At 66.2% G+C, this 115,343-nt stretch carries 92 protein-coding genes (2 of these 92 cut by a window edge); 40 read left to right on the top strand and 52 right to left on the bottom strand.

The features are described from left to right. The 3 genes from queA to IPM18_15000 form a co-directional block, all read left to right on the top strand. Positions 1-186: the 3' end of a tRNA preQ1(34) S-adenosylmethionine ribosyltransferase-isomerase QueA gene (gene queA, locus IPM18_15010; protein MBK9120888.1), read on the top strand. The gene continues 888 nt to the left of window position 1, outside the view; 186 of the gene's 1,074 nt are visible here — the last part of the coding sequence; its start codon lies beyond the left edge, outside the window; the stop codon is at positions 184-186. An 83-nt stretch (positions 187-269) separates the two neighbouring features. Continuing rightward, positions 270-1,280, top strand: coding sequence for an NAD(P)-dependent glycerol-3-phosphate dehydrogenase (locus IPM18_15005; protein ID MBK9120887.1), 1,011 nt, complete (start codon positions 270-272; stop codon positions 1,278-1,280). Between the two features lie 92 nt (positions 1,281-1,372). Beyond that, positions 1,373-2,197 (top strand): HAMP domain-containing histidine kinase, encoded by an 825-nt coding sequence (locus tag IPM18_15000; protein ID MBK9120886.1) that lies wholly within the window; start codon positions 1,373-1,375, stop codon positions 2,195-2,197. On the opposite strand, the gene IPM18_14995 is transcribed toward IPM18_15000, so the two are convergent. Beyond that, on the bottom strand, positions 2,160-4,499 hold the full coding sequence (locus IPM18_14995; protein MBK9120885.1) for a hypothetical protein: 2,340 nt from the start codon (positions 4,497-4,499) through the stop codon (positions 2,160-2,162). The genes IPM18_15000 and IPM18_14995 overlap by 38 nt on opposite strands. A gap of 139 nt (positions 4,500-4,638) precedes the next feature. Between IPM18_14995 and IPM18_14990 the strand changes: the two genes are divergently transcribed. The 3 genes from IPM18_14990 to IPM18_14980 all read left to right on the top strand — a co-directional run bounded on the left by IPM18_14990 (position 4,639) and on the right by IPM18_14980 (position 7,072). After that, positions 4,639-5,001, top strand: coding sequence for a hypothetical protein (locus tag IPM18_14990; protein MBK9120884.1), 363 nt, complete (start codon positions 4,639-4,641; stop codon positions 4,999-5,001). A 234-nt stretch (positions 5,002-5,235) separates the two neighbouring features. Next, positions 5,236-5,652 carry an NUDIX domain-containing protein gene (locus tag IPM18_14985; GenBank protein ID MBK9120883.1) on the top strand — a complete coding sequence of 139 codons (417 nt, stop codon included), beginning with the start codon at positions 5,236-5,238 and terminating at the stop codon, positions 5,650-5,652. Between the two features lie 46 nt (positions 5,653-5,698). Then, entirely contained in the window at positions 5,699-7,072 is a 1,374-nt protein-coding gene (locus IPM18_14980) for a DUF3754 domain-containing protein (protein MBK9120882.1), read from the top strand. On the opposite strand, the gene IPM18_14975 is transcribed toward IPM18_14980, so the two are convergent. From IPM18_14975 to IPM18_14960, 4 genes are all read right to left on the bottom strand, one after another. Continuing rightward, a complete protein-coding gene (locus IPM18_14975) occupies positions 7,029-8,321 on the bottom strand; it encodes an aminotransferase class I/II-fold pyridoxal phosphate-dependent enzyme (protein MBK9120881.1) in 1,293 nt (430 codons plus the stop codon). The genes IPM18_14980 and IPM18_14975 overlap by 44 nt on opposite strands. A gap of 132 nt (positions 8,322-8,453) precedes the next feature. After that, positions 8,454-9,917: a DUF1080 domain-containing protein gene (locus tag IPM18_14970; protein MBK9120880.1), complete on the bottom strand. Its 1,464-nt coding sequence runs from the start codon at positions 9,915-9,917 to the stop codon at positions 8,454-8,456. A 289-nt stretch (positions 9,918-10,206) separates the two neighbouring features. Beyond that, entirely contained in the window at positions 10,207-12,069 is a 1,863-nt protein-coding gene (gene sppA, locus IPM18_14965; GenBank protein ID MBK9120879.1) for a signal peptide peptidase SppA, read from the bottom strand. A 171-nt stretch (positions 12,070-12,240) separates the two neighbouring features. Further along, positions 12,241-14,961 (bottom strand): bifunctional acetate--CoA ligase family protein/GNAT family N-acetyltransferase, encoded by a 2,721-nt coding sequence (locus IPM18_14960; GenBank protein MBK9120878.1) that lies wholly within the window; start codon positions 14,959-14,961, stop codon positions 12,241-12,243. A 145-nt stretch (positions 14,962-15,106) separates the two neighbouring features. On the opposite strand from IPM18_14960, the gene IPM18_14955 reads away from it, so the two are divergent. Then, complete coding sequence (locus IPM18_14955) at positions 15,107-17,815, top strand: extracellular solute-binding protein (GenBank protein MBK9120877.1); 2,709 nt, start codon at positions 15,107-15,109, stop codon at positions 17,813-17,815. After that, positions 17,812-19,593 carry an ABC transporter permease subunit gene (locus IPM18_14950; GenBank protein MBK9120876.1) on the top strand — a complete coding sequence of 594 codons (1,782 nt, stop codon included), beginning with the start codon at positions 17,812-17,814 and terminating at the stop codon, positions 19,591-19,593. The genes IPM18_14955 and IPM18_14950 overlap by 4 nt, the downstream gene beginning before the upstream one ends. Positions 19,594-19,602: 9 nt before the next feature. Here the strand turns inward: IPM18_14950 and IPM18_14945 are convergent, their stop codons facing one another. The 4 genes from IPM18_14945 to IPM18_14930 form a co-directional block, all read right to left on the bottom strand. Next, positions 19,603-21,414, bottom strand: a complete 1,812-nt coding sequence (locus IPM18_14945; protein ID MBK9120875.1) for a TIGR03960 family B12-binding radical SAM protein — start codon at positions 21,412-21,414, stop codon at positions 19,603-19,605. Between the two features lie 16 nt (positions 21,415-21,430). Then, positions 21,431-22,654, bottom strand: a complete 1,224-nt coding sequence (locus IPM18_14940; GenBank protein ID MBK9120874.1) for an aspartate kinase — start codon at positions 22,652-22,654, stop codon at positions 21,431-21,433. Positions 22,655-22,772: 118 nt separating this feature from the next. Then, on the bottom strand, positions 22,773-26,420 hold the full coding sequence (locus IPM18_14935) for a UvrD-helicase domain-containing protein (GenBank protein ID MBK9120873.1): 3,648 nt from the start codon (positions 26,418-26,420) through the stop codon (positions 22,773-22,775). Further along, entirely contained in the window at positions 26,417-29,836 is a 3,420-nt protein-coding gene (locus tag IPM18_14930) for an exodeoxyribonuclease V subunit gamma (protein ID MBK9120872.1), read from the bottom strand. Before IPM18_14930 ends, IPM18_14935 begins: the two co-directional genes overlap by 4 nt. Before the next feature lie 181 nt (positions 29,837-30,017). Between IPM18_14930 and rocD the strand changes: the two genes are divergently transcribed. Continuing rightward, the gene (gene rocD, locus IPM18_14925) at positions 30,018-31,232 is read left to right on the top strand and encodes an ornithine--oxo-acid transaminase (GenBank protein ID MBK9120871.1); all 1,215 of its coding nucleotides are present in this window, start codon (positions 30,018-30,020) and stop codon (positions 31,230-31,232) included. Between the two features lie 113 nt (positions 31,233-31,345). Here the strand turns inward: rocD and IPM18_14920 are convergent, their stop codons facing one another. Beyond that, positions 31,346-31,924, bottom strand: coding sequence for a hypothetical protein (locus IPM18_14920; GenBank protein MBK9120870.1), 579 nt, complete (start codon positions 31,922-31,924; stop codon positions 31,346-31,348). Positions 31,925-32,473: 549 nt separating this feature from the next. On the opposite strand from IPM18_14920, the gene IPM18_14915 reads away from it, so the two are divergent. The 4 genes from IPM18_14915 to IPM18_14900 all read left to right on the top strand — a co-directional run bounded on the left by IPM18_14915 (position 32,474) and on the right by IPM18_14900 (position 36,038). Beyond that, positions 32,474-33,376: a hypothetical protein gene (locus tag IPM18_14915; protein ID MBK9120869.1), complete on the top strand. Its 903-nt coding sequence runs from the start codon at positions 32,474-32,476 to the stop codon at positions 33,374-33,376. 490 nt (positions 33,377-33,866) lie between these two features. Further along, positions 33,867-34,955, top strand: coding sequence for a hypothetical protein (locus IPM18_14910; protein ID MBK9120868.1), 1,089 nt, complete (start codon positions 33,867-33,869; stop codon positions 34,953-34,955). A 12-nt stretch (positions 34,956-34,967) separates the two neighbouring features. Further along, positions 34,968-35,513, top strand: a complete 546-nt coding sequence (locus tag IPM18_14905; GenBank protein ID MBK9120867.1) for a hypothetical protein — start codon at positions 34,968-34,970, stop codon at positions 35,511-35,513. Positions 35,514-35,519: 6 nt separating this feature from the next. Then, positions 35,520-36,038 carry a hypothetical protein gene (locus IPM18_14900; GenBank protein MBK9120866.1) on the top strand — a complete coding sequence of 173 codons (519 nt, stop codon included), beginning with the start codon at positions 35,520-35,522 and terminating at the stop codon, positions 36,036-36,038. On the opposite strand, the gene thiC is transcribed toward IPM18_14900, so the two are convergent. The 4 genes from thiC to melA all read right to left on the bottom strand — a co-directional run bounded on the left by thiC (position 36,028) and on the right by melA (position 41,093). After that, on the bottom strand, positions 36,028-37,803 hold the full coding sequence (gene thiC, locus IPM18_14895; protein ID MBK9120865.1) for a phosphomethylpyrimidine synthase ThiC: 1,776 nt from the start codon (positions 37,801-37,803) through the stop codon (positions 36,028-36,030). The two genes, IPM18_14900 and thiC, sit on opposite strands and share 11 nt — an antisense overlap. A gap of 316 nt (positions 37,804-38,119) precedes the next feature. After that, positions 38,120-39,040, bottom strand: coding sequence for a DMT family transporter (locus tag IPM18_14890; protein MBK9120864.1), 921 nt, complete (start codon positions 39,038-39,040; stop codon positions 38,120-38,122). 24 nt (positions 39,041-39,064) lie between these two features. Then, positions 39,065-39,475 carry an Rrf2 family transcriptional regulator gene (locus IPM18_14885; protein MBK9120863.1) on the bottom strand — a complete coding sequence of 137 codons (411 nt, stop codon included), beginning with the start codon at positions 39,473-39,475 and terminating at the stop codon, positions 39,065-39,067. Positions 39,476-39,785: 310 nt separating this feature from the next. Continuing rightward, positions 39,786-41,093: an alpha-galactosidase gene (gene melA / locus IPM18_14880; GenBank protein MBK9120862.1), complete on the bottom strand. Its 1,308-nt coding sequence runs from the start codon at positions 41,091-41,093 to the stop codon at positions 39,786-39,788. A gap of 150 nt (positions 41,094-41,243) precedes the next feature. Between melA and IPM18_14875 the strand changes: the two genes are divergently transcribed. After that, positions 41,244-42,107 (top strand): MBL fold metallo-hydrolase, encoded by an 864-nt coding sequence (locus tag IPM18_14875; protein MBK9120861.1) that lies wholly within the window; start codon positions 41,244-41,246, stop codon positions 42,105-42,107. Here the strand turns inward: IPM18_14875 and IPM18_14870 are convergent. Continuing rightward, positions 42,104-42,649 (bottom strand): DUF2459 domain-containing protein, encoded by a 546-nt coding sequence (locus tag IPM18_14870; GenBank protein MBK9120860.1) that lies wholly within the window; start codon positions 42,647-42,649, stop codon positions 42,104-42,106. The genes IPM18_14875 and IPM18_14870 overlap by 4 nt on opposite strands. Positions 42,650-42,752: 103 nt before the next feature. Then, positions 42,753-43,157: a 6-carboxytetrahydropterin synthase gene (locus IPM18_14865; GenBank protein ID MBK9120859.1), complete on the bottom strand. Its 405-nt coding sequence runs from the start codon at positions 43,155-43,157 to the stop codon at positions 42,753-42,755. 468 nt (positions 43,158-43,625) lie between these two features. On the opposite strand from IPM18_14865, the gene IPM18_14860 reads away from it, so the two are divergent. After that, positions 43,626-44,432, top strand: coding sequence for a queuosine precursor transporter (locus IPM18_14860; protein ID MBK9120858.1), 807 nt, complete (start codon positions 43,626-43,628; stop codon positions 44,430-44,432). A 68-nt stretch (positions 44,433-44,500) separates the two neighbouring features. Further along, positions 44,501-45,199 (top strand): SDR family oxidoreductase, encoded by a 699-nt coding sequence (locus tag IPM18_14855; protein ID MBK9120857.1) that lies wholly within the window; start codon positions 44,501-44,503, stop codon positions 45,197-45,199. A gap of 185 nt (positions 45,200-45,384) precedes the next feature. Here IPM18_14855 and IPM18_14850 read toward each other — a convergent pair whose 3' ends face one another. Beyond that, positions 45,385-46,617, bottom strand: coding sequence for a thrombospondin type 3 repeat-containing protein (locus IPM18_14850; protein MBK9120856.1), 1,233 nt, complete (start codon positions 46,615-46,617; stop codon positions 45,385-45,387). A gap of 2,328 nt (positions 46,618-48,945) precedes the next feature. On the opposite strand from IPM18_14850, the gene IPM18_14845 reads away from it, so the two are divergent. Continuing rightward, positions 48,946-50,724, top strand: coding sequence for a PQQ-binding-like beta-propeller repeat protein (locus IPM18_14845; protein ID MBK9120855.1), 1,779 nt, complete (start codon positions 48,946-48,948; stop codon positions 50,722-50,724). A 46-nt stretch (positions 50,725-50,770) separates the two neighbouring features. On the opposite strand, the gene IPM18_14840 is transcribed toward IPM18_14845, so the two are convergent. Beyond that, on the bottom strand, positions 50,771-51,814 hold the full coding sequence (locus tag IPM18_14840; GenBank protein MBK9120854.1) for a glycosyltransferase family 2 protein: 1,044 nt from the start codon (positions 51,812-51,814) through the stop codon (positions 50,771-50,773). Between the two features lie 160 nt (positions 51,815-51,974). On the opposite strand from IPM18_14840, the gene purE reads away from it, so the two are divergent. Next, on the top strand, positions 51,975-52,469 hold the full coding sequence (gene purE / locus IPM18_14835) for a 5-(carboxyamino)imidazole ribonucleotide mutase (protein ID MBK9120853.1): 495 nt from the start codon (positions 51,975-51,977) through the stop codon (positions 52,467-52,469). A 94-nt stretch (positions 52,470-52,563) separates the two neighbouring features. Further along, complete coding sequence (locus tag IPM18_14830) at positions 52,564-55,098, top strand: ComEC/Rec2 family competence protein (GenBank protein MBK9120852.1); 2,535 nt, start codon at positions 52,564-52,566, stop codon at positions 55,096-55,098. Between the two features lie 88 nt (positions 55,099-55,186). Here IPM18_14830 and selD read toward each other — a convergent pair whose 3' ends face one another. Further along, a complete protein-coding gene (gene selD / locus IPM18_14825) occupies positions 55,187-56,248 on the bottom strand; it encodes a selenide, water dikinase SelD (GenBank protein ID MBK9120851.1) in 1,062 nt (353 codons plus the stop codon). Between the two features lie 140 nt (positions 56,249-56,388). Between selD and IPM18_14820 the strand changes: the two genes are divergently transcribed. Continuing rightward, positions 56,389-57,789: an MBL fold metallo-hydrolase gene (locus tag IPM18_14820; protein MBK9120850.1), complete on the top strand. Its 1,401-nt coding sequence runs from the start codon at positions 56,389-56,391 to the stop codon at positions 57,787-57,789. Between the two features lie 31 nt (positions 57,790-57,820). Here IPM18_14820 and IPM18_14815 read toward each other — a convergent pair whose 3' ends face one another. The 12 genes from IPM18_14815 to IPM18_14760 all read right to left on the bottom strand — a co-directional run bounded on the left by IPM18_14815 (position 57,821) and on the right by IPM18_14760 (position 67,741). Next, positions 57,821-58,192: a DUF4190 domain-containing protein gene (locus tag IPM18_14815; GenBank protein MBK9120849.1), complete on the bottom strand. Its 372-nt coding sequence runs from the start codon at positions 58,190-58,192 to the stop codon at positions 57,821-57,823. Continuing rightward, complete coding sequence (locus IPM18_14810) at positions 58,189-58,893, bottom strand: deoxyribose-phosphate aldolase (GenBank protein ID MBK9120848.1); 705 nt, start codon at positions 58,891-58,893, stop codon at positions 58,189-58,191. Before IPM18_14810 ends, IPM18_14815 begins: the two co-directional genes overlap by 4 nt. Beyond that, the gene (locus IPM18_14805) at positions 58,890-59,417 is read right to left on the bottom strand and encodes a hypothetical protein (protein ID MBK9120847.1); all 528 of its coding nucleotides are present in this window, start codon (positions 59,415-59,417) and stop codon (positions 58,890-58,892) included. The genes IPM18_14810 and IPM18_14805 overlap by 4 nt, the downstream gene beginning before the upstream one ends. Then, positions 59,405-60,661, bottom strand: coding sequence for a hypothetical protein (locus IPM18_14800; protein ID MBK9120846.1), 1,257 nt, complete (start codon positions 60,659-60,661; stop codon positions 59,405-59,407). The genes IPM18_14805 and IPM18_14800 overlap by 13 nt, the downstream gene beginning before the upstream one ends. An 81-nt stretch (positions 60,662-60,742) precedes the next feature. Beyond that, positions 60,743-61,873, bottom strand: a complete 1,131-nt coding sequence (locus IPM18_14795) for an ATP-binding protein (GenBank protein ID MBK9120845.1) — start codon at positions 61,871-61,873, stop codon at positions 60,743-60,745. A gap of 1 nt (position 61,874) precedes the next feature. Then, complete coding sequence (locus tag IPM18_14790; GenBank protein ID MBK9120844.1) at positions 61,875-62,276, bottom strand: HEPN domain-containing protein; 402 nt, start codon at positions 62,274-62,276, stop codon at positions 61,875-61,877. Continuing rightward, the gene (locus IPM18_14785) at positions 62,266-62,610 is read right to left on the bottom strand and encodes a nucleotidyltransferase domain-containing protein (GenBank protein MBK9120843.1); all 345 of its coding nucleotides are present in this window, start codon (positions 62,608-62,610) and stop codon (positions 62,266-62,268) included. Before IPM18_14785 ends, IPM18_14790 begins: the two co-directional genes overlap by 11 nt. Positions 62,611-62,652: 42 nt before the next feature. Further along, entirely contained in the window at positions 62,653-63,261 is a 609-nt protein-coding gene (locus IPM18_14780; GenBank protein ID MBK9120842.1) for a hypothetical protein, read from the bottom strand. Positions 63,262-63,410: 149 nt separating this feature from the next. Continuing rightward, complete coding sequence (locus tag IPM18_14775) at positions 63,411-64,052, bottom strand: hypothetical protein (GenBank protein MBK9120841.1); 642 nt, start codon at positions 64,050-64,052, stop codon at positions 63,411-63,413. 134 nt (positions 64,053-64,186) lie between these two features. Continuing rightward, entirely contained in the window at positions 64,187-65,644 is a 1,458-nt protein-coding gene (locus IPM18_14770; protein ID MBK9120840.1) for a hypothetical protein, read from the bottom strand. A gap of 500 nt (positions 65,645-66,144) precedes the next feature. After that, a complete protein-coding gene (locus tag IPM18_14765; GenBank protein MBK9120839.1) occupies positions 66,145-67,245 on the bottom strand; it encodes a protein kinase in 1,101 nt (366 codons plus the stop codon). An 88-nt stretch (positions 67,246-67,333) separates the two neighbouring features. Then, positions 67,334-67,741: a hypothetical protein gene (locus IPM18_14760; GenBank protein ID MBK9120838.1), complete on the bottom strand. Its 408-nt coding sequence runs from the start codon at positions 67,739-67,741 to the stop codon at positions 67,334-67,336. Between the two features lie 293 nt (positions 67,742-68,034). On the opposite strand from IPM18_14760, the gene gdhA reads away from it, so the two are divergent. The 3 genes from gdhA (at position 68,035) to IPM18_14745 (ending at position 73,475) form a co-directional block, all read left to right on the top strand. Continuing rightward, positions 68,035-69,396, top strand: coding sequence for an NADP-specific glutamate dehydrogenase (gene gdhA / locus IPM18_14755; protein MBK9120837.1), 1,362 nt, complete (start codon positions 68,035-68,037; stop codon positions 69,394-69,396). 261 nt (positions 69,397-69,657) lie between these two features. Further along, positions 69,658-71,382 (top strand): hypothetical protein, encoded by a 1,725-nt coding sequence (locus IPM18_14750; protein MBK9120836.1) that lies wholly within the window; start codon positions 69,658-69,660, stop codon positions 71,380-71,382. Positions 71,383-71,582: 200 nt separating this feature from the next. Next, on the top strand, positions 71,583-73,475 hold the full coding sequence (locus IPM18_14745) for a hypothetical protein (protein MBK9120835.1): 1,893 nt from the start codon (positions 71,583-71,585) through the stop codon (positions 73,473-73,475). Between the two features lie 19 nt (positions 73,476-73,494). Here IPM18_14745 and glpX read toward each other — a convergent pair whose 3' ends face one another. The 6 genes from glpX to IPM18_14715 form a co-directional block, all read right to left on the bottom strand. Further along, positions 73,495-74,502, bottom strand: coding sequence for a class II fructose-bisphosphatase (gene glpX, locus IPM18_14740; GenBank protein MBK9120834.1), 1,008 nt, complete (start codon positions 74,500-74,502; stop codon positions 73,495-73,497). Between the two features lie 213 nt (positions 74,503-74,715). Then, a complete protein-coding gene (locus IPM18_14735) occupies positions 74,716-76,386 on the bottom strand; it encodes a hypothetical protein (GenBank protein ID MBK9120833.1) in 1,671 nt (556 codons plus the stop codon). A gap of 174 nt (positions 76,387-76,560) precedes the next feature. Then, positions 76,561-77,169 carry a flavodoxin family protein gene (locus tag IPM18_14730; GenBank protein MBK9120832.1) on the bottom strand — a complete coding sequence of 203 codons (609 nt, stop codon included), beginning with the start codon at positions 77,167-77,169 and terminating at the stop codon, positions 76,561-76,563. A gap of 91 nt (positions 77,170-77,260) precedes the next feature. Beyond that, the gene (gene gpmA, locus IPM18_14725; GenBank protein MBK9120831.1) at positions 77,261-77,986 is read right to left on the bottom strand and encodes a 2,3-diphosphoglycerate-dependent phosphoglycerate mutase; all 726 of its coding nucleotides are present in this window, start codon (positions 77,984-77,986) and stop codon (positions 77,261-77,263) included. 56 nt (positions 77,987-78,042) lie between these two features. Continuing rightward, on the bottom strand, positions 78,043-79,545 hold the full coding sequence (locus IPM18_14720; GenBank protein MBK9120830.1) for a leucyl aminopeptidase: 1,503 nt from the start codon (positions 79,543-79,545) through the stop codon (positions 78,043-78,045). 121 nt (positions 79,546-79,666) lie between these two features. After that, positions 79,667-80,248: a dual specificity protein phosphatase family protein gene (locus IPM18_14715; GenBank protein ID MBK9120829.1), complete on the bottom strand. Its 582-nt coding sequence runs from the start codon at positions 80,246-80,248 to the stop codon at positions 79,667-79,669. 118 nt (positions 80,249-80,366) lie between these two features. Here IPM18_14715 and IPM18_14710 point away from each other — a divergent pair, with 118 nt between their 5' ends. Then, a complete protein-coding gene (locus IPM18_14710) occupies positions 80,367-82,310 on the top strand; it encodes a S9 family peptidase (protein MBK9120828.1) in 1,944 nt (647 codons plus the stop codon). 113 nt (positions 82,311-82,423) lie between these two features. Then, entirely contained in the window at positions 82,424-83,254 is an 831-nt protein-coding gene (locus tag IPM18_14705) for a peptidylprolyl isomerase (protein ID MBK9120827.1), read from the top strand. Positions 83,255-83,536: 282 nt separating this feature from the next. Here the strand turns inward: IPM18_14705 and queF are convergent, their stop codons facing one another. Beyond that, on the bottom strand, positions 83,537-83,950 hold the full coding sequence (gene queF / locus IPM18_14700; protein ID MBK9120826.1) for an NADPH-dependent 7-cyano-7-deazaguanine reductase QueF: 414 nt from the start codon (positions 83,948-83,950) through the stop codon (positions 83,537-83,539). 204 nt (positions 83,951-84,154) lie between these two features. Here queF and sugE point away from each other — a divergent pair, with 204 nt between their 5' ends. From sugE to IPM18_14670, 6 genes are all read left to right on the top strand, one after another. Continuing rightward, positions 84,155-84,469, top strand: coding sequence for a quaternary ammonium compound efflux SMR transporter SugE (gene sugE, locus IPM18_14695; protein ID MBK9120825.1), 315 nt, complete (start codon positions 84,155-84,157; stop codon positions 84,467-84,469). A 259-nt stretch (positions 84,470-84,728) separates the two neighbouring features. Further along, the gene (locus tag IPM18_14690) at positions 84,729-86,168 is read left to right on the top strand and encodes a hypothetical protein (GenBank protein MBK9120824.1); all 1,440 of its coding nucleotides are present in this window, start codon (positions 84,729-84,731) and stop codon (positions 86,166-86,168) included. A 171-nt stretch (positions 86,169-86,339) separates the two neighbouring features. After that, positions 86,340-87,158, top strand: a complete 819-nt coding sequence (locus tag IPM18_14685) for a hypothetical protein (protein ID MBK9120823.1) — start codon at positions 86,340-86,342, stop codon at positions 87,156-87,158. Between the two features lie 55 nt (positions 87,159-87,213). Continuing rightward, positions 87,214-88,053: a hypothetical protein gene (locus IPM18_14680; protein MBK9120822.1), complete on the top strand. Its 840-nt coding sequence runs from the start codon at positions 87,214-87,216 to the stop codon at positions 88,051-88,053. Positions 88,054-88,056: 3 nt separating this feature from the next. Next, entirely contained in the window at positions 88,057-88,908 is an 852-nt protein-coding gene (locus IPM18_14675; GenBank protein ID MBK9120821.1) for a hypothetical protein, read from the top strand. Then, the gene (locus IPM18_14670) at positions 88,905-89,609 is read left to right on the top strand and encodes a hypothetical protein (GenBank protein ID MBK9120820.1); all 705 of its coding nucleotides are present in this window, start codon (positions 88,905-88,907) and stop codon (positions 89,607-89,609) included. Before IPM18_14675 ends, IPM18_14670 begins: the two co-directional genes overlap by 4 nt. Before the next feature lie 28 nt (positions 89,610-89,637). Here the strand turns inward: IPM18_14670 and IPM18_14665 are convergent, their stop codons facing one another. Next, a complete protein-coding gene (locus IPM18_14665) occupies positions 89,638-91,170 on the bottom strand; it encodes an amidohydrolase family protein (GenBank protein ID MBK9120819.1) in 1,533 nt (510 codons plus the stop codon). Positions 91,171-91,346: 176 nt separating this feature from the next. Here IPM18_14665 and IPM18_14660 point away from each other — a divergent pair, with 176 nt between their 5' ends. From IPM18_14660 to IPM18_14650, 3 genes are all read left to right on the top strand, one after another. Next, the gene (locus IPM18_14660; GenBank protein ID MBK9120818.1) at positions 91,347-92,828 is read left to right on the top strand and encodes a prolyl oligopeptidase family serine peptidase; all 1,482 of its coding nucleotides are present in this window, start codon (positions 91,347-91,349) and stop codon (positions 92,826-92,828) included. Between the two features lie 9 nt (positions 92,829-92,837). Beyond that, positions 92,838-93,365 carry an HIT domain-containing protein gene (locus IPM18_14655; GenBank protein ID MBK9120817.1) on the top strand — a complete coding sequence of 176 codons (528 nt, stop codon included), beginning with the start codon at positions 92,838-92,840 and terminating at the stop codon, positions 93,363-93,365. 195 nt (positions 93,366-93,560) lie between these two features. Next, positions 93,561-94,109, top strand: a complete 549-nt coding sequence (locus IPM18_14650) for a lipocalin family protein (GenBank protein MBK9120816.1) — start codon at positions 93,561-93,563, stop codon at positions 94,107-94,109. Between the two features lie 7 nt (positions 94,110-94,116). Here the strand turns inward: IPM18_14650 and IPM18_14645 are convergent, their stop codons facing one another. Further along, positions 94,117-95,247: an aminopeptidase P family protein gene (locus IPM18_14645; GenBank protein MBK9120815.1), complete on the bottom strand. Its 1,131-nt coding sequence runs from the start codon at positions 95,245-95,247 to the stop codon at positions 94,117-94,119. A gap of 127 nt (positions 95,248-95,374) precedes the next feature. On the opposite strand from IPM18_14645, the gene pyrR reads away from it, so the two are divergent. The 3 genes from pyrR (at position 95,375) to IPM18_14630 (ending at position 99,290) form a co-directional block, all read left to right on the top strand. Beyond that, positions 95,375-95,944 (top strand): bifunctional pyr operon transcriptional regulator/uracil phosphoribosyltransferase PyrR, encoded by a 570-nt coding sequence (gene pyrR / locus IPM18_14640; protein MBK9120814.1) that lies wholly within the window; start codon positions 95,375-95,377, stop codon positions 95,942-95,944. Then, positions 95,919-96,890 (top strand): aspartate carbamoyltransferase catalytic subunit, encoded by a 972-nt coding sequence (locus IPM18_14635; GenBank protein ID MBK9120813.1) that lies wholly within the window; start codon positions 95,919-95,921, stop codon positions 96,888-96,890. The genes pyrR and IPM18_14635 overlap by 26 nt, the downstream gene beginning before the upstream one ends. Before the next feature lie 87 nt (positions 96,891-96,977). Next, positions 96,978-99,290, top strand: a complete 2,313-nt coding sequence (locus tag IPM18_14630; protein ID MBK9120812.1) for a hypothetical protein — start codon at positions 96,978-96,980, stop codon at positions 99,288-99,290. 15 nt (positions 99,291-99,305) lie between these two features. Here the strand turns inward: IPM18_14630 and IPM18_14625 are convergent, their stop codons facing one another. The 3 genes from IPM18_14625 to ribA all read right to left on the bottom strand — a co-directional run bounded on the left by IPM18_14625 (position 99,306) and on the right by ribA (position 103,864). Then, a complete protein-coding gene (locus IPM18_14625; GenBank protein ID MBK9120811.1) occupies positions 99,306-101,945 on the bottom strand; it encodes a fibronectin type III domain-containing protein in 2,640 nt (879 codons plus the stop codon). Between the two features lie 207 nt (positions 101,946-102,152). Further along, entirely contained in the window at positions 102,153-102,398 is a 246-nt protein-coding gene (locus tag IPM18_14620) for a hypothetical protein (GenBank protein MBK9120810.1), read from the bottom strand. A 194-nt stretch (positions 102,399-102,592) separates the two neighbouring features. Beyond that, complete coding sequence (ribA, locus tag IPM18_14615) at positions 102,593-103,864, bottom strand: GTP cyclohydrolase II (GenBank protein ID MBK9120809.1); 1,272 nt, start codon at positions 103,862-103,864, stop codon at positions 102,593-102,595. Between the two features lie 170 nt (positions 103,865-104,034). Here ribA and IPM18_14610 point away from each other — a divergent pair, with 170 nt between their 5' ends. Beyond that, positions 104,035-104,358: an ATP-dependent Clp protease adaptor ClpS gene (locus IPM18_14610; GenBank protein ID MBK9120808.1), complete on the top strand. Its 324-nt coding sequence runs from the start codon at positions 104,035-104,037 to the stop codon at positions 104,356-104,358. A 15-nt stretch (positions 104,359-104,373) separates the two neighbouring features. Here IPM18_14610 and IPM18_14605 read toward each other — a convergent pair whose 3' ends face one another. From IPM18_14605 to IPM18_14595, 3 genes are all read right to left on the bottom strand, one after another. Next, positions 104,374-105,279, bottom strand: coding sequence for a sulfite exporter TauE/SafE family protein (locus tag IPM18_14605; protein MBK9120807.1), 906 nt, complete (start codon positions 105,277-105,279; stop codon positions 104,374-104,376). 143 nt (positions 105,280-105,422) lie between these two features. After that, the gene (locus IPM18_14600) at positions 105,423-105,659 is read right to left on the bottom strand and encodes a hypothetical protein (GenBank protein ID MBK9120806.1); all 237 of its coding nucleotides are present in this window, start codon (positions 105,657-105,659) and stop codon (positions 105,423-105,425) included. Between the two features lie 74 nt (positions 105,660-105,733). Next, positions 105,734-106,378 (bottom strand): class II aldolase/adducin family protein, encoded by a 645-nt coding sequence (locus tag IPM18_14595; GenBank protein MBK9120805.1) that lies wholly within the window; start codon positions 106,376-106,378, stop codon positions 105,734-105,736. Positions 106,379-106,741: 363 nt separating this feature from the next. Between IPM18_14595 and acpP the strand changes: the two genes are divergently transcribed. Both acpP and fabF read left to right on the top strand, forming a co-directional pair. Beyond that, a complete protein-coding gene (gene acpP / locus IPM18_14590; GenBank protein ID MBK9120804.1) occupies positions 106,742-106,954 on the top strand; it encodes an acyl carrier protein in 213 nt (70 codons plus the stop codon). A gap of 51 nt (positions 106,955-107,005) precedes the next feature. After that, positions 107,006-108,217 (top strand): beta-ketoacyl-ACP synthase II, encoded by a 1,212-nt coding sequence (gene fabF / locus IPM18_14585; protein MBK9120803.1) that lies wholly within the window; start codon positions 107,006-107,008, stop codon positions 108,215-108,217. 113 nt (positions 108,218-108,330) lie between these two features. On the opposite strand, the gene IPM18_14580 is transcribed toward fabF, so the two are convergent. From IPM18_14580 to IPM18_14555, 6 genes are all read right to left on the bottom strand, one after another. Next, entirely contained in the window at positions 108,331-109,743 is a 1,413-nt protein-coding gene (locus IPM18_14580) for a hypothetical protein (protein ID MBK9120802.1), read from the bottom strand. A 78-nt stretch (positions 109,744-109,821) separates the two neighbouring features. Continuing rightward, positions 109,822-110,673: a hypothetical protein gene (locus IPM18_14575; GenBank protein ID MBK9120801.1), complete on the bottom strand. Its 852-nt coding sequence runs from the start codon at positions 110,671-110,673 to the stop codon at positions 109,822-109,824. A gap of 35 nt (positions 110,674-110,708) precedes the next feature. Further along, complete coding sequence (locus IPM18_14570; protein ID MBK9120800.1) at positions 110,709-113,519, bottom strand: FG-GAP repeat protein; 2,811 nt, start codon at positions 113,517-113,519, stop codon at positions 110,709-110,711. Positions 113,520-113,577: 58 nt separating this feature from the next. Next, complete coding sequence (locus IPM18_14565; protein MBK9120799.1) at positions 113,578-114,135, bottom strand: hypothetical protein; 558 nt, start codon at positions 114,133-114,135, stop codon at positions 113,578-113,580. A 21-nt stretch (positions 114,136-114,156) separates the two neighbouring features. Then, entirely contained in the window at positions 114,157-114,702 is a 546-nt protein-coding gene (locus IPM18_14560) for a hypothetical protein (GenBank protein MBK9120798.1), read from the bottom strand. A gap of 265 nt (positions 114,703-114,967) precedes the next feature. After that, on the bottom strand, positions 114,968-115,343 hold the 3' portion of the coding sequence (locus IPM18_14555; GenBank protein ID MBK9120797.1) for an adenine phosphoribosyltransferase. It continues 179 nt past the right edge of the window; only the last 376 of its 555 coding nucleotides appear in the window; its start codon lies beyond the right edge, outside the window — the gene reads right to left on this strand; the stop codon is at positions 114,968-114,970.

Raw genomic sequence — 115,343 nt, 5'->3', positions numbered from 1 at the left:
CTGTACCCGCCTTATCGCTTTCGCCACGTGGATCGGCTGCTCACGAATTTCCACCTGCCGGAGAGCACTTTGCTGGCACTCGTGATGGCCTTCGGCACCCGCGCCCAGGTGCGCGCCGCGTACGCGGCCGCAGTGGCGGAACGCTACCGGTTCTTCAGTTACGGAGATGCGATGCTGATCCTGTAGCCGGAGTGAATGCGTCGCCGAGTTGTACCGGAGCCGCCGTGCTCCGTAGAATCGCGGTGAGCGCTGCGGAAGGAGCTGGCACGATGATTGAGAAAGCCACCGTGGTCGGCATCGGGGCGATGGCAACCATCACCGCGCAACTGCTGGCGACGAACGGGGTGCGGGTGGCCCTGCTGGCCCGGCCAGAAGAGCCGGTGGACGAAATCATTCATGACGGCGAGAACCGCCGCTACCTGCCGGGCCTGCGACTGTCAGACCACATCACCCCGACGAATCATGCCGGGGCCGCGTTTGCACAGACGCAGTTGCTCGTGTCGGCCACCCCCTGCCAGTTCCTGCGCGGCGCGTGGCAGCACGTGGCGCCGGAGATTCCAGCGGGCGTACCCATCGCGAGCGTGACGAAAGGCATCGAAGTCACTTCGCGCTGCCGGCCGACGGAGATTCTCGCCGCGCTCTCCCCCGGGCACCCGCTGGCGGTACTCTCGGGGCCGAACATCGCGCGCGAGTTGGCGCGGTGCCTGCCCGCGACGGTCGTGATCGCGTCGGACCAGGCCGAACTCGCGACGCTGTTGCAGCAGATCTTCAACACCTCCTGGTTCCGTGTGTACACGAGCCCCGACGTGCTGGGCGTGGAACTGGCGGGGGCCACGAAGAACGTGATCGCGATCGCAGCCGGTATCCTTGACGGGCTCAAGGCCGGTGACAACGCGAAAGCCGCACTGGTGACGCGCGGCCTGGTCGAAATCACGCGATTGGGGGTCGCGATGGGGGCGCGGGCCGAGACCTTCAACGGGCTGGCCGGTCTCGGCGACTTGTTCACGACCTGCGTGTCACCCTATGGCCGCAACCGGACCGCGGGGGATCGCATCGGCCAGGGCGTGGCGCCGGAGCAGGTGGTCCGGGAGAGTCGAGCGGTGATCGAGGGCATTCCGACGACGCAAGCGGTGCTGGAACTCGCGCGGCGGCACCGGGTCGAAATGCCCATCACGCAGGCGGTCTACGAAGTGCTGTTCGAACATAAGCCGCCCGTAACCGCGATCACCGAGCTCATGAATCGCCCGCCCAAGGCCGAAGAGCCGCACCACGCGGATTGACTCGCCCGTACAAACCAGTATTGTGCCGACAGAACGTCGCTGTAGTTTGCACCGTGCGCTCGTTGGAATCCTTACGAAAGGCGCTGGTGTCCATGTCGCTCGACCCCCTCGCGTTGTCCGCCGCAATTCGCATACCCATGGTGCCGCCACGCATGCCCACACCCCATCCCAACGGAGACGCCTCGGCCGCCGTCGCAGAACTTGAGCGCGAGCTGATCGCGAGCCAGCGCCTGGCGCTGCTGGGTTCGATGCTCGCGATGGTGACGCACGAATACAACAACCTGCTGACGCCGATCCTGGCGCGTGTCGAAGCCGCGCTGAGCATGGACGAAGACGTCCCCTTCATGCGCAAAACGCTGGAGCGCACCCTGACGCAGTGCCAACGCGCCATCGCGGTAAACCGGCACCTGCTCGATCTCGCGAACCAGCCCGAGCGACCGGTCACGGTATGCAACCTCGCGGCAGTGGTGCAGGAAGCCATCGAGACGATGACCCGACCGGTCGAGAAGGACAGCATCACATTGCGCGTGGAAGTGCCGGAACACCTCCAGGTCGTCGCGCAACACGACCTGCTGTGCCAGGTATTGCTCAACCTGCTGCTCAATGCACACCGGGCAATGAGCGCGGTGAGTGGCGGGCTGCTCGTGGTGCGTGCGACGGAGCTCGCCGAAGCGGTGCAGATCGAAGTGCAGGACAACGGCTGTGGGATTGCCCGTGAACGGATCGACACGATTGTCAATCCATTTCTCGCGTCACCTCCCGGGCAACGCGCCACGGACTGGCAGGAAGTCGGACTCGGCCTGAGCGTCTGCCGCCTCATTGCGCGACACCATGGGGCGATGTTGCAGGCACGGACGAACGAGGGGCGCGGCTGCACGTTCACACTGCATTGGCCGAAGGCCGCCGGCGCGAATTAACACGGGTCAGCGCTGAACCCCATCGGCCGCTGAGGGCCGCCCACCCGAGCAGGACAGCGAAGGCGACCGACACGAGGATTCCTTCCTGCAACCCGGGCGGCGTGTACTGGAAGACGATGTCAACCGTTACACCCGGTGGAACCCGCACACCCATCAGCACGTCGTTCACCCGTTCGATATGCACTCGCCGCCCCAACCCTTGCGCGTTCCACCCCTTCAGCCACGCCCGCGCAATGACGACACGGGGCCACTGTTGCGGGGGCAGGGATTCCGCGGGGGGCAGGTCCGGCGACCACGAATCGACACGAAGACGGAAGCTGTGCGGGCCGGTTTCCCGGTACCGCACCGAACCCGGCACCGTGGCATCTTCGAACAGGGCATCGCCATAAGTCTCGGGCAGGGCGAATAGGCGCCAATCGGGCGGGACGAGCGCCACAAGTTCGCCCATGTCCGGCGCGGGCAGACTCGGATCGCAAAGCAGGATCCAGCCGACGTTGTAGAGCCGCGCCCAGCTCGTCTCGGCAAGCAACTCCGCGGCGCGCTCGGACTCCCCCCACGGCTTGAAGCCGAAGCGCGCCGCGTATCCTCGCGGCTGCAACGGACCGTAGTCGGTCAACGTCCGGATTCGGCGCAGCACATTCGTGTTCGCGACGGCCTTTTCAACCGGCTGAACATACTCACCCGGCAACCATCCGACGCGCCCATTCACGACCCACAACCGCGCACCGGACGCGCGGACAAGGTCCATCCAGCGGTCCGCCGCAGCACCTTGCGGTGCGGTGAGCTCTTGCGGTGTGCGCACCCCGCGCGGCATATCGAGGGTCCAGCCGATGATGGCGAGATCCGCCACCAGCACCACCAGCAGCACGGTGACGGGACGAACGGTGCGCCCGCCACGTACCGCCCAGGCGAGCACACCGAGCGACACCAACCCAACAGTCAACGGTACCCAGACCGCCGGACTCCACGGCAGGATCGAGCGAAACGCTACACCACGCCACGCCTCACCGAGCCAGGGTACGACGGGCAGCAGCAGGATGGGGGGCAGCCCCGCCAGCACCACCGCCGGCACCCACGGCCGGCGCGTCAGCCCTTGCAGAGCCGCCCGCACGCGGCTGCGGCGCGGCGACCGACCCCCGACCAGATCCTGCACCGTGTAGGCGGCCAGCGCAGCGAACGCCAGGTTCACCAACAACAGCGCCCGCGCCGGACAGCGGAACAGACTGCTGCCTGGCAACAGGTACAGCACCGGGCACACGGGTCCGAGGTACCCGATCGCGGTCAGCAGCCCACCGACACCCAGCACAAACCACCCCCGTCGAGCGGGCTGCCATCGCCCGCCGAATCGCAGGGCGTAGCAGCCCAGGATCAGCGTTAACCAACCCATGTAGCCGAATTGCTCGACCTGGTGCGACGGACCCCAATAAGACTCCGGGAAGAAGTTGGGCGTCCGTTGTCCGAAGATCATCGGGCTGACCCACCCCAGCAGCGCGGCCGGACTCAGACTGTTCTCGACGAAATCGAAGTAAGTCCGCTCGGTGCGGGTTGTGTCGCGAAGGAACAGGGCCGTGGGTAGCCACTGCACGGCGTACAGTCCGGCCGCACAAATACCTACAAGCACCCAGCGCGTCAGGATGCCGGACCATGCGGGGTGCCGCGCGCGCCAGCCAAGTGCCGCCAGCCAGAGCAGAGCTCCGCCGGTGGCGAGCAACGTAATCTGCACGTGGCCGGCGAAGGCCTGCAGCGCGATGACGACCGCCGCCACGGCCAGTCGCCGGCCGACCGGGTCGCAACGGCGGCCCTCGGTCGCGCCGAAAACGTAACGGCGCAGCGCCCAGAAGACCCAAGGTGTCCAGGCCGCGGCGTGCTGCATCGTGAAATGTACGCGGTGCGCCAGCATGAATCCGCAGAATCCAAAAGCCACCGCTCCGAAGACCGCGGCGGAACGACGCAGGCCTTCCGCCCGCAGCAGCAGGTACATACCCCACAGCGCCAGCGTGAAGTGCAGCCAGAGCGAGGCGGGGTACGCCACCAGCGGCGGCACCAGGGCGAAAAGCCACGTCGTGGGATACCAAAGGGCCGCTTGTGGATCAGCGGTCAACGGACGATCGAGGCCGCTCCACGGCAGCAGCCACGGCCACTCGCCGGAGGCGACCGCCTCGGCAAAGAAGACTCGCAGCGGAAAGTAGTACAGGATGTCGTCTTCGCCGGCCCCGAGCCCCGCCAAACCCCAGAGCGGAGCGAGCACCACGCCCGGTAGCACGATGAACAACCCCGCGATCAGCAGCCGGGCACCTCGCATGGCTGGGCATGGTAGCGAGGCGGGTGGCGTGGGGCGAGTTGCGGCGCGGAGTTGCGAATTGCGTGCCGGCGACCATAATGAAGTGGGTTATAGGGCGTCACATCCGAAGCCCGCTACACGAACTTCAGGAGGATTGCACATGCGTTTCGGTTTACGTTTGGCGTTTGCGGGGCTGGTACTCGCGCTGCTCACCGGTTGCGGCATGCAGGGCAGCTGGTCGGTCATGCGGATGGTGCCGGAAAACCTGACCGAGTTTGAGATCGGTCAGATGACTCTCAAGGGCGACGGCAAATTCGAGGCCTCGTACAACCGCGGCGGAGCAACGGTCAGCGCCGAGGGCACCTACACCTACAACGAGGAATCAAAGGTTCTGACCTTCAGCATGAAGGATGGCAAGCTCCGCAGCTACCGGGCGGAGTTGTGCGGTAAGTGTCAGGGCATCATGTATGTCTGGAACGAGGAAGGCCCGAAAGTCTGGGAAGTGAGCTTTAAGCGCCACTAGCACCAATGCTCCCCTCCTTGGCAGGGAGGGATTGGGGCTGGGTCGCGAAGCCACTGAGAACGCCCCGCTCTTGGTCTCTTCCCCCAAGTGGAGATGAGGGCACGATCGCTTCCCGGTGCCACCCGACCCCACGAAAGTGCAGCCGCGCGGACGGGACTCGGTTCGCCCGTACCGCGCGGCAACCTTATCCTTACCCGCTCTTGCCTGCCCATCCGTTAACCGGAAACCCTGCACATGGTCCTGCCTGTGACGTACGGCGTGGTCGCTGTGATCCTGCGTGCGGGTCGCTTTCTGCTCATCCGCCGGGCGCCGCAGGTCGTCGTTCCGGATGCGTGGTGCTTCGTCGGCGGAGCGATCGAAGCGGGAGAGAGCCAGCCCGAGGCGCTGGTGCGCGAATGTTGGGAGGAGATCGGGGCGCAGATCCGGCCCCGCGCCCCACTCTGGGAGTACGTCCGCCCCGATGGACAACTGCACCTCTATTGGTGGCGGACAGACCTGCTCTGTGACGACCTGCGGCACAACCCGCGCGAGGTGGCCGAGGTGCGCTGGTGCACACTCACCGAAGCGGAGGCGCTCCCGCGACTGCTGGAGAGCAACCGTACCTTCCTGTCACAGTACGGTCGCGGACTCGTTGATCATTCGCCGATTTGACGGGCATATACCCCTTACCCGTACACCCGCCGCTACGATGGTGCGCATGGGAGCGGCGCAAGACTTATTGGCGCACGACCCGACGGCGGGAACGACCTTCCACCGTCCGGACGACCGCTACATTCCCATCCTGCCGTGTGAGTTGACCGAAGCGCTCGCCGCCGATGCCACTCGTTTTGGAGTAACGGCCGAGGAAGTCTGCGCGGTGGCCGGTGCACTCGACGACGTCTTGGAGCAGGAGGCGGCCACGTTTCGGCGGGCACTCACCGATTTCTACGCCCCCTTCAATCCGGATCGCGACACCCAGCCACTCGCGCCGCCGGCATTGCTGCGGTCGCCGGAGTCCTACCGCGAGCTGCTGGCGCGGCTCGCCTACCTGTTGGAGAAGGCGAACTACCGTCGCCTGACGAACGTGCAGGTGGAGGCCGCCGTCCGCCAGGCCCGCGCCGCCGGTTACCACGTCCGTCTCCGGCCGGAACGCATCACCGAATTGGGCGTGTGGGTGCGAGGCACAGGCACGGTGGCGCGGCGTTTTCGGCGCTGGCGCTTGTTGCTGCAGTGGCAGCACTGGCGGACCTGGCGCGAGTTCTTGCGCGAAGGGCTGCCGGAGGAAGTCCCGGTCTATCGACGCCTCGCCGTCGTGTGCCGGCTGCGCGACGATCCCCACGTGCTCATCAAGCTATTCAAGGACATCCCTGAAGCGGATGTCGAAGCACTGCTGCCACACGCGGAAGTCCACATGAACTGGCGCGACCGGCTGCTCGTCTTGGGTGGCGGAGCCGGGGCGCTCGGCTCTACCGCGGGAAAGCTGCTGACGATCGTGACCGGCGCTGCGGCGGCGTTGTGGCAACTGCTTTGGATCCTGCTGCTGGGGGCGGGCATGCTCATCTTCCGGACCGTGCTGGGTTACCGCCGGGCCCGCATAAACCGCGATTCACAACGGACCCGGCACCTGTACTTCCAGAACCTCGGAAACAACAACGGGGCGCTGCAACTGCTCGTCTCGACGGTCGTGCATGAGGAGTTCAAGGAGGCGCTGCTGGGCTGGCTGGCCTGTCAGCGCGGGGCCGGGCCACCGGCCACTGCACAGGAGTTCGACGCCCGCCTCGAGACCTATCTGCGCGAACGCTTCGGCGTGCAGGTTGACTTCGACGCGGCGGATGCCTTGGAGACACTGACGCGCTTCGGGTTGTGGGCCGCTGGGCAGCCATTCGCGGCCCTGCCGCCGGCGGCAACCGTGGCGGCATTGCGCAGCCACTGGCTGGGGCGGTGCTCGGCTGGGTACCACGCGGAATGCCTGGCACAGCGTGGAGCGCAGCCGGGGAGCGTTACTCCGGACACGGCGCAGCCGGACCGGACGGAAGCTGCGCTGCGGCTCATTCCGCCACCCAGGCCGCCAGCCGCTCCATCCCCCGAATGACGTTGTCGCAGTACTGCTGCGTGAAATCCGCCGGCAACTCTTCGTGCAGCGGCACATTCTCGCTGGCGGCCAGCGCCCGGGCACCGTCAAAATCGACATACGCCAAGCGGGCCGTCAGCTCCGTCCGCGAACGCGCGAACGAAACACCCGGCAACATGGCCACCCCCGCTTCATCCAGCAACCGATTGCATAGCGCCGCCCCGGACTCGATCCCGCGGGCCGCCAGCCGCTCCCGCAACGGCGAAAAATCGATGAACAGGTAGAACGCTCCGTCCGGCATGTGTACCCGGATGCCGGCCGCCTGCAGGAGGCGCGTGCACTCGGCCCCCAGGGCTGCGAGAATGCGCCGCGCGTGCCATAGGTAACGCTCGATCTCGACACCGCCGCGGAAGGCCTGCACGGCCGCGTGCTGGACAGGGGCGCACACCGACGTATAGGTCTCGCTCGCGACCGATGCGAGCGCTTCGAGCAGCCAGTACAGATTGGGCGGGAAACAGAAAGTCCCCAACCGCCAGCCGCCGGCACCACACCACTTCGACAAGCCCGAACTGACGATCGTGTTTTCAGGGTAGAATCGGGCAATCGAAACGTGCTGGCCTTTGAAGTGCAACTCGCCATAGATCTCGTCGGACAGCACGATCAGGTTGAATTTGCGCGCGACCTCGGCCAGCAGGACGAGTTCCTCCTCACTGTAGCTCAGCCCCGAAGGATTCGAGGGGTAGTTGAGCACCAGCATGCGCGGGCGAAAATCGTCGTTTACGATCTCCAGGGCGTCGTGCAACTGCGCCGCCGTCACCTTCCAGCCAGTCTCGTGCGACGTGGGGATGAGACTGACCTTGCGGCCGATCACACGCGCCTGCGGCAGGTAAGACACCCAGCAGGGCGTCGTCACAATGATTTCGCCGTAATAGGCCAGTTGGACCAGGAACATCAGCTCTTTCGAGCCGGGGCCGACGATCACTCCGTCAAACTGGGTATCAATCTGGTTGCGGTCACGGTGAAAGGCCGCCACCGCCTCACGCAGCGCCGGAAGTCCCTTGACCGGGAGATAGTCTTTCTCGGGCGCGGCCAGCCGCAGGGCCTCTACTACGCTGCCCGGCACGGGAAAAGGGGACTGTCCCAGGCCGAGGTTGTAGACCGCGCGCCCCTCGCGGCGCAATTCCCGACAGCGCTCCTGGATCGCGAGCGTCGCCGACTGGCCCATTCCCCGCACATTCAGGTTGAGACTCACCGGCCGCTGTGCGTTCATATGTGCTCCTGCAACACCGGCGGACGCCTGCTGCGCCGGCGCATCGACATGTGCCGGGAGTATACCGGGCGGCTGCGCGGCGCGGCAGCTCCTCCCGCAGCGGCTACGATCGGCCCTCCCAAGTTCGGCGGGCTACTTCAGCGGTCGGAGCCGGATGTTGCGATACCACACCGGCTTGCCGTGATCCTGAAAGCCGAGATGGCCGCGGCGGGGCATTTCCTTGTAGGCCGTGCGAAACTTGTTGGGGGTGCCGTCGGGGTTCCTGCCGGCCTCGGTCCACTCGTCCAGGTCCATGCGGATGATGGGCTCACCGTTGAGATCGGCCTCGATGCGGCTGCCGCGACAGACCAGCCGGACGCGGTTCCACTCGCCGGGGGGACGTACCGCGTTGACGCGCGGTGCGAGACAGTCGTAGATGGCACCGGCATCGTGCTTGCCGACCTCCGCCTTGCCGTACGAATCGAGCACCTGGAGCTCAATCCCCGTCTGCACCGGATCCCGCAGGTCGGCGGTGCGGAAGAAGATGCCGCTGTTGGTCTGCGGTGCGAGCTTGAATTCGAGCTCGAGCTCGAAGTCGCCGTACATTTCCTGGGTCCAGATATCGCCGCCACCGCGCCGCGCGAGCGTACCATCGTCCACGCTCCAACTGCCCTGCGGCGCATGCCAGCCGTTCAGGTCCGTGCCATTGAACAGCGCAAGCCAGCCATCCTTCTGCACCTGGGCGCTGGGAAGCGCCGCGGCGGGCAGATCGCCCAGGGCATACTGGATGCCCGCGAGGTAGTGCCGCAGCACGACCGGGTTCCAGAAGATGTGCTCATTGTGCCCGAGCGAGCAGTAGAACACGCGGCCGAGTCCCTCCCGCCGAACCCAGGAGATGGGGAAGTCGCCGTCGGGGCGGTTCACACCGGGCTTCTGCATGTCCGTGCGTGCGGGGTCGAGCCCCACCAGCACGCGCACCTGCGCGCGGGAGTACGGTTCGCGAAACTGGTAAATTTCCTCGGTCAGGTCGAACGGTCCATCGGGAAACATCTTCGTCAGCGGGTGCCCGACATCCTCAACCCGCAGCACAACCTCGTCCCCGGCGTTCCACGGGTGCCCCGCGAAGTAGCCGCCCAGCATCGCGCCATACTCCGGCCAGTTGTAGAACGCGTCCGTCGCCGCGTGGATGCCGATCAGACCCCTGCCCCCGCGCACAAACTCGAGCAGACTGGTCTTCAACTCGGGATCGTCAAACAACTCGCCGGTCGTATTCAGGAAGCAGACCGCGTCAAACTCCCGTAATCGCGCAGGACGAAAGTCGGCGGGATCCTCGCTGAAGTAGGGCTCGAAAGCGCGCGTCCGGCGGCCCAGTTCGAGCAGCGCGTACTTGCCCTGCGGGATCGAGCTGTGCACGAATCCCTTGCAGGCCGTGTAGACCAGCAGCCGGCGCGCCTGCGCCGGCTGGACGAGCGCCTCGGTCGGCATGGCGGCCGTGATTTTCTCATGTCCGGACGGGAGCAGCCGCGGGTCGTCCTGTGCGGTGGCAGCCAGACGCACCATGCCACCAACCGCGCCAAGTGCTCCCAACAACACAACAATCGCGAGCAGGCCGCGCATGTTCCGCTCCCAGCTCCCCCCGCGCTCGACCCCGCGACGCGCCACACCAGCCCGTCTGCGGATCGTGATCTTTTGTATCCGCGAGACGGCGGATGTGCCAGCCGGGTGCGCAATGAGGATGCATCTCCGGGCCTTCGGCCGATCCCAGGCGCCGGCCTCCCGACCTTGGCGGGAGCACGAGTTCCAGTGCGTCCCACCCACCACCACTCCCCCACGTAAGAAAACGGCGGCCGGCGGGGAGCACGCTCCTCGCCGGCCGAAAGGTATGGCAATCGCACCGCGTCACGGATCAGCGCACGTTCGGAATCTGCGTGAACAGGCCCACGCGCTCCCGCTGAAGCACGGACAACTGCCGCAGCCCGAGCAGGAGCTGGTCGGTCTGCTGCGGGGCCACTTCGCGCAGCAATGCCAGCAGTCCACCCAACGAATCCAGCGCGCGTCCCGGGGCGAGGACTTGCAAGGCGATTTCGTAATTGTCGCGACCATCCTTGCCGGTGAGATCACCCAACGCCCTCAGCAGCGCGCCGAGTTCCGACGGTTTCGGCAGTGGGTACACCTTGTACTCCGCGGCGAGCCCAGCGCGGGCCGCCGCCGCATCGAGCGCATCGGACAGGCCACCAAGCTCGTCGATGAGACCCAGCTCGAGGGCCTGCTGACCGGTGTAGACCCGGCCACCCGCGATGTCATCCAGATCCTTCTTCAACCGCGGGCCGCGCGACGCGGTAATGCGGCCCTTGAACTGGGTGTAAACCTCGCCCATGTAACTCTGCATCCAGTCCTTCTCGGATTCCGTCCACGGCTGCGAAGGGGAGAGCAAGCCCGCATGCTTGCCGCGCCCGAACGACGTGCTGGTGATGCCGAGCTTGTCTTCGAACAAGCCGCGCAGGATGAGCTTTCCGCCGACGACACCGATCGATCCCGTGATGGTGGTGCCTTCGGCATAGACGGTGTCACCCGGCACGGAAACGTAGTAGCCGCCACTCGCGGCAACACCACCCATACTGACGATCAGCGGCTTCTCCGCGGCGAGCCGGCGGGCCGCGTTCCAGATGATGTCGCTCGCGACAGCGGAACCGCCGGGCGAGTTGACCCGCAGCACCACCGCGCGCACGGACTCGTCTTCGAGGGCCTGCGTCAGCAGGGCGCGGAGTGAACTGCTGCCGGCGGTCGTATCACCGAACAGTCCTTCTTCCGTATCGCCCATCATGATGGCACCGTCGACGTAGATCAGGCCGATGCCGCCTTCGCGCTTGGTGATCCCGGTGCTGCGTCCGAGACTGCTGAAGAAGTTCATCATGCCGAAGAAATTCGACGTATCGAGCTTCGGCAGGGCCGATTCGCCATACCGCTTCACGATCTTCACGTTGGCGCCGAACTCTTTCTGGATGCGTTGCCGATAAGCGGCAAAGGTCGAGACTTCATCCACCAGCTTGGCCGCCAGGGCCTTCTCCGCGGTCAGCGGGGCCTGGTCGACCAGGGCCTGGACCTCCGCGCTGCTCAGGCCACGGCCCTCGGCAATCATCGCAAGCCAGCGCTCAAAGAGTCCATCAAGCAGCCAGTTGATGTTCTCGGCCAGCTCGGGACTCGGCGTGGTCCGGGTAAAGGGCTCCGCCGCGCCCTTGTAGGCCCCTTCGTGCAGCATCTGGGCTTCGACACCGATCTTGTCGAGCAGCCCTTTGAAGAACGTCAGTTCCGCGTACAGACCTGTGATCGAGACATCGCTGTATTCGGCCAGCGTGATGTGATCGGCCTGCGCCGCGAGCGCGTAAGTCAGATTGTTCGCCGCATCCAGGTAGGCGAACACGGGTTTTCCGGCCGCCCGGAAGGCCCGCAGCGCCCGGTTGATTTCCTCGACTTGCGCGAGACTCGCCGCGGGTTCGCCGATGATCAGCGCCAGGCCAGCCACGTTGTCGTCGCGCGTTGCACGCCGGAGCGTGGCGACGATCTCGTGCAGTGTCCGGGTCTCCGACTGGGACATGAAGGCCGCGAACAAACTGGCCGCATCGTTCGGTGCTTCGAGAATCGGTCCATCGAGCTTCAGTCGCACGACGGTGCGCGCCGGCTCGGCTTCCTGTGCCATCGTGGGCAACGCCGCGATTCCACACACCACCAGCAGCAGCGCACTGGCGCCGCGTAGCGATTTCCAAATCATGCCTGGCACTCCTCTTCGGCGTTGCCGCCGGACCGCTGCGCTGCGCAGACCACTGCGCACCTTCAGGGCCGCGGCTGCTCACCCGCTTCTGCATGCCAGTATAAACGCGCCGTGTGCGGGCCCCCGTCGAACGTTGTCAGAAATTGTCCCATGCGCTGCGCGGCCGCCGCGTTATCCGTCCACCTGCGCGGCCACCGGAGGTGCATGCAGCTCCAGGTGCAACCGGCAGAGGTGCTTGTCGGGCACGAGAGTCGCCGTAAAACCGAGCTTGCGGGCCAGGGCCAGCGTGGCGGCATTGTCGGGTAGCAGATCGGCCACCAGCTCGTGTGTGCCGCGATTCCGGCAGTACTGGATCATCTTGCGCAACAGTTGCGTGCCCAGCCCGCTGCGCTGCCAGTCGGCCCGCACCATGATCGCGAAATGGGCCCGCGTGTTGTCGGGATTCGTCACGGTCCGTACCACCGCGAGAGTCTCCGGACCCGCCGCTCCGTGTTCGTCGATCGCGATGAAAGCCATCTCGCGGTCGTAGTCGATCTGGGTCAGTCGCGCCAGCTCCGAGGGGGGAATATCACGTACCACGCCCAGCAGGCGAAAACGCAGATCCTCGGGCGGCACCCGGGCAACAAATGCGGCGTGCGCCGGGGCGTCCTCCGGTCGGATCGGACGCACGAATACGCGCCGTCCGTCCGCGAGCTTGAAGTATTCCTCGAGGTGCCGCGGATAGGGCCGAATCGCGAGACGCTTGTGACCGCTCGTGACCTGCCCGGCGGGGGCCACCTTGATGCGCGCGTCGAGCGCGAGCACCCCGAGGTTGTCGGCGAACAGCGGGTTGATATCCAGTTCCGCCACCTCGGGCCGGTCGACGATGAGTTGTGACACCTGCGTCAGGGTCAGGCACAGCGCCGTGAGGTCTGCCGGCGGCCGGTCGCGGTAACCCCCAAGCAGCTTGAAGACCTGCGTCCGCGCGATCAGGTGTCGCGCGAGACTCATGTTCAGCGGTGGCAATGCGACCGCCCGGTCGCCAATCACTTCGACCGCCGTACCACCACGCCCGAAGAGGATCACCGGGCCGAAGATCGCGTCGGTCGTCATGCCGATGATCAGCTCGTGAGCGTGCGGGCGCTGCGCCATCTTCTGGACAGAAAAGCCGGTGAGGCGCGCCTGCGGATAAGCGGCGGCAATGCGATTCTGCATGGCCGTCGCGGCGGCGCGCACACCCTTCGCATCCGACAGGCCCAGTACGACACCTCCGACGTCGGATTTGTGCGTGATGTCGGGAGAGAGAATCTTGAGCGCGATCGGCGGCCCGAGTTCTGCGGCAATCTCGGCGGCCTCGGCCGGTGTGGCCGCCACACGCGTCGGTACGATCGGTATGCCATAGGCCGCCAGCACCTGCTTGGCCTCGGGCTCGGTCAGCAGATCACGGCCTTCCTCCAGGACCTGCTCGATGACGGCCCGGGCCGCACCGACGGTCGGAGTGAAATCCGTGGGGGCCGAAGCCGGTGTCTGCGCGAGGATCTCCTGGTTCCGGCGGTAGTGCACCATGTGCAGGAACGCACGCACGGCACTTTCGGGCGTGTCGTAGGTGGCGATGCCCGCCTCAGCGAAGATGCGCCGCGCACGACCCGCGGCGGCGCCACCCAGCCAACTCGTGAGGACCGGTTTGGTCGCCTGCCGGATCGTCTCGACGATGCCGCGGGCCGCCAGCTCCGGCGGCGCCGGCGCGCTGGGCGCGTTCATCACCAGCACGGCGTCCGTACCGGGGTCCGCGAGCAGGAGCGCAAGCGTCTGCGCGTAGCGGGCCGCATCCGCATCCCCCACCATGTCCACCGGGTTGCCGTGTGACCAGATGCGCGGCAGCAGCAGGTCGAGCTGCCGCAGGGTCTCCGGGGTGAATTCCGCCAGAGTACCGCCACCGGCAACCAGCGCATCGGTCGCGATGACACCGGGGCCACCCCCGTTGGTCAGAATCGCCAGCCGCTCACCCTGCAACGGACGGGCCCGCGCAAGCGTCTCCACGGCGTCGAACAACTCGTGCAAATCATCGACGCGTAGAATGCCGGCGCGCCGCAAGGCCGCATCGTAGACGTTGTCCGAACCCGCCAATGCCCCGGTGTGGGACGCCGCCGCTCGGGCACCTTCCGCGTTGCGCCCCGCCTTGATTGCAATAATGGGCTTGTTGCGGGCCGCGGCACGCGCCGCCGACATGAATTTCCGCGCCTCGTCCGCTCCGATGGACTCCATGTACAGCAGGATCGCGCTGGTTTCCGCGGCGCTGCCGAGATAGTCGAGGATGTCGCCGAAATCGATGTCGGCCGAGTCCCCCAAGGAGACGAAATGCGAGAAGCCGATACCGCGATCTTTCGCCCAATCGATCGTGGCCGTGCAGAAACCACCCGATTGCGAGACAAACGCCACGGAACCGGCGGCCAGGTCCGTGTGCGCAAAAGTCGCATTCATCCCGATCCCCGGCACCAGCAGGCCGACACAGTTCGGCCCCAGCACGCGCAGACAATGCGGCCGGGCGGCATCGAGCAGCGCCTGCTGAAGCGTTCGCCCATCGGGTTGTTTCAGGCCGGCCAGCCCGGCGGTCACGACGGCCGCGGAACGTGTCCCTCGGGCGCCGAGATCGGCGATGAGGCCGGGAACGGTGTTGGGGGGGGTGCAGACAACAGCGAGATCGGGCGTGACGGGCAAACTCGCGACGTCGGGATATGCGAGGACACCCGCGACGGCCTCGTATTTGGGATTGACGGGCATGATGGGGCCGTCAAAACCGGAACGCAACAGGTTGCGCAGCACAAGCCCACCGATGCTGAGGGGAGCATTGGACGCTCCGAGCACGGCGATGGCACTGGGCTGGAAAAGGAATTCGAGATTACGAACACTCATGCACACACCTCGGCAGAGAGGAGCGGGCAGTGTAGAACTGGGGAGGTAGACTGCCAAGCGGGCTCGCATGATTGCGCCCCGCGAGTAGAATGAAACAGTTCAGCGTAGGCCGTACCTGGGGCCGGCGCGCTAGGATATGGTGCTCATGGATCGCTTTGGTGACCCCACCCGCTGGATGCTCGCCGGGCTGCTGGTCGTGGCCAGCCTGCTTTACCTAGTGCTACCGCGGCCACCACGCGGCACAACCACCGACGAGCAGGGCGTCCAGCGCACGATCATCACAGTGATCGGCGGCGCTTTCGAGCGCGACCGCCAGATGTGGCAAGCGATTGAGGCGGGCTTCGAGCGCGATCATCCCGAGATCGACCTCCAAGTGATGCGCGGCGGGGGAACCCAGCGCAAAATCGACACCATGATCGCCGGCGGCGTGGCACCCGACATCCTCGAAGTGCAATGGGAGCAGGTCCAGCACTACATGGACGCCGGCGCCCTGCTGGACCTGGCACCGTTCGTGGCCGCCGACCCGGACCTCCAGCGCGACATTCACGGCTATACCGACCACACCGGCCGGAGGCACCCGCCGGACTTCTTCGAATTCGCCATGGAGGCGTTTCGCGAAGGCGGGCACCAGTACGCCTTGCCGGGGTGGTACATCAACTTCTTCTTCTTCTACAACCGCACCCTCTTCGACAAGTACAACGTTCCCTACCCCGACGATGAGTGGGACTGGCAGGGCCTGCGCGAACGGGCCATCGCCCTCACTCGCGACCGTGCCGGCCGGCCGATCCGCATTCCACGACGTCACCCGGACGGCCGTCTCGTCACCGATGCGCAGGGCTGGGTGGTCTATCGCGACAATCCGGAAGCTGCCGCGATTCCGCACGATTTCGGCTTCACCTTCGCGACGTGGCAACACGGCCCAGAGAACTTCGTGCGACAGAACGGGGGGAGCTTCTTCGCGGATGTCGGCCAACCCACCGAGCGGGTGGAGATCGGCCCGGCCACCCTGGACGCCCTCTGGTACCTGTACGAAGTGGCACTGGTAAACCGCACACAGCCGAACGAATTCGTCGCCCCCGGGGCAACCCAGGATGCCGCATTCCGCGCCGGCCGCGTCGCGATGCTCGGTCCGGTCAATGTATCCGTGTTGCTGGACGCGCGCGATCGCTACAACGAATTCGCCTGGGATGTAGCGCCCTTGCCGAAAGGCCCCGACGGTACGCGGGCGGCCCTGGTGTCGCCGACCGGGCTGGGCGTGTCGAGCCAGTCCCGGAATCCCGACGCGGCCTTCACCTTTGTCAAATGGTTCTCCAGCCAGCGGGGGGCCGCGGTGCTTAGCCGCTGGCCACTCTTTGTGCCACCGCGGCGCAGCGTGGCACTCAGCGAGGAATACTTCCTGGAGCCCGGCGCCAAGCCCGACTCGAAGTGGGCCATGGTGCACGATGTCAGCTACCCCTACACCGATCCGCGCACCGGAGAATCACAGATCGGCTACACGGTGCTGCCGGGTGCTGCGAGCATCCGCGCCGGCGACGTGCTCGGCGCCATCAGCCAGGGTACTTCCGAACTGTACTACTTCGGCCGCTTCACGCGCGACCATTTCGACCGCTTCCAGCGCGCTCACCAGCGTCCCCCCACCGAGGAGGAAGCGCTCGATCTGCACCGCGCGGCTTTCGCAGAGGGTGTCGCACAGATCGGGGACCACGCCGAGAAGGCCTACCGCTGGGCGCGTACCTACGCGAGTACCGGGCGCACCGCAACCACCTACGGGGCCTGGCAGCTCTGGCTGCCGCTCGTAGGTGTGCTGGTGGTAGCGAGCGGCCTGTTCGTGTGGCGGATGCTGCGCCATCCGATCCGCCTGGGGCCGCTCGAGCGCAGCCAGCAGCGCTGGGGCTACCTGCTCGTGAGCCCGTGGCTCGTGGGCTTCCTCTGTCTGACGGCCGGGCCGATGCTCTTCTCGATCGGACTGAGTTTCTGCCAGTGGGAGAGTCTGGGCAGTCTGCGGGACGCGGAGTTCATCGGCCTCGAAAACTACAAACGCGCCCTGCTCGGAGACGACCCGCTCTTCTACACCTCGCTGCGCGCGACCTTGCAATACACCGTGCTGGCCGTCCCTTTGACGGTCATCGGCGGGCTGACGCTGGCCCTCCTGATGAATTCGAAGGTGCCGGGGATCAACCTCTGGCGCACTTTCTATTTCGTGCCGTCGATCCTGCCGGTGGTGGCGGTGGTGGTGCTCTACTTCTACCTCTTCAACCCCAATCAGGGCTGGGTCAATCACGCCCTGCGTTTTCTCGGCTGGGAGAATCCCCCGGCCTGGCTGACATCGGACCAAAAGCTGCTGTTCATCCCGGCGCCCATGTGGATGTTCATCCTCATGCACCTCTGGGCGGTCGGCGGCAGCATGATCATCTACCTCGGCGCCTTGCAGGGCATTCCGACGCAACTTTACGAAGCCGCGGAGGTGGACGGCGCCAATCGCTGGCGCCGCTTCTGGAATGTCACCCTGCCCATGATCTCACCGGTGCTCTTCTTCATGCTCATCATGGGCATCATCGGCTCGTTCCAGGTCTTCACCAACGCCTACGTGCTGTTCGAATCCGGCGGGGGGCCAAACAACTCGACCTTGTTCTACGTGCTGCACCTCTTCAACGAGGCCGTCAACCGCTACCGCTTTGGCTACGGGGCCGCCCTGGCGTGGATCCTCTTCCTGATCATCCTCGTCTTCACCGCGCTGATCTTCAAAAGCTCGCCCCTGTGGGTCTATTACGAAGGCCAGCGTGAACGCCGCAACGCGGCCGCACCCGCACCCCTTACGCCGGCCGCACCGACGACCCCGGGGGTACGACCATGATGCCCCTGTCCAAACCCGCGGCCGAGCGGCTGCACAAGGTTACGCTCACGGGTGTCTTGATTCTCGGCGCAATACCCATCGCGCTACCCTTCCTCTGGCTGGTGCTGTCCAGTCTCAAGACGGCCGACACCGTGCTCAGCGAGAACCCGGAGTGGCTTCCGATCCAGCAGCGCTACGAAGTCGGCGCCACCACGATCGACGGCGCGGCACAGCCGGTCACCATTGTGGATCGCGGCACACCGGGAGGACTCGGCGTCTGGCGCATCAAGCCCGCGGAGGAGCAGGATCAGGCCTACTTCTTCTGGCCGGCCGATGGGATCGAGGTCCTGACAACCACCGGGCACCTCGCCCGCATCGGGACGGTCCTGCGCGCAGTGAGCGCACCGGAACCGACGGACGATCCCGGCCGGGTGCGCGTCGGCCAATTCGGCACCCAGCAGATCGTGCCCATCACCCCGGCAGAACTGCACGAGCGCGTGGAAACCCACGAAATCGTGCGTCTCTTCGGTCGCGAAGTTCCGGTGGAGGTCCTGTCCAACTCGGACTCCGGCCACATCCGGCTGCGCATCGCACCACCGGGGGCGGAGTTCCTGATCGCACGCGACCTACTGCGGAACGACGACGATGCACGGCTGCCGGTTCAGGCGTGGGCGGCCGATGGGGCCGCACCGCCGCTGTTGCCGGTCGCAGTGCTGGCTGAGGTGCCCGCGGCCGGGGTCGCCCGTGTGCGGCTGGTGCCCGGGGCGATCCTCGCGGCGCCGGCCGAGCGGGTGGCTACCCAGCGCCAGACACTCGTGCATTACTACCGGGTACAGGGCGACGAGCGCGAGCCGGTCAGCCCGGCCCGGCGCGACGCGGATGGACAGATCACGGCCGTCGCGCGCATGAGCGCGCTGCGCGAGTGGTTGCTGCCGGCCGAAGATGTCACCACGGCGACGGAAACGGAGCACCGCATCACATGGCTGGGCCAGCCGCTCACCGTCCGGGTGCTCGAAGAGGTGGAGGCCCCGCCGGGGCAAGTCGCGGTGCGCACCCTTCCTCCCCATGACACCGTAGCGATCGCCGCGGACCGCGTGCGCTCGGAGCGCCGCATCGAACCGCAGTGGGCCAACTACCTGAATGTCTTCCGGGTGGAGCCGCTGCACAAGTACGTGCTGAATACACTGTTCATCACGTCACTGTCGATCCTGGGGAACGTTCTGAGCTGCGGACTGGTCGGGTACGCCTTCGCACGGCTCCAGTTTCGCGGCCGGGACACGCTGTTCCTCGTGCTCCTTTCGACCATGATGCTCCCAAGCACGATCACGTTCCTCCCGACGTATATCCTGTACGTCAAGATCGGTTGGCTTGACACCTACTATCCGCTGATCGTTCCGACGTTTCTCGCCACCTCGGCATTCTTCGTATTCCTCTACCGCCAGTTTTTCATGACGATTCCGCTCGACCTCGAAGACGCCGCCCGCATCGACGGCTGCGATCCCTTGCGCACCTTCTGGCACATCATGCTGCCCATGGCGCGGCCGGCGGTCATCACGGTCACGGTCTTCACTTTCATGGCGGCGTGGAACGATTTCATGGGTCCGCTGCTTTACCTGAATACCGACGAATACCAGACCCTGGCTTACGGTCTGTACAGCTTCAAGACCTCGTTCGGATACAAGTTCCCGCACTACATGATGGCCGCCAGCACGATGATGATGATCCCCACGTTGATCATCTTCTTCCTGGCGCAGAACGCGTTCATGCGCGGGGTGGTGGTCACCGGCGTGAAGGGCTAGGAGCTCCCACTACCCTCCACACAGCTTGGCGACACCACGCGCAGCGACGTAGTCCTGCCAACCGTGGGCCAGCAGCTCCGGTCCGAGCCGGTTTCCGATGTGCGCCCACGGCAGCAGTTCATGTGCGCCCCGCTCACGCTCGGCATAGAAGACCGGATCCAGTCCGGCTTCCTGCCACGCCGCCCGCCACCGGCTCAGGTCGAAATTCTCGCGCCAGCCCTCCAGCCGCGCACCACGCCGCCACGCCCCCGCGACAGCCGCACCCAGCCGCCGATCACCGCGCGCCAACACGCCCTCCAGCACCGCCTGATCCACCTCCGCAAACCGCAACCGCACGGCCGAACGGCGCTGCTGCGCACGTTCCCGTACCCGTTTGATGACCGTGAAGAAGTACTCCCGTGGCGGCTGCGGCGCCCACTGCAACGGGGTAAACGGCTTCGGCACCAGCCACCCGACCGCGGACGTGACCGCCGCCGGCGGCTTGCCCACCTCGCGCCGCGCGTAGCTCACCGCATAGCTCAGGTCGAAAATGCCGTCGAGGTCTTCCGGCCGCTCTCCGGGAAAGCCCGCCATGAAATACAGTTTGATGCGGTTCCATCCGGCCGCGTACGCCGCGCGCACCCCCGCGAGCAGATCGTGCTTCGCGACCTCCTTCCGCAAGGCGGCCCGCAGCTCGGGCGCCGCCGCCTCGACGGCCAGCGTCAACGCCCCCCGCCGCACGCTGCTACCCAGTGCGGGAATCAGTGCCAGCGTCTGGTCGACCCGCAGGGAAGGGAAGCTGAGATTCACCATGCGGCCGGCGAAGCGGGCATTGAGTGCCTCCGCCAGGCGCACCAGCTCCGGGTAGTCCGACGTCGAGAGCGAAAGCAGCCCCAGCTCGTCGAAACCCGTCGCGGCCCAACCCTCTTCGGCGAGCGCCACGATGTTTTCCACCGAGCGCCAGCGCACCGGTCGCTTCGTGTAGCCCGCATGGCAGAAGCGGCAGAGGTTGGGACACCCGCGCATGATCTCGATCGCAAGGCGTTCGTGCACGAGGGGTGTCCACGGCACCAGCGGCCGGCGCGGATACGGCAGCGCTTCGAGATCCGGCGCGATACAGCGTTCAATCCGCTCCGGCAGGCCGGGACGGGTCGGCCGCAGGGTGGCCAGTGTGCCGTCGGCGTGGTACTCGGCCGCGTACAGACCGGGGGCGTAGACCCATGGGAAGCGCTCGGCGAGCGCCGCGATGCACGCCCGACGCGGCAGACCACCGGCCTTCATCTCCCGGAGCGCCGTCAACAAAGCGGGCAGGGCCACCTCGCCATCACCGACAATCACGAGGTCGAGAAACTCCGCCAGCGGCTCTGGGTTGTCGGCCTGTGGCCCGCCCGCAAGCACCAGCGGGTGCGTGTCGTCACGTTCGGCCGCCCGCACCGGCACACCCGCCAAATCCAGCAGGTTCAGCACCGATGTAAAGGCGAGTTCCGTCTGGAGCGAGAACGCCAAGAGATCCGCGCTGCCCACGGCCTGGCGGGTGTCCCAGGTGAAGAGCGGCAACCCGCTGCGCCGCAGCAGCGCCTCCGCATCCGGTGCCGGCGCGAACACCCGTTCAGCACACACCCCCGGCACCGCGTTCGCAGCCCCATAGAGGATCTGCAGACCAAGATGCGACATCCCCACGGCGTACAGATCCGGAAACGCCAGCGCGACGCGCAGCGCGGCCGCCTCCCACTGGCCCGGCTGCACAAGCTGGTTCACCTCGCCGCCGAGGTACTGCGCCGGCTGGCGGACGAAAGGCAGCAGTTCGTCGCGCACCCGTTCCGCCAGGGTTCGGCTGCTCATGGTCGCACCTGCGGCCTCACTCCGCCCGCTCCAACTCAAAAGCCGCATGCACGACCTGCAGGGCGCGCTCGCCCTCCGCCGCTCGCACCAGCACGCTCACGACGATCTCGCTCGTCGAGATGTTCTCGATGTTGATGCCTGCGTCGGCCAGTGCCCGGAACATGCGCGCCGCCACACCGCGGTGGGATCGCATCCCCACGCCGATGATGCTCACCCGCGCCAACCGATCGCTTACCCCGCACGCCGCCGGGGCAAAGCGTTGACTCAGCAGCTCGGCCACGGCCTGAACCTCGCCGAAATCGTGTCCTGCGACCGTGAAGCCGAGTGTGGCACGCTGCTCCGCACCGGCAATCGTCTGCACGATGTCATCCACGAACAGGCCGCGCGCGGCGACTTCGTCAAAGATCGCCGCCGTGAGGCCCGGCTCGTTCGGCAGGCCCGCCAGCGTAACTCGCACGATGTCGCGCTTCAGCGTCGCCCCGCGGACGACGACGTCTTCCATTCCTGCCGTTGCTTTCATGATGACCGTTCCCGGGTTGTCGGTGAAACTGCTGCGCACGTGGATCGGCATGTCGAACTTCATGCCCAGCTCGATCGACCGCCCGTGCATGACGCCCGCCCCCAGACTCGCCATTTCGAGCATCTCATCATAGCTGATCACGTCCAGCTTCCGCGCTGCCGGCACCAAGCGCGGATCGGTGGTGTAGATGCCGTCCACATCTGTGTAAATCTCGCACAACTCTGCCCGTAACGCCACCGCGAGTGCCACGGCCGTCGTGTCACTGCCGCCGCGGCCGAGCGTCGTGATGTTGTAGTCCGCATCCACACCCTGAAAGCCGGCCACGATCGCAACCTTGCCGTCATCGAGCACGCGCCGGATGCGCTGCGTGTCGATCGAGCGGATGCGGGCGGCCGTGTGGGCACTGTCGGTGAGCAGGCCGACCTGCGCCCCGGTCAGACTGACCGCTTCGTAGCCCGCCTCATGAATCGCCATGGCCACCAGCGCGATACTGACCTGTTCACCGGTCGAAAGCAGCATATCCAGCTCGCGCTGCGGCGGCCGCCGCGAAACCTGCTGCGCCAGCTCCAGCAGGTGGTCGGTCGTGTGGCCCATCGCCGACACCACCATCACGACCTGCCGGCCGGCGAGCATGGCGCGCAGCGCCCGCCGGGCCGCGCGGTGAATCCGCGCCGCATCCGACACGCTCGTGCCGCCGAACTTCTGCACCAGGATGGCCATCGCGTTCCGTACTCCTGCCGGGGGCTCACCACCAGCGTAACCCCCGCATATTCCAACAACGTCCCGCCACCACCGCAACGCGCTGCGCGCGAGCCGTGCTTCGGCCGTAAACCCGGCTTCATCCGGTCGGTGACGGCGCAAAGAGCCGTCCGAGCGGCGGCGCTGCAATCGGTACGTCAACCATGCGGCGTTCCCGCAGAAACACCAGCGCCGCGGAACGCACGGGGCGTTCGAGCAGTGCGGCTGCGGCCTGCGCGTAGAGCTGGAGTTGCACCGTATAGGCCGCCACGCGCGCTGCGAAATCGGCGGTATCCCGGGGCCGATCCGTCTTGTAATCGAGCAGGGCAAGACCGGCGGGGGTTTCGAACAGGCAGTCGATCACCCCACGGACGATCGTGAACTCTCCCGTGGCCTCCAGTGGAAGGGCATATACGAACGCGAGTTCGCGTTGTGCCGTGCCCGCGCAGGCCCGCAGTTCGGCTGCGATCGGCTCCGCGGCGAACCACGCGAGATCTTCCAGCGGCACGAGCCGCGCCAGGTCGACCGGCAGCCGGGCCACGGCCACCAGGTGCTCTTGCTCCGTCCGCAGCGCGTCGATGTCGGTGAGCCGGGCAAGGTCCACCTGCTCCAGGAAACGATGGCAGGCCGTGCCGAGGGTCCGCCCCTCGGGTTCCGCATGCGCACGCACAAAACCCGGCACCGGCAGCGGCGTCTCCACGGGTTCATAGATCTGCGGGCGGTCACCCCCGCGCTCCCGCTGGGCGATCTCTTTCGCAGCACTGACGGACAGGGCCGCCGGCACACGGCTGTACACCGAATCGCTGTCGTACCGCAGCACGCCCAGGGTAGCACGCAGCCAGTCCTCATCCGCGCGCGTCCACGCGCCGGGGTCCGGCGCCGTCACCGGCACCACCTCGCCACCGGGTGCCGCGGCCACCGCGTCGTGCGTCTGCACCATGGGTAGCAGGTTCTTCCGGCCGGTGGCGGCAGGACCCTGGGCCGCCGCCGCCATGAGCAGCCAATCCAGGCGATTGCCGGCCGCAAGCCGTGCGAGCAGGGGCGGACGGCCCGTGGTGCCGTAGGCCGCACGGGCCTCATCCCAGGCCTCGGCTTTCGCATGTCCGACGAAGTACAGTAACTCACGGGCGCGCGTCGCCGCTACGTAGAGCAACCGCAGCTCCTCCTCGAGCTCGCGTTGCGCAAGGCGCTGTTGCACGAGGAAATGCCGCGGTGCGGTGAGAGTCGCTTTGCGGGCGTAATCACAGAAACGCACGCCGAGTCCGAGTTCCACATCGACATGCAAGCCGCGCCCGAGACCCTGGCGGTTAAAGCGTGCCCCACAGGCGAGCAGGAAGACCACCGGGAACTCGAGGCCCTTGGCACCGTGAATCGTCAAGATGCGGATCATGTCGTCGTCGCCGGCCGTTGCCGCCGGCAAATCGATCTCGTCAGCGCGCAATTCGTCGAGGTACGCACAGAATTCGGCCACCCCGCCCAGTTGACTCGCCGCGAACGACTCCGCGTGCTGCTGCAAGGCACGCAGGCGCGCGACGCGCTCGTCACCACCCTTCAGGCCTTGCGCGAAATGGAGCAGAGCTGTGTCGCGCAGGATCAGCCGCAACACAGCAGCCACATCGAGATGTCGTGACGCCGTTTCCCACTCATCGAGACGCTGCAGCGCGGGGCCTAAGCGCGCCACCAGCGCTCCACTCGGGCCGGACTGCGCGACCTGATACACGGCGGCGTGAAACGGGATGGTGCGACCCGCGGTGGTCCGCACCGCCAACAGGTCGGCCGCTGTCAGCCCGGCGGCCGGGCTGCGCAGGTACGCGGCCAAGGCAACATCCTGCTGGCGATTCACCAACAGCCGCAGGATGTTCATCAGGTCGCCGACTTCCACGCAATCGAACAGGGACTCGCGGCCGGCCGCGGCACAGGGCAGACCCTGGTCTCGCAGCGTGCGCGCCACAAGGCCCGCGTTCTGGGCCGCCGAACGCAGCAGAATGACGATATCACCCAACCGCAACGGGCGCAATAACGGCGCGCCGGAAGCACCACGCTCCGGCACCTGCACTCCGGCCGCGAGCAGGCGGTGAATCTCGCGGGCTGCGAACAGTGCTTCCCGTTCGATGATTTCCGGCGGCAACTCCTCGGTTGGCACGGACTCATCCTCTGGGACAGCGCCCGGCTCCGTCCGCGCTTCTTCCGCAAAGATGTGTATCTGGACACGCGACACGGTATCGAGTGTCGGATTCCGCCCCTCCCCTGCTTCGCGGCCGGCCCGCAGCCGCTCGCGCGGACCATAACTCGTGCCGCCGAGGTTGCGTTCGAAAAGCCGCTCAAACAGGTGGTTGAGCGGCTCAAGTACCGCGGCGTGGCTGCGAAAGTTGTCCGAGAGGTACTCCACGCAACCCGCTTCCACACCACTCTCGAACCGTGCAAGCGTGTGCGCAAAGAGGCGCGGCTCCGCCTCGCGGAAACCGTAGATGCTCTGCTTGATGTCGCCCACCATGAAACGATTGCCGGACTCGGTGGCCGGCACACTGATAAGTTCCAGCAGCGCAACCTGGATTGGGCTCGTGTCCTGGTACTCGTCGACCAGCACATGGGCATAACGCCGCCGCAACCCCTGTGCCCATGGTGTCGGCACTCGCTCCTGGAGCCCGACCGGCGCGCCGAGCAGGTCCAGTGCGCAGCGCTGTACGTCGCCGAACTCCCAGGCGTTCTGCTGCCGTTTCTCCGCCTGGAGCGCCGCCTGGAAGCGCGCCTCGAGGTCGAGTACCACCTGTGTCAGCGCACTCGTATCTTCCGCCGCGGCCATCAACCCCACAACCAGTTCCGCGTCCCACCGCGCCTGCAACCGTCTCTTCAACCAGCGCTCGCGCACCATCCCTACGACGGCCGGCTGAGGTGCGGCCGTCCTGCCCCGCGGCGCCTGCAGCCGGAATGCCCGCACCGCCGCGACCAGGTCCGCGAGGTCTTCGGCGGTTGCAACGCACGCCGCGCGCTCGGCCCAGTCGGCCAGCGCCTCCTCGAACGGCGTGAGGGCGTCGCGTGCCGCCGGCTCGGCACCTGCCAGCAGTTCGGACAGTTGTTCCCGCTGCAGGCGGCACTCGCCCGCGAGCACCTCCGCGAGCAGATGCGCCGCCATGGCTGCATCGGTCGGTGCACGTTGCGCCGCGAGCCAGGACTCCGGGTTGAGCAACTGCTCGCGAGAACGCTGCAGTGTGGTCACATAGTCGCGGAGGAACTCCGGTCCCACCGTGGCCGTCCGTCCGAGCCACGCACGCACCGGAACCGTCCACTCCGCCGCTCCGCTATGAACTTCGTCGAACAGCGCTCCGAGCACGCGCCGCCGCAGCAACAGCGCTTCTTCCGGTGCAAGCACCCGGAAATTGACGTCCACGCCCGCCTCGCTGAAATGCTCGCGCACCAGTCGGCCGCACCACGCATCGATCGTGCCGATCTCGGCTGCATCCAGCAGCAATTCCTGCCGCCGCAGGTGGCGCCGCAATTCGGGGGACGCCACCTCGGCCGCCCGGGCGCGCAACATCCGGGCTACACGACTGCGCAGCTCCGCGGCCGCCGCCCGCGTGAATGTCACCACCAGCAGTTGCTCCACCCGGCAAGGATGGGTTTCGTCCGCCAGTAGCGCAGCGCAGCGCCGGGCGAGCACCTCGGTCTTGCCCGCGCCGGCCGACGCCGCAACCAGCAGGTGACTGCCGCGGTGCGCAACAATACGCTGCTGAACCTCGGTCAGCTTCATCCTGCCCCCTCCACCTCATCCTCTGGCGACTCAGGCAGCGCGACCAAAGGCAGCACCCGCTCCGCGAGTCTGCCACCGTGATAACGCCGATCCATGCGACAAACCGCGCCGAAATCGCAGGTCTGGCACGCCAGGCGGCGCTGCTCGACCAGCGGAGCAACATCAATGCAACCGGCCAACACTCCGTCTGCAACTTGCTCGGCAGTCGCTACCGCCGCGGCCAGGTACGCATCCAACACCTCCGGCGCACACACATCCGAGTTGCCGTAAAACTCACCGTCCTTCTTCAGCCGGAGCTGCGCCACGGGCGACGTCTCACCACCCAGGTTGCGGTCCAGGGCCCGCGCCGCTTCGGGCACCAGCAGCCCGCGCGGCCGGTACAAATACATGCGCTCCAGCGCGCGCTCCTCGGGTTCCGCCGCGACCGCAAGGGGGGGCTTCCGCAGTCGGCCGCGATCGGGATAGAGCGGCGCCAGCAGGACACCCGCGGGACGGGGACCAGCGCGCCCCTCCTCGGCCTGCATCAACGCGTGCAGATACAGGAAAAGTTGCAGGCGATGGCCTGTAAGCCAAGGGCCCCGTACCGGGCCGGCGCTGCTCTTGTAGTCAACCACCAGCAGATAGCGTTGGCCCGCGATCGTGGCCGCGTCCACCCGGTCGATCCGCCCCATGATGTGGACATTGCCCGTGGACGTGAGCAGCGCGATCGCCGGCAGCGCCTGATCCACACTCTGCGGATCGAAGTGCAACTCCGTGCGCCACGGCCGAAACGCACCGCGGCGCCAGCGATCGACCTGGGCACCAAGAACATCACGAAGCAATTCCTCCAGTCGTCGACCCCAAAACACCAGTTCGGGCCGATCCCCGGGCGGATACTCCGCCCAGTACGCCGCCGCGGCGGTATCGAGGGCGCGGTCCCACGCCTCTGGTTCAAGCTGGGTCACGTCGGCGTTTTGCGACTGGGCCAGGGACACCGTCGCTGCGAGGATCTCGTGTGCCGCCGAGCCCAGATCCCATCGCAGAGGCAGCGGCCCGGACTGCGGATCGAGCCGCAGCGCATGCTGCGCGAAGTAGCGGAACGGACACTGCACATAGGTGTCGAGCGCCGAGGGCGACGTCCGCCACAGCGCAGTGCTGGAGCTGTTCCGCAGGGCCACCGCGAGTGCTTCTCCCAGCGGGGCCGGTTGATTCTCGTACGTTTGGCCACGCAGCAACCACGTCAACAGCCCCTGGTGCCTGGCCTCCTGCTCCAGCGCGGTCCACAAACGCGCCAGGCGCGCATACTCGGGCCGCGCCGGGTTCGCCTGCAGATACTGGCGGGCGAACTCTGCCACGTGGGCGGGCGCCGCGGCGGCCTCGTCCACCAGAACCGCGACTTCCGGCAGCGCGGCGCGCACCTCACCCAGCAGCGCCGAGGGCAGCGCCTCTTCACCGGCGGCCGTGGTGCGGGCGTAGCTCAGCGTGAGAGTCTGCGAGGGCCGCGTACAGGCGATGTACGCGAGCAGGCGTTCGTCCAGCACTTCATCCCGGCGCGGAGGACGCGTCCCGAGCCCAGCGGCCTGTAGCTGCTCCCGCTCGCTCGTCGTGAGCAGCACATCTTCCCCCGGCCGCTGTGGGAACACCCCTTCGTTGAATCCCAGCACCCACGCATGGCGGATGTCCGGATGACGGCTGCGCTCAATGGCACTCACCAGCACCTGATCCACGGTCGGGGGTGTGAGGCCAAGGGTGCGCTCACGCAGCGCGCCGGTAAGCACCGCCTGCAGTTCCACCGGCTCGATCGCCGTGTCACCAAGGACCGCATCCCCCTGCTCCAGCAGTTCGACCACGCTGGCCCAGGCCTGGCGGTGGGTCTCGGCGGCCTCCCAGGCCTGTGCGGCGCGGGCCGCGGCGATCCAGTTCTGCATGCCCTGCGGCACCTGCAACTGCTCCAGCGCGGTGTACAAAGCCCGCACCCACGTCTGCACTGCCGTCTGCAGCTGCTGCGCCAACGCGTGCAACGGCGCCAGGGCCGCGACCAGCACCAACCGCGCCGCACGCTCCGCCGGCTCACCGCGGGTACTCTGCGGCGGCCAGGTTTCCGACCGCCATGCCGCGAAACCCCGGATCGCTGTGCGCACCACCGCGTTCTCAAGCCGCTCGGCCTGCGCAGACGTCAACGGCAAAAGCCGCGTACGCAGCAGCGCCACCATGCTTTCACTCGAGCAATCCGTCACCGCCGCCGAGATCAAACCACCCACGAGCCGACAGAGCGGGTGCGTCCCGAGGGGGCGACGCTGGTCGAGAAAATACGGCAGCTCGCACTCTTCGAACACCTCGCTGATCAGCGGTGCAAACATCGTCAGGTCGCGCGCGATCACCGCAAAATCACGCAGCCGCAACCCGGCGGGACCGTTGGCCAGCGTCGTGCGAATCCAGCGGGCTGCGGCACGCACCTCCGCGAGCGGTTGGGCACACGCCACGATGCGAACCTGCTGCGCACTCTGTACCCCCTCGGCCGGGTTGGTCTCGGGCGTCGCCAGTCCGACCTCAAGCCGCGCCAACTGCGGCGCCGCCGAAAAACGTGGGAGCGGCGCCGGCTGCAGCCGCACCGGCGGCGCTACCGTTACACCGGCCGTCGCGAACGCAGCCGCCAGCCGCTGATAAGTCTGCTCGGTCCGCGCGAACAGCCCGAGCGGATCGACCTGCGCCGGTGACCGCGCGCGGACCGCCGCCACCGGATCGAGCAGCAGGGTGATCTCCACGGCCGCCGCCCGCTGCGCGAGCGCGACCAGTGTCTGCAGCTCCTGCCCGGTGAAGCCCGCGAAGCCATCCACCCAGAAGCGGGCACCACACAACCAGGCGACGTGCTCCAACTCCGTCGTGACCGCCCCGAGGCGCGCCGCCACGTCGCAGCGACCAGGACCGAGCCAGGCGCAATAGGCCGCGTACAGCCGGGCGCAAGCCCTGAGCTTGCGACCCAGATGCTCATCCGCAACGGTGCCGGCTGTCGCCGCCAGCGCTGCGGGCGTCACCCCCTCCGTGATCAGCTCCTCGATCAACCCGCTCAGCGCCGCACAAACCCCAGGTCGCTGCATACTCCGTCCCAGGGATCCGAGTTCGTGGGCGTGCCGCCCCGCGAGCGCCCGCAGCGCCAGTGTGCGGGCTTCCGCATCAACCACCACCGGCGCCGACCCGAGCTGGTCGAACAGCCGCTGCGCCAGCCGCGAGAAACTCAACACTTCCGCGCGCACATACCCGCGCAAGCGCGTGGCGCCTGCGAGCGCGCGCTCGACCTGAAAGCTGGCCTGCTCCGGCACCAGCAGGATGAGCCGCCCGCCGTCCCGAGGCGCTTCCTCCAGCGCCATCGCCACCGCTCGCAGGCAGTGCGCCGTCTTGCCCGCGCCCGCGCGCCCGATGATGAATGTAACCGCCATGGCGACTTTCCGCGCGGAGCCCCCGGGGCCGAACGCCGGCCCGTGGCGACCCGACCGCGCATCTTGGACGCAGTGCCTGCACACGTCAAAACGAGCTGCCCCCGTTCCGTACCCGCACTTGCCACGCCCGCTCGTTCCCACGCTATCATGCCCGCATCAACCCGCAGGCAGGAGCCGCACGATGACGACCGCCTCACACACCGACAGCGCCAGCCATATCACCCAGGTGGAGCAGTTCTCGGCCCACAACTACAAGCCGTTGCCGATCGTCGTCGCACACGCAGAAGGCGTGTGGGTGACCGACGTCGAGGGCCGGCGCTACATGGACATGCTCGCCGCGTACTCGGCCGTGAACTTCGGCCACACGCATCCGGAACTGGTGGCGGCAGCCAAGGCGCAGCTCGACCGTGTGACGCTCACCTCGCGCGCGTTCTACAACGACCAGCTCGGGCCGTTCTGCGCCGGGCTGGCCGACCTCTGCTGCATGGAAGCCATCCTGCCGATGAACACCGGCGCCGAGGGCGTCGAGACCGCGCTGAAGACCGCCCGGAAATGGGGACACGTCGTCAAGGGCGTGGCCGAGAACCAGGGCAAGATTCTCTGCTGCACGGGCAATTTCCACGGCCGCACGACGACAATCATCAGCTTCAGCGACGACGAGCAGAGCCGCTTTGGTTTCGGCCCCTTCACCCCGGGTTTCGAGTTGGTCCCCTATGGCGATCTCGAGGCCCTGAGGAAAGCCCTCACGCCGGAAACCGTCGCGTTCCTCGTCGAGCCGATCCAGGGCGAGGCCGGTATCATCGTGCCGCCGCCGGGTTACCTGAAGGCGGCCTGCGAGTTGTGCCGCGCTCACAACGTCCTGTTCATCGCCGACGAGATCCAGTCCGGCCTCGGCCGCACCGGCAAGACCTTCGCCTGCGAGCACGAGAACGTCCATCCCGACATCTACATTTTCGGGAAGGCACTGGGCGGCGGCATCATGCCGATCTCGGCGATTGCGACCACGCGCGCGATCATCAGCGTCTTCAAGCCCGGTGATCACGGCAGCACCTTCGGCGGCAACCCCCTGGCCTGCGCCGTCGCCACGAAAGTGCTGGAGATACTCAATCGCCGCACCTACCAGGAGAATGCGGCCAAGCTCGGCGCTTACCTGTTTGAACGGCTGGCCCACCTGAAGACCGACAAGATTCGCGAGGTCCGCGGCCGTGGCCTGTGGGCCGGGATCGAACTTAAGGAGAGCGCCGGCAAAGCCCGGCCGTACTGCGAGAAGCTGATGGCGGAGGGCCTGCTCTGCAAGGACACGCACGCCCAGACGATTCGGCTGGCCCCACCCCTGTGCATCACGCCGGAGGAGCTGGACTGGGCGTTGGAGCGGATCGAGGCGGTATTGAGGTAAGAAATTCGGCAGCCCCGTAGCCGACCGTACAGCGCGCCGTGAACGGTTCGACTCCTGCTGGGGCGGCATTCTGCAGGTCCGCAGGCGGCGCCATGACAGAAGACCACACAACCTCACGACGACAGATGTTCACTTACGCGCCTTCTTCCGCTCCCTTTGCAGTACGCGCACACACGCTGGCGCGGCAGGCACATTCCGCAAACCACCGCCACCCCACCCGCGACAGCCCCGACGCCTGCCATGACCCACACACGCGCGAACACTCCCAAACCGAGCCCGACGACCGCAATCAAGAGCGTCCAGAACACGATGTCGTGATTCCTGTCATGGGGCATGCGCCCAACGCCACCGCAACCCCAACACCTGTGTGGATCGTTCTGGTGCCCGCACTCGGGACACTGCAGCGTGCTGTCGAGGTGCTCGAGGTCGTAGCCGCACTTCTGGCATGCGAGCACGGGCGGCACATCGCCCCAGATGATGGTCCAGCAATGCGCGAATGCGGGCACTGCGGTCTGGTACCACCAGTCGCGATTGCGATCGGAGTAGCGCCGTTCGATTTCCTTCAGAAGTGCGTCGAAGCCCTCATCCTCTTCGGACACGTGCACCCAGTCTGCGGTACCGTGCAAGCGGAACGCGAGCCGGATCTCGTCGACCATGAACAAGTCGCGCTTGTACGCTCCAATCCCCCGCACCTGCTCTCAGCGGACGGTAGTCGCTGCACCGCCGGCTTCACGGACGGTGAAGCCGTCATCGGTGAGTGTGAGGACGTCACGTACTCCGCCGCCTTGGGGTCGGGTCATGTGTGAACAACACCCTCCGGTTGTGCGGGGTGCCAGAACTCCGTCGAAGGACGGATCAAACGCAACCGCTCCTCGCAACCTTTGTGCGTTTCATTGTCGTTCGTGAAAGTGTTCAGTATAGATCACTTGACAACGCCGCAAGGGCACATGCGAACTTACCACAGCGGCGGCGACTCCATGCGGTCCCGAAAGCCTCCGCTTTGGCAGAGGCCGGCGGCCGGCGCCCGCGGCGGCGGCCCGGCCCCCCAATTCGGAATGGCTAGTTGACGGGGGGGAAAGCGCGGCTAGACTTACTGCTACTGGGGCTCAGACAGGGGAACACATCAATACGGGCCTCCCCTGCCACCCCGCGGTCAGGTCGACTATTGGGGAGCTTTCGTGGCGGGCGCACCTCCAGATCGAGTAGCGGGCGGGCCGTCCAGTGCGTCCGGCGCATTCACGGTGATCGAGCTTCTGCTCGTTGTTACGCTCGTCTTTCTGCTACTGTCGGTGCTGCTACCCTCCGTGTACGCAGCGCGCGCCCGGGCACGCCAGACGGAGTGTCTCGCCAACCTGCGCACGTTGGCAACGGCGTCGATCGCATACTCAGCGGAGGATCGCGGGGCGAGCGTGCTGCCCGCGCACCCTTGGGCCGACCACAACACTCGCTACGACGATGGGATCTACGACTTCGGCGGTGCGGATGGTGCCGTCGACGCCTTCGGAGGGCGACTCGCTGCTGGGGGCATCCAGGCCTCCCCAACCCGGCCGCTCAACCCGTTCCTGTCGCTTACCGGGGGAATGGGGCCGGGGAGCCGGGTGTTCCGCTGCCCGCTGGACACAGGGTTTGATCCGCAGGTCGGTTACGACTGGAAGATCTGGGATGAGTCGCTGCGTCGGCGCAGCGCGTTTCACACGGTTGGCACGAGTTACTGGGGCAATGCCGTGCGCGCGTACGGGCCGCGCGACATTTCAGGGCAGCGCCACATGTACTCGTTCGGAGTCTTTCTGCGCAGCTACAGCCGGATTCCGTCGCCCGCCGAGACAGTTCTCTACTACGAAATGCCGACGATCTTCAACCTGATGCAGCTTCGAGACGAGCGCGATCGCCTCACTTTTCGCAGTCACGGTGTCGCCGGCTGGCACACAGCGGGGCCGAGGTTCTGGATCGTCTATTGCGACGGGCACGCGGGACCGGTGGACCTGCCTGCGGGCTGGCTACCGGGGAACAATGCGCGGGCCGGTAACCTGCGGGGGCGCGCGGTACGGTTCGACTGTTTCCCGGATCCGCCGATTCTGGATGCCCCCCTCGGCATTCCGGCCGGGGTTGATTCCGGGGGCAGTTTGCAGGGAGATCAGCCATGAACGCAGTGCTGAGATTGGGGTTACTGGCGACGGCGTTGGGGTTCTGTACCCTGGTCGTGGCGCTGGGTAGCGAAGTGCCCGGGCCGGGACTCATCGCAATGAGATGCGCACACGGAGTCCATTGCGGTCAGACCACCCAAACGGAGTCATGCTTGAACTTGCGCGCAGGCGCCTCGTGCAGCTTCTGTTCAGGTGACAACGTGGTCAACATGTGTGTCTTCGCCGCTGACCGACGCTGCATTACAGCCGGATCTTCCCCGGCGTGCGGGCGCCTGGTACATGGGCTCTGTCAAGTCGTCGGCGGGGCCTTGGTCTGCACTGGCAGCACCAGCCCAGACACATGCAGCGTAATCGGTTGCACGGGTGACCAACCGTATCCATGAGTGGAGTTCGCGTAGCACCGTGTGGTCTCGTCGCATCGAAGCCGCAGCCGGTGAGCACTCGGAATCGTCTCCTGGGAGGGCTGCGAGCAGGTTACGGAGTGCTGTTCATGCGATCCAGCACGGATGTTTCACGTATTGCATGTATCGTGTCGGTGCTCGTTGTTGCTGCGGTCAACGCGACCCTGGTCCGCGCCGACGACGCGCTGGATGCTTTGAGCGCATGGCTTGAGCGAAATCGCCGCTTCGACTCAGTACATGTCACAGGCACGCTTACACAATATCGCGTGCCCGCCGGAGCCGACTGGCTCGACGCCAGCTTGTGGCAGAGCCGGCCCGAATCCGGAGTCGCCTGGCGCTTCGATCTCCTTTTGCGCCGGCCGGACTTCCGACTTCGATTGCAGGAGGTCGACGAGCATGGTGCGATCGTAGAAGATCAGCTCGTAGCGTGGGTCGATGGAGTGCATACCCGCTTCTCGCCAAGGCATATGACCGGAACCCTCGACGATCAGGCCGCAAGCCCTCTGATGTGCTTGGTCCCGGTATTGACGCCGATGGAGTATCGACTTTTCGACTGGCCGGTAAATGATTATGCGGGCACACTCGCGCGTTCGCTGCGGTCCTTCGTCGACGACACTTTGTATTTCGTGTTGCAGGATGCCTCAGAGGGTTCACTCTGGATGGCAAGTATCGAACTGGATCGTGACCGGGGTAGTGCTACTCGTCGAATCGCCATGGTGATTGGCGAACATGCGGACCGGCAGGTTCTGTGGGACATGCAGACGACCCAGTTTGCGCGCGTCGGCGACGTGTATGCCCCCGCGGAGGCCGTGATCATGCTCTACAACTCGGTTGTTCTGCGCGAGGAACGTGTGATCTTTCACTACCAGGCTACCGTTACGCAGAAGCCGATTACCCGTGCGGATCTGATGTTCACGTATCCCGACCAAGTGAACGTATTTGATCGTCGCACCCATGAGAGCTGGGTCACGGGCCGGCCTGACTCCCATCGTCAGCATGATCCGGAAGAGATCGAACGACTCCGGCAAACATTCATGGCCCAGTTGGCCACGCCCGAAGTGCTCCGTAAGCGCGGCCATGCGATGTGGATCATCGCCGGTGGTGCGGCAGCAGCGACAGGTGCTCTGGGACTTGGAGTTCTGTGGCGTTCTCGCTGCGCGGCGAGTCGTGCGGCGTAGGCGGACGGTCGTATGTTCACCACGGCTCGCTTACCGAGTACCGTCGGCGGTCGCGGCCCCCAGAGTTGCCTTGATGCGAAGCGGAGCGCGCGTGCGCTGCCCCTGTTCCTCGCTGCCGCACTCGGCATCTCGGCTGGTGTCAAGTTCTTTGCCGCCGATGCGTTCGAGCGCGCGCTCGCAGCGACCGGTTTCTTCGGGTACACACCCCCAGCGCCCATCCTCTACGCGATCCCCACTGCGGAGTTGCTCGCCGCGGCGATGCTTGCGCTGTCCACAGCACGAGTCGGCGGCGCGTTGTTGTCGTTCTTTCTGGGCGCTGCGAGTGCCGCCATGTGCGGATTTCTCTACTTCAACGGCGTGCTCGTGCCCGTGGGATGTGCCGGCGTCCAGGAAACACCGGCTTCCACTACTCCCCTGGCCATTGCGACCTGGTACGGGGCCATCATGCTCGCGGCCGGCTGGGTCGCCCTTGTTCAAATCGGCGCATTACGTCGCGCTGCGTCGGATGCTGCACCGCATCCTGACACAACCACTTCGACGGCCAATGACGGAGGTTGAGCGCGGATGGCACACCGTGCGGCAGTGGGCAAAGCGAGCATGGGGCGAGCGGGCGTCTTGGCGTTCGAGGCGTGCCGGTGGGTGCTCGCGCTGGTGTTTGTGTTCTCAGCGGTCGCCAAGCTCTCGGACCTGCACGGTTTCGAGCAGGCGCTGCGCACGATGGGCTTCTTTGAGCGCGCGTGGCTGCCCTTGCTCGCATGGCTCGTTCCAGTCGGGGAGCTTGTCGTCGCCACCCTCATCGTGTTCCCACGTACCGCGATCGTCGGCGGTTTGCTCTATGCGTTCAGCAGTGCCGTCTTCGCCGGGCTGCACGGATACCTGTATGCGAACGGCATGATCGTGCCATGCGGTTGCTTCGGGGTGTCTGAGCGCGCGGTAACCGCTGGTGCGCACCTGTGGATGCTCCTCCTGTGCGTAGCTCTGTTTTCGGTCGCAGCGCTCTTCACGTACGCAGCAGCCGCGCCTTCGCGCCGGCGTCTTCCGCAACCCGATCGGCGTCCGCGGGCGAATCTCCTCAGCGCATGAGCTCCACCTGCACGCGGCGCACCTCCTCATCCTCCGCCGCGTTGTCGCTGTGACAGCCGAGCTTGTGGCCCTTTGCCCGCTCCGCCAGCAGCTTCTGCTGCTCGGCCGTCAACCCCGGACTCTGCGCCGCCCTCTTCTCCGGCGCGTAGCCCGCGTGTTTGCCGCTGGCCCACTCCTCGATCTCCTTGCTGATACGCATGCTGCACCAGTCGTGCCCGCACATCGCGCAGAAATCGGTGTCCACCGCCAGGTCCTCGTCGTGCAGCGCCCGGGCCGTCTCCCCGTCGAACGCCAGCTCGAAGTGCTTCGGCCAGTTCAGCGCCGCCCGCGCCTTGCTCAGATCATCGTCCCACTGCCGCGCACCCGCCACACCCCGTGCGATGTCGCCCGCGTGCGCCGCGATCTTGTACGCGATGCAGCCCTGCTTCACATCCTCGGCCTTCGGCAGACCGACGTGCTCCTTTGGCGTCACGTAGCACAGCATCGCCGCCCCGGCCCGGGCCGCCTCGGTCGCCCCGATCGCGCTGGTGATGTGGTCGTAGCCCGGAAACACGTCCGTCACCAGCGGCCCCAGCACGTAGAACGGCGCATCGTCGCACACCGCCCGCTGGTGCTCCATGTTCCAGGCGATCTCGTTCAGCGGCACGTGCCCCGGCCCCTCCACCATCACCTGCACCCCCGCCGCGCGCGCCCGCTGCACCAGCTCCGCCAGCACATGCAGCTCCGCGATCTGCGCCGGGTCGCTCGCGTCCGCCAGGCACCCCGGCCGCACGCCGTCCCCCAGCGAGTACGTCACGTCGTACTCCCGCATGATCGCGCTGATCTCGTCGAACAGCGTGTACATCGGGTTCTGCTTGCCATGGTGAATCATCCACTTCGCCAGCAGCGACCCGCCGCGGCTCACCAGCCCCGTGATCCGGCCGCGGATCAGCGGCAGGTGCTCCTGGAGGATGCCGGCATGAATCGTGAAGTAATCCACCCCCTGCTGCGCCTGGTGTTCGATGACCCGGAGAATCGTGTCGTAGTCAAGCTCCTCGATGCGCCGCCCCAGAATCATGCTGTAGATCGGCACCGTGCCGACGGGCACCACGCTGTGGTCGATGATCGCCTGCCGGCACTCATCGAGTTGGCCGCCGGTGGAGAGATCCATCACGGTGTCGGCACCGTAGAGGATCGCGTGGCGGAGCTTGTCCAGTTCCTCGCTGGTGTTGCTGCTCACCGGGCTGGCGCCCTGGTTGGCGTTGATCTTGGTGGTGAGGGGCCGGCCGATGGCGGTCGGATCGAGGTGCTTGGCGGCCGCTTCCCCGCGGCAATGGCCCGGATCAAACAACCAGGTGCGGCGCTGGGCTACGGTCTGGTTGACCCAATGAGCGGCAGCCGGCCCACTGGTGGGATGGCCGAGCGGCGCGGTCGGATAGAGGAAGTCATTCGGCAGGGGGAAAGGCGACGGCGCGAACCCACCAGCCGTCGGACCAGTCGGGGAAATTGTCCCAGCCGTTCGCTGCGGCAAGGGTCGGCCGTGACCATGGCCGCCCTGCGGTCCGGCCGCGGCGTGGGTGAGAACCTGTGTTGTGCTGGCGGTGGCGCGGGCCTGCGTCAACGCGCTGCATTGGGCCGCATGGCGGGCGTACCACTCGGACGATGGCGCCCGCCCGCCGGTACCGGCCAGATGCCGGATGTTGGCGGGCAGGACGACACTACCGCGGGCAATGGCATCGCGGACAAACTCCGGCGTAACGCTTTCGCGAATGGCGACACGGACCATTTCGGGTGTGATGACACCCTGGCGGGCAAAGTCGAGCTGAGTCATGGCGGGTTCCTTTCCTACGCAGCCGGCGGCAACGCACCCGCACTCTAGCGCTTCGGCGGAGACGAGACACGTGCTTGGCCCGACGCTGATCAGGTTCGAAGGGTCTGTCGGCCGAACGCGCCGACGATCTCAGGCCCGCCGCGGCGGACCACCCCTAGGACGATGTCGGGATTGTAGGCGCGGCCGGATGGAAGAGGTAATCGGGAAACGAGCGGGGCACTCGCTGAGTGGGGGCCGCCGGGGGGGGTGGCGCCAGAGGGCGGCGCGCTCACTACCCGTGTCGCGCTGCGTTTCTTCGCTGTCGATCGCGGCGCCAGGCGAGCAGGAGCCAGGCGGCGACACTGAGCACGATGAGCGGCCCCCCCATCAGCGTGCCGAGAGGGACATGCTCACCCACCGCCAGGTACGTCCAGATGGGGTTGAGCACGGGCTCGAGGAGCAGGATCAAGGCCGCGCGGTGGGCCACCACCCTCTGCAGCGCCCAGGAGTAGAGCACGTAGGGGAGCGTGAACTGCACGACGGCAAGCGCGCCCACCAGCAGCCACGCAAAGGGGGAGAGCTGGAACGACCCCCACCACAGCACGGCCGGTAGCAGCACCAGGCCGGACCCCAGCGCGTTCAGGGTCGCGACGGTGAGTGGATGGACGGTGCGCAGCTTGCGCAGGAGGACGGTCAGCAGGCCGAATCCAAGGCCGCTCAACAGGCCGAGCATGAGCCCGACGGGCTGCGCTCCGCCGCCCACGCCGAAGATCACCAGGACGCCGAGCATCGCGACCGCCAGCGCGCCGCCTTCGGCACGGCCGGCGCGTTCACCGACAAGCAGCGGCGACAACAGGAAGACCCAGACCGGGGCTGTGTACTGGAGGACAATCGCAGTGGCCGCGGGCGCAAGAATGTTGGCGGCAACGAACGATGTCGTCATGAAAGTAAACGAGAAGGCCGTCCATACGGGCCAGCGCAGCGGCACAGAGCGGAGCGACGCCGCGTAACGCAGCCCGAAAGGCAGCAGGATGAGCCCCCCGACCAGGGACCGGAAGCAGGCGATGGAAATCGCCGGCACAGCTTCGCGATCGAGCAGCTTGATGAGCGGCCCGTTCAGACTCCAAAGGGTCGCGCAGACGATCAGGATCAGGGTCCCGCCCCAGCGCTCGGCGCCGCTCGTGCATCCTGCTGAGTTAGGCGCTGCGGACACGGCGGCCGTCCGTTCCGGGCGTCGTCAGGCCGCCGACTCCCGCGCAAGGTCGGCGACCCGGATGCATCCCCAGACCGACTTCGCGTGATCCGCAACCGCCTGGCAGGTCTGTTCTAGTTTGGAGCGGACAGCGTCCTTGCCGTTGGAAAGATTGCGCAATGTCAGATCGCCATTGATCGGTCCATCGATCGCTTCGATGACCTCCAAGAGGGTGATCTCGCTGGGAGCGCGACGCAGGGAAAAGCCACCGGCGGGGCCGCGTTCACTGCTCAGCACCTGCGCCCGGACGAGTTGCTGGAGGATTTTCAGGAGGTGTCCGGCCGGTACAGCGCACGCTTCGGCGATGTCACGGCCCTGGACTGGCGTCTCACGATTACGGAGAGCCAGATGGGTTGTAGCGAGAACGGCGTAGGTTGCCGCACGTCCTAAACGCATGGATCACCTCATCAATGCGCGTAACTTCTGAACTGCTGAGCTTGAACAATCATTCGAGACGCATGGTCCTGCGGGCCCAGCACGGGACGACAGGCCGACGGCAGTGCGCTACACGGACACATCGCACGGTCCGATCACACCCAAGGTCCAACCACTGCGACCGTTGCTCGTCTTGCTTCTCTCGACCATGCGTCCGCGGGAATGACCAACCTGAGCCCCCCAGCGTGGGGCGGGCCACCGTCGTTCGGCTCGCGCCGCGACTTACATGGGCATTATACCTGCCGACCGGGTCCATGCAAACAGCTTCGCACTAGCGCAAGTCCGGCAGGTAGTGTGCTTGCGCCGCAAACAGCTCGTCCGCCAGGGCCCGAATCTCCGCCGGGCTGCACACCGCAGCCGACAGCGGATCCAGCAACAGGGCATGGACGGCGGCTTCGCGGCTCTGTTCGAGGATGGCCAGCGCGGCCAGCTCAAACATGGCCATGTTGGAGGCACAGAGCGCCGCCAATTGGGGTGGCAACGGGCCAAAGTGCGTGGGGTGGATGCCCGTGCGATCGACGAGGCAGGCGACCTCGACACACCCGCTCTGCGGCAGGTTGTCGATCAGACCGTCATTGGCAACGTTGCCATGGATCACGGTCGGCGCGTTCGTTTCACGCGCTTCGATGATGTACGACGCATATTCCGGACTGCGCTCGAGTTTCAGCTCCTGTGTGCCCGCGAGTACGCGTCGCCGGAAATCGTCACTGTCCTGCCGCCACTGCGGCCAGTGATCGGCGTAAAAGCTCTCCTGCCCGAGGTACTTCTCACGGCAGTACTCCCGGATCAGCTCCGGGCGCTTCCGATAATACGGGGCGTACTCCGAGAAATGCCCGCTCGATTCGGTCACGAACGCCCCGAAGTGGCGCAGCATGTCGAAACGCACCGGGTCCTTCTCGTAGATCTCCGGCCGCTCGGCGATGCGTTGCAACAGGGTCGGGTATAGATCGGACCCGCGGTGCCTCAACCGTGTGAACCACGACAGATGATTGATGCCCGCACAGGCCCAATCGAGCTCGGCGTAGGATACGTCCGCATATTCAGCGAGCTGCCGGCTACTACCCTGCACGGAATGGCACAGTCCTACCACCGGGAGCGTGGTGAAGCGCTGGGCGAGCAGACACAGAATGCTCATCGGGTTCGTATAGTTGAGCACCCAGGCGTTCGAGCAAAGCTCCTCGCAATCCTGGAGCACATCCAGCCAGACCGGGCCGGTGCGGAGCGCCTTCATCAGCCCACCCGGTCCGATCGTGTCTCCGATGCACTGTGAAATGCCGTATTTCAGCGGGATGTCGTTGTCGAGCCGCACCGTGTCGATACCCGCCACCTCAATGCAGTTGATCACGTAATCAGCACCGGCCAGCGCCTGCCGACGATCGGTGGTGGCCGTCACCTGCCAGCGGTCGCCGCCGACACGCCGGGCAATTTCCCGCACGACGCCGTGGCACAACTCGAGTCGCGCGGCGTCGATGTCGACGAGCCGGAACTCACCGCCGCCGATCCGTTCGACCTGCATGACGTCCGTCGCGAGATGTGTCGTGAAGAAGCTCCCTGCACCGAGAAAACAGACATTGGGCATCGCCGGCCGCTCCGTTGGGGTTCTCCGGGGACAAGGGCGGCATTATACGCGAAGCACAGCGTCCACACCGGTCCGCGTGAACCTTCCGATCATGCCACCCGTTCGCTACACTCCACCCGGTCGATTCCGTTCCCTGACGCGAGACCCCGCATGTCGACCCCCGCGCCTACAACCATCGACCTAGGCGGCTGCCGCGTGCAACTTCTCCAGGCGGGCCGGTTTCGTCTCGACGGCGGCGCCATGTTCGGCATCATTCCGAAACCGCTCTGGAGCCGCCTCTCGCCGCCGGACGAGCAGAACCGGATCGCGCTGGCCTGCAACTGCCTGCTCGTCGACTGGCCGGGCTCCGATCGCCGCGTGCTGATCGAGGCCGGGCACGGCGACAAGTACACCGGCAAGGAGCCGCAGATCTTCGCGTTCGAGCCGGAGAGCGCCCTGCTGCCGGCGCTGGCCCGCCACGGCATCGACCCGGCCACCATCACCGATGTGGTCCTGACCCACCTGCACTTCGACCACGCCGGCGGACTCACGCACCTGGAAGACGATCGGCCGGTACCGACGCTGCCCCACGCGCGCGTGCATGTCAGCCGGCAGGAGTACGATGATGCAACCCGGGCCGTCGCCGTGATGCGGACGACCTACCGCGCCGAGAATCTGGACCCGCTCACTGCGGCCGGCGCGTGGGAATTGCATGCGGAGGCGGGTGAAATCCTGCCCGGGATCACCGCCCGGCCCACGCCCGGACATACACGCGGGCACACCTCGATCATCCTGGCCGGCCGGCGGCCGCTGGTGTTCGCGGGGGATGTCCTGCCGACTCGGCATCACATCGGGGCGCCCTACAACATGGCCTACGACCTTTTTCCGCTGGAGAACCGGGCGGCGAAAGGTGCCCTGCTGCGCTGGGTGGTCGAACACGATGCGCTGCTCGCGCTCGGCCATGATCCGGACCATGCATTCTTCACCGTGACGCCCCGGGACGACTGGTTCGCGGTGACCCCGGCTCGTAGCTAGGTGCGGCCGTGCCGTCGCTGCGACGGCTCGACCCACTCGAACGCGGAGAACGCCCGCGCCCCAGTCACCCGGCAGCCGAGTTCCTCCAGCCATTCTGCGATGGCCGTATTGCAGTTGTAGAACGTGCCGTGGTAGTTCCGCGCCGCGGGCACAAACCACAACCGATGAGCGTGGTTGTGATGCTCGCGCACCGCTCGGCCGGTTTCGAACTCGGCATCGAGCCGGTCGCGGAGTGCTGCGGCCCGTTCGCGTTCGACCGTCACGGGATGAAGCGCCTCCACCGGCAGCCAGCGGTGCAACTGCTCCGTCGTTGCCGGGGCGGGATACTCCCGCCGGCCGAGTGTGCCATCCGACGCAACGAACGCGAGACCAACAGCCCGGTGCCCCTGCGTCTGCCCCTCCGCGAACCACGCCCACTCTCCAAAGGCGTATTCCACCAGGCCGCCCTCCGGCCGCGGCAGGAGGAGACTGGAGTGGTACCCGTAATCAGCAATGAAGACGGTCTGCGGATCGACAACCGCGATCGGCGGTGCAATCTGCATGGCGCAGCCGGTGGTTAGAAGCGGGAAGAGCAGCGCGATCGTGCGACAGCATGCCGGGGGCGCGCCCACCCGCGCGGGTCGTCCCGGGGAATGGGGAATGGGCTCAGTCGCCGGCATAATCCGCCCAGGTCTTAGGCGTTTCATACACCCGCACATTGTGCAGCCGCGCCGGACCAACCTGCCCCGCCAGCAGCCCCCAGATCACCCGGGCGATGTTCTCCACACTGGGGTTCACGTCGCGGAACTCCTCCGTATCAGCGTTCAGGTGCTTGTGATCGAGCCGGTCCACGACCCGGGTTTTCACAAGCTGCTCGAACTGCGGCAGGGGTAGCACGACCCCGCGGGTGTCCGGTTCCGCCGCCACGGTAACTTCGAGCATATAGTTATGCCCGTGTCCATTCGGGTTGTTGCATTTACCGAAGGTGGCCCGGTTTTCCTCAACGGAGAGTTGCACACAGTGCAGGCGGTGCGCGGCGGAAAACTCGAATTGCTGCGTGAGCAGGACCATGGTGGGCATCTCCCGAAGGATCACGTAGCACAGCGTGGGTGTTGCCAGCAGAGTGAGCTGCTCCAGCCGCGTGCGCGGTGGCAGACTCGCCACGACCGGTGGCCAGACGCGTTGCAGCAGCCGCTCCGCCGTGAGGCGCCAGCCGTGCTGCTGAAGCGCTTCGGCCGCAGTCGGGATCGCGTGGCGACGAAGCAGGGCATCGAGGATCGCGATATTGCAGAGGTAACCCGTCACCGGGTCCGGCTCGCCGGACACCGTGGCGCGGAGTTTGAGATAGGGCACGAGCCCTACGGCGCTCGGCCAGCCGCCCCACGAGTTGGTGACGGGGCGCGAGAATTCGACATGCCCCGCCCAGTCGCGGTCCACGGCGAAGCGGATTTCCCGGGTCAGACGAATCATGATGCCGGATTGTAGACGCGGCAGGCCGCAGCATGGCCGGCCGGCACACGGCAGGAAAGGTGAACGCGGATGAGTTTGCCATACGACTATGTCGATGCAAAGCTGCACGAACGCCGCGAGCGGGTCTTCCTGCTGCTGGCGGGCATCTTCCTCGGGACGCTGGCGATGCTGAACATCCTCGGCGTCACGCGCTTCATCGACCTATCCTTCACCATCGGCGGCCTGCAGATCCCCTTCCTGCTCGCGGTCGGCGTGCTGCCCTACCCCGTTACCTTCCTCTGCACGGACTTCATCAGCGAGTTCTACGGCCGAAAACGCGCGAACTTCGTGGTCATGGTCGGCCTGGTCCTGAACCTGTGGGTGCTGTTCATCGTGTGGCTCGGGGGGGTGCTGAACCCACCCTCGCTCGGCCCCGACGGTCTCCCCACGCCGGACACACACGGCTACGCTTTCTTCGTCGTGCGACAGCTCGCCTTCGGCGCCGTCGTCGCGTCGATGCTGGCTTACCTCGCCGCCCAGTTGTGTGACGTCTACCTCTTTCATTTCTGGAAGCGGCTGACCAAGGGTAAGCACCTCTGGCTCCGCAACAACGGCTCTACGCTCGCGAGCCAGTTCGTCGACACCGTGGCGGTGATTCTGATCACGCACTTCTACGCGCGCGGCCTGCCGATCGATGCCGATCGCGACCTCTGGCCGCAATTGCTGGTCTTCATCGGCTCGGGCTACGTCTTCAAGATGGTCGCCGCCCTGGCCGACACCGTGCCGTTCTACCTCGGAACAGCGTGGCTTTCGCGTTACCTTCAGATTGATCCGAACCGTGAACACCGCACCTGGACCGACGAGCAGGGCGTCGATTTGCGGAGCACCCCCCTCTGACGCCGGCTGGCCAAAGGATCCGGCTATCATTCGGCATTCGACACGGGGCGGCAGAAGGAGTGCAGCGTATGGCACAGCGCGTCGTGGTCATCACCGGGGGCAGTCGTGGCATCGGCCTGGCCGCAGCGGAGCAGTTCGCAGCGGCCGGCGATCGCGTCGTGATCTCGGGTCGCACCGAGTCGGATCTACGGACGGCCGCGGCCGCGGTGCGGGCCGCGGGCGGAACGTGCGAGCCGGTCGTGGCGGATGTGGCCCGACGGGAGGATGCCCACCGGCTGATCACACAGGCGCAGGAAATCTTCGGGCGCATCGACGTTCTGGTGAACAATGCCGGCAAGGCGCCGCTGGCCCCGGTTGCCCAACTCGATCCGGCCGAGTTCGAGAGCACGCTCGCGCTGAACCTGGGGGGAGTGTTTCATACGGCGCAGGCCGCTTGGCCAGGCATGCAGGCGCAGGGTGGCGGCGTCATCGTCAACGTTTCCTCGGTGGCATCGGTCGACCCTTTCCCGGGCTTCGCGGTCTACGGAGCGACGAAAGCGTGGGTCAATCTCTTCAGCCAGGCATTGGCGGCGGAAGGCAAACCGCACGGGATCCGGGTCTACAGCGTGGCGCCGGGCGCGGTGGAAACCGGGCTGCTGCGGGCGACGTTCCCCGACCTGCCGGCGGAACATTGCCTGCGGCCGGAAGCGGTGGCGGCGGCGATCGTGGCAGTCTGCGACGAGACCTGGTTACCCGCCACGGGGAACACGATTTTTCTGCGGCGATAATACGAACCTGGACTGCCCTCCCGCAGCATGGGCGCTGGGGAGTGTCGAGAATCGGCTGAATTCACCCCGCACCGACCTCTCCCCCTAGGGGGAGAGGTGTGTGGGGTTAGCTTCTCATTCCATCCGCCACACGGCGCACGCTCGCCGGGCGTGCGCCACAATTCCGATGGCCCATGGTCAGCGACCTACGGCTGCGTGCTGCACGGCGACGGGGCCGCCTTGATCTGCGCGATGAACGCACTGATATCCGCGAACGTCACCAACCCATCACCGTCGAAATCCCCGTTCTCGTAGGCACAAACGCCGGCGCCGGGGTTATAGGTCCAGGTCGCGGGGTCGGGGGTCTTGATGGCCGCAATGAACAGCCCGATGTCGCCGAAGTCGACCCGCGTGTCGCAGTTCATGTCACCCGGGCAGTAGGTCGGCGCGGAGCAGGCGTCGCCGATGCCGTCACCGTTGCCGTCGGACTGGTCGGGGTTGTAAACATCGGGACAGTTGTCGAGCACATCGGGAATACCATCCCCGTCGGAGTCGAGTGGAGGCGTGCAGCGCACCGCCTGGACGACAACTGCGTCGAGCGCGCCTTCGACCACGTTCCCCGGCGGGATGTCACTGACCCGGAAGCGCACCCTTAGCGTCGGCGAGGCCGCGACCTCCTCCCCGACGACGATCGTGTCGGTGCGCCAGAACGGCGCCGCGGTGCCGTAGCGCCGCAGCAGTTGCCAGTCGCTGCCGAGTGCATCCGTCGCCACCTCGACGTCGAACGTGTCGCCCACGCCGAGCCGGCCGTTGAGCACATCGTTCAACCACCACGCATAGGAGATCGTGCCGCCCAGCGAGAGGTCGAGTGGTACCGACGTAAGGATCGTCCAGCCGTTGTCCACGTCGGAGTCGCCGGGACGGTTCGCCGTCAGGTAGCACTGGCCTGAGCCGTCATAGTCGCTCGGTGGATCGCCGCGATTGCTGTTGACGGGCACGCCCCGCTCCCAGTGCCCGTCGGAGGCGGTACCGCTGACCGTCCAGCCCTGATCGGTTTCGAAGTTGTCCGCAAAAATCTGCAGCGGCACACCGATTGCAAGGGTGTGGGGATCGATTGGGCCATCGGGTGGGTCGGTATGTTCTTCGCCAGTCGTCGTGCGGGCCGAAAGGTAATACTCCAGCGACTCATCGCACAACGCCCAGGGCAGCAGCGCTTCATACTCGTCCACGCCGGCAAGCGTCAACGGATACGCTGTGAAGGTGCCGCCATTGCGCCGCGCGTGCAGCGTGGGGGAAGTAGGATCGAGCAGGACACCGCGCTCTTCAATGCGCACACGCACCGGCGTCGGCGTGGCAGGTGGCACTACCCGGGGCCGACCTTCCGGATACTGAAACGCGAGCGGCAGTCCCGGATCGCAATCCGGGCCGAGTACGGTCATCGTGTACGCACCACTGCGGCCGCTCCAGCCACTGACGCGAATGAGATAGCTTTCACCCGCGGTGACGGCAGCACTGACGACCGACGCGCCGCCGGCGCCACAGGCGTCATCGTCGCAGCCGAGCGTCGTCACACTGGTGGCGGGACAATGGCCCGAGTGGATCGACAGCACGCTGTCGTAAGTCGTGCCGTTGCAGAGACTCACCGTGAGTGTGCCACTGGCCTGCGGTGTATAGCGGTACCAGGTATCGGGGGTCGTGTTGGACGAACCGCAGTTGGTGGTGCCGTCGGGCGTCGCGCTGGTCGTGTTGCCGGTGTAGACGCCGGGGCAGACGACGATCGCGTTGGCGCAGGCGTCGTTCACCGGCGCCGGCGGCGGCACCATGCCGTGGGCCGCGAAGCCGGCCGTGATCGCCGCCAGGTGTGGCGTCCCGTTGCCAAGGTTGGCATCGTCGTCGTCCAGCGTAAGAAAATCGATGTAGATCGTGGGCGTAATCGTCGTGCCGGTGTGCAACAGGATGGAGTTGAGCGTCAGGTCGGCGATGATCTCCTCGTAGGTGTCCGGCACCAGCCCGGCGAGGGCCGCACGGGTATCCCACACGCAACCGGAGAGCAGTTGACCGCAGGTATGGATGGCACTGCCGCAGCTCGAACAGTCGGGGGTGTACTGGCAGTTATTCGCAGCGTTACGAATTCCCGTGCTGCAGTTGCGGAAACCCACACCCAACCGTGAATCACGCGCGATCAGCAGCGCCACACAATCGGACATGCCTTCACCGTAGGCACCCTGCCCGCTGCCGCCGAGCCGCACCAGGTGGTGGCCGTACTCGTGATAGACCACGCTCGCGAAGGCCGTGTTGTTGCAGTTATTGCCGGAAGTGTAGAAGTTGATCGAAGTGCCGTCGTAGAAGGCGTTGCAACTGTTGTCCAGGTTGACATTGACCGTGAACGCCGTCTCGCCGCCGATGGTGGGAAACGCCGGGTTCACCCCCAGCGCCCAGTCGCGCACGATGTTGGCGTGCAGATAGGCATTCACCTCGGCACGGGTCAGTTCGCTGGCGTTGTTCGGGTTGTGCAACAGCGTGGTCGTGGCCGGCAGCGTGACGGCCTGTGCGAGCAGCGCGTTCGGTCCACCCACGTTGTTGACGGCGAAAAACTGGCCCGCGACCGGGGCCGTGAGATTCAGCAGCGTACCGGCTGCTCCGGGCAGCGTCAGCTCGCCGGCCGCGTCGGCGAAGTGGGTCATGCCATTCACTATGATGCGGGCGTAGGGTAAAGGCACCTCGATGACCGGTGCACAGGCATCCGCCGCGAAGCCGGAGGTCACGCGGGCCCGCACTGCGGCGTTGAGTTGATTGTGCAGGATGAGCGGCTCGCGTGCGAGAATTTCACCCGTCGCGGCGTCCGCAATGAAACGCCAGCGGTCGTAGTCCGGTGTGGCACTCAAGCCGTTATCCGCGGTGAAGACGAGTGCCGGACGCGGCTCGCGCGGCTTGCCCTCCGCATCGGGCCAAAGCACGAGTTCGGGAACATCGAACTGGAGCAAGCCGGGGACCAAACGTTCGGCCGCGGCGAAAGCTGCGGCATCCGCCGTGTGACCCTGTACGAACGCCGGTACCTGGAAGCCCCCCAGGTTCGCGAGACTCGATCCCACGAGCACCAGCGGATACCCGGGCTCGTTGCGGACCAGCAGGCGCAACTCGGCACCGTAGACCGCGTACCCCGCGTGATACTGGCGGTAGTACACCAGGAAGAACTGCGGAATGCCGGTCTCACGGTCCAACCGCAGCGGCTGCACCAGCTCGTCATTGAAGGAGTTCCCCGGCAGGAGGTCGGTTGCGGCCACGCCATACAGATCCGCATGGGCCACGATGAAGCTGGCCGCAGCATCTGCCGGCGAAGCCCCGCTACCCAGGGTCGTGCCGTAGATCCGGGCGAGCGTGTCACCGTCCCAGTAGAACTGCGCTTCCGGAATTTCTGCCCGCAAGCGGTCGAACGGAGACCACGACTGCGCGGTGTCGAATTCGGCGAGTGCCGCACAAGGGCTGACGAAGAGGAGGCATCCGATGAACGACCACGTCACCTGACGGTGCATGCGTTCTCCTTGCCGAATGTAAGGTGTCAAACTTGGAGGGGGGCGGAACTGGATACCGCGCCAAAACCACGACGAACGCTCTTACTGTAGCCGTTGACGAGGCAGATCCCAAACGAAAAAAACACTGTAGGGTCGCTTCCCGCTGTTCCCGCGCAGGATGCGGCGACTCCGCCCGGACGCGCACCCGTTACAGCGCTGCCCGCTGCGGCTAACATGCCGCGCGGAGTCCGAGAAATGGCGCGCAGAACCATCGCCATCCCAGCCATCGCACGGCGGAGCCGCCCCGGCCCGCGGCTCGTCCGTTTCGGAGCCGCAGGAATTCTTGCTCTGCTGATGATCGCAGCGGCCTGGATCGGAATCCGAACCCTCGTCCAACGTTCTTTCGACTGGATGACCGACCGGGGCCTCGCGCTCCTGGCGGTCAGCACCTCTGAGGCCGCGGCACTGGATACGTGGGAAGCCGAGACGCGCGCGGACTGGCAACGCCGCAAGCTTGATTACGTCCGATATCTCGTCGAGCGGCGCAATCCGAACGGGCTGACGCACCACCACACACGCCTGCTGCTCAGCCGGGTCTCCGACGCCGACTACCCCACTGTCGAGGACTGGCAGCGCTGGTTGCGCGCGGCCGCACGTCTGGAGCGCGGCGAAGCCCCGGCCGTAACCAGCAGCGAGCGGCTCGACATCACCGAACTATGGCGGGCCCCGGTCGGCCTCACCTCGTGGTTCAGCACGATTCTCCCGCTCGACGGCGAAATCTTCATCGCTTCACTCGGCCGTGAGTTCGACGATCCGAACGATCCCGCTGACGGCGTCGTACGGGTCGACGGCGCCAGCGGGCAGGCGACGCTGTTCTTCCAACCGCCCCCCGAACACCGCGGCCCGCGCGACGTGGTGGGACTGGCCGCCAGCTCCGGACTGCTCTTTGTGGCCTGCTGGAATGGCACGGTCTACACGCTGGACATGAGCGGCGCGATCCGCTTCACCACCTCGCTCGGAGATGCGATCGTCGGGCCTCCGCTCGCGGTAGACACCAATTCCGACGGCACCATGGATGTCGTGGTACCGACACGCAGCGGGCGGATCGTCGCCATCAGCGGTCGTACCGGACGCGTGAGCTGGTCCACACAGGTTGCACCCGCGATGACCACTGCGTCGGCGCCCGCGGCCACGCTCGCACGGCTCACCGCGACGGGCCCCGGACCCGGCAACCTGCTGGTCACATTCCCCGACGGCCACCTCGCCGTGGTGGCGGCCGTCAACGGCGCGCTGCGGGGGCAGCGCGCGCTCGCGACGACCACCGTGGCCGGCGGACTCGGACTCGCATCCGAGCGCTACGCCGGCGTTCCGGGCTATGTGGCAGACCGGGCCGGTCGAATCTGGAGCATTAGCGAGATCGGCAACGGCTACGACGGGGTCCCGATCCGGGTGCTACCGCTGCGGCACGATGAAAGGGTGCTGGCAGCGCTGCGCACCCTGACACCGGCGCGGGCGGAGCCGGGCAACGAAACCCCGCTGTTGTTGGCGGCGATCTCGGGCGAGTTCGGCGTGGGACGCGGGGCCGTCGTGGCCTTGTCGGCAGAGGGATCGCGCTGGCAGTGTCCGATTCCCGGCGCGATCTGGGGTACACCGGCGGTCGCCAACCTGAGAATGGGGCGTCTGACCGGTCCACGCCCGGCGAACGTTGTGGTCGCCAGCATCGTGCCGGGTGTGGACGCGCAAGCGACCGGCATGCTCACGATTCTGTCAGACCGCGGGCATGTCGTGTGGCAGCAAGCCCTGCCGGCCCCGGTGGAGAGCTCGCCGGTGGTTGCGGACGTGACCGGGAACAACCGGCTGGAAATCCTCGTCGCCGACCAGCAAGGCATCCTGTGGTGCTTCCGAACCCCGGGTGGCGGGCCGGTGGAATGGGGCACGCTGGGCGGCGACAGCCACAACACGCGCCATGTCGACAACGCCTTCGGATTTGGCAATCGCGCCTTCGGATACCAGGCAGCGTGGAAGACGCCGTAAGGACCGCGGGCTGCCGGGCGAGGAACACACCCCCCTGTGCCGCGGCCTAACGCTCCGCCAACTCCTCGATGGCCGGCATGCGCAGTTCGTCACTTTCCGCCGAGCGCGGGGACCAGCCATCGCCCGCAGGAAGGTTGAGGCGGCGAGCTTCGTCCCAGTAGCGCCCCTGGTTGAACTCAAAGGCCGCCCGCATGGCGAGTTCGGCCACCAGGCCCAGCATCAGCGCGAACCCCCCGAGCAGGAAGAACATCACGGCCACCAGCGGCGCCTTGCCCCAGAACGCCCGCCACGGATCGGCCGCGTAGATCGCATTGCCCAGCGCGAAAACCAGGCACGCCGCGGTACCCAGCAATGACCACTGCGCGATCTTGCCGAAGAAGTGCATCGGCTTCGTCCGGTAGCGCTGCAGCATCCGCACCAGCAGCAGATCGGCAAGCACTTTGAAGATCCGTCCGTAGCCGTACTTGCTCTGACCTTGCGTACGGGGCTTGTGGTCGACCACGACCTCGCAGATCTTCGCGCCGTGCATGGATGCGTAAACCGGGATAAAGCGGTGCATCTCACCATACAGGCGCGCGTCGCGGAGCACCTTGGCGCGATAGGCCTTGAGCGTGCAACCGTAATCGTGCAGGTTGACCCCCGTCATACGGCTGATGATGCGATTGGCGCAGCGCGACACGAAGGTGCGCAGCCAGGAGTCCTGGCGGTTTTTCCGCCACCCGCTGACCACGTCGTAACCGCCCTCCTCGAGCGTGTCGCACAGACGCTCGATTTCTTCGGGGGGATTCTGCCCGTCACCGTCGAGTGGCACGATGATCGGGGCCCGCGCCGCCCAGAAGCCGGCCATGAGCGCCGCGGTCTGGCCGAAGTTGCGCGCCAGGTGAATCACGCAGACCCGCGAATCCTGGTGCGCGAACGTATCCAACAATTCAGCGGTGCGGTCACGCGAACCGTCATTCACGAAGATCAGTTCGAACCGGCGGCGCTGGCGTCCGAGTACGGCGAGGAAGTGCGGCACCACCACGGGGAGACTCGCCTCCTCCTCGAAGACGGGCACGACCACGGAAACTTCGGGGTGCAAGCGGGGCATCGAATTCCTCGCAGACCGCCTCACACTGCGGCCGCGCGGACCTGTGCGCGGGTGGCAGGGTATCTTAGAATGACCAGCGGATTATACCGGAGCCGCACCGGCAGGGGATAGCCGGTCGGCCGCGGCTCCGCGCAACCACGTTTCTCACTGAGGAAGATGCATGAACGCACGCTTTGATGTGGCCATCCTGATGGGTAGCGCGAACGACTGGGAAGTCATGCGCGCCGCGTCCGAGACTCTCACAGAGTTCGGCGTGGCACACGAAGCCCGGGTGCTCTCCGCCCATCGCACCCCGGAGGAGACCGCCGCGTACGTCCGTGAATGTGATGCCTCCGGCGTTCGGGCGTTCATCGCGGCCGCCGGCATGGCGGCGCACCTGGCCGGCGCAGTGGCGGCCAACACGACGCGCCCAGTGTTGGGCGTCCCGCTGGCGGCGTCGCCGCTGGGCGGGCTGGATGCCCTGCTTTCCACGGTCCAGATGCCCCCGGGCGTTCCGGTGGCGACATTCGCGGTCGGCACCGCCGGCGCAACCAACGCCGCCCTCTTCGCGATCCAGCTCCTGGCGAACGAGCGCCCCGAGTTACGCGACAAACTGACCGCTTCCCGGCGAGCGCGGGCCGAGAAGATCCTCGCGACACAATTGCCGCGCTCCTGACAGAGAGGGTCCCGTGGGGGTACGGGCTGCGGGCCAACCCGGTCCGATCCGATGTGCGGCCAACGCGCCGTTGTCCGGCGCCGGGCCGCGCCCCGTGCCGCTGATTGCGCCGGTGCTCGGGCTGCTGGCCGGGTTGGCGCTCGCCGAAGCACTGGGCCCGGAACGACTCCCGCGACCCACTGTCAGCGCAATTCTGCCGCTACTGCCCGTCACGCTGCTTCTGCTTCTCGGGCGCACGAACCGGGCGTGGGGCCTGCCCATCGTGCTCGCGTTACTTGGCACCACCATCGGTCTGGCGCGATACACGCTCGAACTCGCGCGCCCCCCCACGCACGTCATCCACCTGCTCGCTGACACCCCGCAACTTATCCGCGCAACTGGTCGCGTGGTCCGCGCCCCCAGTCACCGCCCCCCGGAACGCCGCAATCCGTTTCTACCCTTCGACACTGCGCCGCAGACGCAATTGCTGGTCTGCTTCGAAAGTCTTGACACGGTGTCACCGCCGCGGCCGCTGACCGGATACGTCCGCGTGCAGGTGACCGCGGCCGGCCTGCCGCTGAATCCTGGTGAGCGCGTGACCCTCAATGGTTGGCTGTCGCGTCTCCGCGGCGCACAGAATCCGGGTGAACCGGACTGGTCCGCGTGGCAACGGCGACAGGGCATCGCCGCACTGGTAACCGCGCCGTCCGCGGAACACATCGAACGGCACCCGGCCTCGGCCCGCTGGTGGGACGAAATGCGCGCCGCCCTGCGTCAAAGGGTTCGGACGGCACTATTCGAGCCGTGGGCGCAGGCCGCCACGGACGAAGCAACGCGCCTGCTCGACGTGATGGTGCTCGGGCAGCGGAGTACGGCCGACGAACGCCTCAACACCGCGTTTCTCCGCGCGGGTGGTATGCACTTCCTTGCGGTCAGCGGTTTTCACGTCGGTGTCCTGGCGGCCGTGGCGTGGTGGATGGTGCGCCGTGTCATGCGGTTCGGGCGCCGCGCGGCCGCGGTAGGCATGCTGCTCGCGGTAGCCGGGTACGCGCTGGTGGCGGAACCAAACGCGCCGGTCCTGCGTGCGGCCGTGTTCGTGGCGTGCTCCGCGGTGGCCGTGCTGCTGCGACGTCCGGTCTGCACACTGAACACGCTCGCGCTGGCGGCGGGACTGATTCTGCTGGCGAATCCGCTGGAGTTGTTCCGCCCGGGCTTTCAGCTCTCGTTCGGGATCGTCGCAGCGCTCCTGCTCGTGATGCCCACCGTACCGCCGCTCCTCTCCCGGTACCGCGATGAGACCAACCCCCCTCGCGAGGCCGCCACGCTGACCGCACTCCTGTTACAGTCACTGGCACGCGCCGGCATGGTCCTCGTGCTGGTCAGCTTCGTGGCCTATGTTTCCGCCCTGCCCTTGACGTGGTGGCACTTCGGCCGGTTCGCGCCCTGGGGTATCGTCGGGTCCTTGCTGCTCACGCCGCTCGTGACCCTGACGATCGTCGCCAGCTTCGCAACGGTGCTGACCGGTTCTCTCCCAGTGCTCGGCACGGTGAGCAGCGCCATACTGCATACGACCTCTACTTTCCTCTTGTGGCTGGTCGGCTGGTTTAGGTGGCTGCCGGGCAACGTCGCCGAAACCGCACCGCCACCCGGCTGGCTGGTCGTGGGCACCTATGCTGCGGCGGCGGCCTGGTTCGCCCTGCGACCGCATCCGCGCACGGTGCTCGCATCGACGAATCGTGCCTCGCGGCCTGCTCGTGGGCGGCTGGCGTTCCGGCACTGGGCTGCCATCCATACCGTCGCGCTGCTTGTGCTGCTCTGGGGTGGCTGGCTCGTCGTTCCACCGCGCGCACCGGGACCGTCCGGACCTGCGCTGCATGTGCTGGCTGTCGGCAATGGCAGTGCGACCGTGCTGTGTGACGGCGAAGGTGGAGCGTGGGTGCTGGATTGTGGTACCGATGGCAACGTCGATGTCGGTATTACCACGGCGCGTGCCCTCCGCGCGCTGGGCGTCCGGCGCCTGAGCGGGGCACTCGTGTCACATGGCAACTTCGACCACTACAGCGGGCTGCCAACGCTCGCGCAGCGCTACCCGCTGCCAACGTGGCATACAAGCACTTGTTTCGCGACGGGAGAGACCACCGCCGGCGCCCACGCCTTGCACACGCTGCGCGCCCGGCTGCCCGCAACGGCACCGCACCCCGTACCGCTCCGCCTCGGCGACCGCCTGATGTTCGGCCCCTGCGCGGCGGAGGTGCTATGGCCACCGCCCAGTCTGCCCGCCACCTGGGACGAGAACGACCGCTCCCTCGTAATCAAGGTTGAACTGGGAGGCACGCGCGTGCTGCTCACCGGCGATCTCGAGGAGCGCGCCATCGACGCCCTGCTGCACGCCGCGGCGGCGGGCACGGTCGATCTGCGGGCTGATGTTTTGCTCGCGCCCCACCACGGCGCGGTCCTGGCGCGGCGCACCGAGGCCTTCCTGCGCGCCGTCGCCCCGCGCGCCATCATCGTCTCTACCCGCACCCCGCGCCCACGCTTCGCGCAGCTCGTTCATACGACGTTGGGATCGCAATGCACGCTCTGGACGACCCATGCGCACGGCGCGCTCACGGTCGCAGCGGGAGAGGTGCGCCCCGCGGCCCGGCATTGATGCGCACCTGCCTCCGGCGGAGTACCCGCGCGGGCGCGTGGCATGCACTCCGACTTCGGCGCGTCCGGCAGCGCCATGTCCGGGTCGATCAGGTGAAACGCAGTGGGGTAGCGTCGGGCCCGGCGGGGTGTACGCGACCGATCTCCCAGCAGGTCTGCCCGGCGGCCGCACAGTCGCCCAGCAGCGCGGCCAGCCGGTCGGCGGGCACGGTTGCCAGCAACCCGCCCGACGTTTCCGGGGTATGCACCAACATGGGCAGGAGTGGATCCCCGCCAGCAACGAACGTGACTTCCCCCGCGTAGGCGCGCTCGTTGCGCCGCGTACCACCGGGAAACACCCCCTGCTCCGCGTACGCGCGGGCGCCGGGCAAAAATTGCAGGCGTATTCCTTCGATTTCGATCTGCACACCACTCTTGCGGGCCAGCTCGAGCGCGTGACCCACGAGCGCGAAGCCCGTGACATCCGTCGCGGCCGTTGCTCCGTGCCGCACGAGCAGTTCCGCCGCAGCGGCATTGAGTTGCAGCATCGAAGCCGTCGTGGCCGCGATCTCTTCAACCATCGCGACGTCGCGCTTGAGGGCCGTGGTCACAATGCCCACACCGAGTGGCTTGGTGAGCACCAGCACGTTACCCGGCCGGGCACCGATCTTGGTCAGCATTCGGTCAGGGTGCACAAAGCCGAGCGCCACAAGGCCATATTTCGGTTCCGGGTCGGTGACACTGTGCCCGCCGACCAAGACCGCCCCCGCTTCGCGTGTCTTGTCGGCCCCTCCCCGCAGAATCGCGCACTGCACTTCAACCGGCAGGTCGCGGGGGAAACAGCAGATGTTGAGCACCAGCGCGGGGCGCCCGCCCATCGCATACACGTCGCTCAGCGCATTGGCGGCCGCGGCAGCGCCGAAGGACCACGGGTCATCCACGACCGGAGTGAAGAAATCGAGCGTCGCCACCAGCGCGCAATCCGCCCGCAGCCGGTACACGCCGGCATCATCGCCGGGGCCGAGCCCGACCAGGACGTCGGGATGGCTCTCCGGGGGAAACAGGGCTGAAAGCGGACGCAGAACCTGCGCCAGCGCGTCGGGCGCGAGCTTGGCGGCTCAACCCGCGGACTGGGTCAGGAGCGTCAGTCGAATCCGCTCACGAGCGGTCATGGCATTCTCCTTTCGGCTGGATTGTACAAGCGCACCGCACCCGGCGGTACGTACCCCGCCGCACGCCCGTTGGCGTGGTCGGGCCGCGCCTCTTACCATGCCACTCGGCCGGTCGGGACCGCCGGCCCCAGGAGGCGCGCATGCCCAAGTTGCGTTTGCACGGTGCGGCCGGGGAAGTCACGGGCTCGTTTCACCTGGTCCGCTTCGACGACCAGTGGATCGCGCTCGACTGCGGACTCTACCAGGGTACGCGCGCCGAGGCCGAGGAGAAAAACCGCGCCTGGCCCGTGCCGCCGCAGGACATCGCGGCCGTCGTGCTCACGCACGCCCACGCGGACCACGCCGCGCGCCTGCCGCGACTGGTGCGCGACGGCTTCGATGGCCCCATCTTCACGACCCCCGCGACGCGGGATCTGTGCGCCATTACGCTGCCCGATTCGGCCCACATCCAGGAAGAGGACGTCTTCTATGTCAACAAGAAGCGGCGGAAGCAGGGCCTGCCCGCAATCGAGCCGCTCTATTCCTATGACGACGTCGTTGCCACGGTCGAGAAGTTCCAGACGATCTCCTACGAGCGCCTGTTCCAGGTGATTCCCGGCGTGCTGGCAACCTTCCAGGACGCCGGTCACATGCTCGGATCCGCCGGCGTGCGGCTCAGCTTCGCGAAACGCGCGGGTGATACCGCGAGTCTCTTTTACACCGGCGATCTCGGGCGGAAGAACAAGCCCATTTTGCGCGATCCGCGGCCGATACCCGCGGTGCGCACGATCCTCTGCGAGAGCACCTACGGCGGGCGCGTGACGGCCTCGGTTGCGGATGCCAAGGAGCAGTTGCTCGGGATCGTGCTGCGCACACTCGGGCGGCGCGGCAAGGTGATCATCCCGGCCTTCGCCGTCGGTCGCGCCCAGACGATCGTGTACTTCCTGAATCAGGCCATGCTCGCGGGCGACATGCCGCGCGTACCGGTCTACGTCGACAGCCCACTGGCGGTGAACGCGACCGAGGTGTTCCGCCTGCACCCGGAATGCTTTGACGCGGAGGCGCGGGCGCTGCACCGCGAGCGCGGCGACATTCTCGGCAGCGGCTGCTGCACATTCATCCGTGACGTCGAGGAGAGCAAGGCCCTGCATGCCCGCAAGGAACCGTGCATCATCATCTCGTCGAGTGGCATGTGCGAAGCCGGGCGCATCCGCCACCATCTCAAGAACAACGTGCACGATCCGAAGAACACGCTGCTGTTCCCGGGCTTCCAGGCCGCGCACACGCTCGGTCGTCGGCTGGTGGAAGGCGTGAAGAAAATCACGCTCTTCCACGAGGAGTACCTTGTGCGGGCGGAAGTGGTGCAACTCGAGGGCTTCAGCGGGCATGCCGATCAGGCGGATCTGCTGGCGCTGCTCAAACCACACGCCGGCCAGACCCACCGCATCGTGCTGGTCCACGGTGAAGAAGACCAGACCGCCGCACTGGCCGAGAAGCTGCGCACCGCCGGCTTTCCCGAGGTGGTCATCGGCACCCCCGGCCAGGTCGTCGATCTCGCCTAGGAGAACCGCCCGACGGCTGATGGCTGACGGCTCAGCGGCAGCGCGCCACAATCACGAACGACATCATCGCACCGATCACGCCCAGGATGAAGCCCGCGGTCGCGAATCCCTGACCGCTATACCGCCCGCTCGATTTCGCGATCGCGTTGCTGCTCGAAACGCCGACGATAATCGCCATGATCGAAACGGGCGGACAGATCGGCATCACCAGCCCCAGGATGCCCAGGATCAACGCTGCCACCGCCCCGCCGTACACCGTTTGCCGATCCGTGAAAGGAGTTACCGTCTCACGCACCAGCGCATGCCCGCACGTCGCACAGTAGCGCGGCATATTGGGTCCGCGCGGGCCCACCGTGTGCCCACACCGCGTGCAGACGGTCGCACCGAAGATGCGCTGGTTCAACGCGGTTCCTCCAGGGCGGCCAGAAGCGCCACACCAGCCGAAGTGCCGAGCCGGTCGGCGCCGGCCGCCAGCATGGCCCGGGCCGTCGCGAGGTCGCGGATGCCGCCGGAGGCCTTGACCCGGATCGGGGCAGCATGCCGTCGTAACAGGGCCACGTGTTCGACTGTAGCTCCGCCACTAGGGTGAAAACCCGTCGAAGTCTTCACGAAGTCCGCCTGGGCCTCTGCCGCGGCCCGGCAACCCGCGATGATCTGCTCGTTCGTCAGCGCCCGCGTCTCGAGAATCACCTTGACCAGCACATCGTTGCGGACCGCACGGGCGGCATCGACCACGGCCGCGATGTCGTCGCGCACGAAGGGGTGGTCGCCCGCGAGCAGCGCGCCGAGTTGGATCACCATGTCGAGCTCGCGCGCGCCCTGCTGCACCGCACAGCGGGCCTCTTCCGCTTTGATCGCCGGGGCGTTCGCGCCCAGCGGAAAGCCGATCACCGTGGCCACCATGCTCGTACCGCCGGCAAGGCGCCCCACGCAGAACGGCACCCACACGGGATTCACACAGACGGCCGCGAAGCCGTGGGTGCGCGCCTCATCACAGAGTTGCTCGATCTGGGCCCGGGTCGCCTCCGGTTTCAGCAACGTGTGGTCGATCGTGTTTGCGAGGGCCGCACGGGTGAGCGGCGGAGATTCATACGTGGAACTCATGCGCGGGGTCCTTCCATGGAAACCGGGGGAGCCAACACAATTGTGGCGTCCTGGATCGAATGGCCATAGAGGCGTGCGAGCGGTACCAACAAGCCACGGCGCTCGGGCTGTTCTCCGGTCAGCACCACCAGCGCGTCGCGTTGTTCGGTGAGTGCCACCAGCAGGTCATCCGTGGCCCAGGCGCGCCGCAGCGCGTAGGGGCATTCGAGCAGGCGTGCCACGAATCCTTCGGCCGCATACACGCCGACGACACCGTCGCTGCCTGCCGGGATCACCAGCTCGACGAGATCGTCCCAGCGCCGCGCCTGGATGGACTCGAACGGTGCCACGGCGCGGTGCAGCGTAACCCAGCTCGCCGGGTGGGTCAGGTCCGTTCGCACCAGCGCCCCCGTCGCTGTGGATGCGTAGAGCTGGTCCTCCAACGGTGTCAGGGCGTAGAGCGGAGCGTCGGCCCGGCCACTCTCCCAGATCGGCGTCCCGCTGCCGTCTACCCCCACCACCCGGTCGTCGGTTACGAACAGCACGCGGCCGAAGGCGTCACGGCAGGTCGCGCGCAGCGCCCGCGGATGACCGGCAGTGGGTACCAGCACCGGCTGGGGCGGCTCATCCGCCGCCAGCGACCAGCGCCAACACCCCAGTTGCGAACTGGTCGCGAACAGGGCTTCCGGATGGAGCACGGCCGAATTGAAACCCGTGCGCGGCATGATTGACGGATTGACGGGGAACCGGCGCAAATCTCCCCCGTGTCGGCTGCCAGTTGCCACACGCCCGTCGCGGCACCGATGAGCAGCGTGCGACTCGTTTCATCGAAAGTCACCGAGCGCAGCCCACCAAGCTCCGTCGGCAAAGCCACCTTGCGCAGCGGTTCCGCGGGCTGCGCCGGGGCCAGCCAGAGTACCTCGAACGGCGTAAGCGCCACGATGGCGCCGGCCCTGCGCTGGTCCGGAGTCAGCCGCCAGAGATTTTCAAGCAGGCGACCGCGTTCCGCCGGAGTCAGCATCGGGAGCAGTTCCCGCCAGCGCAGATCGGATTGCGCATCGGCCGCCGTCCGCAGGCGCGCGAGTACGTCGCCCAGATCGTCCAGGCGGCGGCGCGTGGCGGCAAGCGCGGCACGCTCAACGGCTCCACGCGCTTCGAGCTCATGCAGGCGCCGAGCGGCGGCCTGCTCGACGGAGCGCTGGTGCGTGTAGGTCGCGCTGCGGAACTCGATGGTACCGAGGCGTTCGAGCTCGAACCCGGTGCGGAAGAGGAAGGGTTGCAGCGCGTTCCGCAGACAGTTCAGCAGGGGCTCGCGCGGGTCAGCGGCCAGCAGGTCAGCCGCCGGCCGCGTCCGCACGAAATCAGCGACCGCCTGTGTCGCTCCGGCGCGCACCATCTCCGTGGTGAGATCCGCGCGCGTGAACTCCGGCTGGTTGAGCAACATCTCGTGCAGCGCTGCGAGATCGGCTTCGCGCGGTGGGCAGCGCAGCAGGAGCTCGACCTGCGCTGCGACATCGTGGGGTGGCTGATCCGCGGACGGGGCCTCCGTCACGGCGACCGGCACGACCAGCGCGCGGTTGCGCACGAACGCGAGAACATCCCCGGCACCGACGCGCGGGACCTCCCCCGCGGGAATGAAACTGCGCCGGCCATCGGCACGTATCACGACACCCATCCAGGCGTCGGGGATCGGGGTGCCACCGAGGAACGCGCGCGGCCAGGCCTCGCCACGGCAGCGAAAGGCCACCACGGCGGCATCGGCCAGGATCGCGAGCACATCTCGGGTCATGGGCACCTCCCGCACACGTGCGCAAGTGCGACGGCTGAACCACAAAGCGCGCTCCCCGCCCGCCACGCCCCGGTCCGGGCCTCAATCGTGGGTCTGATTGTCGCGCCAGCGTTCATATCGCGTCACATCCCCGGGACTGACGGAAGGCGGCGTCTCCGCGAGCACCGCCACAATGTCGGCCATCTGTATGTTACGCGGCGAATTGCCGGCGACGGATTCCAAAAACGGACGACTTGCGGAACGCTGAGCGATGGCCTTCATGTCCGCCCCACTATAACCCTCCGTCGCCGCCACCAGCGCGGAGAAATCGACATCATCACATAGCGGGCGCTTGGAGAAGTAGATTTCGAGCAAACGGTAGCGCGCCGCGGCGTCGGGCAGCGGCACATAAATCTTCGCGTCCAGTCGCCCCGGACGCATCATGGCCGGGTCGAGCGTCCACGGCTCGTTGGTGGCGCCGAGGAACAGCAGGGCCCGTCCGGCCTTGCGATCAAAACCCTCGATCTCCTGGAGAATCTGGGGCACTACCCGGCTCATGACGGTCGACTGGTTGTCGCGCCGGCGCGGCACGAGCGCTTCGACCTCATCCATGAAGATGACCGCTTTGCTTTCGGCCTTGGCGGCGTCGAACAGCTTGCGGACGTTCTGCTCGGCTTCGCCGACCCATTTGCTCATCAGTTGCGCCGGGCTGATGACGAACATGGTCGCGTCGAGCTCGGTCGCGATGGCCTTCGCGAACATTGTTTTGCCGGTGCCGGGCGGCCCGTAGAGCAACACGCCGCCACCCACGTCGATGCCGTAGCGCTGCGCGAGGTCGGGATGGTTGAAGGGATAGATCATCTTCAGCAGGATCTCCTCCTTCACTTCGTCCAGGCCGGCAATGTCCTCGAAGCGGATGTTGGGTTTCTCCCGGACCACCCAGTCCTGCGCGTCGGACTCCCGCTCCTCCCCGTCGCGCGCCCGGTCGCGCGGCCGGCCGGGTGCCCCGCCCCCCTGCTTGGCGCGCCGGTCGCAGTCCTTGGCGAGGTCGAGCAACTCGCGGGCATACGTCTCCTGCTCGGCCCGCACTTTCGGGTCGCTGTTGGCCTCGGCCAGCTCGATCATGCACTCGGCCGCCTGGATCAGGAACGGGCGCGCCGTGGCGTACTCGCCGGCCTTGAGGGCGGCGACGCCCTTGTCCTTCAGGCGCTGGAATGTGGCGAAGGTGGCCATATCAGGGACGTGCATCCTGAGGAACGAGGTCGAGGACGGTCTCAAGAAGCTTCTCTGCCGTGCGAAGCGCGTTCTCCGCATCCTCGGCGGTGGGATCCTTGGAGGCCGGATAGCGGATTGCAACGGCGTAGTAGTTTAACGCCAGCAGGTCCGGACGCAGACTACGCAACCGATCGGTGAACGCACCGCAGAGATCGAGCAAGGGACCCAGGCCATGCACTTTCGGTACTGTCATCGCATGCAGTTCGAGCAGACCCTTCAGAGCTTTCTCCGCCGCCTGCTGACAATGGAAACAACCACCGTCAAAAATGGGGGGCTGATCTTCGAAGGCAAGGTGCGCGAGGCGCAAGTCGCGCTGCGCTTTCTCGAGCCATTCGCGAACCGCAGAAGGGCTAGGCGGCATAGAGCAACCTGCCCTTCGACACAACCTCCTGCTCGAAACTGCCAGCGGCTGCGCTGCGTTCATGCAGGCGCTCGCTCCAGGTGAAATGCAGCTCGACCGGCAACCCGAGTCCGTCCACGGCGTTGTAGCCGCGCTTGGCAACGTCCCAAGTCGAAAACTGCTCGTCCGCGAGCACGATCAGGATGTCGATATCACTCCCCGCGTGGGGCTGGCCGTGCGCGTGTGACCCAAAGAGGTAGATGGCCTGAGGGGCCAGAGCCGCGCGCAAGCGCTGTGCCAGGGTCGCAAGCGCATCGGAATGAACCCGGGGGTTCACGGGTGCGGTCTCAGACATTTCCTGTAACTCCTTGCTGAATCCGGTCCCCGATCGCGCTTCCTACTTGCTCTCCTTCTGCCCCTGGCCTTTCAGCTCGTTCAGCTCCGCCCGCAGGTCACTGAGCTGCTGCTGCTCGCGGGCGCCGGCCGCCTCGTCCTCGGCGGAAATCAGCCGGTCGATCTCGTCGTCGGTGATCGCCTCGCTGCTGGCCGCCGAGACGTCCATCGCCGCACCCTGCTCGATACCGTCGAGGAACAGACTCATCCGCTCCTCCATGCTCTGCGACTGGGCGAGGGCCTTCTCCCATTCGAGCTGCGTCTTTGCCAGGTCGGCCTCGCCGTACATGCGGCTGACCTCGGCCGCCATCAGCTTCATGGCGCCGGCGAAGTCCGCCGTGGCCTCGGCCTGCCGCTTGATGAGCAGCGCATTCTTGACGGCGAGGAGCTGCCGCTCGAGCAGCTTCTGGATCGTGGCGGTCTTCTTGAGCGAGTTGCGGATGAACTGGTAGCTCTGCATGTCGCCGATCTGCCGGGCGTGGCGGGCGTTCTTGACAAACTCGTCGGAGAACTTCCGCTGCTCGGCGATCGACTTCTCGATCCGGCGGATGCCCTGCCGGATCTTCATATCACGTTCGATGCGCCGTTCTTCGCGAGACTTGAAGAGAGCCATCGCAAGCTCCTCGAGCGGGACTGCACGCCCTGATCCATGGTAACACGCGGACGAAGCCACACGGGGACTACAGTGAAGTCAGTCGATACTCTTGGCCTCCAAGGTCACGGAATTCCTCGGGGGAGGTCACACACGCTCCTGCGCCCTCGTCACCCCGCCGCGCCCTCCGCCGTACCACGCTCCCGCACACGGCGCTCAGCTTCGTCGTACGCCGACTCCGTGTCTTTGATCAGCCCAGCGTCGAGATCGTTCCAGATCTTGATCAGCTCCTGACCCGCCGAAGACAACCCGGCCGTCTCCACGTCCGCGGCCGCGCCCAACTCCAGTATCTGATCCAGGCGCTCCAGGTACATATCGGTGGAGATCTGATCGCTCTCGATGAGCCGCCCGATCAAAGCCAGGTCGGCCTCGCGAATCGTCACCCGCCCGCCGGTCTGAAGCGTAGCGCTGGGCGCATTCTCGCGCAGCATGCGCAGCCGTGATACCGTCAGCAGCTCCTTGCTGCGAATGTTGAGCTGCCGCGCGACCATCATCTGCTCGGTGTGCAGCAGGTCGAACTGCTGCGCCATCGTACGGCGCATTTCCGGCGTCTTTTCCCTGGCCCCCTGCTCGACGATCTTGTGCTTGTCGTTGGCGAGCTGCCGCATCTTCGCCTGGAGCCGGTTGCGGTCATTCTCCATCAGCATTTCCTGGGCGCGCAACTCTGCCACGTTCATCCCCGCGAGAGTCTTACGCTTGCTCGTCAGCCACTCGAAGAAATTCATGATCGGCATCCGGGTCTCAGAACTCACACAGATCACCGCCCCCGCGCTGGGTGGGGCCGGGTGCAGCCATTCACACCTTCTGCCACATCGGCCACCGGAAGCCGACGCCCCGCCGGCTTGAGCCGGCGTACACACTCGCACCCAGACGCGGCAGCACGCTCCTAGGCCCGCTCGGCACCGCGCTGGTTCGGATCCGGCGCCCGCTCCGCCCCGCCGCCGCGGTCCGCCGCGGCGCGCGACGGACTCTCCGGCACGCGGCCGTCGGGCGCCGACTGCCGCGCGGGCTCCGTCCCGACCGCGTCGGGGGCCGCATCGGCCGCGGCCTGCCGAAACTCAGCCATGATCGCGGCCTCCTCGTCGTCACCCAGGGGCGAACTCGCGCCCACCTCGATACCTGTTGCCAGGTCCGCGTTCATCGCGAGCTCACGCATCATCTGTTCGGCCTGGGCCGCTTCCTGGGTCAACTCCGCCGCACTCGGCAACGTCACGCGCTTGCCCTGCTCGGCCAGTGCCAGGTGATGAATGTGCGTGCCCAGGATGTCGATCTGCTTCGTGAACACCTCGGCCTGCGACCGTACCCGCCGCAAGTCCCGCCGCACACGCACCAGCTTCCCAGCCAACTGCTTGCGCTCCACGTCGGTCTTCGCGGCCGCCCCCTTCTCGATCGCAGCGCGCTCTTCCGCCTCGAGCGCATCCACGCGGCGGTCAAGCTCGTAACGCTGCTGCTCGAGCTGCACCCGCTGAGCCGTCATCTGTCGGACGCGCTCACCTACCGTGGGTTTCAGACGCAGGAGTGTGCGGAACCACGTTCTCAGGTTCATGGTGGCGCTCTCTTCGGCGAACGGACTGCGCGACACGTGCACGGTACCATCGTGTACGACCGTCAACAGCCGCGGGTCCTGGCGGCAGGCCTGCCGCACGAGGGTCTCGACCTGCGCTGTGGGCAGACCCAGCCGGTCTGCCAGTTCCGGCAGAGCCAGGCCGCGGGAGTCGAGCTCGGCCGCGCTCTGCTCCAGATGATACAGCAGTCGCTTCAACCGTTCGCCGTGCGATTCCAAATCAAAGAGCTGGGCCCACGGAGTCCGCCGGAGGCGCTCCGGCAGTTCGACATCCCAGCCCCCGTCCTCCCGCCCTCCCAGCAGGACCAGTGTCAGCCCTGCCTGGCTATGCACCAAGGCCCGCGCTTCCGGTGTGAAGCCCGTCGGGCTCGCGAACACGGCCGCTGTCGGCCGTTCGCGCTGCGGGAGGAGATCGTAGCGTGCGAGGGCATCGAGCACGGCATCGCGCCCGACGGGGCCCGGTGCTGTCCCCTGCAGCAACGCGTCGAGCGGCGTGAGAACCTGGGCCCGCAGCCGCGCAACCGTCCGGTGAAACGGGCCAAAAACGCGCCGTGCAAACCGCCCCTGCACGGCCTGCGTCCCCGGAAGCTGCTCCAACAGACCGCGCTCGAACCGCTGTAAGCGCATCAACGTCGCCCGCACCCCATCCAATCCGTCAGGCAACGCCTCAAACTGCACCCCGTCCGCCGGCAGTGTCCGACCTAACAGCCCCCGCGCCCGAGCGCGCAACTGCTGCAGGAACTGCTCCTCGAACAGGCGGTACCGGCTGCGGTCATCCATGGGCTGGTCACGATTCCTTCGCTAAGGTGCTCCCGGCGCACGCTTGGATCTAAGAACTTGTCACCGTTGCTTCGGGCCACGGACCCATCGACCGTACATGCCAACAGCGTATCATCTGCTGCCGGCGCCGCATCTCCCGGCAGCCCGGCCGCCCTACGGGATTCGCCGCACAATCCCTTTTCTTCGGGGCCGCCATTTGCCGTTTCTCAGGGGCTGCCTCGGGCACGTCCGGGAAGCAGCACCCGCCCGCAGCGCGCACAATACCGCGCACCCGCCAGATTCCCATGGCAGCATTTGGGATCGGAGCAGCGGAGCTGCCCGCTCAAACCGGCTCCGGTTGCTGAGACTGGCCGTGGCCGGGGTTGCAACAACCCAAATACGTCGGCCACAGCCCTGAATACCGCGAGCGTGATGATCGCGAAAAATGCGACAAAGCCGACAACCAGTGCCCCGACCACCCACAGCAGCGATAATCCAATATCGGCCAGGGGCATCTCAACTTACTCCCGGGCCACGGTCAGGGCGGCGCCGCAGAAGATGCAGAAGCTGTCATCCGGGGCCGGATAGCCCCCGCACGCCCCACACCGCCGCACCGTCGCCAGGCGCTGCAGCCCGCAATGCACACAGAAATTGTCGGACACATCCACGACTCCACCGCACGCTCTACAATTCGCCGGCTGCCGCAGTGCCCGCGCCGGGCCGGGGTAGGCCCGGGCGACCCGCGCCCGTCCCGCCTCCGCCCGACCCACGTTCCGCACGGACGTGTCCGTGTCCTTGTCCAACTCGCGCAGCACGTCGGCCGCTGTTGCCAAGCGGTTCTCCGGCCGGGCGTATAGCCGGCGGAAAAGTTCATCGAGCGCGGCCGGTGTCTCCGCGCGCATCGTACTGGGCAGCTCGGCGCCCGCCGGCCGTTCACCGGTGAGCATTTCGAACAGCATAATTCCCACGGCGTAGAAGTCGGAGCGGGCATCCGGCGCCTGCCGGCCGTCGCGCAATTCGGGGGCCATGTAGGCGAGCGTGCCGGCGAGATGGTCCGGCCGTTCAGCCCGCTCGAGCGAAACCGACTGCTCGATGATCGAACGGAGCGTATCCCCGGTGGAAAAGCCCAGACCAAAGTCGCCGACCTTGACCTGCTCGACCGTGAGTCGCGAAAGCGGCTCACCCTCCAGGTTCAGTAGAATGTTGCCGGGTTTCAAGTCGCGATGCACCAAACCGGCGGTATGCGCCGCCTCCATTGCGAGGACGATGCCGCGCAGGATGGCGCGCACCACCGGTAGCGGCAAGCCGCGCGGGTTTTCAAGCAGCACCGCCCGCAGCGACGGTCCACGCACGAGTTCCATCACGAGGTACGCCGGATCCGCGAAGGGATCAAGACCCAGCACACGCACGATGTTCGGGTGCCGCAGACCGTGGACGACCAGCCCCTCCCGCTGTAGGTAGCGGACGTACTCCGGCTCGGTCGGCAGCTTGACGGCAACCTCGTCCGTCTTCCAGACATGGTGGCGAGCGCGCCAGACCTCCCCGAACGTACCGGCCCCGAGCACGGATTCCAGGATGTACTCGCTCACGCGGAGGCCGGGCTGGTAACGCGTGCTGCTCATGCCGAACTCCCTTGCTGGCACGGGCGGCGAGACCGGCCGCCCGCCGGAACGCCGCAAACCCAGGCCGGATTCACACCCGCAAGCACCCTCAGCCCCCCGCCTGTTCCGCGAGATATTCCGACACCAGGTAATTATACGTTCCGGCGGTCCCCACCGCGGCCAAGGCCACGATCCAACCCCAGCCCGACCCGGGGAAACCACCCATCAGAATCAAGCCCAGCACGATGTTCAGCAGCGTCAGGGCTGCGATCAGGCCCACACCGGCCCAGTTCGAACTGAGCGCGAGCAGCCGCGTGATGAAGAGCCGCACGACCCACGGCAGGACCGCCGCCACGGCTATCCACGCCATCGTACGCCAGATGGCACTCCAGAGCGCACCGCGGCCGTCGGGGCCCATCTGCCACAGACCGACGCCCGCCAGTATCAGCAGCCCCAGCGCAATCCAACCCAGGATCTTTTCGCTGAGGCGTCCGAAAATCCCACCGGTTGTTTCCATCACTTCTCCGTCGTGACAGCCGGCGCCACCGGTAGCCCGCCTGGGACCTGCGGCGCAGCACGCGGTTCCGCTGTGAGCAGTGTAATCCACACACGACGTAGGCGGGTTTAGAAATCCGGATCACTTCCGGAACCGACCCTGTCCCGGCACCGCGCCCCTTCATTGCATCCCGGGAAGCGGCGCGCGAGAATCCCCGGTTGGAAGGGGTGCCAGAGTATGGCCGCTCGTCCCGTCACGGTGTGTTTCGCAGATCCCACGCCCAGCCATGCCCGACCTCGCCAAGGGAGCCCATCATGTCCAGTCTCGTGCAGTCGTTCATGCAGGAAGTCATTTCCCGCAACCCCGAGCAGAAGGAATTTCACCAAGCCGTCCACGAAGTCGTCGAATCGCTCGTCCCCGTACTCGATAAACACCCCGAGTTCCGCAAGGCGAAGATGCTCGAGCGGCTGGTTGAGCCAGAACGGGTCATCCTCTTCCGCGTCCCCTGGATGGACGACCGCGGCGACGTCCAGGTGAACCGCGGCATGCGGGTGGAGTTCAATTCCGCGATCGGTCCCTACAAGGGGGGGTTGCGCTTCCACCCCTCCGTCAACCTCGGCATCATCAAGTTCCTCGGTTTCGAGCAGATTTTCAAGAACGCGCTCACCACGCTGCCCATGGGTGGCGGCAAGGGTGGTAGCGACTTCGACCCCAAGGGGAAGAGCGACATGGAGGTCATGCGCTTCTGCCAGTCCTTCATGAACGAGCTCTTCCGTCACATCGGCGCCAATGTCGATGTCCCCGCGGGCGACATCGGTGTCGGCGGACGCGAGATCGGCTACCTCTTCGGCCAGTTCAAGCGACTGACACGCTCCTTCGAGGGTGTCCTGACCGGCAAGGGACTGAATTGGGGCGGCTCGCTCATTCGCCCGGAGGCCACCGGCTACGGCTGCGTCTACTTCGCCGAGGAGATGCTGAAGACCAGGGGGCAAAGTCTGAAAGGCAAGCGCGTCGTCATCTCCGGCTCCGGTAACGTGGCGCAGTATGCGGCCGAGAAGGTGCTGCAACTCGGCGGCAAGGTGCTCACGTTCTCCGATTCGAACGGCTTCGTGCTGGACGAATCCGGCATTACGCGCGAGAAACTCGAGTATGTGATGCAACTCAAGAACGTGCGCCGCGGGCGGATGAAGGAGTATAAGGACAAGTTCCCGCAGGCGCACTACCACGACACCCCCGCGACCGCCGACAGCAACCCGCTGTGGGCGGTGCCGTGCGACGTGGCCCTGCCGTGCGCAACGCAGAATGAGATCAATGCCGCGGATGCGAACCACCTCGTGAAAAGCGGCTGCACCTGCGTATCCGAAGGCGCGAACATGCCGACCACGCCCGAGGGTGTGAGCGTGTTCCTGGAAGCGCGGACACTGTACGGCCCCGGCAAGGCCGCAAATGCGGGCGGCGTCGCGGTTTCAGGGCTGGAGATGAGCCAGAACTCGTTGCGCATGGCGTGGTCACGCGAGGAAGTCGACGCGAAACTGCACGGCATCATGGTGAACATTCATGATGTCTGCGCGCAGACCGCCGCGGCCTACGGCACGCCGGGCAACTACGTGAACGGCGCGAACATCGCGGGCTTCCTCAAAGTCGCCAATGCCATGCTCGACCAGGGGCTGGTGTAGGCGGGCGCCGGCAGCACCGGCTTCACCGAATCCCGACCGCAGGGTCGGGATTCATCCTGTGAGATGGCCCCAAGCTGCCCCTTCCGCGGGGGGGTTCGCTCTGCACAGAACGCTCCGCAACTACCGCGGTTGTCAGATCCAGGCAGCGCGCCGAATCGCACGCATCCTGACACGAACCCGGCTACGTGAGCTACCCGGCCAAGCCACATGGAATCACGTCCTGCGTTGGCTCCCCGTGTGCCACACCGTATCATCCCCCGCATGCTCCCGGAGATGCACATCGGCGCACGCCCCGGCCGTACCTGGCTGCTCAGCGTTGTCACCGGCTCGCTGCTCGCGTTGACGCTCGGCCTCGCCTGGATTCAGGTCCACGACGCGCGCGCACTCGGACCCCCGCAAGTCGTCCCGGGCACCCCCGTTCGTGTACGTGTGCCCCGCGACTGGCTGCCCAGCCCGGACGTCCCCGGAAGATTCCAGTTGGAAGTCGCCCGGGGAGACCGCCGGCGCGGCCGGTACGAACGCGCCGTCACCGTGGAATACCATGAACTTGACCGCTTCGTCGCCCCCGAGATCCTGGTCACGACGCCGTTCCTCACCGGCGGCGTGACAGCGCGCCAGGTGCAGCCTGCGCTGCTCGGTGGACTGCCTGCGATCGAGTTCCGGCAAACTGTACCGCTCGCGCCGCAGGTACGCCGCGAGCGCGTTGTTCGCTTCACCTGCCTTCCGCGCGGCCAAGTCCTCAAGCTCACCTACGAACCGCTCCTGATGATGCGCACCGCGGACTGGGAGATTTTTGACGATCTCTGCACCACCGTCCGTTTCGAAGGCGCCGGTCTCGACCATACGCCCCAGGAGGCGCTCACCGCCGCCGGGCTCGAACTGCCTGTGAGTCCCGGCTGGGTGTTCGCCGCACCGGCCCTCGAAGCCGTGCCGGGTGTCCACATCAGCGGATTGATCGATGGTCTGCCGAGCTGGTCACTTGCGATCTACCGCACCTGGCTGGCACACGGACGCACCCCACAAGACCTGCTGGCCGATATCGCCGCCGAAAATTGGCTGCGGTGGAATTCCGCAACGTGGCTGACCACTGCGCGCCGCGCCGACGGCGTCCAGATTGCCGCACTGGTGCCGCCTGCGGGGACACCCTTGTGGGGCGAACCGCGCGCGGCCTGGATCGTTTGGAGCAGCCCGACCGAGGCCGTTCTGCTACTGCTCGATACCTCCGAGCCGGCCTTCCGTGGTGCCGTCGCGGCCGTCACCGACATCCTTTCGCAACTCCGCATCCTCCCGCATTCCTTCTTGCCCGAACTCGACACCGCCGAGGCCGCCGGCATCCGGCTGGCACGCGATCTTGGGCGCCTGGGACCCGTGCAACGTTGGGGACGCGCCGCTGTGGACGAGCGCTTCACGGACGGCGCAGCGCTGCTGCACGTGCGCCGCCGCCCCGCGGACGCGAGTACCACCCCCGGCTACAGGGGCGAAGTCGAACAGGAGCGGCGCGGCTTGGGAGTCCTCCTGCGAGCGCGTTGGGAACTGGGTGCGCGGGCTGAATCCTACGAATGGTCGGCCGATAGCCGCCGAGTCGGCACCCGTGCCACCCTGGTGGACATCCGCATTCAGGAGGAACGGCTCAGCGCGGACGGGGAAGTCCAGCGGCAGTTGTGGATCAGTGGCGCAGATCGCCTGCACTTCCGTTTCACGCCCGGACCGGCCTTTGTACCATCACCCGCCACGGAAGTGGTCAACGCCTGGGTCGCCCGGCAGGACCATGCCGGTCCTGCCCGCGCCTTGGTGGAGAGCACCGCACTGCTCGGGGCCGGTCCACACACGGTACTATTGCGACCCCTCCCGCCTGATGGTCCCCTGCGACGTGTGCTTGTCCAGGCGGATTACGACCCAACCGGGTCAATCGAGGCATACGACGAAGAACACGCTCGGCTTGAGTATCTATTCATACCGGGCAGTCGCTTGCAAAGGGTGCCCTGAGTGTGACGGCTTCGGGAGCGATCCCGAACACCCTGCATGCAACACATAATAGCCCGTCGGGGTCCTCTGCTCGCTTGGGACGCATCTGCCACTGACAGTTGCGCTGCGTTAGAATGCTTTGCCGAACATCCGGTTCGAGACCGAGTTCTCGGACCCGGGGCGCCTCCTTCGGACCGCTCCCCCGACCTGATCGTGTTGACATGAGTACCGCGAACGCCACGACACCCCCGCTCACCGTGCCCACCGGTGCGGCCGACCGGCGTCCCGTCTCCGAGCGGGAAGCGCGCCGCGGGACGAATTCTGCGCAGGAACGCGCCACCTACGACGGTGTAACCTGGCTTCATCGCCCGGAGGCGGAGGGGCTGCTGCGACTCGTCCGGCGCACGGCCTGGGCCGCACCCGAGGACCAGGGCTGGGAACGTGTGAAGCACAACGCCCGGCGTGAGGTCTGGCGGGCCGAGATCGGCGGCGCCACCTACTACCTCAAGTACTACCTGCGCGACCCGTGGCTGCGCCGCCTGCGCAACGTCTTCCGCGGACACCCCTGTAACGCCGAGTGGGATGCCGCCTGTTTCACGGAACGTCATGGCATCGCCGCGCCGCGCGCGGTGGCCTGTACGTCGCACCTGCCACGCGGGGGCGGAGCGTGCGCCGTCCTCATCACGGCTGCAATCACGCCAGCCGAGTCGCTGAGCTCCTTCTGGCTGCGGCTCGCCACGGACGACGACCCAGTACGACGCCGACGAGACACGGCCCATCTACTCGACCTGCTGGCCGAGATGATCGCGCGTGCTCATCAGGCCGGTTTCGAGCATCTCGACATGCACGTCGACAACATCCTCGTACGGCCCGTGGCCCCGCGTCAGTACCAGACTGTTTTCGTTGATCTCCAGACAGCGCGCCGCAACGTACCCATCCGCGACGGCGCCATTGTCCGCAACCTCGCCCAGCTCAACCAGTGGTTCCGCCGACACGCGTCGCTCAGCGATCGCCTGCGGTTCCTGCGCGCCTACCTGCGCTACCGCAACGAATTCGAAGTCTTGTATGAGCATGGCCGGCCCCTGGCGCTGAGTTTCCGCGAGCTCGTGACGGCGCTGCAGGTCATGGCTCGACACCACGCTGAACGGCTCTGGGCCCGGCGCGACCGCCGCGCCGGGCGCGATGGGCGCTACTTCTGCCGCCTGCGTCTACCGGGTGGCTGGCGCGGCCTCGCGCTCACTTGCTGCAAGCATTCCGCGGATGAATCCCGCGCCTCGCAGCTCGTCTTCGAGCGCCGCTGGTGGCGCACCCAACTCGCCGACCCCCTGCGCTGGTTTCGAACCCAGGAAGGGTCCGCCCGCTGCAAGAACTCGCACTCGGCTGAAATTCTCCGCACCTCGTTACCACACCCCGACGGCGAGATCCCGGTGATCATCAAGCATCCCCGGGCGCGGAACTGGCGCCGCCGCATGGCGCAATGGCGTCCCATTTCGCGCAGTCGCCGTGCCTGGCGCATGGGTCAGGCCCTGCTGAACCGGGAAATTCCCACGGCGCGGCCCCTCGCGCTCATCGAGCGGCGCATCGGCCCACTGGCTGTCGACAGCGTGCTGGTGACCGAAGCCGTGGCCCAAGCCGTCGACCTGGAGACATTTCTGCGGCGCGCCGGCGGGTTGTTGCGCGGCACCGCGTGGTACCGCCTGAAATACGACCTGATGGTCATCGTCGCGCGCGAGTTGCGGCGACTGCATGAGCGCGGCTTCCGCCACCGTGATTGCAAGGCGAGCAATCTGCTCGTCGTCAACGAACCGGAACTGCAAATCTGCTGGATCGATCTCGACGGCATCCGCATCGGACGCGTCCCCCGTGAGGATCAGCCGCGACCACGGAACCATGAGCTGCGGGCCATCGCTCGGCTCGCCGCCAGTCTCGAACCGCTCGGCCTGGTCACCCGCGCCGACGCCGCCCGCTTCTTACGCGAGTACAGCGCCCAGTTCGGTGCCGCTCGTACGACTTGGCGGGGCATTTGGCACGCCGTTGCGGCGGCGGTCGCACGGAAACGCGCAGCGAAGGAAGCACGCCGTCAATGGAAGCTCCGCCACTACGGGCGGGAATAGCAGCCGGGATTGGCCAACGCTACAACCGGGTGTGACCCGAGCCGCTCGCCAGTCGAATCGTCTTCCGCGTCAGGTCGTGAAACGCCTTCACATAGCGCACGGTGCGTGAGCGGGCGCGCATCACCACGGAGTACGTTACGGCCGTATGACCATCGACCACGACGCCACGCAGCAGCGCGCTGTCGGTGATACCAGTCGCCACGAATACCACATCGTCCCCGCGCACCATGTCCGCACAGGAGTATTCACGCCCCAGTAGCTCGCCGTGTCCATCCTGCTCGAGCTGCTTCCGCTCGGCATCATCCCGCGGCCACACGCGACAGAGAATGTCACCCCCCAGGGCACGGATCGCCGCCGCCGCCAGAACCGCTTCCGGCGAGCCGCCGATCCCCATGTAGATGTCCACGCCGCTGCCCGGAATGCTGGGAGCGATCGCCGCTGCAACGTCTCCGTCTCCGATCAGGCGAATGGCCGCACCGGTCCGTCGCACCTGGTCGATCAGCTTCTGATGCCGCGGTCGATCGAGAATACACACAACGAGGTCACGTACACGTTTGCCGATCGACAACGCCACGATCTCCAGGTTGTGATCCACCGAGGAAGTCAGCCGTACATGGCCGGTGCTCTCTCGGACTTTCGGTCCCACGGCGATCTTCTCGACGTAGTAACTGGGAATGGCCGCCAGCATGTGATCTTCCGGCGCACTTCCGGTCGCCGCCGCAATGACCGTCAGTGCTCCCGGCAAACCCTTGGCCGTCAGCGTAGTGCCATCAATCGGATCGAGCGCGATGCTGACGTTGGGCGCACCCTCTTTCCAGGTACCCAGCTTCTCGCCCACAAAGATCCCGGGGGCATCGTCCTTGATCCCCTCTCCGATCGTACACGTGCCGCACATGTCCATCAGGTTCAGCATGCCGCGAATCGCGTCGGTGGCCGCAGAGTCGGCTGCGATTTTGTCGCCCTTGCCGACCCAGCGGAACACATTGAGGGCCGCTGCTTCACAGGCGCGCAGCACCTCCATGCCCATCAACTTCTCATCGTGCGCTTCCGCATGGGTAAGTACCGACTCCGAATGCGGGGAATTCGACACCGCAGCACCTCCGAGTACCGCAACCCTGCAGGACACCCGGCCCGCACGGCCACACGAGCAACGGTCAAGACATGAACACCCCGTTACAGTAACGAACCGTGTGGCCGGATTCCAGAAGGGACCTTGCCCAGTTCGGGTTCGCCATTACCGTCAATGCTGCGCCGCGAACCGCCCGCCGGGCACGCCCAGTACGAAGAACTCCCGCTCGTCATCCGTCGCTTCATGATGCAGGATGACGAGTTCATCCCATGACCACAGTCCGCGAAAGGTGGCGGCCGAATCCCAGTGAAACTTGCGTGGCATGGTGCTGTCGGCGTCATTGTAGTCGACGATGACATCGAGACCGAGTCTTTCCACGATGTCACGTGGAGAATCTCCCTGCTGTACGAATCGGGCGAACTCGACCGAGTTCATCAATCCGTCGAGATTGATGACCGTCTGGTCGCTGAAATACGCCAGCAAGCCGGCGTTCCAGGCCCCCAGCCGCACATCGGGTGGCAAATTCACCCGCAGCCAGGAAGCCAGCTCATAGCGCGTGGTGTGCAGATCGCGGACTTCGGACGCCCGCAACTGCCGCACAATGGAGACCGTCTGCATGGAAGCGAGGAAGAGCCCGAGCGCCACTGCGAGCCCCTGCCGCGCGCGGCGTGTGAGGACGGGCGACCGCAGCCAGCGCTCCACCCCCCACGCCAGCCACACCATCCACACCAGCAGCAGGTACGTGTGATACCAGGAGTCGACCGAAAAGTGCAGCAGGTTCGTCGCCAGCACCAGCATGTGCGCCAAGGTTCCCACGGAGAGTACCAGCCCCAGCCCTGTCACCCGGCAACCCTTCGGCGGCCACGCCACAAGTCGCGGCATCACGAGGTGAATCAGCATCGGCAGCAAAAAAATGGACAACGCCACGCCCAGCAGAACCGACTCCAGGGCCTCCGGTACAAAGCGGGCCAGTAACCAAACCGGGGCTTCACTGAACGTTTTCAGCATCACCCCGGCCACAAACACCGGCCACAGCCAGCCGGGATCCGGCCCCAGGTAGGTGCTGGCGTAATGGGCCTTCATCAGGCCTGAAACCGGCAACCCGGCTCCAAAGTAGTACAGATTGCCCACAAAATAGAGTCCGCCTGCCAGCACCGTCGGACCGGCGAGTCCCAGCAACGGCCGCACCACACCCGCACCGCGCCGCATACAGCGCCACCACAGCAACAGGCCCAGCACGACGCCGATCACCGTAGAGTCCAGCCGCGTGAGCGTGTTGAACGCCAAGGCCCCGCCGCACAGCAGCAGTTCCACCGTGCGCGGTACGCCGCTCCCCCACCACAACCGTACAAAACCAAGCAGCACAAGCGCCGCTGCTAATCCGTGCAGACTGTTCTCCATGCCCAGCAACGCCGGCACCAAGCCGAGCAGATAGCACCCCCACGCCACACCCACGACGGTGACCGCAACCCGGCTCCCCAGTTCCCGCGCCATCCGCAACAAGACGAAGCCCGCTGCGAGATTCAGCCCGGCACACGCCGTCAGCGCCATCCGCAGCAGCAATTCGCGCTCCGTAGTCACCGCAGCCAGCGCCACGAGCGCAGCACCCCACAACGGTTGCACTCCGTTGGTTGGGTTCAGCCCGTCGAAAGTTGGGAAGCCGTGCTCAATCGTTTTCCGCGCATACTGCAGGTACAGGAACGTGTCGTCGTTCGTCACGCTGCCCACGATCCAAGGGACGGGGGCCAACCAGCACCACCCGAGCTGGTACGCGAATGCGAGTAGAAGGAACCATACGACCACCCGCGGTATCACGGGGTGACCGTGCGCCGGCTCATTCATGGAGCGAATCCCGCACCCCCCTCTCTTGCAGGGGTGGGATGGGTGAGGGTCGAGAATCCGCGAAAATCTTCCCTCTCCTAATCTCTCCCACCCTGGAAAAGAGGGAATCGGCCGGCTGCTTGCCTGGTGCCGGCCACGCCAGAACGCTCCTCCCTAGTTCCCGTAGTACGCATTTCATTGCGCCGCTTTTCCCGCCCGCCAACGCAGCGCTGCCCCGGCTACGCGCCGCCCGAGGTGCTCCGCCGTCTTCTGATCGCTCTCCGGCGGGGCCGTGTCTGCCTGCTGGTCGACATTGGACTGTGACATCGCGCCCAGCCACGCACCAATTCGATTGAGATCGTTCGGCGACCCCTTCGAGCTGTTATTCCCTCCCGGCAGGTCAAGCCCGATCCAGACCATGCCATGCTGGAATGCGAAGTGCGCCAAGTCCCAGAGCGTGTTCAGCTTGTCTCCATGCTGACTGCCGGAGTTGGTGAAGCCGGCCGCGAGCTTGTCCTTCCACTCCTGCCGCAACCAGAGTGCCGAGGTGTGCTCCATGAACTGCTTGAAGGCGGCACTGACCGAGCCCATGTAAGTGGGCGCACCCCATACGATCGCATCCGCTTGCGCCAGCGAATCCCAGGTTCCACGGTACTGCTTCTGGGCATCCGGTGGGCCGAACGCTTCCACCGGGAACAACTCCGCTACCGTCCCGGGCACACTGGCCGCACCGCGTACCACGGCTTCGGCGATAACCTTGGTATGCCCCCACTGCGAATGATAGACCACCGCAACGCGCGCCATGTGCATTCTCCGAGCAGATAATCACCGCCGCAGTGCCCTCCTGCGACCGGCCGTTCCGCAGATTGTAGGCGAAGCCCTTCAGGCACAGCGTTCATGTCAGCGGATCCCACGGTTCTTCACGCCCGTCCCCGCCGACGAGGCAGCGTCGCTCTCCTGCGAGACTCGCTCCCAGCTCGTACGCGATCGGAACTCCGACCGGGATGCGCACCCGTAACACCTGTTCCGGCGAGAGTCGATCCAGGTACATGATCAACGCGCGGATGCTGTTGCCGTGTGCAACCAGCAGCACTCGCCGCCCGCTCGATACCTCGGGCGCCACGACGTGCTCCCAGTACGGCACCACCCGCGCCACCGTGTCCTGCAGCGACTCCGTCAGCGGTAGTTCCTTCCGCCAGATGGACCGATAGCGCCGATCATGACCCGGCCAGCGCGGATCCCCGGTACTCAGCGCCGGCGGGCGAGCATCGTAACCGTGCCGCCACAACGCCACGCTTTCGGCCCCGAACTCGGCCGCCACGTCGTCATCCGTGCGGCCCTGCAGCGCGCCATAATGCTGTTCGTTGAGGCGCCAGTTCCGGTGGACCGGCACCCACATCTGGTCCAGTGCATCCAGCACGATCCAGAGCGAACGGATCGAACGCTTGAGCAACGAAGTGTAGGCCGCATCGAACTCGTAGCCGCCCGCCCGCAGGCGCGCACCCGCCGCCGCCGCCGCACTGTGCCCCGCTTCCGTGAGGTCCACATCCGTCCAGCCGACAAAGCGATGCTCACGCCACCAGACCGACTCGCCGTGCTGTAAAAGAACAATGCGCTTCATGGGACCGGCTCTGTTCCACACTGGCCGTTTGCTCCGCGGCTCCGAGCACTCCCGTGTTACTTCCGACGCCTTGGCCGCGGGCCGGCCACGGCCGGCGACGCGCCCGCGCCGGCGAGTGCGCTCGCCAACTGTACGAACGTCTTGACGCCGAAACCCTTCGCACCCTTGCCGAGGTGTCCGAGCGGTTCCTCCTTGCAGCCCGGACCCGCGATGTCACAGTGAATCCAGCGCTGCCCCTCCGTGATCCACTGCTGCAAAAACAGTGCCGCGGTGATCGACCCCCCCCAGCGGACGCCGATGTTCTTCCCATCGGCTACCGTCGCCTTCAAGTGTTCCTCGTAGGGCGCGTGCAGCGGCAACTCCCAATACAACTCGCCCACGGCGCGCCCCGCGGCGATCAACTGTTGCGTGAAACGCGGCTCGTTTCCGTACACCCCCGCGATGTCTTCGCCCAGCGCCACCATGCAGGCCCCGGTCAACGTCGCCGCATCCACGATCCAGTCCGGCCGGCGCTCGACTGCCAGTGCCAGCGCATCCGCCAGGATCAGGCGTCCCTCCGCATCGGTGTGGTGCACTTCCACTGTGCGTCCCGAACGTGTCGTCAGGATCGACGTCGTCAGGTAGGCCTCCCCGGAAACCGCGTTCTCCGCCAGCGGCGTCAGCACCGTCACCCGCAGGGGCAATTTCAATTCCGCAATCGCGCACGCCGCCGCGAAGACCGCCGCCGCCCCACCCATGTCGTACTTCATCCCAACCTGCGCATCTGCCGGCTTGAGCCCGTAACCCCCCGTGTCATACGTAATACCCTTGCCCACCAGACACAGATGACCACGCGCTGCCCGCGGTTGATAGTCTCCGATGACCAGCCGCGGCTTTGCCACCGCACCCTGCCCGACGGCCAGCAGCGCTCCGCACCGCTCCCGCGCCAGCCGCTTGTCATCCCAGACACTTACGCGCAGCCCGGCGGCCGCCCCGACACGTGCAAACTCCCGTGCCAGCGTCACCGGATTGATCACGTTCGGCGGTTCATTCAGAACATCACGCGCCTGATTCACATACCGACAGATGATCGCTGAGTTCCCCAGCGCCCGTTTGGCCGCTGCCTCAGAGCCAGCGGCCACGACCACCAGCACCGGGGTGGGGTTCGCCTTCTCTTTCAGGTACCGATCAAACGCATATCCGCCGAGCAACGCCCCTTCCTGAGCCGCGCAGACCCACTCCGGTTCCACGCAGTCCAGCAGCGCCACGACCCGCGCCGCGCCCTCCGGTTCTGCGTCAGCCACCGCCTTCGCCACCGCCCGTTGCCATTGTTCCACCGCGGGCACATGCACGCCGTCGAGCCGCACGCTCCGCGCCAGCACGTCCACCTGGCCGACTACCCCGCGAAATACCGTCTGCGTGCCACCGGCTTTGCTCGCCGGGCGCACTGCTGTACGCAAGGGCTCCGGCAATACGCCGGCATCAAAAAGAGCATCCTTGCTGTCGCGGTAAGGCAACAGGATGAAGTCGCCCCGCACGGGTCGATAGGTACCGCTGACGGTGAACGTAGGAACGGCCATCGCACCTGCACCTCGCTGCTGGTCGCCGCCGGCAGCGCCGCACATGGCGCAACCCGGCTGGTGGTGGAATCCGGTGTTGTACCCGGCCGGAAACGCCCCCGATAGTCCGCCCCGCGCGATCTTATCCGGCGACAGCGAGCGTGCTGCCCCGTGGCCGCTGCCAGTCCCCCAACCGACCCTCCGCAAGCAGCAGATGGAGTTCCTGCACCACTTCGCGCTCGTCCAGCCGCCGCGTGACGTGGGGCCGTACTTCACGCACGCGGGCGTAGGCCGCACGCGGTGTCAGCCCATAGGCCGCCATCAGGTAGCCCACGACGAGCGTGGCGCTGCGGCCCTGCCCGGCTTTGCAGTGGACGTACACACCGCTGCCCGCCTGTACGAATTGCCGGATGAACTCCAGTCCGCGCTGCATCGCTTCCAGCGAGGGGGGGTGGAAATCCACGGTCGGCAGGTGCAACTGCTGCAATCCCAGCCGGTGCAACACCACCTGGTGGCCGTGAAACTCTTCACACATGTTCACGATGCCCCGCACACCCATCTCCGGCAGCAGCGCCAGATCGGCTCTCGTAGGCGCCCCCCCCAAAAGCACTTGCTCGTCCACCCAGTCCCAGAGCCGCCACCGCCCAGTCCGGTACATCACGCGGTTGAAGATCCGCGCCGGATGGAATTGCAGGCGCATGAACAGGCGGACCCACGGGCTCATTCCGGCTATTATGCCAGTTTCCAGCCGTTCGGGCTATGTGTTTTGCCGCGGACGCCTTCGATTCGGTACATGAACGCTCGTATACCAGCCGGGCCGCTTCAGCCCCCCCGGAGATCACATGGACCCCGCTTGGACCACCCCCCTCATCCCGCGCCAGGTACTGTTCGGCAACCCAGACCGTACCAGCGCTCGCATCAGCCCGGATGGCCTCCATGTGAGTTTCCTCGCCCCCCGCGATGGCGTTTTGAACGTCTGGATCGCGCCCGTTGACGACATTACAAAGGCACAACCGCTCACGAATGACAAAGGCCGCGGGATTCACGAGTACTACTGGGCGTATACCAACCGCCACGTACTCTACCTCCAGGACCAAAACGGTGACGAGAACTGGCGAATTCACTGCGTGGACCTCGATACGGGAAAAACCCGCGACCTGACGCCCTTCGACGGCGTACAGGCCCGCCTCCAGGAGTTGAGTCACCGCCACCCCGACGAAATCCTCGTCGCCATCAATCATCGTCAACCCGCGCTGCACGATCTCTATCGCATCAACCTGCGCAACGGTGACCGTACGCTGGTCGTCGAAAATCCGGGTTTCATCGGCTTCGAAACTCAGCATTTCGAGCTGCGCCTCGCCCAGGTCATGACCCCTGCGGGCGAGCTCCAGCTCCTGCGACCTGCCGGGGATGATTGGGACCTTTTCGCAGAGATCCCGGCCGCTGACACGCTCACTACCGGTCCGGCCGGCTGCAACGAGACCGGCACGCACGTCTATCTGCTCGACAGCCGTGATCGGAATACGTCCGCCCTGTACCTCGTCGAACTGGCGACCGGAGAACGCACGCAGCTTGCCCAGAGTCCGCGCGCCGACCTGTCCGAGGTTGAGCTGGCACCCGTCACACGCACGCTGCAGGCCGTCGCCGTCACTACCGAGCGGAAGGAGTGGATCGTCTTCGACCCTGTTGTCGAGCCCGATTTCATCCTGCTCCGCACGCTCGCCCGCGGTGACTTCGCGATCGTCGCACGCACACTCGACGACCGCCGCTGGATCGTCGCTTACGATGTCGACAACGGCCCGCGCGCCTACTACCTGTACAACCGTGACACCCGCGCGGCGCGCCACCTGTTCGACAGCCGCGACGATCTGCGCGCCGCCCCGCTCGCGGAGCTGCAAGCCCTCACCATCCCCGCGCGCGACGGCCTGCCCCTCGTCAGCTACCTCACACTGCCACGCGACACCCACGGCCCACGGCCCACCTGCCCGCTGCCACTTGTACTACTCGTCCACGGCGGACCGTGGCACCGCGACACGTGGGGTTTCGTGCCCGAGCACCAATGGCTCGCCAATCGGGGCTACGCTGTGCTCAGCGTCAACTTCCGTGGCTCCACCGGTTTCGGCAAGGATTTTCTCAATGCCGCCAACCGCGAGTGGGGCGGCCGCATGCACACCGATCTGCTCGACGCTGTGACCTGGGCCGTGGCCCAGGGCATCGCCGACCCCGACCGCGTGGCGATCTTCGGCGGCAGCTACGGCGGCTATGCCACGCTCTGGGCCCTCACCCAGTCGCCCGAGATTTTCTGCTGCGGGGTCGACCTCGTCGGCCCGTCGAGTCTCATCACGCTGCTCGAATCGATCCCCCCGTACTGGGCTCCCATGATCGAGGTATTCACCACCCGTGTCGGTGACCACCGTACCGAGGACGGCCGACGCTTCCTCACCGAGCGCTCACCGCTCACTTACGCGGAACGGATGCGCCGACCGCTGCTGATCGGGCAGGGCGCGAACGATCCCCGCGTGAAGCAAGCCGAGTCCGATCAGCTCGTTACCGCCCTGCAAAGTCGCAGCATTCCAGTGACCTACGTCCTGTACCCCGATGAGGGCCACGGCTTCGCCCGTCCGTCCAACAGTCTTTCCTTCAGTGCCATTGCGGAGGCGTTTCTGGCCGCGCACCTCGGCGGCCGCTGTGAGCCGTTCGGTACCGATTTCCGCGGGGCTTCACTCGAAGTGCCGGCCGGCGCAGACCAGATTCCCGGGCTGGCGGCGGCACTGGCGAGCCACTGAGGGGACAGTGGCAGCGGCGTCGTCACGCACCGCCTCCGAGCTTGGGGGCCGGGTGACCGGGAGCTGCGCCCACGTTTACAATCCGGAGTGAACGCTACAGGAGGATCCTTGCCATGCGTATGCACCCGTCGATCGGCGGAAGGCCCTCTGCTCTCCGGCACCACAGGACGCGCGCCACGACCATCGCCGGTTGTGCCCTGGTACTTACCCTCTTCATGCTCGTACCCCCAGCGCCCGCCCAGGACGGCGACGCCATCGCCGTGGTCAACGGCCGCCCGATCACCAAGCAGCGTGTTGTGGAGATGCTGCTCGACGCGCACGGACTGCCGATTCTGCAGCAACTCATTGTGCTCGAACTGGCGAAGTCGGAGTCGCGCCGCCTGCGATTGGAGGTCACGGCGGCGGACGTGCAGCGCGAGTTCGAGCGTGCCATGCAGAATATCGCCCCGGATGTCGACGCCACCGGCAATATTCTGACCGATGTCGAGCGGCGCCAGGCACTCGAAATGCTGCTTCAGCAGAAGGGCATCACGCTGGCGGAGTTCATGCTCGGGATGGAACGAAACGCCCATCTTCGCAAGATCGTCGAGCGCGATTTCGAGATCACCGAGGGCACCCTGCGTGAGGAGTTTTCGCGGTTGTACGGCGAGAAGATTGAGTGTCGCCACATCCAGATCGACGCCCGCAACATCGCCGCGCTGCAGGAAGCGCTCAACCTGCTCGACGACGGCACGGACTTCGCCGAAGTCGCTCGCCGCGTCAGCCAGAATACCGACACCGCGCCGAACGGCGGCTTGCTCCCGCCCTTCAGTTTCAGCGACAGCCAGTATGCCCCGGCCCTGCGTGAAGCCGCGTTCGCTTTGCAGCCCGGGCAAGTGAGCAAACCGATCAAGATCGGAATGTGGTGGCAGATTCTGCGGGTGGAACAACGCCTTCCCCCCTGACGAGGCCAGGTTCGAAGAGGTCCGCGCCGAAGTCGAGGCCACCCTACGCGCCCGCGGCGTGCCGCAGGAAATGAACCGCCGGATCACGGAGCTGTTCCGCAAAGCCGAGATCCGCATCCTGGACCGCGAGTTGAAGCGCAAGTTCGAGCACCTGCTGCGCGAGGGTATCGTGCAGGAGTCGACGCTGCCCCGTTGACCAAGCTGTCCGCCGTGACAACTCGCGCGCCCCCAACGTCCACCCGGAGTCGCCGATCGCATTCCGGCGCGCACCGGGGAGACGCGTTACCGGGTCCCTTTCCGCCCGCCGGGATGCTCCGCCACGATCGTCGAGTGCATCCCGCCGCGCGGCGTCCACCCCGTCGTCACCTTCATCCGCCGCGGCCGCAGCAGCGCTACAAGTTCATCGAGAATCCGGTTCGTCACCGCCTCGTAGAAAATCCCCTCGTTGCGGAAGGTCTGCAGGTAGAACTTCAGACTCTTCAACTCGACGCACAACCGGTCGGCCACGTATTCAATCGTCACCGTGCCAAAGTCCGGCTGCCCCGTCTTCGGGCAGAGACTCGTGAACTCCGGCTGCACGTGTGTGATGACGTAGCACCGCTGTGGGGCCGGGTTCGGGAACGTCTCGAGCAGCGTGGCAGGAAGGGTGGCCAAGCGTACGGCGTTACGGCGTTTGGGTGGACGAGAGGACGTCATAGCATGACCTCGCAAATCAGACCGGGCGGACGGCCACAGCGATCGAAGCCGCCAGCAGGAAAGTGTATGGGCGGCGGGAGTCGGGGGCACGCCGGAGCCGGGGCGCGTCGCAACGTAGGACCTCTTACCCCGTGCGGGCCGGGCTATGATCGCCCGCGTGGCATCTGTCAGAAAGACTAAGCCGGCACGGGTTGGAGGTGTGGCATGGCGTGGGTGTACCTGATCGTGGCCGGACTGTTCGAAGTCGGTTGGGCCGTCGGGCTGAAATACTCACAGGGTTTCACCCGCTGGTGGCCGAGTGTGGCCACGGTCGCGGGGCTCATCGTGAGTATTGTCCTGCTGGCGACCGCGGCCCGGACGATCCCGGTCGGTACGGCCTACGCCATCTGGACGGGGATCGGTGCGGCCGGCACGGCGCTCCTGGCGATTGCACTGTTCGGAGAACCGGCCACTGCGCAGCGACTGGTGTGTATCGGGTTGATTGTCGCCGGAATCGTGGGGCTGCGGCTATCGGTCTGAATGGGGGTAAAAACCGCGTCCCGGCGTCCTGGGCCGCGCGAGGGCAACTTTCGACCGCGGCAGCGCCCATTGCGCGCGGGCGCGGTTACCCTCTCCCCGGTGATCGCCGTTGTACCCGGTGAGTGTGCCCGGGGCCGGCGACCGCGCCCTTCCGGATGCCCGCCACCCATGCCCAAGCGCAAGACCCCGTGCTGTCCAGCCCTACCGGCGCTACCCGATTTCACCCCGGCCGAACTGCCGCCCTGGCCACCCGATCCCTATGCGACACCACGGCCCCTCCCCGGAGCCGCTGCTGTGGGCACTGCGTTTCCTGCCGCACCATTTCACTGCGCCGCCTTGTCCATTGCACGCCGATCTGCTGCGCACGCTCGCCGATCCGCCCGGCCGGTACATCGCGCGCGTCGCTCCCCGCGGACATGCCAAAAGCACCTGCGCCGCCTTCGCGTTTCCGCTCTGGTGTCTCTGCACGCAGCGGCGCCGCAACATTGTGATCGTCACGCACGAACGCGCGCTCGCCACACAGTTCGTCCGCGATTTGCGGCATGAGTTCGAATCCAATGCGGACCTGCACGCCCACTATGGCGACCTGACGCCCACCGCACCACAGACCGGCAACCGTGCCCGGCCGACCCGGCGCAAGTGGTCCGATGACTACTTCACCACCGCGAACGGCCTGACCGTGCAGGCCAAGAGTACCGGCGCCTCGTTTCGCGGTTTGCGCGTGGGCGCCCACCGGCCCGATCTCGTCATTTGCGACGACATCGAGAAGGATGCCCATGTCGTGACCGCGGACGCGCGTCGCAAGCTGGAGCATTGGCTCCGCCGCGTAGTCATGCCGGCACTCGCCCCCGACGGTCTACTCCTCGTGCTCGGCACGCTCCTGCACCACGATGCGCTGCTGGCCAGTCTCGCTGATCCCCACCGATTCCCCGGCTGGGACCACGCACTCTACCGCGCCATCGAGACTCTCTCGGTCGAGGAGGCCGCGCCTTCCCCGGTCGCCCTCTGGCCGGAACGCTGGCCACTCGCACGGCTCGCCGAAGAGCGCACCCGTCTGGGCGCGTTGGCGTTCGAGCAGGAGTACCAAGGCGCCCCCGCGGACCTCGCCGAACAGGTGTTCCACATGGAGTGGCTGCGGACGCACGACGCCGAGCCACCAGACCCAGACCGGCTCGTTATGCTGATCGCCGTCGATCCCGCCACCGGTGCAAGTGGTGGGGACTTCTTCGCGCTGTGGGTCGGCGGTGTGGATCCACCGACTGGCATTATCTACACCCGCGCGCTCTCGCTCCACCGCGTACCTCTTGTGGATCAGGTGCGGCTTATCGTCGCTTCACAACAGCGCTGGCACGCCGCGAAAATCGGCATCGAGACGGTTGCCTATCAGGTCGCACTACAGCACGCACTGGTCGACCATGGCCGGCAGCACGGGCTCTATCTGCCCGTTGTCGGGCTGCGCGTCCACACCCGCAAGCGTGGGCGGATCGAGGGTCTGGCCCCGCTGATTGCGAACGGCTCGTTTCGACTACCGCCGGAGCTTCCCGCCGAGGTACTGGACCAGTTCCTGCAGTTCCCCCACGCGGGGCACGACGACGCGCCGGACGTATGCACGCTGGGGCTCATGCTCGCCCGTGACATCGCAATCGGACCAGTCCAGTCTCGTATTGCATGCGGGGCCCCGCGCGGACAGGACTGGTAGCAGCGGAATCTGCGGTCACCCGCGTTCCCAGCGCGGGGGTAGGCGTGTATCATGCGGCCGCGCATCCGCGATCTCCTGTCCGGCGCATGGAGGGGCAGGGGGAGTGTCGCGGAGTCCGGCGGCCTGAACGCTTTCATTGCCTCGGAGCGAAATTCATCGAGTACGCCGACGATGGAACACGCCGACCTCCTCATCTTTGCCCTCGTCACCTTCTTCATCGCCATGAATCTCTTCTTCCTCTGGCGCGCCCGCTGCGGACATCTACCGTACGTCCGCCCGATCCCCGGCGTCACCGCGATGGAAGAAGCCGTCGGCCGAGCCACGGAGATGGGCCGGCCGATCGTCTTTGCGATGGGAACATCCGACATTCGCGACATCATCACCCATGCAACCATGTCGATCCTGGGGTACATCGCACGGCTCGCCGCACGCATGCAGACCCAATTGATCACGATGGTCGTCAAGCCGGATGTGTACCCGCTCGCCCAGAGCATCGTCCACGACGCCTACCGCTCCGAGGGCATGGAGGACGACTTCAACGCCGAGGAACAGGTCCGCTTTCTCTCGGACCAGACGATCGTGTACGCCATGGCCGTCGCCCGCACCATCGAAGAGAACGACGCGGGCTGCGCATTCATCTTCGGCCGCTGTGATTTCACGAGTCTCCTCATGACCGAACCGGGCGCGCAGCGCGGCGTGCTGCAGATTGCGGGTGATCCCAACCTCGGCCAGATTCCGTTCTTCGTCTGCTCGTGCGACTTCACGATCATTGGCGAAGAGTTCTATGCCGCGAGTGCCTACGTCAGTGCTGATCCCTCGGCCCGCGGAACCCTGGTGAGCCAGGACCTGGTCAAGGGCGTGCTGGCGTTGCTGATCGTAATCGGCGTACTGCTCTGCCTGAGTGTGCCACTGGCGCACGCGCTGGGCTGGGACGGGCTCGTCGATCGGCTCCAGAGCGCGGTCCGACCGTTGCTCAAGTACGGGACGTGAACCGCGCCCCAGGAACCCTCCGGGCCGCGAGGTCCGGCCGACCGGAGACATCGGTATGCGTAAGGTCGTTGTGGCACTGATCACCTTCGTGGGTGGTGCCTACTTCCTGTTCGAATTCATGCTGCCGGCACGGGCTCCGGACTGGCTCGGCGGCTGGGGTAATCCGCTGACCCCGTATCGGCAGTTCGCGACCGACCTGACGATCATCCTCGGGGCGATGGCGTTCCTGCTGGGACCGCTGAACCTGGTGCGCAGCAGCTTCGCAAGCATTGCCCGGCAGGCGAAGGGCTGGAATTACAGCATCGTGTTTCTCGTTTTTCTCGTGATTGGCGGCGGGGCACAGATCGCGCGCGACCGCTCCGAAGCCGCGCGGCACCTCGCGGTGCGGACCGAGCGCGCCGCCCTGACCGTTTCCGCCGCACCCGCGGGGAACGTCGCGGATACGCCCCTCGACTCCACTGAGGATGTGACGGCGGCCGTCGAAGCCGATCCGGTCATCCCGGTAGTGGTCGTCGCCGCACCTGCGGAAGAGCGCACCTTCGCGCTGCGGTTCTTCGATCTGATGTTCCGGGGCGTGGTGCAGTCCTTCGGCCTCGCGAGCATGGCGCTACTCGCGCTGTATCTCGTTTCGGCCGCCTTCCGGTCATTCCGCTTCCAGAACATCGATTCGGCCGTAATGATGGTGACGGCACTCATCGTGATGGTGGGGCTGGCGCCGCTCACCGATCTGCTGACCAGTGGCTTCCATTCCGCATTCCAGCCCAATTCCTGGGCGCGCTGGATCCTCGACGTCCCGAACACCGCCGTACAACGGGCCGTCGCCATTGGTGTCTGTGCCGGCGCGTTCGCAGTCGGCGTGCGGCACTGGCTGAGTCTCGGGCGTCGGACGGAGTAAGTCGTGAACAAGTGGCTCGCCAATCTGCGGGACATGAATCGGCGCTGGCTCTACCTGGCGACGTTTCTGGTCGTTCTCATCCCGATCCTCGTGCCGTTGCCCTTGCCCAATCTGGCAGTCTCAGACAGCACCCGTGCCCTGTTCGAATACATCGACGGCCTCCCGCCGGAAGCCATCGTAATGATTGATTCAAGCTGGGATGCCGGCTCGCTCGCCGAGAATGAAGCCCAACTCAAGTGCGTCGTCCGGCACCTGTGCGAGCGGCGTATCCGTTTCGTCGTGACGTCGATCGGAATCGCCCCGCTTGGTCCCGAGTTCGCCCGCTTGACCATTCGCCCCATCGCCGGCGAGTACGGGTATGAGTATGGTCGCGACTGGGTCAATGCCGGGTTCGTGCAGGGCATTGAAGGCAGCATCGGTGCGGTCATCGATGGCGCCATGAAGAACTTCCGGCAGACCTTCCCGGCCGACTCCGAGGGGACGCCGGTCGCCGAGCTCCCCCTGCTGGCGGACTTCAACGGGGCCGCGGATGCCGCCCTCGTCTACATCGTGACCTACGCCCCCGCGCCCGAGTGGATCAGTTTCGTTCGCGAACAGTTCCGCACTCCAGTCGCCTTCGGGGCCATGTCGATCATGGCACCGCAGTACATCAACAACTTCCGCACCGGTCAACTTCAGGGCCTGTTGCTCGGAAACCGCGGCGCCGCGGAGTACGAGCAACTGCTTGGTGTTCCGGGCCAGGGGGCCCGGCTGGCCGTGGCGGGCTCGTTCGGGGTGTTGGCTGTCATCCTCGCCGCCATCCTCGGCAACCTGGTTTCCAACGCCGTGCGTGCGGAACGGAGGGCCGCGCGTTGACCATCGAAACCTTCACGGTCTGGGTCGGCGCCATCGTCACCCTGTGTGTCTTCAGCTATGTCTTGAAAGACAATGCCGCCTACCGCTTCGTCCAGCAGGCCACCCTCGGCACCTACATGGGCATGTTCATTGTCATTACCTGGAACCAGGTGCTGCATCCACGCTGGTGGAGCAAAGTGGCCGACGGCGCCGCCGCGTTCGGTGGAGGCGCGACCGACGATCGCTGGCAGGTTCTCTGGGCGCTGGCCCTGCTCCCCGGGTTGCTCTGGTACTTCCAGCTCTCCAAGCGGCTCTTCTGGGTCAGCACACTGATCAGCGGGCTCTTCGTCGGCGTCGCCGCTGGTTTGGCCTTCAAAACCCAGATCCTGCTCATCATGCCGCAGATTTCGGCCACCATTCGCCCGGTACTGGCGTGGTTCAGCAACTACAACAGCGACAATAACATCGGCGTATTCGAGGTGCTCAACCACACCCTGCTCGTCCTGCTGCTGCTGGTGACACTGTTCTACTTTCTCTTTTCGGTCAAGGCCGATCATCCGCTGCTCGGCCGCACGATGCGCTTTGGTCGCATCGCGATCATGGTGTGTCTCGGCGCGCTGTTCGGGAACACCGTCCTGACACGTGTGGCCTACCTGATCGAACGGCTCCTCTTCCTCACCAACGATTGGATTCTGCGCACGATCCTGCAACAGCCGGTCTGAGCACGCACCACCTCCGGTGCAAGGCGCCTCAGCGCGCGAACCGGGCCGCCACGAGCTGCTCAAACTCAGCGCCCAGCGCAAGCTCGTCCAGCGCCGTCAGCCGGCCAGCGCGCACCACCTCCCGCCCCGCCACAAACACCCGGTCCGCCCGCGGCGCATCACACAACACCAGTGCCGCCACCGGATCCTGTGCCGCGGCCCCCGCCAGCGCTGGATCATCACGCCGGAACATCGCCACATCGGCCGCCGACCCGATGTCCAGGTGTCCCAATTCCGGCCGATTCAGACATGCCGCCCCACCGGCCGTCAGCAACCGCAGCACCACCGCCGCCGGTAGGAGGGGTGCGCCCTCTGCCGTCCACGCCGTGGCCGCTGCGCCGTCCGCCGCACCCGTGGTCCCCGGACGATGCCCCAGCGCCGTGCGCAGCCGGGCCAACAGCAGCGCCTGCTTACCCACCGCCAAGATGTTTCCCCCATCGTTGCTGCTCGCGCCATCCACTCCGAGACCGACCCGTACGCCTGCCGAAAGCCACTCTTGCAAGGGTGCCACGCCACTACCGAGGCGCAAATTTGAAACAGGGTTGTGGCTGACCCCCGTTTGTGTCCGAGCGAGTTGGGCGATCTCCACCGCAGAGAGATGCACCCCATGCGCGAGGTACACATCCGGCCCGAGCCAGTCCAAGTCTGCCAGGTACTGCAAGGGCCGACAACCGAAGCGCTCCAGGCAGAACGCTTCCTCCTCCAACGTCTCCGCCAGGTGGGTATGCAGCAGCACGCCGCGCTCGCGGGCCAGTACCCGCGTATCACGCAGTAACTCGGGAGTCACGTTGAACGGTGAGCACGGCGCCAGGTCAATCCGCCGGAGCGCGCCTGGGCGCGGGTCGTGGTATGCATCCAAAACGCGGACGCAATCCGCGAGGATGGCGTCGTCGTCCTCCACGCAATCATCGGGCGGCAACCCCCCGTGCCGCTGGCCCAGCGACATGCTGCCCCGGCACAGATGCAGCCGGATCCCCAGCACGGCCGCCGCCTCGAGCACCGCTTCGATGCGTACATCGCTCCCCCGGGGGAACATGTAGAAGTGATCGCTGGTGGTGGTACACCCATGTAACAACAATTCTGCGATGCTGATTTGGGCGGCCGTGCGCACGGCGTAGGCGTCCAAGTGCCGCCAACGCTCGTACAGCGCCAACAGCCAGCGGAACAGGTGAGCGTTTTGCGCCGCCGGCAAGCACCGCGTCAGCGCCTGGAAGAGGTGATGATGCGTATTCACGAAGCCCGGGATAGTGAGGTGTTGACGCCCGCACACAACTTCGTCGAATTCGCCGGCCGAGATTCTGGCCAGGAAGGCCCCGGCCGGTGCGATCTCAACCACGAACCCTTCCGCAATCCTGATACTTGTGTGCGGACGAACAGCCATGCCGTCGCCCAACGGAGTAAGCAGCGTCGTGTCATGAATGAGGAACGGCACGAGTTTCTCCGGGCACATGGCGAGTGTCTGCGAAGCGGCTGCCAAGAGCAACAGGGCAGCCCCGCGTCCTGTAATCGCTTCTAAGCCCATGTCCCTGCCGATGTTGCCGCCCCCGCGCCGTACGGGTACACTCGCAATAGCCAATCATGGGCCGGTGGCGTGCGGCGGGAGCGTGTCAGGATCATTCGACCCGCTTCCCAGATCACTGGCCGGCGTTGCGGTCTGAACGCATCCGCGCGGGTACCCGCTGGAGGCAGCCGATTTTGATGGTTCAGGGCACAGTCACAGGGCTGCACCGTGGCGCTTGCCGCCATCCCCTTGGTCTCGCGACAGCGGGCCTGCTTGTGCTGTTGCTCGGCGGATGCCACGTGCCCCAGCCGCGCGGCAACGGCACGCTTCAGCTCCTCACCGAGCCATCCACGCAGCGTAGCTATTACCTCTACCTCCCCGAAGATTATGTGCAGGCGTCCGAAGAGGACCGCGCGGCCAGGTCATGGCCGCTGATCATGAACTTCCACGGGATGAAGCCCTATGATGTGGCCTGGTTCCAGGCCCTTGAGTGGCAGCAGGAAGCCGACCGCTACGGATACATCGTCGCCTCGCCGGAACTGCGGACGTTCGACTTCCTCCTTGGCGAGTTCCCGCTCCAACGCATCAACAAGGAATTTCGCGGAGACGAACTCGCAACCTTGGCGGTCATGGATCACGTCTTCAGGACGACGCGCGCCGATCCCCGCCATGTGCTCTCCACGGGTTTTTCCTCCGGGGGCTATATCGCGCACTACATGCTCAATCGCCACCCTGAGCGGTTTACCGCCCTCGTATCACGACAAGGCAACTTCTCCGCCATTGTGCTGGATTCGGAGTGGGCCAAGCGCTCGATCTACCACCCGGTGCTGGTCCTCACGACCGAGCTCGATGTCCCCATCTGCAAAGAGGAGTCCGACGAGGCCAAGACCTGGTACGAAACCCATGGGTACCGCAACTTCGCCTGGGTCCACCTGGGCCGCCTCGGACACGAACGCACACCGGATCTCGCGGCCGATTTCTTCGCCCGCGTCTGCGGGGCAACCCCGAAAACCCCGCCCGACATCCTCAGCCGCCGCATCGCGCGCGACGGCAACCCTGCGGGGCTGGAACTCATGGCGGGCGGACTGCGGGAACTGGAACGCGATCCGCGTATGGCCGCGTATGCAAGCGCGGACTCACAGGTCGGCCGCTACGAGACCCCCCGCCGTCCACAGGTCGTCGCGGGCCCTGGCCGCGATGCGGATCTCCCGTCCCACACCGCCCCGGACGCCGGGCCCCATGACAAGTCCACCGGGTCTGCTTCCGCAACCAACAAGACAGCGTTGCAGCATTCGGGGCTCACCACCGTCGCCCGCCCGCCGGGCAAGGACCCTCCGGATCCTATTCACGAGGAGCACGCCACGCCGTTCGACCCCTTGCTTGCAACCGCCACAATTCGCGTGTCGGCGACTGTCGGCTTCGAGCCACTGCTGCTCGTTTATGCCGCGGACTGCCCTGCGGCATGGATCGATTCCGCCACCTTCGCATGGCTGCTGAACGGCGAACCGCTGGGCAAAGGGTTGCAGGGAGAACGCTTGCTGAAGCTGGCCGGGGACTACTTGCTCGAAGTCCGAATTGTGACGAACGAAGGCCGCGAACACCGGGCGGAACGTCGCATCCGGGTGCTGCCCCGCCTCCAACAGGACGAACTGCTCGAAGAGGTTTCCGCGCGGCGCTGAGGGGTCTGCATGAGCGATTTCCAGCAGAACCTCTGGGCTCCTTGGCGCATGGAGTACATCGACAGTCTCGGCACGACCGACGAGGCGTGCTTCCTGTGTGCCGCTGAACGGTCGCCCGAGCAGGATGCGGCCAACTATGTCCTCTGGCGCGGGCCGAGCACCATCGTCCTGCTGAACCGCTTTCCGTACAGCAGCGGGCACCTTCTGATCGCTCCGCGGGAACACCGTGCCGCTCCGGAGGATCTTTCGGATGCAACCCTGCTGGAGCTCATGCAACAAGCCCGCAATCTCAAGCAGGCCCTCGCGGCCGCGCTCAACGCCCAGGGCTTCAACCTCGGGATGAATCTCGGGCATTGCGCCGGCGCCGGCCTGCCTGGGCATCTGCACCTCCACATCGTGCCACGCTGGGCGGGGGACGTGAATTTCATGGCGGTGCTGGCGGATGTGAAAGTCATTCCGCAGTCACTCGCGAAAGTGCGGGAGCTGATCCTGGCGTCGGCGGACGCGTTGCGGCTGGGGTTGCGGACGCCGCCGTAACATCCGCGGTGGCACGGTTCCCTGTGACTACAATCCCTTGAGCGTGGGAGCGCAGGAGCGTGCCCGGAGCGGGTAGCGCGGCCACTGGGGTTGCGCCGCCGCAGGGGCAATGACACTTGCGGCCCGCGCGCTGGATGGCTTCCACCTACCGGCCGAAGCACGCGCGTACGTCGCCAGCATGCAGGAGACGTCAGAATGCGTGCAATGATGGGAGTCGGCGTACTGTACCTGGGGGTACTCGGGCTGTTGACCGGGTGTTCCGGCGTGATCGGCACGCCGCTTTACACCGTGCCCGACGTGGACCTGGAGCGTTACGCGGGCAAGTGGTACGAGATCGCCCGGTACCCGAACTGGTTCCAGGGCACGGACTGCGTCGCGACGACCGCGGAGTATACGCTCCGCGGCGACGGCACCGTGCTGGTCGTGAACCGCTGTCGCAATGGCAGCGTGGATGGCCCGGTAGTCGAAGCCCGCGCCACCGCCCGTCGCCCGAACGCGGACGAACCCGGCAAGCTGCTCGTCAGGTTCGGGTTCTTTGAAGCCCCCTACTGGATCATCGACCTTGACCCGGACTACGAGTGGGCCGTCGTCGGGGAACCTACCCGAAGCGTGCTTTGGATTCTCAGCCGCACACCCACCATGTCCGATGATCTTTACGCGGACATCACCAGCCGCCTGCCGGCACAGGACTACAGCGTGAGCCGGCTGATCCGCCCACCGCAGCGCATCGAAAGGGATGAATAGCCCGTGCTCAGGCGTCAAAGTGTGGACATACGTCGGTGGCGAGTTCGCCGCGGATCACTTCACAGCCGTCGGCCGTGATGATGATGTCATCTTCTATGCGAATGCCAAACTCCCCCGGCACGTAAATGCCCGGCTCGACGGTCATGCACATGCCGGCCCGCAACGGCTCGCCATTACCGGCCACCAGGTACGGCGGTTCGTGGCACTCCAGCCCGATCCCGTGGCCGAGCCGGTGGACGAAGCACGGCCCGAAGCCCGCCTCGGTAATGACGCGGCGGGCAATCGCATCCAGTTCCCCCGCCGCCACGCCCGGGCGCGCCGCTTCGATCGCCGCGGCCTGTGCTGTACGCACCGCACGATAGGCGCTCCTGACCTGCGTACCAGGTGTTCCCAGCACCCACGTCCGCGTAAGGTCGTTGAAGTAGCCGCGGTACCGCGTGACACTGTCCACGACGATCGCATCCCCGGCCCGTAAGACGCGTTCGTCGGTCAGATGGTGCGGCGCAGATGCGTTCGGCCCCGATTGGATCAGCGGGCTGACGACCAGCCCCAGCGGAGCGCAGCGGGTCGTGAGTTCGTCGTGCAGGGCGCGCTCGCTGATACCGGCCCGCATGAGCGTCGCAAGCTCCAGGAAGGCCCGCTCGCCCAGGGCGTGCGCCGCCCGCAGGATGGCCTGTTCCGCCGGCGACTTGCAGATGCGCACCGCGCGCAGCAAATGTTCCGCTGAATCCACCTGCATCTCTGGAAACACTGACTTGAAACGCTCGAACGCCTCGAGCCAGATACGTCCATCCACACCCAGCCGCCCGCGCCGGATGCCATCGGTCGCCAGGGCCGCCGCCAGGGCCGCGTAAGCATCGCTATCTTCCGCCCAGGTGTGAATCTGCACCCAGTCCTCGACGTCCGCGAACCCCGGCCGTTCGAAGGCCGGACAGATCGCATGTACGGCGCCCTCTCGCGTTATGGCGGCACAGGTCAACCGGTCGGAAGCGCTGTAGGGCACACCGACGAAGGCCAGCATGTTGGCTGGGGCAAACACGATGACGGCCGTGTAGTCGGCTGCCCGCATCAGGTCGCCGAGCCGGGCGACGTGATCGCGGACGATCTCGGACGGAATAGCCACGGACACAGGCCGCATGAGCACACCCTCCGTGCCAGCCGGAACAAGGATCACCAGCATTGTCCCCCCCCGAGCGATTGTCGGGGGTATCCAGCTTACCGCGCCAGGGCCCGGCTCGCACCCCGACGACACCTCTTCCACCACCATGGCACCGCCGCTACGCTACGCAGCCATGACGCTCTTGCTTAACCAGGCGGAAATGTGCGACACGCTCGAAAAGCTGGCGCGCAGCGTGGCCGGGGCCGCCCCGCGCGAAGTCCCCTTTGCGCTGGTGGGAATCCGCCGACGTGGTGAGACCTTGGCTCGCCGCCTGCTGCCCCTGCTGGCGAAGGCCGGCCGGCCCCCGGACCATTTCGGGGTCCTCGACATCACCCTCTATCGCGACGACCTCACCACCATCGGCCCCAAGGCCATGCTGCGTGGCACGGAGATCGACTTCGACGTCACGGATACCTGGCTGCTGCTCGTGGACGACGTGCTCTATACGGGCCGGTCGGTGCGAGCGGCCCTCGACGCTATCGTCGATCTCGGGCGCCCCCAGGCCGTCCGGCTGGCTGTGCTGGTGGACCGCGGGCGCCGCGAGTTGCCGATTCAGGCCGATTTCGTCGGACTCCACACCGACACGGAAGCGCATCACATCGTCCGCGTCAAGCTCACCGAGGTGGATGGCGTGGATGAGGTCGAACTCGATGACCGCAGCGACAGCGAACGTTGAACCCCTGCTCTGGACCCGCAAACACCTCCTCACGCTCTCCGAACTGAGTCGTGAGGAGATCCTGCATGTGCTCGACACGGCCCAGAGCTTCCAGGAGGTCTCCACCCGCAGTGTGAAGAAGGTGCCGGCGCTGCGCGGGCGGGTCGTCGTGAACATGTTCTTCGAGGACAGTACCCGCACACGCATGAGCTTCGAGCTGGCCGCGCAGCGCGTTTCCGCCACCGTCATCGACTTCGCCGAGAAGATGTCGTCCACTCAGAAGGGCGAGACGCTGATCGACACCGCTCGAAATATCGAGGCCATGGGGGTCGACATCATGGTCCTGCGGCACCCCGCCGCCGGGGCCGCCAAGCACCTGGCCGCGTCCGTCAACTGCTGCGTGATCAACGCCGGCGACGGCCAGCACGCCCACCCGACGCAGGCCCTGCTCGACCTCTTCACCATTCGCGAGCGCAAGGGCCGCATCGACGGCCTGAACGTCGCCATCGTGGGTGACATCTCGCATTCTCGCGTCGCCCGTTCCGACATCCGCGGCCTGCAGAAACTCGGTGCCCGGGTCACGCTGGTCGGGCCGCCTACGCTCGCACCTCGCTCGTTTGAAGCCATGGGCGCGCGCGTCACGCACGACTTTGAATCCGTGCTGCCGGAGATGGACGTCATCAATATGCTCCGCATCCAGAAGGAACGCATGACCAGCAGCGGCTTCCCCTCCGTGCGGGAGTATGTCCGCTTTTTCGGCATGAATCGCGACCGTCTGCGGCGCTGCCGCCCGGACGTGCTCATCATGCACCCCGGCCCGGTCAACCGCGGCATTGAACTCGCCGCGGATGTCGCTGACGGACCGAATTCAAGCATCCTCCAGCAGGTGACCAACGGCCTCGCCGTCCGCATGGCCGTGCTGTTTCTGTGCCAGCAGGCCGCCGCCGCCACCGAGCGCGCCGAGTAATCCGGACCACGGCGCGCCGGTCCGTCGGCTGCGCACTCGTGCAAATGTCCAGCCCGCCGGGGGAATCGGAAGGAACGCATGCCCCCCATGTCTGCTGCAACCGCCACCCGTGCAACGGCTTTTCCGCTCGATGACTACACCCCGCACGGCTACCTCGACAACCCCCACCACAGCATGGTGCTCAAACGCTCCGGCGTGCTGCGCTCCGCGCCACCACTCGGCTTCGGCTGGTGGCTCCGCAGCTTCAAGGGAACCTACGGCAGCGGTACCCGGGGGCACATGAACTATCTCGCACTCCTGCAACTCGGCCTGCGGGTCGGAGATGCGACCCTGGTCACACCCGCCGATGTCGCCGCACGGCCTGAGCCGCTGGTCTCCCGCCATCATTCGAAGAACGTCTTCAGCTACGACACCGCGCTCGGCGGCGTCCGCCTTAACGCGCGCTACTTCCTCGCGGCTGAGCATACGCTCGCCTGCCTCGTGACGCTCTCCAACGAAACCGCACAGCCGCGGGACGCGCGCTTGCTCGCAACCCACATCTACGGCCTGTGGCTTACCCGCTGGTGGGGGGCCGACGGCATCGGCACGCGCTACCGCGCCGCGGACGGCGCGCTGGTCAGCGCCATCTGGGCCTACGGAGACTACTTCGTGCTCGGCGCCGACCGGCCGCCCGACGCCCATACCGCCACTGCCGACGTCGCCGCATGGCAGGAATGGTGCCGCCACGGTGGGGCCGATCTCGAAGGCGCGACGGTGCGCGGTCCGGGCCCCATGCACGCCACACTCGCCTGGGATCTGGTGCTCGCCCCCGGCGCGCAGACGGAACTGCTCGTCACGCTCAATCGCGCAACAAACGAGTCGGCCGCGCTCCGTTCCTGGCGCGCGGCGCAGCCGACCGGGCGCGCCGCACTCGCGGAACGCGTCGCGGACGACGATGCGTTCTGGTCCCGCGCGCCGCGCCTGGAGGGCGACTGGCCCGCCGCCTGGCGCCGCGGCTGGGTGTACGACTTTGAGACTCTGCGGATGAACGTGCGCCCGCCGCTCGGCATCTTCCGCCACCGTTGGGACGCGATGCAGATTCACTCTCCGCGCGTCGTGCTCGGCGAGGCCGCACTGGACATGTTCGCGCTCGCCCACGCCGCCCCGGACATCGCCACCGAAGTGCTCTTCGGTACGTTTGCCGATGCACCGGAGCCCTACGTGCCCTGTTATCGCGAAGACGGCAGCATGAACATGATCGCCGCCGACGGCGCGGCCTGCGGCACGGCTCCCTCGTGGTGCTTCCCGTTCCTCGCGCTGCGCGCGCTGTACGCCGCGACCGGTGATCGCGCCTGGATCACGCGCCTGTACCCGCACCTCAAGGCGTACCTCGAATGGTGGTTCGAGCACCGCACCGACGCGGACGGCTGGTTCCACTGCCATTGCGACTGGGAGTCCGGCCAGGACGGCTCGCAACGCTTTCCCGCGGTCGAGGGCGGCAGCGCGGACACCGTCCGCACCGTCGATGTCGAGGCGAGCGTGGCCGAAGCCCTGCGCAACATGGGGCTGTTCGCGGAGATCGCCGGAGCTACCGCCGATATCCCGCGGTGGCGGCAGCTCGCCGAGCAGCGCACCGCGAGCACACGCGCCATGTTCGTCGACGGCTGGTTCCGCGACTTTGACGTCCGCACCCAGCAGCCCATCGTGCTACCCGACTACATCGACATCATGATGCTGGCCCCACTGACCTGCGGGGTCGCTTCGAGCGAGCAGATTACCGCACTGCAGCCGCGATTCGACTACTTCAGGCAGAACCCGCGCCACTGGCTGGAATGGCCGTCCTACTTCCTCGCCTACACCGAGGCGGCCTGGACCGCCGGTCTACGCAAGCTTGCGGCCGAGGCAACCGCCGACATCGCCGAGCGCATCTACCCGCGGCTCGACCAGCGTGAGCTGCGTTTCGCCGACCCGGCCGATACCTACAACTACCGTGTGCCGGGCGTGGCGTGCGAGTACTGGCCGCTGGCCGCCGATCAGGAACCCGGCGGTGAGGCCTACGGCTGGGGCGCGACGCTGCCGCTACACATCATTCGCAGCATCTTCGGCTTCCGGGAGACGGCCGACGCGGAGGCCGCGGCCTTTCACGTTTCTCCTGTGCTGCCGCCACAGTTGCGCACGGCCGGGCGAAGGTTCGCGCTGCGCGGACTGCACTACCGCGGGCTGCACGTCGACCTGGAGGCGGAAGTGGATTGCGACAGCACCGCGCGTATCACGCTCACCTGCCGCGGTGCGGCACTGCGGGCGCTCGAAGTCGTGGATGCTGCGGGGACGGCGCTCGCACAGGCCCGGGCCGACGGTGACACCACCACCGCCACCTGGACCCAATCCGACGGCGCCATCTGCACGGTACGGTGGAACTGAACCGAGCGTACTCGCCTACGGTCCGGTCAGGGCGTGCAGGATCGGGTTGGCATCCGCCCAATCAATGCGGCCGTCGGGCTGGAGATCCAAGAGCGCGCAAATCGGCGGAAGCGGGGGGAGAGCTACGGGAGCGTAGCAGAGCTGTAGCGCTCGGACTTCAACCATGTCACGATCGCCGTCGGGTTCGATGTCGGCCGTTGTCGCGGCGACGTGGAAGGCCTTGCCCACGGGCGGCGAGCCCTCGGTCTGGCCACCGCCGTTGAACGCCGTCACCCGCCAGTAGTACTTGGTGCCGCGTTCGAGCAGACCCACCGGGGGCAGCGCGGCCGTCTGAACACCGCTGCGTACCCAATGCGGGCTCAGCGGCTCGACCTCCGGGTCGAGTTCGAGCAGGTAGCCGGCGGCACCGGCGGACGGCTCCCAGTTCAGCAACGGACGCGTCGGGAAGATAATCTCGCCGTCGCCCGGCCCCTCCAGCGCAAACGGGTCCGGCGGGTCCGGGCGCGTCGTAAACGGCAGCGCCGGGGCCACCACCGGACCCGGGCCGGCGGCGTTCACGCCGCGGACGCGGACGTAGTAGTCGGTATCGGGCAGCAATACGCCCGGGGGCACCTCGACGAACGTCTGCGGCACCGGGTTGAGGTCCAGTTCTGGTGAACCAAAATCCGGGTCATCATCAACCTGGACACGGTAGTAGGCCGCTCCCCAAGCCGGCTGCCACACGATCGCCGGCGTAAGCGTCACATTCGTCATGCCGGGCTCGGGCTCGAGCACGCCGAACGGCCCGGGCGGGAACGCGCCGGTCGTGAACGAGCGGTGCTGGGATTCGCACAGCCGCGTGCCTCGGCCATTGATCGCGAATACGCGCCAGTAGTACGTCTTGTTGTTCTGCAGGAGCTTGTCAGGCACCTGGAAAGTGACGAAGTCCTCACGGCCAAAAGGTGGGGGCTGGATCTGATCGAGGATTTTGTCGCCAACGAACGCGGGTTCATCGTCGATCTGCACGCGGTATGCGGCGAGATCGTCTCCCCCGATGAGCTGCCAGGTGAACTGGAGGTTGAGAGGCGCGCCCGAGGCGCCGTTCGCGGGTTGCGCCAGGTCGAAATTCGGCGGCGCAAGGACAAGCCCGGGCGGTTCCGTGGTGAAGCTCCACGTGGCCGAGACGCGCGCACCAAACGCGTTCTCCGCCGTCACAAACCAGCAGTAGATCGTGTTCTGCTGAAGGATCCCCGCCGGGATGAAGTACGAGGATGTGGTGGTCTCGACGTCGATCAGCGGCGTGACACCGTCCACCATGAAGCAGTAAGGGTAGACGCGCACCCGATAGCTCGTCGCGTTCGCGGAATTCGTCCAGTCGAGTCCAAGGCCGGCGAGCAGCGTATTGGTGGTGCCGTCGGCCGGGAAGCTGAGCGAAAACGAGCCCGGCGTGAGATCGTCGTACTCGAAGTCCCAGCCCATGAAGTCGAAGGCGTACGCATCGGCCGCCGTCAGATAGTCCTCGATCAGCGTATTCGGGCTGTAGAATTGCGCCCCCGGCGCAAGCGTCGGATCCATGACGCCGACCCACACGCCGGTTATCCCATCGTTCTTCCAGTGGGAGGCCTGGTTACCGTCGCCATTACCCACACCGGTAGACATGCGCCAGTCGCCCCATTCCGGCAGACACGTGCGACAGCCGACGCCCTGCTTGTCCTCGCCACCGGTGCGGGGGTTGTCGCGAAAATCGCTGTAGGTGTCGGCGCAATCCGCCGTCGAGAAGCGCGCCAGGTCCAGGTTTTCGATGTTCTTGTTACGGAAGTCCACGCCGGACGTGAAACCGAGCAGGTGGCCGAGCTCGTGCAGCACAACGTGCTGGAAATCCATCCGCCCGCCGATGATGCCATCGGTGGGGTCGTAATCGAAGGCAAAGTCCGTGTTGAACTTGAACGTTCCATCCTTCTTCGTGGAAGTCGCGCTGATCAGGCCGATGGCCTTGGCCACCGACCGTGACAGGTACACGTGCTTCTCTTCCTTGACCTCTGTGCCCTGGTACTTGACGTCGATGCGGTCACCTGTCGGCATGTAGAGAATCACGACGTCGTCGTCATCGCGGTCGGCCAGCAGCGCCGACCGCACTTCGTCGTACCGGTACTTCACGAACTTGTTCGAGGTCGAACCGATCGTGTTTTGCCCCATGCTCTTGAATTTCACCTTGATGTGAATATCTACGCAATCGGAGAAGAGGTGTGTGAAGCGCTCGGCGGCGGCCTCAATGGCGTCGACGGCACCCGCCGGCGGAGTCCCGGATATGTTGAAAATGAACTGCGGACAGGACCGGCCCGGACCTGTGACAACGAGTATCAGCGACGCGGGCTCATCCTCGACATTCGCAAAGATGTCGGGGGGTAGTGGCAATTCTCCGCCACCGACCGGCCGCCAGATGCCGTCAGTGTGCACGATCGCACCCCCACACATGAGCCGCGACTGCCGCTCCTCATGTATGAAAATCGGCAGCCCCGCACCGTCGAAGTCGCTCTGCAGCCCTAAGATCTCGGTCTGTGAACGCGGATCCAACTGGTAAATAACCTGGGCCGGCGTCACCGCCGCTGCGCAGAACAGCGTAACGGGTAGAACGAAAAGCAGGAGGCCGTAGGATGGGCGCAGGGTCACCAGCATGATTGTCTCCGAACGATGCAATAGCAGAGGTGACGGCGCATGACCGTGCCCGAACACATACCATCCTATTGGGCGGACACGTCCAGATCAACCCGTAACTTCTACGTAGCCAGCGCGTAGCGCTGCGTTCGCTGTCTGCTCAGCACTGTCGAAACCGGTTTTCTGGTGTCGCGAGCGGCGCGTCCCCCTTCCGGGCGCGCAGCGCGTTCATTCCCAAAGGGAGTTCAGCCAGAGATAAAGTAGCCACGCCCCGAGGCCGCCCGATACGGCGCCGACGCCGCAGCCGATCGCGAGGCCCATCCACCCGAACCACGCGACACCGACTCCACCAAGCACACCAGCGCCGACCACGGCCCCGCCCGTAGTCCAGCGGATCCACCGCACCCCCTCTTCGATGAGACCCTCTTTGAGTTCCGTCATCAGCGGTTTCTGGCCATCATCCTGTTGATTCATCCGGCGCTCCCGCAACCCTTCATGTACAGCTCCTGAACACGCAGAAGTATAGATGAGCGGGGTGCGTGGCGCACGAATCTCGCACTCCAAGCACTCCACGTCGGCAGAGGTTCCGTCCCGCATGCGCGCACCACGCGCGCTGTTTTCGTAGTTCCCAGCCCCCCCCATCTATGGGTGCCCTTTTCTGGGTGCCCCTACACCTTTCGCAACTGGTGCCCCAGCTTGTACTTCTTGGTCTCCAGATAGCGGCGGTTGTGCTCGTTCGGCTCGATCTCGAGCGGCAATTGCTCGGTGATCTCCAGCCCATACATCGCCAGCCGGCTCACCTTCTTCGGGTTGTTGGTCAGGATGCGGATGCGTTGCAAGCCCAGGTCGCGCAGAATCTGGGCCCCAATGCCGTAATCACGCTGGTCGGCGCGGAAGCCCAGCACCTCGTTCGCCTGCACCGTGTCGAGGCCCTGGTCCTGCATGCGGTAAGCGTGCAGCTTGTTTTCCAGCCCGATCCCCCGACCTTCCTGCCGCAGGTAGACCAACGCGCCACGCCCTTCCCGCGCAATCATCGCCATCGCGGCGCCGAGCTGCTCGCCACACTCGCAACGGAACGATCCGAACACGTCACCCGTGAGGCACTCGCTGTGCACACGCACCAGCACCGGCTCCGGCTGCGGAGCGACGTTGCCAGCCGCATCGATTTCTCCCACACCGCCCCGGCAAAGCGCCACGTGGGTCTGCGCATCACTCCGCGCCCGGTACGCGAACAGCCGCCAATCACCGAACTCGTTCTTCAGCGGAATCTGCTCGACGCGCTCCACGAGCCGTTCACGCTGCAGGCGGTACTCGATCAGGTCGGCGATCGTGCACATCTTCAGGCCGTGCTGTCGGCAAAATGCGATGAGTTGCGGGACACGCGCCATGGTTCCGTCGTCGTTCAGAATCTCGATCAGCGCAGCGCCCGGCAGCATCCCCGCCAGCCGGCACAGGTCCACCGAGCCCTCTGTCTGCCCGCCCCGCACGAGCACCCCGCCGTCGCGGGCCGTGAGCGGGTTGACGTGCCCCGGACGCACAAAGTCCTCCGGCACGGCTTCCTCCGCCACGAGGTGACGGATCGTCGCAGCCCGATCGAATGCGGACACACCCGTCGTCGTGCCGAGCTGGGGACCGGCATCGACGGTGATCGTGAAATTCGTACCGAGACGCGTCGTGTTGTCAGTCACTTGCGGCGTCAGGTGCAGCCGGCGGCAGCGCTGCTGCGTCAGGGCGACGCACAGCGTCCCGCGGGCGAATCTCAGCATGAAATTCACCTTCTCCGGATTGATCGACTGCGCTGGACAGACGAGATCCCCCTCGTTCTCACGACATTCGTCGTCCACCAGCACGATCATCCGCCCCAGCCGCAGATCGGCAAGGATCTCTTCGATCGGGCTGAAGGGGCTCTGTCCGGCTGCGGAAGCGGGTCCGCCGCTCATGGGTCACTCCAGAACGCAAGTTCCCCCGCACTCTCATTGTAGCAGAATCCAGCCGCGCCCCGGTCGTCGACCCGGCACCGTTCCTGCTAGAATCACAACATGGTGGTCCGTCTCGACTGACAACCGCCGGCGACAATTCCGCGAGGAGCGGGCCACGCCCCGGAAAAACGATGTCCGCAACGCCGCAACACAACACCGCGATTGCGACGCCCAAGCTCAGAACCGCACCCCTCTGGCACGTCATCCTGCTCGACGACGACGACCACACCTACGAGTACGTCATCGAAATGCTCGGCAAGATCTTCCATTTCGACGCGCAGCATGCTTTCCGCCTGGCACGGGAAGTCGACGAAACCGGCCGCGTCATCCTTGAGACCACGGTTTTCGAACGGGCCGAGTGGCGGCAGGAGCAGGTGCAGGCCTTCGGGGCGGACTGGCGCATTGAACGGTGCCGGGGGTCGATGCGCTGCGTGCTCGAACCGGCGCCCTCCTGAAGTCAAGCTGCTTCCTCAGAACAGCAGCTTGACCAGCACAATCGCCCCCAGAACACACGTCACCACACCGACAATCGCCCGCAAGTGCGTCTCGCCCATGCGCCGCACGGTCAGTGTGGCCACCGGCACCGAGAGCAGTGCGCCCGCCGTCAACGGAACCGCGAGCCCCCAGTGAATCCCACCCCCGAGCAGCATGTACGCCACCAACCCTACGAAACACGTGATCGCTTCGCCGAGAGAGGTAACCCCGACCGCCTGCTTCGACGAGACACCCGACACCACCTGCCCGGCGGTCACCAGGGGCCCGTATCCGCCGCCGCTCAGCCCCTTGTTGAACGCCGCCACGGCCCCCACCGCGAGCAGGTGCGAGCGTCGGTACTGAAATCGCCGCCGCAGCGTCACAAGGATCAGGATGCCCATGCTCAGCACGATCAGTCCGATGATCAGTGAAAGCCAATCGGAAGACAGCTTGGTGTGCAGCAACATCGCCAGCAAGACTGCCACCACCGCTCCCATCCCGCTCAGCCCACCGATCAACAGGGCAGTCGTACGGGCTTCGTGGTCCACCAGCAGGTTCAGGTTGCCGTCGCGATGATGCCACAGCGTGGCCGCAATACCGGTCAAGAATTCACTCAGCAGCACCGCCGGCACAACCTGTACCGGTTCGAAGCCGGCCATCAGCAGCACCGGCGTGAGCGCCGTGCCATAGCCCATCCCCAGACTGGAGTCCACGTACTCACAGAGCAGTGCCGCCCCAAAGACCAGCAGCACGACCGACGGAACCAGCGCCCCCCCGTGCAACTGCGTCAGCCAGCCCCCTTCCGGTCGGGCTGAGAATGCCAGCAGGCACGCCACCGCCGCGACCACAAACAACCAGATGCGCACCCGGCGGCGCCCCCATGCCAGTTGCATCCAGTCCATCAGGAGGCCCAGGCCTAAGCCGGGCGTCGATTGCGAATACGGCGGAAGGGCTCCACTCATCACCGCTCCTCATCCTCAGGGATCCGCCCAGGTCCACCGGCCGCGCCGCCGGTAGCCGTCGGGCCCGCGCGGCCAGCGCCGCACTACTCGATGTAACCCAGCGCCCGCAGGCGGGCTCGGATGGCCTCCAACTCCTGGGGTTGCAGTCCCGGCGGCGGCTCATGAAATTTCCCGCCAGCCGCGACATCCCGCAGCACCCACGTCGCAAATTCGGTCACGCTGCGGAATCCGGTGCCGTCGATCAGGTCCCCGAGCTTGTCATACAGCTCGCCAGGGATCTTCAGCGTGACCATCCGGCGGGCACCGTTGTGGGCGGGCATGCGGACAACACTCCAATAAGAGTGTACTACACTCTTGCAAGAGTGTACCGCGTACTAAGGTTTCCGCAAGTCCTTCAATAGCCCATTTGTCGGCGAAATTTCGCCCGCAACTCCGCCAAGGGGGCCCGGTCCGCCGCCGGGATCGCCCGTTCCCCGCCAACCAGCCGCGCCTGCCAGACCACGCGGGCGACGGCCTCCAGCGTCTCCGTCAACACATATGCCGTTTCCAGGTCCGGCCCCCACGTCACGGCGCCATGATTCTGAAGGAGTGCCGCAACGTGCTCGCGCACGCAAGGTTCGATCGCCTCCGCCATCGCCGCGGTGCCCGTGGTGGCGTAGGGCACGAGGGGGACGGGCCCGAGAAACACATCACCTTCCGGCAGCACGCCCTCGGGCAGGGACTCGCCGCGTACCGCGAAGGTGGTTGCGTAGGGCGGGTGGGTATGCACCACTGCGCGGATGGCGGCGTGGGCTCGGTAGATTGCCAGGTGGAGCTGCAGTTCGGTGCTCGGTCGGCGCGTGCCCGCCACCTGACGCCCATCCGGATCGACGAGGCACAGGTCGGCTGGCGTAAGCCGCCCCTTCGAAAAGAGCGTCGGCGTGCACAGAATGTTCCCGTCCGGCGTACGAACCGAAAAATTGCCGCCGGTACCGTCAACCAACAGGCGGTCGTACGCTCGACGCCCCAACGCACACAGTTCTTCGGCCAGTGCATCCATGCCGTGCATCGTAGTCCTTCAGGCGACCCACTGACAGACCCGCGAACTCCGTCCACCAGGTGCTTGGCAACCGGCTTCAATCTGCCTATCATTCTCCCTCGTTTTCCGCCACCGGCCCCGAAGTGGGTTTACACTTGCCGCCTTTCACCGCACGGCCACCCCGGAACGGGTTGGCACGACGGATCATGGCGGGCGGGTACGCGGTGCAACGGTAAACCCCTTGCGGGCAGCGACTGCCCCCGTTACATAGTTTGGGACCATGCTCACGAGCTTCCGCGCGGAAGCCGAGCCGTGCTCTGGAGGACTCCCGTGCCTGATGCCGCTGAGATCGAAGCCAAGGTGAAGAAGATCGTGGCCGAGCAGATGAACGTCGCGGAGGGTGAGATCAGCCGCGAGACGTCGTTCGTCAACGATCTGAACGCCGACTCGCTCGATACGGTCGAGCTGGTGATGGAGTTCGAGGATGCTTTTCAACTCAGCATTCCCGACGAGGAAGCCGAGAAGATTCAGACCGTCGGGATGGCGATCGACTATATCGTCAAGCATCTCGAAAACGCCAGCAGCGACAACGCCTAGCCGCAACTCGGAGACCCTGCTGTGGCAGCGCGCCGTGTCGTCGTAACGGGTATGGGGGCGATCACGCCGCTCGGGGCGTCTACGGATGCCTTTTGGGACGGGCTCGTCGCCGGCCGCTCCGGCATTGCCCGCATTTCGCAGTTCGACCCCGCCGACAATGACGTGCACATCGGGGGCGAGTGTCGCGACTTCGATCCCGGTCCCTTCATTGATGCGCGCCTCATCAAGCGCATGGACCGTTTCGCCCAGTTCGCTTACGTCGCGGCCCGACTCGCCTCCGACCAGGCCAGCCTCGCCCCGGATGTATGCGACCCGCAACGCGCCGGCGTCATCCTCGGCACCGGCATCGGCGGCCTGCGAGAGATCGAAGAACAGCACCTGCGCCTCATCCACAAAGGCCCGAGCAAGGTTTCGGCCTTCACCATCCCCAAGCTCATGGCCAACGCCGCGGCCGGCCACATCGCCATCGGCCTGAACCTGCGTGGGTCCAGTGCTTCCACGGCCACCGCCTGCGCCTCGGCCGGCACCGCGATGGGGGACGCCATCCAAGCCCTGCGAAACGGCGTGCTCGACATCGTCGTCACCGGCGGCAGTGAAGCCGCCTGCACCCCGCTCGGCCTCGCGGCCTTCGCCGCTATGAAGGCGCTGAGCACGCGCAACAGCGAACCGGCAAGGGCCTCCCGTCCATTCGACCGCGACCGAGACGGCTTCGTCCTCAGTGAAGGCGCCGGTGTCCTCGTCTTCGAAGAATACGAGCATGCCCGCAAACGCGGAGCCGAGATCTACGCCGAGGTGCTCGGTTTCGGCGCTACCACCGACGCCGGCGACATCGTGCAGCCCGATCCCGATGGCCGGGGCGCCGCCCGCTCCATGCGGATGGCCTTGGAAGACGCCCGGCTGAACCCCGACAACGTAGACTACATCAATGCCCACGGGACCAGCACGCCCCTCGGCGACGTCGCTGAAACACGCGCCATCAAATCCGTCTTTGGCGCCGCCGCCCAGCGCGTCGCGGTCAGCAGCACCAAGAGCTGCATAGGTCACCTGCTTGGCGCAAGCGGCGGCGTAGAGGCCATTGCCTGCGTCCTGGCAATGCGCAACCGCACCCTGCCACCGACCATCAACCTCGACCACCCCGACCCCGAGTGCGATCTGGACTACGTCCCGCACACCGCCCGCGATGCGGCTGTGCGCGTCGCCATGAATAACTCCTTCGGCTTCGGCGGACACAATACGTGCGTGCTCTTCGGCCTGCCGCGCTGACTGCGATCCAGGCCTGGCCCCCTATACATTGCAGAAGTCTCCCCATGAAAGAAGCGGCGGCTGGCCCAGGGAGCCCGCCGCCGCTCATCAATTTCGCCAATAGGCGGCGTTTCTCAGCCGCGGGGCCTGCGCCGCCAGCCCAGCAAAGCCACCGGCAGCACCAGCAGGGGCAGGAGCGCCCCCGCACCACAAAGCGGCGCAGCCGTAGGAGCGGCCGCCAACTCGTTTTGGGGGGTCGCAGTTGCCGGGGCCACTTGCGCTTCGGTCACGCGGGCGGCTTCCTGGCCAGCCGGTGCCGCGATGACTTCGACGATGAAACTCGCGGTGTCACTCAGTCCGCCCGGATCGGTCACGAGCAGGCCGAAGTAGTAACGCCCGGGTTGCAGCGCCTGCCATGTGCTGTCTACCGCCTGTAGACCGCTCAGGGGCTGAAACCGGGTGCGCAGCTCATCCGTCGCCAATCGGCCGCCCACCTCGTTGGTCTGGCGCCAGCGGTACTGCAACGGCTGGCCTTCGGGATCGGTCGACGTGGCCGCACTGAGAACAATCTGCGTGCCGACGGTCACGGGGCCTGTCGGACCGGTGATGCGCGCCCGCGGCGGCAGGTTGCCGGGAATGCTGGGCACCACCACGATGCGGACCGTATCGATCGACGGTACGGCCGAGCGCCCGTCCTCCACGGTCAGGGAATACTCGTACTCGCCGACCGTATCGAGCGTGACCTGCCGCTGCCAGCGCTTGCCACCGGGGACCAGCACAGGATCCACACGAACCGGACCGGATTGCCACTCCCAGGAATACTCCAGCACGTCCTTGTAGAACACATCGACGAGGTCCGGATCGAACCCCAGGTTGTCGGCGTCGAACGTCAGCCCCCCGTCCAGGAGCACAGTCGTCCCCGCTGCGACGGTGCGATCAAGCCCGGCGTCGGCAAACGGCGGCGCATTGGGCACATCTACAAGCGGATTCTTACGCGCGAACAAGGGGAAGATGAACGAGCCCCAGGCACCTAATTCCGGGTCCTCATCGTTCGATACGCGGATCGTGACGAAGTACGAGGTATCGAAATCCTGCAAACCACGCAGACGCTGCTGACTCGGACCCAGAATCGGCGGCAGCGCGAATTGCACAAAGAAACGCACCGCATTCGCCGGTGGTGGCGGTACGGGGGCCACTCCGGTACGGCGAAACGTCCGCATCGACCCCTCCGGGATCCAGGCGGCCGCCGGGGGCCCCGCCGACAACGGACTCGTTGAGAGGATGTAATAGAACTCCTCTTCGGCGTCTTCTTCCGCAAGGTCGTCATCGACGACCAGTATCTCCATCTCGATGATGTCAAATTCGAACGCGAGATCAGTATCGGGATCGAAGGGCACGAAAACCCGCGGTCCGTTCGGATTGTACCGCCCGATCGTAAGCGTCACGTCCACGATCCGCGGGATCGCTTCGCCGTCACCTTGGGCAAGTGCCGGTACAGCCAATCCCAGCATCGGTATGACCAGCAGGACTGCAATCAGAGGTTTCATCACGACCACCTCGCGTAGCGTGCCCCCGTCGTCTCAACGATTCTATCCCGCCGCGGACTGCGCCAGGGCGGAAATCCCTTAGCCCTCACCACCCGTCGTTGGCAGTGGCGTTCCAATCGTCACGATCGCAAAATTGCCGGCCGGCGTTGGGTTCGCGTTGAACTCAAACAGCACCGGCTCACCTTCCAGGTACTCATTCGTCTTTCTTCCAGCGCCCGATCGACTGAAAAACACCCCCGGCCGCAGCGGCGAGCACTGGTACACGTCAATCTGGGCCAGGGTCTTGAACGGACCGCCGCGGGTGGAACCCTCGAACGGTCCCAGAGCTCCGGCCACACCCTGAGAGGCCAGGGGGGTGCCGCGATCCGTGTAGATGAACGCCACACTGTCGCAACCCACTGGCGGCTGCGAGAACACCAGCACCGCGTCCGGCGTGAGCAGCGTGAAATCCACTTCCGACGGCAGCGCTGTGGTCTGGGCACCGGCATCGTCGCTGCTCCGCCGCAGAACCAGCGCCGTAGCACCGGCCACGCCGCCACCGCCATACACATACGTCCCCACCGGCAGGATGTGCGCCGTTCCGATCTGCACGCTCTCGCGCAACTGCACATAGCCGTTCCGCAGCAGCGCATCCTCCTGCGAAACCGAGCGCACACTGCTCTGATCCACCCAGGCGATGAACTGCGTGTTGGCCTCTGCGCTCGGGTGGTTATTGCGGAATGTCAGCGTCATTGTGCGACGGAAAGTGTCGCCGACGCCGCCACCACCACCCCCACTGCCCGAATCGTCTACCTGCGACTGCCGGCCGGAAGTCCCGTACAGGTCGGTGAACGTCAGGAACGGGTTGCTCTCGCCGCCGTTGCAGCCCCACAGGCCCATCAGCGTACCGGCCGCGACTACGAGGAATGGGCTGAGCCAATAAGAACGCATACGTCTCGTCCTTCCTGAGGAACTCTCACCACACATCAGCGCCGGGCGCCGTAGATCAGATACGCCTCGCCCGAAGCCACCCGCTGCCGCGGCGACGCATTGATCGAAGTGATCAGCAGATCGCGCACTCCGTCGCCATCCACGTCACCGGCCACCGCCAGACCCGTGCTGCGGTCACCCTGCTGGCCGACACCACCAGCCAGGAAATCACCCGTATTGCGACCCACGAAGACCGCGCCCGGCAACGCCTCCGTGCCAATCTTCGACAACTCGATCGTGCCGCGCAGGTTTGGCGAACCATAGATCAGGTACACCACGCCGCAGTTGACTCGTTCGATTTCCGGATAACCGTCGAGATCCTCATCCACGCGCATGGTGCGGTTCGGCGCCGCGATGAGGATGTCCGCATTGCCGTCGCCATCGAAGTCGCCGATGCCCGCGACCCGCGCGCCGGCCAGATCGTCCGGCTCCTCACCGACGAATACGACCCCCAGGCCGCGCGCCGGCAACTCGTTGAACGGGAACTCGAGCTCGGTCACGTTGATGGCCTCGCGCGAACCGAAGAAGACGGCCGCACCACCGCGGCGGTTGTTGATGAAGGGCGAGCCGATCACGATGTCACCCAGGCCGTCGCCGTTGAAGTCGAACGCATAATCCTGCGACTGGCCAAGCCGATCGCCCGGGGCTCCCACGATCTGAATACCTTCGAACAGCCGCACTTGCAGCGGATCACTCGAGTTCATCGGCAGACTGAGCTGCTCGAGCTGCAATTCGCCGCCGAGGATCAGATCGCGGTTGCGACCGAGGATCACGTACACCGCACCCGCCCCCTCCCGGGCTTGCGGCACACCGATCATCAGGTCCTGCAGGCCATCACCGTTCATGTCGCCGATGCCCTTGGCGTTGCTCACCCGGGCACCCGGCTGGTTCGACCAGAAGCGCGTCGACCACTCCGGCGTATTGATACGGTAATCGGTGTCTTGTGAACACGGATCAGGGGCATTGTCGGGGTCCACGGTGTAGCCGGGACTGTAGCGGAGATCATCCATGACGTAGTGATAGGGGCCGCCGTGCGGCAGCAGGCGATCGCCCGCGCTCTGCTGCGAGCCGGGATAGCCCAGTTCTGTGTTCGCGCCGGGGGAGTTATCATTGGTCCAGGGGTAGAACCCGCTCTTGACATCGACGAAGTAAACGCTGATCACGCCACCGCCCGGCACCGAGCCGGGCGCCCCCAGGATCGAAAACTGCGGATCGCGATTGGGACCGGACATGACAATCGAGTCGAAATCCCAAGAAGAGACGGTCTCGCCAAACTGGTCGCCGACTTCCGCGCTGGAGAAGCGGCAGCCCAGCCGCACGCCACCCACCGTACCGCCGGTGGCATACTCATGCGAGTACGGCAGCGGCGGGGCCTTGGGACCGCGGAAACCCCACGGCGGGCAATCGGGGGTGGGCTCCGCCGGTGGAAGGTGCGCCAGCGTCCCGAACTCCGAGAGATTCATCACGTTGCGGCCGGGGAAGCCCAGATCGGGACGGAAAGCCGAACCGGCGATCACGACCACGCCACCCGTGCGGAAATAGCCGTTCTGATCGTGTGGCGCGGGATTGAACCCCAAGCCACCAGCCAGGAAACCGCCGACCGAAACCGAGTCGGTGAACGGGACACCGAACGCCATCTCGCGGACGCCGTCACTATCCCAGTCCGAGAGCAGCGTGAAGCTCGTCATGCCGCGGCTCGGGCGCAGCGGGTCGGTTGCTTGCGGCGGACCGGTCATGATCTCGCCGCGGAACAGCGTGCCGGTCGAGTTGAGGTTGACGAAGCCACTGAAACGCCTCTCACGCCCATAGATGATGTACGCCTCGCCGATTCCGGCGCCCTGCGGGCTGCTCTGGTAACGCGGCTTACCGAACTGCGAGAGGATGATGAAATCGTCGAACCCGTCCCCGTCGAGATCGCCGATGGTGCTGACGAAGCTGCCCGCGTTGTCGCGCGGGTTCACCCCCTCGAAGATCGCCCCTTCGACCGGACCGCCCGGCAGCCCCATGTCCCGCAGATCCACGACGCCTGCAAGCCGCGCGCGCAGCGTGATCGTCGTCGGAGCGTAGAACGTCGTCGCATTCGTACCGTCGGACACGACCGCGAGAATGCGGTACGTGCCGGCCTCGAACTCCGCGGTCGGGAGGTCGAACCGGAAACTGTCGCCCGTCTGCGAGTTGCTGCGATACAGCAGCAGCTCATTGCCGTTGGGCTGGTCGTCCGGGTCGAGGTAGATCTCGGTCACGTTGTTCGGTGTATCCGGGTCGGTTAACTGCCAGGCGACATTGAACCCCGGCGTGATGCGCTCCGACCGGTCGAATGCAAGGTTGTCCCGCGGCGAGGAGAAGGACAGCCGTGGCGCCTGGTCAATCGTGATGGTCCCCGGCGCGTAGCCGAACGCTACGATGTCGTTCACTTCACGGAGCACGACCCCGATGAAGTACGTGCCCTGATCGAGTGACGTGGTGTCGAGCAACACCTCGGCCGTGCCCAGCGGCAGGTTGCGGAACAGCGTCCGCTCGTTGCCGTTGTTGGGCACCCGGTCCGTATCGACGATCACGTCCAGCACCGAAGTCCGCGAACGCGCGAACGCCCGCCAATTCACCGTGACCTGCGCGCCGCCCGCGATCGACAGGTCGGTGGACGGCGTGATCACCTCCACCGACGCCTGATCACGCAGTACCGCCGTGTCCCCGGTACCACCCGAAATCGCGTCGAGCGTTCCGGCATCCGTCGGGCAACCACCCAGTTGCAGGCCCAGCAGCCCCCCGGCCGCCACCGCCAGCATACTTCGCAGTACGAACTTCATCGAGCTACTCCCAAAGCACTGCGGCGCCACGACCCGCGGCCGCGGCCACCCGGCACACCTACGCACCCGACCGCCGCACATACGCGAACAACTGGTACCCTGACCGCGTTGCACTCGACGCCTGCACCGTGAAGATCAACTCGTCCCCGCAGTTGTAGTTCGTCTCGTCGCGCAGCAGTACACCGAATGCTTCGACGTCGATGTACGGCGCCGCATCGAACGTCCCGCCACCCGCAAAATACGCGCTGTCAACCAGGTAGATCCGCGCGCCTGCCGTCGTCAGGTTCGAGACGTCCCCGATCGTGATCTCGCCGATCGGACACGACAACAACTGGGCGGTGCGCCCCTGCGGCGGCACCGACGCCGTGTAGGTCTGGACGGCCTGGTCCGCGTCGCGGTACGAAATCACGAGCTGTGACCAGCGACTGGTGCGATTCTCAACCGCCACCAGCACCGCCGGCGCATCACCCGGCAGGTTCGCCGCGGTCCGCCCCGCACCGATCAGGTCGAAAAAACCTGGCGCCAGCAGTTCCGAAACCTGCTCCGTACACCCGACCGCACCCACCCAGGCGCCCAGTGCAACCAGCGTCGCACCTATCCAGCTCTGCTTCCTCACGCGGATGCTCCTCCGGTCGCCCTAGCGACCGCGCAAAATACGCACGGAAATCAGGAACTCGACCTCGGCATTCTCCCCGGTCCCCTGTGTGAAGGCCGACAACCGAATCTCGATCAGGTCGCCGCAACTATAGGTGGTCCCGTCCAGCAGCACCGGTCCGTCATAGGGCACCTCGACCAGTTCCCCGTTCACCACGACCAGCGCCGCCAGATTGTCGACCGAAAAGTCCGCGGCCAACGTGCCCGGCGCCACGAGCGCCGCCGGGCAATCGAGGACTTCGTTGCCCTGCTGACTCGCGGCCACGAACAGGGAGAAATTCCGTGCCCCCGCCGACAGGTCCACGGCGTCCCGCGCGGTGAATGCGAAAAACGACGCCGGGAAGCGGGTCGTGTTATTGAAAGCGACCACCACGCGCCCACGCTGCGGAAAAATCGTCGCCGGGTCAATCCCCAACTGCGACGCGAAGCCCGGGTTGAACACATCCGTGACCAACCCGCAACCTCCGAGCGGCGCCACCAGCAGGCCACCGGCCGCCACGAGCACCATCCACCTTTGCCGATCGCTCATGAACAGGTCTCCAGCCGCTGCGCCGTCGCGGGCAGCGCACCATCGCTCCCGGTCACAGACGACGGGTGATCCCTCAGCCGTTCCCGGCCTGAAACCACACGTGCCGTCAGCCGCCCAACTCCCAGCACACGCCTTACTGCGTGGCTGCGGGTATTGTGACACATACGCCAAATCCCACGGTGTCTCTGGCCGTCACACCGCACCGCGCGTGGCGTAACTCTCTACCCGATAAACACCTGCACCCGGCTACCCAGACGAAACCGGGCTAGTAGGAGATCACGCTGAATACCGGGCAGTCGCCCAGTTGCGCTCGTCCACCGAGCGCCTTCAATTCGATCAACACCGCCACCGCCTCGATCCGCACGCCGGCTTCTCGCACCAGGCCACAGCACGCGGCGAGCGTTCCACCCGTAGCCAGCAGATCGTCGACCACGATCACCTTTTGCCCCGGGTGGATCACGTCCCGGTGCATTTCCAGGGCATCTTTGCCGTACTCAAGCTCATACTCGCGGCGAATCGTCGCGGCTGGCAACTTTCCGGGCTTGCGTACCGGCACGAAGCCGGCTGACAGCACCTTCGCCACCGCGGTCCCGAAGATAAATCCGCGTGACTCCGCCCCCACCACGAGGTCGATGTGCAGC

It is taken from the genome of Phycisphaerales bacterium (assembly GCA_016716475.1).
Taxonomy (GTDB): domain Bacteria; phylum Planctomycetota; class Phycisphaerae; order UBA1845; family Fen-1342; genus JADJWG01.
Note: the sequence above shows the minus strand (reverse complement) of the source record. Positions and strands in the feature narration are given on the sequence as shown.

Bases quoted from the DNA above. Each gene is read 5' to 3' on its own strand.
- IPM18_14745 (MBK9120835.1), top strand. From the start codon at position 71,583: ATGAGTACCGCGAACGCCACGACACCCCCGCTCACCGTGCCCACCGGT.
- IPM18_14875 (MBK9120861.1), top strand. From the start codon at position 41,244: ATGTCGACCCCCGCGCCTACAACCATCGACCTAGGCGGCTGCCGCGTG.
- IPM18_14870 (MBK9120860.1), bottom strand. From the start codon at position 42,649: ATGCAGATTGCACCGCCGATCGCGGTTGTCGATCCGCAGACCGTCTTC.
- acpP (MBK9120804.1), top strand. From the start codon at position 106,742: ATGAACGTCGCGGAGGGTGAGATCAGCCGCGAGACGTCGTTCGTCAAC.
- IPM18_14580 (MBK9120802.1), bottom strand. From the start codon at position 109,743: ATGAAACCTCTGATTGCAGTCCTGCTGGTCATACCGATGCTGGGATTG.
- IPM18_14685 (MBK9120823.1), top strand. From the start codon at position 86,340: ATGGAACACGCCGACCTCCTCATCTTTGCCCTCGTCACCTTCTTCATC.
- IPM18_15000 (MBK9120886.1), top strand. From the start codon at position 1,373: ATGTCGCTCGACCCCCTCGCGTTGTCCGCCGCAATTCGCATACCCATG.
- IPM18_14860 (MBK9120858.1), top strand. From the start codon at position 43,626: ATGAGTTTGCCATACGACTATGTCGATGCAAAGCTGCACGAACGCCGC.
- IPM18_14605 (MBK9120807.1), bottom strand. From the start codon at position 105,279: ATGGACTGGATGCAACTGGCATGGGGGCGCCGCCGGGTGCGCATCTGG.
- IPM18_14850 (MBK9120856.1), bottom strand. From the start codon at position 46,617: ATGACCGTACTCGGCCCGGATTGCGATCCGGGACTGCCGCTCGCGTTT.
- IPM18_14750 (MBK9120836.1), top strand. From the start codon at position 69,658: ATGCTCCCGGAGATGCACATCGGCGCACGCCCCGGCCGTACCTGGCTG.
- IPM18_14855 (MBK9120857.1), top strand. From the start codon at position 44,501: ATGGCACAGCGCGTCGTGGTCATCACCGGGGGCAGTCGTGGCATCGGC.
- gpmA (MBK9120831.1), bottom strand. From the start codon at position 77,986: ATGAAGCGCATTGTTCTTTTACAGCACGGCGAGTCGGTCTGGTGGCGT.
- melA (MBK9120862.1), bottom strand. From the start codon at position 41,093: ATGCCCAATGTCTGTTTTCTCGGTGCAGGGAGCTTCTTCACGACACAT.
- rocD (MBK9120871.1), top strand. From the start codon at position 30,018: ATGACGACCGCCTCACACACCGACAGCGCCAGCCATATCACCCAGGTG.
- IPM18_14620 (MBK9120810.1), bottom strand. From the start codon at position 102,398: ATGAATCAACAGGATGATGGCCAGAAACCGCTGATGACGGAACTCAAA.
- IPM18_14790 (MBK9120844.1), bottom strand. From the start codon at position 62,276: ATGCCGCCTAGCCCTTCTGCGGTTCGCGAATGGCTCGAGAAAGCGCAG.
- thiC (MBK9120865.1), bottom strand. From the start codon at position 37,803: ATGGTCCGTGTCGCCATTCGCGAAAGCGTTACGCCGGAGTTTGTCCGC.
- IPM18_14840 (MBK9120854.1), bottom strand. From the start codon at position 51,814: ATGCCCCGCTTGCACCCCGAAGTTTCCGTGGTCGTGCCCGTCTTCGAG.
- IPM18_14625 (MBK9120811.1), bottom strand. From the start codon at position 101,945: ATGCTGGTGACCCTGCGCCCATCCTACGGCCTCCTGCTTTTCGTTCTA.
- IPM18_14765 (MBK9120839.1), bottom strand. From the start codon at position 67,245: ATGAGCAGCACGCGTTACCAGCCCGGCCTCCGCGTGAGCGAGTACATC.
- IPM18_14705 (MBK9120827.1), top strand. From the start codon at position 82,424: ATGCGTATGCACCCGTCGATCGGCGGAAGGCCCTCTGCTCTCCGGCAC.
- IPM18_14820 (MBK9120850.1), top strand. From the start codon at position 56,389: ATGCCCAAGTTGCGTTTGCACGGTGCGGCCGGGGAAGTCACGGGCTCG.
- IPM18_14885 (MBK9120863.1), bottom strand. From the start codon at position 39,475: ATGCGTTTAGGACGTGCGGCAACCTACGCCGTTCTCGCTACAACCCAT.
- sppA (MBK9120879.1), bottom strand. From the start codon at position 12,069: ATGATTTGGAAATCGCTACGCGGCGCCAGTGCGCTGCTGCTGGTGGTG.
- IPM18_14720 (MBK9120830.1), bottom strand. From the start codon at position 79,545: ATGGCCGTTCCTACGTTCACCGTCAGCGGTACCTATCGACCCGTGCGG.
- IPM18_14980 (MBK9120882.1), top strand. From the start codon at position 5,699: ATGGGAGCGGCGCAAGACTTATTGGCGCACGACCCGACGGCGGGAACG.
- gdhA (MBK9120837.1), top strand. From the start codon at position 68,035: ATGTCCAGTCTCGTGCAGTCGTTCATGCAGGAAGTCATTTCCCGCAAC.
- IPM18_14730 (MBK9120832.1), bottom strand. From the start codon at position 77,169: ATGGCGCGCGTTGCGGTGGTCTATCATTCGCAGTGGGGGCATACCAAG.
- IPM18_14945 (MBK9120875.1), bottom strand. From the start codon at position 21,414: ATGAGCAGCCGAACCCTGGCGGAACGGGTGCGCGACGAACTGCTGCCT.
- IPM18_14950 (MBK9120876.1), top strand. From the start codon at position 17,812: ATGATGCCCCTGTCCAAACCCGCGGCCGAGCGGCTGCACAAGGTTACG.
- IPM18_14660 (MBK9120818.1), top strand. From the start codon at position 91,347: ATGGTTCAGGGCACAGTCACAGGGCTGCACCGTGGCGCTTGCCGCCAT.
- IPM18_14610 (MBK9120808.1), top strand. From the start codon at position 104,035: ATGTCCGCAACGCCGCAACACAACACCGCGATTGCGACGCCCAAGCTC.
- sugE (MBK9120825.1), top strand. From the start codon at position 84,155: ATGGCGTGGGTGTACCTGATCGTGGCCGGACTGTTCGAAGTCGGTTGG.
- IPM18_14570 (MBK9120800.1), bottom strand. From the start codon at position 113,519: ATGAAGTTCGTACTGCGAAGTATGCTGGCGGTGGCGGCCGGGGGGCTG.
- IPM18_14930 (MBK9120872.1), bottom strand. From the start codon at position 29,836: ATGGCGGTTACATTCATCATCGGGCGCGCGGGCGCGGGCAAGACGGCG.
- IPM18_14865 (MBK9120859.1), bottom strand. From the start codon at position 43,157: ATGGTCCTGCTCACGCAGCAATTCGAGTTTTCCGCCGCGCACCGCCTG.
- IPM18_14785 (MBK9120843.1), bottom strand. From the start codon at position 62,610: ATGTCTGAGACCGCACCCGTGAACCCCCGGGTTCATTCCGATGCGCTT.
- IPM18_14560 (MBK9120798.1), bottom strand. From the start codon at position 114,702: ATGAGCGATCGGCAAAGGTGGATGGTGCTCGTGGCGGCCGGTGGCCTG.
- IPM18_14985 (MBK9120883.1), top strand. From the start codon at position 5,236: ATGGTCCTGCCTGTGACGTACGGCGTGGTCGCTGTGATCCTGCGTGCG.
- IPM18_14935 (MBK9120873.1), bottom strand. From the start codon at position 26,420: ATGAAGCTGACCGAGGTTCAGCAGCGTATTGTTGCGCACCGCGGCAGT.
- IPM18_14600 (MBK9120806.1), bottom strand. From the start codon at position 105,659: ATGCCCGCCCACAACGGTGCCCGCCGGATGGTCACGCTGAAGATCCCT.
- IPM18_14760 (MBK9120838.1), bottom strand. From the start codon at position 67,741: ATGGAAACAACCGGTGGGATTTTCGGACGCCTCAGCGAAAAGATCCTG.
- IPM18_14655 (MBK9120817.1), top strand. From the start codon at position 92,838: ATGAGCGATTTCCAGCAGAACCTCTGGGCTCCTTGGCGCATGGAGTAC.
- IPM18_14795 (MBK9120845.1), bottom strand. From the start codon at position 61,873: ATGGCCACCTTCGCCACATTCCAGCGCCTGAAGGACAAGGGCGTCGCC.
- IPM18_14635 (MBK9120813.1), top strand. From the start codon at position 95,919: ATGACCGCAGCGACAGCGAACGTTGAACCCCTGCTCTGGACCCGCAAA.
- IPM18_14845 (MBK9120855.1), top strand. From the start codon at position 48,946: ATGGCGCGCAGAACCATCGCCATCCCAGCCATCGCACGGCGGAGCCGC.
- IPM18_14905 (MBK9120867.1), top strand. From the start codon at position 34,968: ATGTTCACCACGGCTCGCTTACCGAGTACCGTCGGCGGTCGCGGCCCC.
- IPM18_14595 (MBK9120805.1), bottom strand. From the start codon at position 106,378: ATGGATGCACTGGCCGAAGAACTGTGTGCGTTGGGGCGTCGAGCGTAC.
- IPM18_14975 (MBK9120881.1), bottom strand. From the start codon at position 8,321: ATGAACGCACAGCGGCCGGTGAGTCTCAACCTGAATGTGCGGGGAATG.
- IPM18_14990 (MBK9120884.1), top strand. From the start codon at position 4,639: ATGCGTTTCGGTTTACGTTTGGCGTTTGCGGGGCTGGTACTCGCGCTG.
- IPM18_14650 (MBK9120816.1), top strand. From the start codon at position 93,561: ATGCGTGCAATGATGGGAGTCGGCGTACTGTACCTGGGGGTACTCGGG.
- IPM18_14800 (MBK9120846.1), bottom strand. From the start codon at position 60,661: ATGACCCGAGATGTGCTCGCGATCCTGGCCGATGCCGCCGTGGTGGCC.
- IPM18_14630 (MBK9120812.1), top strand. From the start codon at position 96,978: ATGTCTGCTGCAACCGCCACCCGTGCAACGGCTTTTCCGCTCGATGAC.
- IPM18_14575 (MBK9120801.1), bottom strand. From the start codon at position 110,673: ATGCGTTCTTATTGGCTCAGCCCATTCCTCGTAGTCGCGGCCGGTACG.
- ribA (MBK9120809.1), bottom strand. From the start codon at position 103,864: ATGAGCGGCGGACCCGCTTCCGCAGCCGGACAGAGCCCCTTCAGCCCG.
- IPM18_15005 (MBK9120887.1), top strand. From the start codon at position 270: ATGATTGAGAAAGCCACCGTGGTCGGCATCGGGGCGATGGCAACCATC.
- IPM18_14680 (MBK9120822.1), top strand. From the start codon at position 87,214: ATGCGTAAGGTCGTTGTGGCACTGATCACCTTCGTGGGTGGTGCCTAC.
- IPM18_14910 (MBK9120868.1), top strand. From the start codon at position 33,867: ATGCGATCCAGCACGGATGTTTCACGTATTGCATGTATCGTGTCGGTG.
- fabF (MBK9120803.1), top strand. From the start codon at position 107,006: ATGGGGGCGATCACGCCGCTCGGGGCGTCTACGGATGCCTTTTGGGAC.
- IPM18_14715 (MBK9120829.1), bottom strand. From the start codon at position 80,248: ATGAGCCCGTGGGTCCGCCTGTTCATGCGCCTGCAATTCCATCCGGCG.
- IPM18_14665 (MBK9120819.1), bottom strand. From the start codon at position 91,170: ATGGGCTTAGAAGCGATTACAGGACGCGGGGCTGCCCTGTTGCTCTTG.
- IPM18_14810 (MBK9120848.1), bottom strand. From the start codon at position 58,893: ATGAGTTCCACGTATGAATCTCCGCCGCTCACCCGTGCGGCCCTCGCA.
- IPM18_14940 (MBK9120874.1), bottom strand. From the start codon at position 22,654: ATGGCCATCCTGGTGCAGAAGTTCGGCGGCACGAGCGTGTCGGATGCG.
- glpX (MBK9120834.1), bottom strand. From the start codon at position 74,502: ATGGGCATGGAGGTGCTGCGCGCCTGTGAAGCAGCGGCCCTCAATGTG.
- purE (MBK9120853.1), top strand. From the start codon at position 51,975: ATGAACGCACGCTTTGATGTGGCCATCCTGATGGGTAGCGCGAACGAC.
- IPM18_14690 (MBK9120824.1), top strand. From the start codon at position 84,729: ATGCGACACCACGGCCCCTCCCCGGAGCCGCTGCTGTGGGCACTGCGT.
- IPM18_14780 (MBK9120842.1), bottom strand. From the start codon at position 63,261: ATGGCTCTCTTCAAGTCTCGCGAAGAACGGCGCATCGAACGTGATATG.
- IPM18_14955 (MBK9120877.1), top strand. From the start codon at position 15,107: ATGGATCGCTTTGGTGACCCCACCCGCTGGATGCTCGCCGGGCTGCTG.
- IPM18_14645 (MBK9120815.1), bottom strand. From the start codon at position 95,247: ATGCGGCCTGTGTCCGTGGCTATTCCGTCCGAGATCGTCCGCGATCAC.
- queF (MBK9120826.1), bottom strand. From the start codon at position 83,950: ATGACGTCCTCTCGTCCACCCAAACGCCGTAACGCCGTACGCTTGGCC.
- IPM18_14960 (MBK9120878.1), bottom strand. From the start codon at position 14,961: ATGAGTGTTCGTAATCTCGAATTCCTTTTCCAGCCCAGTGCCATCGCC.
- IPM18_14970 (MBK9120880.1), bottom strand. From the start codon at position 9,917: ATGCGCGGCCTGCTCGCGATTGTTGTGTTGTTGGGAGCACTTGGCGCG.
- IPM18_14710 (MBK9120828.1), top strand. From the start codon at position 80,367: ATGGACCCCGCTTGGACCACCCCCCTCATCCCGCGCCAGGTACTGTTC.
- IPM18_14900 (MBK9120866.1), top strand. From the start codon at position 35,520: ATGGCACACCGTGCGGCAGTGGGCAAAGCGAGCATGGGGCGAGCGGGC.
- pyrR (MBK9120814.1), top strand. From the start codon at position 95,375: ATGGCACCGCCGCTACGCTACGCAGCCATGACGCTCTTGCTTAACCAG.
- IPM18_14995 (MBK9120885.1), bottom strand. From the start codon at position 4,499: ATGCGAGGTGCCCGGCTGCTGATCGCGGGGTTGTTCATCGTGCTACCG.
- IPM18_14770 (MBK9120840.1), bottom strand. From the start codon at position 65,644: ATGGATGACCGCAGCCGGTACCGCCTGTTCGAGGAGCAGTTCCTGCAG.
- IPM18_14735 (MBK9120833.1), bottom strand. From the start codon at position 76,386: ATGAATGAGCCGGCGCACGGTCACCCCGTGATACCGCGGGTGGTCGTA.